This is a genomic window from Enterococcus sp. B2E4 (assembly GCF_030499455.1).
Classification (GTDB): Bacteria; Bacillota; Bacilli; order Lactobacillales; family Enterococcaceae; genus Enterococcus_D; species Enterococcus_D casseliflavus.
Genome location: NZ_JAUKPK010000005.1, coordinates 288,358 through 403,700 on the forward strand (window position 1 = coordinate 288,358; position 115,343 = coordinate 403,700).

Below are 115,343 nucleotides of genomic sequence, written 5' to 3' on the forward strand. Positions count from 1 at the left end.
ACGAAACGAGAGGTTGCGACACGCCCGGACGCTTTGCCATGGACGAGCGTGACGGAAAATTTTCGTGGAGCTATGTCTACTTTTCAAAATAGGCGAAGGAGGGAAAACAATGGCAAAACAAAAAATTCGTATCCGTTTAAAAGCGTATGAACATCGTATTTTAGATCAATCAGCGGATAAAATCGTAGAAACTGCAAAGAGAACTGGAGCTGGCGTATCTGGTCCAATTCCATTACCAACTGAACGCAGCTTGTACACGATCATCCGTGCGACGCACAAATACAAAGATTCACGCGAACAATTCGAAATGCGTACACACAAACGTCTAATCGACATTGTGAATCCAACACCAAAAACTGTTGATGCTTTAATGAAGCTAGACTTGCCAAGCGGTGTTAATATCGAAATCAAACTATAATAATTAAGATGGAGGTGTAATCATGACCAAAGGAATCTTAGGGAAAAAAGTGGGAATGACTCAAATCTTCACTGAATCTGGCGAATTGATTCCAGTAACTGTAGTAGAAGCTACACCAAACGTAGTGCTACAAGTGAAAACAATCGAAAATGACGGCTACGAAGCAATTCAAGTCGGCTACCAAGATATGCGTGAAGTTTTGTCTAACAAACCTGCGAAAGGTCATGTTGCAAAAGCAAACACGGCTCCTAAGCGCTTCATTCGCGAATTCAAGAATGTAGAGCTAGAGGGCTTAGAAGTAGGATCAGAAATCAAAGTTGATATTTTTGAAGCAGGAGACATCATCGATGTAACCGGCACTTCGAAAGGTAAAGGATTCCAAGGCGTTATCAAACGTCACGGACAAAGCCGCGGACCAATGGCTCACGGTTCTCGTTACCACCGTCGTCCTGGATCAATGGGTCCAGTTGCACCTAACCGTGTATTCAAAAACAAACGTCTTGCTGGACGTATGGGCGGAAATCGCATCACGATCCAAAACTTGGAAATCGTACGCGTAGACGCAGAACGCAACGTTATCTTGATCAAAGGTAATGTACCTGGCGCGAAAAAATCATTGATTACAATCAAATCAGCTGTGAAAGCTAAATAAGTAGATAGGAAGAAAGGAGGAACTAAGGAATGCCGAATGTAGCATTATTCAAACAAGATGGAAGCCAAAATGGCGAAATTACATTGAACGAAGAAATCTTCGGAATCGAACCAAATGAATCAGTTGTCTATGATGCAATCATCATGCAACGCGCTTCATTAAGACAAGGAACACACGCTGTGAAAAACCGCAGTGCCGTTCGTGGCGGTGGCCGTAAACCATGGCGCCAAAAAGGAACTGGACGTGCCCGTCAAGGTTCAATCCGTTCACCACAATGGCGTGGAGGTGGCGTAGTCTTCGGACCAACACCACGTTCATACAGCTACAAACTTCCTAAAAAAGTTCGTCGCTTAGCAATGAAATCTGTATTGTCAGAAAAAGTTGCTTCAAATAACTTGGTAGCAGTAGAAGGATTAAGCTTTGATGCTCCAAAAACAAAAGAATTCAAACAAGTTTTAGCTAACTTGACAATTGACTCTAAAGTATTGGTAGTTTTAGAATCTGAAAACGACTTTGCCGCTTTATCTGCGCGCAACTTGCCAAAAGTTTCTGTAGTTACTGCTGATAACATTAGTGTTTTAGACATCGTTTCTAACGACAAAATGTTAGTGACACAAACTGCTCTTACTCAGATCGAGGAGGTGCTTGCATAATGAACTTACTAGACGTTATTAAACGCCCAGTGATCACTGAAAAATCAATGCTTGCCATGGATGACAAGAAATACACTTTTGAAGTGGACACAAAAGCTAACAAAACTTTAGTAAAACAAGCTGTAGAAGCTGCCTTTGACGGAGTGAAAGTGGCAAACGTGAACATCATCAACGTTCGTCCGAAATTCAAACGCATGGGTAAATATGCAGGATATACAAAAAAACGTCGCAAAGCTGTTGTGACTTTAACTGAAGATTCTAAAGAAATCCAAATTTTCGAAGCTGCTGAATAAGCAACTCACGCATAAACTTTACATGGGAGGGAAAAAGACGTGGCGATTAAAAAGTACAAACCTACCACGAACGGCCGTCGTAATATGACAAGTTCTGATTTCGCTGAAATCACAACTTCAACACCAGAAAAAACATTGTTAGCTCCTTTGAAAAACAATGCTGGTCGTAACAACAACGGACGTATCACGGTTCGTCATCAAGGTGGCGGTCACAAACGTCAATACCGTTTGATCGATTTCAAACGTAACAAAGACAACGTCGTTGCTACGGTTAAAACGATTGAATATGATCCAAACCGTTCTGCTAACATTGCGTTAGTACATTACGAGGATGGAGTAAAAGCATACATCTTAGCACCTAAAGGATTAGAAGTTGGCATGACTGTCGTTTCTGGTCCAGATGCAGATATCAAAGTAGGGAATGCATTACCACTAGAAAACATTCCAGTCGGTACTGTTATCCACAACATCGAAATGAAACCTGGTAAAGGTGGACAATTGATTCGTTCAGCTGGAACAAGTGCTCAAGTACTTGGTAAAGAAGGCAAATACGTATTGATCCGCTTGAACTCTGGTGAAGTACGGATGATCTTAGCATCATGTCGTGCAACAATCGGTTCTGTTGGTAATGAACAACACGAATTGATCAACATCGGTAAAGCCGGTCGTTCTCGTTGGATGCGCAAACGCCCAACTGTACGTGGTAGCGTAATGAACCCTAATGATCACCCACACGGTGGTGGTGAAGGTAAAGCACCAATCGGACGTAAAGCACCAGTTTCTCCTTGGGGACAACCTGCACTTGGTTACAAAACACGTAACAAAAAAGCAAAATCAGACAAACTTATCGTTCGTCGTCGTAAAACTAAGTAATATACTTGACCGTGTGTCGCACATTTTGAGAGGAGGTACACCATGGGTCGTAGTTTGAAAAAAGGACCTTTTGTCGATGACCATTTGATGAAAAAGGTCGAAGCACAAGAAGGCGCTGAAAAGAAAAAAGTGATCAAAACTTGGTCACGTCGTTCTACAATTTTCCCTAATTTTATCGGATTTACAATTGCTGTGTATGATGGACGGAAACATGTACCAGTTTACATCCAAGAAGACATGGTAGGACACAAATTAGGTGAATTTGCACCAACAAGAACTTATCGCGGACATGCTGCCGATGATAAGAAAACAAGACGCTAATTTTGAGGGGAGGATATCCAAAAATGGCAGAACAAATCACATCAGCGAAAGCAACTGCTAAAACAGTCCGCGTTTCTCCTCGTAAATCTCGTCTAGTTATTGACTTAATCAGAGGGAAAAGCGTTGCTGAAGCAATCGCGATCTTAAAGTTCACACCAAATAAAGCAGCTGGAATCATCGAGAAAGTCTTGATGTCAGCTATTGCCAATGCAGAAAATAATTTTGACTTAGATGTTGAAAACTTGATTGTTTCTGAAGCATTCGTAAACGAAGGACCAACGATGAAACGTTTCCGTCCACGTGCGAAAGGTTCAGCTTCACCGATCAACAAACGTACAAGTCATATTACTGTAGTCGTATCAGAAAAATAAGGAGGGACAATCAGTGGGTCAAAAAGTACATCCAATTGGAATGCGTGTAGGCATCATCCGTGACTGGGATGCTAAATGGTATGCTGAAAAAGAGTATGCTGAATTTCTACATGAAGATTTGAAAATCCGTAAATTTATCGCATCTAAACTTGCTGATGCCGCTGTGTCTACAGTTGAGATCGAGCGTGCAGCAAACCGCGTGAATATTTCAATCCACACAGCTAAACCAGGTATGGTTATCGGTAAAGGCGGATCTGAAGTCGAAAACCTAAGAAAAGAATTAAATAGCCTAACTGGCAAACGAGTTCACATCAACATCGTTGAAATCAAAAAACCAGATTTAGATGCTAAATTAGTAGGCGAAGGAATCGCACGTCAATTAGAAAACCGTGTTGCTTTCCGTCGTGCGCAAAAACAAGCGATCCAACGCACAATGCGTTCTGGCGCTAAAGGAATCAAAACACAAGTTTCTGGCCGTCTAAATGGTGCGGATATCGCTCGTTCAGAAGGTTACTCAGAAGGAACCGTTCCACTTCATACATTACGTGCGGACATTGATTACGCATGGGAAGAAGCAGATACAACATACGGAAAACTAGGAGTTAAAGTGTGGATTTATCGTGGAGAAGTTCTTCCAACTAAAAAGAACACTGAGAAAGGAGGGAAATAAACATGTTAGTACCTAAACGTGTAAAACACCGTCGTGAGTTCCGCGGAAAAATGCGTGGCGAAGCGAAAGGCGGAAAAGAAGTAGCATTCGGTGAATACGGCTTACAAGCTGTTGAATCACACTGGATCACAAACCGTCAAATCGAAGCTGCCCGTATCGCAATGACTCGTTATATGAAACGTGGCGGGAAAGTATGGATCAAAATTTTCCCTCACAAATCTTATACTGCCAAAGCTATCGGGGTACGTATGGGTTCTGGTAAAGGGGCTCCTGAAGGATGGGTATCACCAGTTAAACGTGGTAAAATCATGTTTGAAATTGCCGGTGTACCTGAAGAAGTTGCGCGCGAAGCGCTACGTCTTGCTTCTCACAAATTACCAGTGAAAACGAAGATCGTAAAACGTGAGGAAATGGGTGGTGAATCGAATGAAGGTTAAAGAAATCAGAGAATTAACCACTGCCGAAATGCTAGATCAAGAAAAACAATTGAAAGAAGAATTGTTCAATCTTAGATTCCAATTAGCAACAGGTCAATTAGAAAACACTGCACGTATCAAAGAAGTACGTAAATCGATTGCACGCATTAAAACAGTATTGCGTGAACAAGCTAAGTAATAGTGGAAGGAGGCCATTTAGCGTATGACTGAAGAAAGAAATCAACGCAAAGTTTACCAAGGTCGCGTGGTATCAGACAAAATGGATAAAACTATCACTGTTGTCGTTGAAACAAAGAAAAACCACCCTATCTACGGCAAACGTCTGAACTATTCTAAGAAATACAAAGCACACGATGAAAACAACGAAGCAAAAGTTGGCGATATCGTGAAAATTATGGAAACTCGTCCATTATCAGCTACGAAACGTTTCCGTCTAGTAGAGATTGTTGAAAAGGCAGTGATTATCTAATCACACGAGATTTTCCTATATAGATTGTGAATTGCAAAATCTGAAAGGAGGATACACATCGTGATCCAAGCAGAAAGCCGATTAAGAGTGGCGGACAACTCAGGTGCCCGTGAAATTCTAACGATCAAAGTCCTTGGCGGATCTGGTCGTAAAACTGCCAATATTGGTGACGTGATTGTTGCTACGGTTAAACAAGCAACGCCAGGTGGGGTTGTCAAAAAAGGTGACGTCGTTAAAGCCGTTATCGTTCGTACTAAATCAGGAGCTCGTCGTACAGACGGTTCATACATCAAATTCGATGAAAATGCTGCGGTTATTATCCGTGACGATAAGAGCCCTCGTGGAACTCGTATCTTTGGCCCAGTTGCCCGCGAATTGCGTGAAGGCAACTTTATGAAGATCGTTTCCCTAGCACCAGAAGTATTGTAATAGTGATTCTTATCTAAAGGAGGTGCGAAACAAACATGTTTGTTAAAAAAGGCGATAAAGTTAAAGTTATCACTGGTAAAGACAAAAACAAAGAAGGCGTTGTGCTAGCAGCGTTTCCTAAAAAAGACAAAGTCGTTGTTGAAGGTGTCAATGTTGTCAAAAAACACCAAAAACCTTCTCAAACTGCTCCTCAAGGCGGAATCGTTGAAATGGAAGCACCAATTCATGTTTCTAACGTGATGGTGGTTGATCCATCGAACGGTGAAGCTACGCGTGTCGGTTACAAAGAAGTTGACGGCAAAAAAGTCCGCGTTTCTAAGAAAACCGGAGAAGTTCTTGATAAATAATCTGATGAAGGAAGGAGGGGCTAACAGATGAACCGCCTTAAAGAAAAATATTCAAAAGAAGTTGTCCCATCATTAATGGACAAATTTAACTACAGCTCAATCATGGAAGCACCAAAAGTTGATAAAATCGTTATCAACATGGGTGTCGGTGACGCTGTTTCTAATGCTAAAAACTTAGACAAAGCTGTTGAAGAATTACAATTGATCTCAGGTCAAAAACCATTGATCACAAAAGCGAAAAAATCTATCGCAGGATTCCGTTTACGTGAAGGAATGCCAATCGGTGCGAAAGTAACACTACGCGGCGAAAGAATGTATGAATTCTTAGATAAACTAGTAAGTGTGTCATTGCCACGTGTCCGTGACTTCCACGGTGTGAGCAAAAAAGCGTTCGACGGACGCGGAAACTACACTTTAGGTATCAAAGAACAATTGATTTTCCCTGAAGTAGATTATGATTTGATCGACAAAGTACGTGGTATGGATATCGTGATTGTAACAACAGCAAACACAGATGAAGAATCTCGTGAATTGTTGACACAATTAGGCATGCCATTCCAAAAATAAAAAAAGGAGGCGAACTACGTGGCTAAAAAATCAATGATTGCTAAAAACAAACGCCCTGCTAAATTCTCAACGCAAGAATACACTCGTTGTGAACGTTGCGGACGTCCACATTCAGTTTATCGTAAATTTCATCTTTGCCGTATTTGCTTCCGCGAACTTGCCTATAAAGGACAAATTCCCGGCGTGAAGAAAGCTAGCTGGTAAACTATACTCGCATAAAGGAGGTAAATTATCCCATGGTCATGACAGATCCAATTGCAGATTTTCTAACGCGCGTGCGTAACGCAAACATGGTTAAACACGAAAGCCTAGAAGTACCTGCTTCAAAAATCAAACGTGATATCGCTGAAATCTTGAAACGTGAAGGTTTCGTCCGCGATGTTGAATACATTGAAGATGACAAACAAGGCGTGATCCGCGTATTTCTTAAATACGGTAAAAACGGTGAACGTGTTATCACAAACTTAAAACGTATCTCTAAACCAGGCTTGCGTGCTTATGTCAAAGCTGACGAAGTACCAAAAGTATTGAATGGTCTAGGAATCGCGATTATCTCAACTTCTGACGGTGTAATCACTGACAAAGAAGCTAGAGCAAAAAATGTTGGCGGCGAAGTAGTCGCTTATGTATGGTAATTTAAAATATTCCACAAGGAGGTGCCTCTAAGTGAGTCGTATCGGTAATAAGATCGTCGTTCTTCCTGCTGGTGTTGAAATCAAGCAAAACGGAAACGACATTACAGTTAAAGGACCTAAAGGTGAATTAACACGTACTTTCTCTTCTGATATCACAATGAATATCGAAGGAAACGAAGTAACATTCACTCGTCCAAATGATAGTAAAGAAATGAAAACTATCCACGGAACTACCCGTGCAAACTTCAACAACATGGTTGTTGGTGTTTCTGAAGGTTTCCAAAAAGCGTTAGAATTAATCGGGGTTGGGTACCGTGCTCAATTACAAGGGAAAAAACTTGTATTGAACGTTGGTTACTCTCATCCAGTTGAAATCGAAGCGCCAGCTGGAATCGAAATCGAAGTTCCTTCAAACACTTCTGTGATCGTTAAAGGATCAGATAAAGAAGTCGTTGGCGAATTGGCTGCCAATATCCGTGGCGTTCGTCCTCCAGAACCTTATAAAGGCAAAGGAATTCGTTATGTTGGCGAATTTGTACGCCGTAAAGAAGGTAAAACTGGTAAATAGTCGTAATTCTTTACGACTAGCAGCTTAGGCTAGCAAAATTAAAAGAGGTGACAAATTGTGATTACAAAACCAGATAAAAACAAGACACGTCAGAAAAGACATCGTCGTGTACGTAACAAAATCTCTGGTACTGCTGAGTGCCCACGCTTAAACGTGTTCCGTTCGAACAAAAACATCTACGCACAAGTAATTGATGACGTAGCGGGTGTGACGCTAGCAAGTGCCTCTGCCTTAGACAAAGAAGTTTCAGGTGCAACAAAAACTGAACAAGCACAAGCTGTCGGTAAATTAGTCGCAGAACGTGCAGCAGCAAAAGGTATTAAAGTAGTAGTCTTTGACCGTGGTGGATACCTTTACCATGGCCGTGTAGCAGCTTTAGCTGAAGCAGCTCGCGAAAATGGACTGGAATTTTAAGAGAAGGAGGAACACCATTCATGGTTTATATTGATCCAAAACATTTGGAATTAGAAGACCGCGTTGTTGCGATCAACCGTGTAACTAAAGTTGTTAAAGGTGGACGTCGTCTACGTTTTGCTGCATTAGTTGTTGTCGGTGACAAAAACGGACACGTAGGTTTCGGTACTGGTAAAGCACAAGAAGTACCAGAAGCAATCCGTAAAGCAATCGAAGACGCGAAGAAAAACTTGGTGGAAGTACCAATGGTTGGTTCTACAATCCCTCACGAAGTTATCGGTGTATTCGGCGGCGGACGCATCCTTATGAAACCTGCTGTAGAAGGTTCTGGGGTAGCTGCTGGTGGACCAGTTCGTGCCGTATTGGAATTAGCTGGGGTAGCTGATATCACATCTAAATCTTTAGGTTCTAACACACCAATCAACGTTGTTCGCGCAACAGTTGAAGGTTTAAAACAATTAAAACGCGCTGAAGAAGTGGCAGCACTTCGCGGCAAATCAGTAGAAGAATTAATCGGTTAAGGAGGACACTATAATGGCTGAATTGAAAATTACTTTAAAACGCAGTATTATCGGACGTCCCCAAAACCAACGTGATACTGTAAAAGCGTTAGGTCTTACAAAGTTGAATTCAACAGTTGTAAAACCTGCTAATGATGCAATCAAAGGCATGGTTAACACTGTTTCTCACTTAGTGGACGTTGAAGAGGTCTAAGGATCAGCAGATCTAGTTTGATTAAGGAGGTGCCAAACCTATGAAACTTCATGAATTAAAACCATCAGAAGGCTCACGCCAAGTACGTAACCGTGTCGGTCGAGGAACTTCATCTGGTAACGGTAAAACAGCTGGACGTGGACAAAAAGGTCAAAAAGCTCGTTCAGGCGGCGGAGTACGTCTAGGATTCGAAGGTGGACAAACACCATTGTTCCGTCGTTTACCAAAACGTGGCTTTACAAATGTGAACCGCAAAGAATATGCAGTCATCAATCTTGATGTCTTGAACCGCTTTGAAGACGGTGCTGAAGTAACACCTGTTGCTTTACACGAAGCTGGAATCGTCAAAGACGAAAAAGCTGGAATCAAAGTATTAGCTAACGGAGAATTAACGAAGAAATTGACTGTGAAAGCAGCTAAATTCTCAAAAGCAGCTGAAGAAGCAATCGTTGCTGCTGGTGGATCAATCGAGGTGATCTAATGATCAGACTATTGAAGGATGCCTTTAAGGTTAAGGATATTAGATCCAGAATATTGTTCACCGTCTTAATCTTGTTTGTCTTTCGTCTGGGAACACATATTACTGTGCCAGGCGTAGACGCAAGTCGCCTAAATACCATCGCGGATCTACCCTTTTTAAACATGTTAAACTTGGTAAGTGGTGGCGCCATGCAACAATTTTCGATTTTCTCGATGGGGGTTTCGCCTTACATCACTGCCTCAATTGTTATTCAGTTGTTGCAGATGGATATCGTACCAAAATTTGTTGAATGGTCGAAACAAGGTGAAGTGGGTCGTAAGAAACTAAATCAGGCAACACGTTACTTAACGTTGGTATTGGGCTTTGTCCAATCCATGACATTAACGGCTGGATTTAACTATTACACTCAACTCGGGTTTGTAAACAATCCTAATATGGCAACCTATATCGTGATCGGTCTGATTTTAACAGCCGGAACGATGTTAGTCACTTGGTTAGGAGAGCAGATCACCGAGCGTGGTATCGGAAACGGTGTGTCAATGATCATCTTTGCAGGGATCATTTCACGCTTACCAGCAAGCATCAAAGAATTGATTGAAGATTACTTCATTAACGTGGATCAATCAGATATCTGGCTAAATGCTATCTTTATGGCGCTGCTTGTGATCGCTGTGTTGATCGTCATTACTTTAGTAACGTATGTTCAACAAGCAGAACGCAAGATTCCGATCCAATATACAAAACGGGTAGCAGGAGCGCCTACCAGCAGTTACCTTCCTTTGAAAGTAAATGCTGCCGGGGTTATCCCAGTTATCTTTGCCAGTTCTTTTATTACAACACCAAATGCGATCATTCAAGCATTAGGTAGTTCATATAGAGGAGAAACTTGGTACGAAGTGGTGCAAACGATCTTTAGTTACAACACTGTACCGGGTGCGATCATCTATACTGTCTTGATCGTTGCGTTTACTTTCTTCTACGCATTTGTTCAAGTAAACCCTGAGAAATTAGCGGAAAACTTGCAAAAACAAGGAAGTTACATTCCGAGTGTGCGTCCTGGTAAAGGAACCGAAGAATATGTATCACGTTTGTTGATGCGATTAAGCACGGTTGGATCGATCTTTTTAGGATTGGTTGCTTTACTTCCAATCATCGCTCAGATGGCTTGGAATCTACCGCAATCGATCGGTCTAGGTGGAACGAGTCTATTGATCATTATCGGTGTGGCACTTGATACTGCCAAGCAGTTAGAAGGGCTTATGCTGAAACGGAAATATACTGGTTTCATCAATTAAAGTTATTGAAGTGTTGAGGATTTCCTCAACACTATTCAAAAACTTACAGGAGGAATTAGAATGAACTTCATTTTAATGGGATTACCTGGTGCTGGAAAAGGTACTCAGGCAGAACGTATCGTTGCTGAATACGGTCTTCCTCATATTTCAACAGGCGATATGTTTCGGGCTGCGATGGCGAACGAAACAGAACTAGGCCTTAAAGCAAAATCATACATGGATCAAGGCGCATTAGTTCCTGATGAGGTTACAAATGGGATCGTTAAAGAACGTTTAGCTGAACCTGATACCGAGAAAGGTTTCTTATTAGATGGTTTTCCTCGTACATTGGATCAAGCAAAAGCGTTAGATGAGATGCTAGCTGACCTTAACAAAAAACTTGATGCCGTTATTGATATTCATGTTCCTGAAGAAGTTCTTGTAGAACGTTTAGCCGGCCGCTTCATGTGCCGCAATTGTGGGGCAACTTATCATAAATTGTTCAATCCTCCAAAAGAGGAAGGAACATGTGATCGTTGTGGAAGTCATGACTTCTACCAACGTGAAGATGATAAGCCTGAGACGGTCAAAAATCGTCTAGCTGTCAATATCAAAAGCAGTGAACCAATTTTGACTTATTACAAAGACAAAGGGTTATTGCAATCGATTGATGGGGATCGCGACATCGACGCTGTATTCGAAGATGTTCAAAAGATCATTGACTAATCATAGATTGCCCGAGTCCAACTTGCAGCTTAAAACTTTCTCTTGAAATCTTTGACAGGATATGATAGAATATGTCAGTCCGACTTCTACTTTTCATTAAGTAGGAGCATAGTTTGAGAATATCAGGTGGGAACCGAGTTTCCGCCATTTTATCGTGTGAAAATCACAAGTACAAGGAGGTACTGTGCGTGGCAAAAGAAGATATGATTGAAGTCGAAGGTACAGTCGTCGAAACTTTGCCGAATGCAATGTTTAAAGTAGAATTGGAAAACGGACACCAAGTTCTAGCGACCGTTTCTGGTAAGATCCGGATGCACTACATTCGTATTTTACCTGGAGACAAAGTGACGGTGGAATTATCCCCGTATGATCTGAACCGTGGCCGCATTACTTATCGCTTTAAATAATTGTACTCCGTAAAACCACAGGAGGTATTATCATGAAAGTAAGACCATCAGTAAAACCAATGTGCGAACATTGTAAAGTAATTCGTCGTAAAGGACGCGTTATGGTGATTTGCCCAGCAAATCCAAAACATAAACAACGTCAAGGATAATCGGAGGTGTAACAAATATGGCTCGTATTGCAGGAGTAGATATTCCTCGTGATAAACGTGTGGTCGTTTCACTTACTTATATCTATGGTATTGGTAACACGACTGCAAAACAAATTTTAGCTGACGCTGGCGTGTCTGAAGAAGTTCGCGTTCGTGATTTAACGAATGAACAAACAGATGCTATCCGTGCGGAAGTTGATAAATTAAAAGTTGAAGGTGACCTTCGTCGTGAAGTGAACTTAAACATCAAACGATTGATGGAAATCGGTTCTTACCGTGGAATCCGTCATCGCCGTGGATTGCCAGTTCGTGGACAAAACACGAAAAACAATGCACGTACTCGTAAAGGCCCGTCTAAAACAGTCGCAGGCAAGAAAAAATAATTCCTAAGTGAAGGAGGTTAAAACTTCATGGCAGCAAAAAAAGTGAGTCGTAAACGCCGTGTGAAAAAGAATATTGAAGCGGGTATTGCACATATTCACTCAACATTCAATAATACAATCGTAATGATCACTGATACTCATGGTAATGCATTAGCATGGTCATCAGCTGGTTCATTAGGTTTCAAAGGAAGCAAAAAATCTACTCCTTTTGCCGCTCAAATGGCAGCAGAAACAGCTACCAAAGCAGCAATGGAACACGGATTAAGAACTGTTGAAGTAACAGTTAAAGGACCTGGTTCTGGACGTGAAGCAGCAATTCGTTCATTACAAGCAGCAGGTTTGGAAGTGAGTGCGATCCGTGACGTGACTCCAGTCCCTCATAATGGATGCCGCCCTCCAAAACGCCGTCGTGTTTAATGAGTGCTGCTCATTTTGAGTGTAACAAATACGTCATTGAACAAGACACTTTTCGTTTTGAAAGGGGTAATAGATAAGAATGATTGAATTCGAAAAACCAAGAATCGCAAAGATTGATGAAGACAAAGATTATGGCAAGTTCATCGTGGAACCTCTTGAAAGAGGCTACGGAACTACACTAGGAAATTCCCTACGTCGTATTTTATTATCTTCTTTACCTGGTGCGGCAATCACCAATATTCAAATCGATGGAGTTTTACACGAATTCTCAACTGTTAAGGGTGTTCGGGAAGACGTTGCTCAAATCATCTTGAATATTAAAGGTCTTGCATTGAAAATGTACGGGAATGAAGAAAAGACCCTTGAAATTGATATTTCAGGACCTGCTACAGTAACTGCTGGCGATATCATCGTTGATAGTGATGTAGAAATCCTTAACAAAGATATGTATATCTGTACCGTTTCTGAAGGTGCTACGTTCCATGCTCGCTTAACAGTGAAACCTGGCCGCGGCTACGTTCAAGCGGACGAAAACAAAAAAGAAGATATGCCGATTGGCGTTCTTCCAGTCGATTCAATCTATACACCAGTACGTCGTGTCAACTACCAAGTAGAAAACACACGTGTCGGTCGTCGGGATGATTTCGACAAATTAACGATGGAAATATGGACTGATGGCTCAATCGAACCATTGGAAGCAATGAGTTTGTCTGCGAAGATCATGACTGAACATTTAGACATCTTTGTTAACCTAACGGATGAAGCGAAAAACGCTGAAATCATGGTTGAAAAAGAAGAAACACAAAAAGAAAAAATGTTGGAAATGACGATCGAAGAATTAGACTTATCTGTTCGTTCATACAACTGTCTAAAACGTGCAGGAATCAATACTGTACAAGAATTGACAAACAAATCTGAACCAGAAATGATCAAAGTAAGAAACTTAGGCCGTAAATCTCTTGAAGAGGTCAAAGTGAAATTACATGATTTAGGTTTAGGACTACGTAAAGACGATTAAACCGTTTTCGATTACGTTAGTTCGGTTCGTCTGACCGATACAACATTCGAAAGTGAAGGAGGGAAACCACGTGAGTTATCGTAAACTAGGACGCACATCTAGCCAACGTAAAGCGATGTTGCGTGATTTGACAACTGATTTATTCATTAACGAACGTATCGTTACGACTGAAGCTCGTGCGAAAGAAGTTCGTTCAACTGCAGAAAAAATGATCACTTTAGGTAAACGTGGTGATTTGCATGCACGTCGTCAAGCAGCAGCATTCGTTCGTAATGAAGTTGCAAGTGTACGTGAAGAAAACGAAGAAGTAGTTATTGAATCAGCATTACAAAAATTATTCAATGATATCGCTCCTCGTTACACAGATCGCCAAGGTGGATATACTCGTATCTTGAAAACAGAACCAAGACGCGGAGATGCTGCACCAATGGTTATCCTAGAACTTGTTTAAAATCACACTTATCATCACTTTATAGATGTTTACTAAGAGTGTTATGATGTTGGAAGAAACTTTCCGAGTCTAGCTCAGCGCCTACACCTCGATGTATTTCGAGGTGTACGCACTCATCATAAAGTGCTTTTTTTTTACTTTCGATTACCTGTCAAGACAGGTAATGGCAAGTGAAAAAAAGATCTGGAGACAAATCGTGCGTGAATCATTGAAAAACGTGCACTTTTTTGGTAGTGTTAGAAAGAATTAATCGCAAATGAAGGAGTCTATCATGAAGCCAATCATTGAATTGAATGCTATTACTGTGCGTTATAGCGAAGAAGAGCGTGCCGCGTTAAATAACGTATCCTTTTCCATCAACAAAGGGGAATGGGTGGCGTTGATCGGCCATAACGGCTCTGGTAAATCAACTTTAGCAAAAACCATCAATGGCTTGATCTTGCCGCAAGAAGGCAGTGTTTCTGTCGGCGAATTGCCTTTGAATGAAGAAAATATCTGGAATATTCGAAAAATGGTCGGTATGGTCTTTCAAAACCCTGACAATCAATTCGTTGGTTCGACGGTGGAAGATGATGTGGCTTTCGGTTTAGAAAATCAAGGAATCCCGCGAGAAGAAATGCTGGTTCGTGTCAAAGACGCTCTGGAACAAGTACGGATGAGCGAGTTTGCGACCCGGGAACCCGCGCGTCTTTCTGGTGGTCAAAAACAGCGGGTAGCCATTGCTGGCGTCGTTGCGTTGCGCCCAGATATCATCATTCTTGATGAAGCCACTAGTATGCTAGATCCAGAAGGTCGTGAAGAAGTGATCGCAACGATCAAAAAAATCAAAGAGAAAAACAATTTGACCGTGTTATCGATCACCCATGATATCGATGAAGCAGCCAACGCCAATCGGGTGCTGGTGATGCGTCAAGGAGAGCTCGTCCGCGAAGGGACACCCGCAGAGATTTTTTCTGCAGGTCCAGAACTGATTGAGCTAGGCTTAGATCTGCCATTTCCTGAAAAATTAAAGGCAGCGCTAAAGCAGCGGGGCGTCACGGTACCGCAAGCGTACTTAACTGAAGAAGGGATGGTGGATTGGCTATGGACATCCGTTTTGAACAAGTAGGATTCACCTACCAACCGCATTCTCCGTTTGAACAACGGGTTTTGTTCGATATTGATTTAGAGATCAAAGAAGGCTCTTATACTGCCTTAGTCGGTCATACAGGGAGCGGAAAATCTACGTTGTTGCAGCACTTGAATGCATTATTAAAACCAACGACTGGCACGGTCACGATCGGTGAGCGAGTCATCAAACCCGAGACAGACAACAAAAATCTAAAACCGTTACGTAAAAAAGTCGGGATCGTTTTTCAATTTCCTGAATCCCAATTATTTGAAGAAACCGTTGCGAGAGATATCGCTTTTGGACCGAAAAACTTTGGGGTCTCCGAAGAAGCAGCCAAAGGTTTAGCCCAAGAATACATTCAATTGGTAGGTTTAGATGAAAGTTTTCTGGAACGTTCACCCTTTGACCTTTCAGGGGGCCAAATGCGCCGTGTAGCGATTGCTGGGGTCTTGGCTATGGAACCAGAAGTTTTGGTCTTAGACGAGCCGACAGCTGGCTTAGATCCACAAGGACGCAAAGAGATGATGGAAATGTTTGATCGCCTGCATCGGGAAAAGAACATGACGATCATTTTAGTGACCCACTTGATGGATGATGTGGCAAACTATGCTGATTATGTCTATGTGTTAGAAAAAGGCCGTCTCGTCAAAGCAGGCACGCCGTCCGTTGTGTTTCAAGATACTGCCTGGCTGCAAGAAAAGCAGTTAGGCGTACCGACAGCAACCGCATTTGCGGAGCAACTACAAGCCAGAGGATTGGCATTTGAGCAGTTGCCGCTAACAGCTGATGAGCTGGCAGATGTTTTAGTAGCAAAGGGGGCGATTGCCCATGATGAATAAACTGATTTTCGGTCGTTTTATTCCCGGGGACTCCTTGATTCACCGCTTAGATCCACGAGTCAAATTGATTGCTAGTTTTTATTTTATCGCGATTATCTTTTTGGCGAATAATTGGCAAAGCTATTTATTAGCGGGTGCTTTTACGCTCTTTTGTATCTCCTTTTCAAAAATCGATTTTGGCTTCTTTATTCGAGGCGTGCGACCTTTGATTTGGCTGATTTTATTTACTGTGGCGTTACAGATTTTATTTACTACCGGCGGGGACGTCTACTGGTCTTGGTGGATCTTTAACATCACAGAATTTGGTGTCCAAAACGGGATTTTTATTTTTTGCCGTTTTGTTTTGATCATTTTCATGTCGACCTTGTTGACGTTAACGACGCCCCCATTAGAGCTTTCAGATGCGATCGAATACATTTTGCGTCCGTTAAAAGCGATCCGTTTCCCTGTCCATGAAATCTCACTGATGCTGTCGATCGCGTTGCGCTTTGTGCCAACCTTGATGGATGAAACAGAAAAAATTATGAATGCTCAGCGTGCCCGCGGGGTCGATTTCGGCGAAGGGGGACTGTTGCAGAAGATGAAGGCGATCGTTCCTTTATTGATTCCTTTATTTGTCAGCAGCTTTAACCGTGCGGAAGATCTAGCTACCGCTATGGAAGCCAGAGGCTATCAAGGCGGCGAAGGGCGTACGAAGTATCGGATTTTGCACTGGCATCAACGGGACACATTGGTTGTCATCGTTTTTGCGCTCTTTACAGTCGCGTTAGTGTTCTTAAGAGGATAATCGAAGACCTATGATTGAAGTCAACCCACGAAAGGTTCTTAACGAAGCAACGAGGCTGCTGGCGATCCCAGTGGCTGGTTCGAAAAGGCCTGTCGATCGATCAGACTTTTCTCATAGGCTTTTTTGTGAAAAAATAGAAAGAAACAGGTGATTCAATGGTCCGCTATAAAGCGACGATCGCTTATGATGGCACGAATTTTCAAGGATTTCAGCGTCAACCCAATGGACGAACGGTTCAAGAAGAGATTGAAAAGACATTAACGAAGATGAACAATGGGCAGCCGATTCAGATTCATGGCTCTGGCCGCACTGATGCGGGGGTCCATGCGCAAGGGCAAGTGATCCACTTCGATTTCCCTCAAAAGCGCCCCCTGGAAAAAATGCGCTTTGGTTTAGATACCCAAACGCCAGAAGATGTTGCGGTAAAATCGGTGGAGATCGTTGACGATACCTTTCATGCCCGCTACTTAGTCGTTGAAAAAACCTACCAGTTTCGAGTGGACATTGGGAAACCTCGCAGTCCTTTCCGCCGTCATTATGCCAGCTATTATCCGTATCCGCTAGATTTGGAAAAAATCCAACGAGCGTTGCCAGATTTTTTAGGCACCCATGACTTTACCAGTTTTTGCGCGACGGGCAGTTCCGTCGATGACAAAACACGGACGATCCATGAGGCGTCCATGGCGGTCAATGACGCTGGAGATGAGTTGATTTTCACCTTTCGCGGCGATGGATTTTTGTACAAGATGATCCGAATCATGGTGGGCACATTGTTGAAAATCGGCAATGGACGACTCGCACCTGACAGTATTCCTGCAATCATTGCGCAAAAAGACCGAAATGCGGCAGGACCCACAGCTCATCCAGAAGGATTGTATTTGGTTCATGTTGCTTATGAATAAGGAAAAACACAAGCTTCGCTGCTCTTGTCCAAAAAGAGAAAGCGAAAGCTTGTGTTTTTATTTTTTTTCAGGCAAAACAGGGGTGGTTTCTTGCCAATTCTCAGTTCTTTCCGCAGCGGTTTTAGACGCAGCAGTGGGGGGTGTTTTTTCTAAGGTACTGGCAGCGACTAAAGCGGCGATGGCTACCAAAAATGCGAAAAGCAAGTAAAGCAGCCAGCTCCAAGCCACGTGATAGCGATTGCCGATGCCTAAAAAGACCATTTGTCCGACGGGCCCCCCTAGCATCACAATGGTGGAAAAGATCCCGCTGCTGATGGCGAGATGTTCTTCATCGATCTCACGAATCAGATGTGCCGAAAAGCGGGGATTGATTTTTCCAATCAGATAGCCTTCAGCAAAGAGCAGCACAATCATGAGCCAACGATTATGCAGGAAGAGAAAATTCAAGGTCAATAGACATAAAACGAAAGAGGTATACGCAATCAAGCGAACCAGACCAGTATTCTTGAACCAGTCGGCAGCAAACAAGGCGCCAGCGACCATGCCGATGGAAGTGGCGATGCCTGCCATCGCAACGGTGTTGCCATAAGTGGCAAACCAAAGCGCAAGGTCATCCAGCAGCTGGAGATTTAGTAAACCGCTCGTACTAGCGGCTAAGGTATTGATCAGTAAGGCAAAGAGAATCATCTTTTTAAGAAAAGCCGTACCAGTCAATAATTTAAAGGTTTCCGAGAAATTCTGAAAGAGTGGTGTTGGTGCTTGATTGATTTTCCCTGGCACCGCATAAAAGAGCGAGCGGTTCCAGAAGATCACGATGGCGGCTAAGAAAAACGTCACGGCATTGATCAAACCAAAAGCGGCAAAATTATTATTCAGTAAAATGATCCCCCAAGCACCGATCCCTTGAAAGACGATTTGAACGGTGGTTTGACACGCCATTTGAAAGCCCATGGCACTGTCTAAGGCATCAGCAGGCACAAGACGGCGAACATAGGGCAGCTGCAACCCAGAACAATAAGCGCCCAAACAATCAGATACAATGTTGATGCCTAGCAAAAGGAAGAAAGACCATAAACTAGGCGGCAGTTGGATCAAAAAAGCGAGTGCCACAAAAAGGACTCCTTGTAAGAGTCGACTGCTGATCATCCATTGCACTTTGTTTTTGGTACGATCGGCTAGATAGCCAGTCAGGATCCGTAAGAGATCAGGGACTAACAGTGCCATGGAGGCTAAGGAAACAGCAAGGGCATTAAAGGGTAATGTACTGGCATAAACTACAAAGACGATATTAAATAAACTCATGCCGATGCCGCTGAGTAAGGCGGCGTTGACTAAGGCACGATAGCCTTTGTTTTGTTGATATTCTTTCATCGAAATCATCCTTTCACGTTCTACGTTGTAAAATCAGTATAGGATGCTTTATACTAAGAGAAGAAAATAATCCACTATAGTGGAATTTAAATGTACCAGGAGCGTACCAGAGGTTACTGTCACGAGTGGCTAACAGCTAAAAGAGTGGCATGTAAATAGGGTACCGTAGATTTTGTTCCTCAACATTTTATAAGGTTGAATCTAAATTTGAATCTAAAATAGTAGCATTTAATGGCAGAGCTTCATTCGTAAAGCAAGTTTGGTTTGGCGTTTGCAGACTGATCGCTAGGAGGATGGTTATGGAAGAAGGAAAACTGTACCGACAATTGCGCAAAGAGCGCGGCTATACGATCGCTCAAGTGGCGGATGAACAAAACAGTCGCTCGTTTATCAGTAAATTTGAGCAAGGTGCTTCAAGTATCAGTATTCATCGATTGGAACGCTTATTAGAAAATATACATGTTACGGTGGAGGAGTTTTATTATTTACGTGCGCAGCAAAAAGGCATAAAAAGTCACGACAACCTGATGAGCTTCCCCAGCTATATGACGAGCGAATTTATGGATTTACTGGATCGAATTTTAGGGATCAACAAAGAAGCTTACTTGAGTAACGCCCACGCCCAGCGAAGCAAAGAAGGGCTGGAGGAAATGCGCAGCGAACTGATCGCCGCTTCCAAACAGCATTCTTTTGTTTTTCTGTACCTTGAGATCACAAAGGAGATACATGAAATCAATCTCTCAGGTCCTAAACCCAATCACTCTTCTAGTGACTATATGGAAAAGCTGCGCACCAAAACTCGCCCCGTCATTTCCTACCTTACGAAAGTAGACAACTGGGGCGTTTATGAGATTTTACTGTTTCGGTATTTTCAATTCTTGTTTCCTGTCGAAACCTCCTATCACTTACTGCAGATCGCTATTTCCCGCACAAAAAAAGAACAAGGCTTGTCCTTGATGCGAGAAATTCAAATGGATTTGATTTTTAGTTGTTTTACGACGTTTGTCAATTTTCGCCGCCTGGAGTGGGCAAAAGAGGTGTTGACCATTGCAGAGGAATTATTGGCAGAGCGCGGAGACATGCTAAACAGCACGCATCTTCTTTGCTATCAAGGGTGGTACTGGTATATTTATGGCGATCAAGAAAAAGGACTGTTGAAAATCGATCAAGGGCTTTCGATCTTTCGCGTCTTGAAACAAACCAAAATGGTTAACTTATGGGAGCGATCGTTGCACTCCATCAAGAAAAATGCGGAAGAACCTAACAGTTATCTTATGTTTCGCTAAACGCTCTAAGGGCTAACGGGCTAGGCATTGCCCCCGCATCGAAGGGGATCTAGTCGGCAGTGGAGGCTAAGACCACTAGAGCGAACAACTGCGGAACGCCAGCACAAAAAAAGAACCAAACTCACCGATCATTGAGCGACACCCATAAGTCAGCGTTTGCTCTAACTTATGGGGAGCGCCTCAAAAAGACGAGTTGGTTCTTTTTCGATTAGGTTTCTGGTGGTTGATCCATGAGTTGACGTTGGTCGTCTAAGACTTGCTTTTTGGCTACTTGTTTCTGGTAAAACCAAGCAAACAGGATAAACAATGCGATGCAGCCGAAGAACAAGCAAACACCGATAACAAAGCCTTGCGGCAAGAAGGACAGTTCCAAGTGATGGGTGCCACTTGGGATCGTCACACTGATAAAGCCGTCTTGAAAGGCGGTGATTGGAACTTCTTTGCCGTCAAGCGTAGCAGTCCAGCCCTTGTCATAAGGGATGGTCGTTACAAGCTGTTGCTCTTTTTCAGTCGTGATATCGGCTTTGGCACTGCGTTTGCCGACCGTCATAGCGACCCCTCGATCTTGGATCGCATCAATTGCTTGTTGGTAGGCGTTGGTATCCAAGGTCACGACTTGCGGGTTTTGGAAGGAGATTTCAGGCGTTCCGTAGAAGCTGACGGTGAATTGAACCGTCGTATCGGTCTCATAGTGCCCTAAGTCGTAGTATTGACCGTTGATACTGATTTGCGTTTCTCGCTGCTGGCCGTTGACTGTCACGGTGGCAGATGAGCTTTCCAATTCCCCAAAGTTGGCAGGGAAAAGACTCAAGTATGCTTGCGAGTTCGCTGGAACCTCCACTTGCCAAGTCACTTCTTTTGCGACATTGCTTTCTTGCTCGGTAAATTTCATATACATGCCGTCATTGGTGATATCTGTATTTTTACTATGGATCACCGTGATCGGCTGAAAGGCAAAATACTCTAAATTTAAATCGGCCAAGCTATTGAAAAGATTTTTCTGGCTCGTCAAGTTGTCATTTTGCGGCTGTTCAATCGATTCAATGGTTGGTTCAGCCAAGAAACCTAGCGGTAACGCATTTTGATTCTCATAAAGCTTGTATTCACCAGATTCCCCCACACGTTGAAAGCCGTATTTGGTGAGATTTGGCTTGGAGATATTGTATTTGATCCCTGTAAAAGCATCCATCAGCAAGGTATTGTTCGGATAGCGGATATTTAAATTGGTGCCGCGGGACCGAAAGCCCAGCTTATCCAGGTAGCTTGAGGAATTGCGGTTACGGATCGAAGAAAACATGCTGACACCGCTGTAGCCATAATTGATACTGTCGTTGGAAGAAACAGGATCAAGGTTTTCTAATCGGAAAAAGGTATCATTGTCTTCGGTGGCTTGAGTGACTAGTTTTTTGATGTCCGGATAAGGTTCTGTATACAAACTGCGAGAAGCATAGTTCCAATCATTCAAAATTCCGCGAACCATGCCGCTCGTATTGACGGCCATTTCTCCGCAGACGAAGATCAGCATCAAGATCGTCACTCGTTTTTGTGTTAAAAGACCTAATTGTCCGAACCCAATACATAACAAGTAAAGAACAAAGAATACGATCGTTAGCGCAAAAGAAGTAGCGGAAACATATTCATAGGTTCCAGGTCCTTTCAATGCGTAGGAGAGGGCAAACACCACGATCGTAGAAAGACCAATAATGAGAAACAATCCGCGATCTTTTTGCTGCAGCTGCTCCCACCCGTATCCCGCCAGCATGATCACTAAGAAGGAGAACAAATAGGCATAACGGAAAAGGAACATATTTGGGGCATGCATCCCGTGCCAAAAAAGATTCATCGGCACGATATAAAAACTGGCGATCAAAACAGCAAACATGCCAGCGTATAAGAATTTATCCTTCAAGCGGATTTTCTTCGAAACAAAATATAAAATACACAACAGCAGTGGCAATAAACCGATATAGATGAAGGGAATGGAGCCGTATTTTGTCGTATCGTAAACACCGATCATGTTTTTCATCACGAGGTCAAAGACATCAGTGGCTTCGGTTTTAAAGGAAGAAATCGTTGTTAATTCTTCCCCATTTGAGCGCAAATCCAATAAGGCAGGTAAGATGATCACCATTGAGGCGCCGCCAGCTAACAAGGAGGTGATGCCGTAAGGAATGATCGCCCCCCGAGCTTGCTTCCAGTTGCGCCCCAACTGAACCAAGAAATACATTACGGAAAAGAGACCGATCATAAAGCCCATGTAAAAACTGGATAAAAATAACAGCAGATAACTGATAAATAACACGACTGGTTTTTTCTTTTTCACTAAACGGTCAATACCTAAAATCACTAGCGGTAGATAGATCATGGCATCAAGCCACATGATCAGTTCTGAATGGGCGGTGATGAAGGACATCAAGGCATAACAGACGGCTAAGGTCACATGCTGCCAACGTTGGATCTTAAAGGTTTGGCTGGCATAAAACCAAAACGCCAAGCCCGCACTGCCGATCTTGATCAAGGTCAAGAAGTACAACGCATCTGACATCAGCTGATTTGGGAAAAACAAGACCAGAGGAGTGAAGATCCCACCTAAGTAATAGGAGATCAGTGCCAGATAATTCAAGCCTAAAGAGGCATTCCATGTATAAAAGATACTTTGCTTGCCTAAGAGCATATTGCGAAAGCTGGCATGAAAGTTTGAGAATTGCGAAAAGGCATCACTGGCTAAGACACTGCGGCTGCTGCCAGGGTAGATGCCGATGGTCAAATAGATCACTGCCATGATAAGAAACGGCAAGAAGAAACTAGCAAGCATATAAGGCCAATGTTGTTTGGCAAATGTTTTTATTTTCGTCACAAGAAGTCACCTGTTCTTTATCAATTTTTTCTTAGTTTACCACAGGTGAATCGATTAAAAAAACAAAGACCTGTTTTCTTTAATGAAAACCTAAGTGAAAGCGCACCAAAGAAAAAAGGGTACAAAAAAAGCCGTTCAAAACGAACGGCCGAAAAGGTCTAATTATACGCGCTCAACTTTTCCAGATTTCAAAGCACGAGTTGACACCCAAACTTTTTTAGGTTTTCCGTCAATCATAACGCGAACTTTTTGCAAGTTAGGTTTCACAGTACGTTTTGTCGCATTCATTGCGTGAGAACGATTGTTTCCACTTGTAGTTTTACGTCCAGTAAAGTAACAAACTTTAGCCATGTGGTTATTTCCTCCTTTGCCTTGATGTTGGAGCGCTATTTCAGCTCATACCATCTGAATTTATCACAGAAAGGTGAAAAAAGCAAGAGTAATTTTCAAGAAACATTGACTTTTCCCGGTAAACATTGTAAATTAAACAAGGTCGAAATGCAAGACGTTTGGTCAGAAAGCCCCTTTTCATATGTCTCATCCTTTTATTTGCGGTACAGCTATGATAAAATATGTAAGAAGAAAGATGGGTCATGCCCATTGAAGGAGGCTATAAAATGGCTGTAAAAATTCAAACCTCATCAGGTATTATTGAAATCAGCAATGAAGTCATTGCAACAGTGGTCGGAGGCGCAGCAACAGATGTGTTCGGCATTGTTGGTATGGCTAGCAAGAAACAAATCAAAGATAACATCAATGAAATTTTACGAAAAGAAAATTATTCTCGCGGTGTCGTTGTCCGCCAAGAAGAAAACGGCATTGCAGTGGATGTATACACGATCGTCAGCTATGGAACAAAAATTTCCGAAGTTTCCCGCAACGTGCAGGAAAAAGTGAAATACAACTTAGAAACGATGCTAGGTGTATCTGCGAACTCGGTGAATGTATTTGTTCAAGGCGTACGTGTACTGCCAGATTAGGCAAGGGATCCGTTCATGGCGGATGATTTTAAGGAGGACTATCTAAGTGAAGGTAACGAATATCAGCGCAAGTCAGTTTCAAGAAATGGTGCAGGCAGGCGCGGCTCGTCTACAAGTTAATGCAGAGTTTGTCAACTCATTGAATGTGTTTCCTGTTCCAGATGGAGACACTGGGACAAACATGAATCTATCCATGACCAGTGGAGCAAAAGCGGTCGCAGATGCGACTTCAGAAAACGTCGGCGATCTTGCCGCTACACTTTCAAAAGGACTATTGATGGGCGCACGTGGGAATTCTGGCGTCATTTTATCTCAATTATTCCGCGGTTTTTCTAAAGCTATCCCGACCGCAGAAACACTCACTGCACCAGAATTGGCTCAAGCCTTTACTCATGGAGTAGAAACCGCCTATAAAGCAGTCATGAAACCTGTGGAAGGAACCATCTTGACTGTGGCACGCATCGCAGCTGAATATGGCGAGAAAAAAGCACAAACTACCGATGATTGTATCGAAGTGATGAAAGCCGTGGTTCACGGTGCAAAACGTTCATTGGCGAAAACCCCAGATCTATTGCCCGTCTTAAAAGAAGTCGGCGTGGTAGATAGCGGCGGTCAAGGATTGTTGTTCATTTATGAAGGCTTCTTAAATGCGTTGACGGGTGAATACCCAGCCGATGAAATCTTCGAACCTTCCCCAGCGGCTATGGATGAAATGGTCAATGCCGAACATCATCGCAGCGTTCAAGGACACTTAGCGACAGAAGATATCACCTTTGGTTACTGTACAGAAATCATGGTGAAGATCGGTGAAGGTCCGACTGTAGATAGTGAATTTGATTATGAAACATTCCGTAATTACTTAAATGAGTTAGGGGATTCCTTATTAGTGGTCAACGACGATGAGATCATCAAAGTCCATGTCCATACGGAACATCCTGGCGAAGTCATGAATTATGGTCAAAAATTCGGCTCATTGGTGAAAATCAAAGTTGACAACATGCGTCTTCAGCATGAAACGATTTTGGAACACGACCAGCAAGGTGCAAAACCTGCACCAGTGAAACGTCCACGGACACCATTTGCGATCATCGCGATCGCGGCTGGCGAAGGCTTGAAAGAATTGTTCACTAGCCTGGGTGCTTCATATGTCATCAGTGGCGGCCAAACGATGAACCCAAGTACGGAAGACATTTTATTGGCGATCAATGAAGTTAATGCCGACCAAGTGATCGTTCTACCAAATAACAAAAACATCTTTATGGCTGCACAGCAAGCAGCGGAAGTTTCCGAGATTCCAGTAGCGGTTGTTGAAACACGGACGATCTCACAAGGGATGACAGCGATGCTGGCATTCCACGAGCAATCCACACTAGCTGAAAATCAGCAAGCTATGACCGATGTCTTAGCAAGTGTTGTCAGCGGATCAGTGACTCATGCGATCCGTAATACATCAATTGATGGCATCGAAATTACAGAAGGCGACTTCTTAGGAATGGTCGACGGCAAAATCGTTGTTTCTGTTCCTGATCGTTTCTCTGCTTCCATGACTACCTTAGAAAAAATGATCACAGAAGATACTGAGATCGTCACCATCATTATCGGTGAAGAAGGCAAAGCCAAAGAAGCAGCGAAAATCGAAGAAGCGATCGTTGAACTGCATCCTGAGATCGAAGTAGAGATCCATCAAGGCGATCAGCCAGTTTATCCGTATCTTTTCTCAGCAGAATAAACAAATTAGGCGGCGGGGGCAAAAATCGTAGATGATTTTTGGCTCCGTCTTTTTCTATGAATGCAGGAATCTCTGCAATAAACAAAATCACTTTGGAAAAGGAGGGTACCTATGCTGAATCAGCCACTTACGGTATTAAAGGGTGTCGGAGAAAAACGCGCCCAAGACTTGGCGAGTTTAGGGATCGAAACCATTGAAGACCTGCTGAAGTATTATCCGTTTCGCTATGAAGACATTCAAGAACGGCAATTAGCGGAGATTCAAGACCAAGAAAAAGTAACGATCAAGGGGATCGTCGTTTCCCCGCCGGTCGTCAATCGCTTTGGTTATAAGAAAAGTCGGTTGCAATTTCGCATGATGCAAGACCACGATGTCTTTAATGTCTCCTTTTTCAATCAGCCTTATTTGAAGGATAAAGTAGAGGTCTCAGAAGAGATCGCCGTCTATGGCAAATGGGACGCCAAACGCAAAGGACTGACGGGAATTAAAATTCTCGGCAGCAAGAGCGCAGAAGACTTTGCCCCCATTTATCATGTCAATAAAGCCGTGCGTCAAAGTGTGTTGATCGAACTGATCAAACAGGCATTCCTTGATTTTGGTGATCAGATCACAGAGATCTTGCCTTTGTCATTGATTGAAAAATATCGCTTGTTGGATCGGAAATCCGCGATGTTTGCGATGCACTTTCCTAAAGATCCCCAAGAGAGTCATCAAGCGAAGCGTCGGGTGATTTTTGAAGAGTTCTTTTTGTTCCAAATGCAGATCCAAGGACTGAAGAAAAGCGAAAAAGCCGAGAAAAACGGCTTGGCGATCGATTATGATGTGCAACGCTTGAAAGAGTTTACTCGTAAACTGCCCTTTGAATTGACGAATGCGCAAAAGCGCGTGACCAATGAAATATGCCATGACCTGAAAAGTCCGCAGCACATGCAGCGACTCTTGCAAGGAGACGTAGGAAGCGGGAAAACAGTCGTGGCGGCGATCGCCCTCTATGCCACGATGACGGCTGGCTTTCAGGGCGCACTGATGGTGCCGACTGAGATTTTGGCTCAGCAGCACCTAGAAAGCTTGAATCAGCTCTTTGACCCCTTAGAAGTGACCACCGCTCTTTTGACAGGCTCGACCAAACCAAAAGAACGGCGAGTCATCTTAGAACAATTAGCAGCCGGGGAGATCGACATCATCGTTGGGACCCATGCACTGATTCAAGAAGGGGTAGACTTTGCACATCTTGGCTTAGTCATCACCGATGAACAACACCGTTTTGGGGTCAATCAGCGAAAAGTCTTACGGGAAAAAGGCTATCTGCCTGATGTGCTCTTTATGACCGCCACGCCAATCCCTCGTACGTTAGCGATCACGGCTTATGGCGAAATGGATGTTTCGGTGATCGATGAAATGCCAGCAGGACGGATTCCTGTAGAGACTCGCTGGGTCCGTCCGCCGCAGTTTGAATCGATCTTAGAGTGGGCGCAAAAAGAATTGGCACAAGGGCATCAGATGTATGTCATCTGTCCTTTGATCGAGGAATCCGAAATGCTGGATGTCAAGAATGCCACGGAGATTTATGAGCAGCTGCAAAGTTACTTTTCTCCTACTTATCAAGTGGGAATGCTGCATGGGAAAATGAAGAATCAAGAAAAAGACAGCATCATGGAAGCTTTCAAAGAAAATCAACTGCAGATCTTGGTTTCCACGACGGTCATCGAAGTAGGGGTCAATGTCCCCAATGCGACAGTGATGCTGATCATTGACGCCGATCGCTTCGGGTTAGCCCAGCTTCATCAATTGCGTGGACGGGTAGGGCGCGGTGCCGATGCTTCTTACTGTATATTGATCGCAAACCCGAAGAATGAAACAGGGGTCGAGCGAATGAAGATCATGACAGAAACCACCAACGGCTTTGTAGTCAGCGAAAAAGATTTGCAGTTGCGAGGACCAGGAGAAGTCTTCGGCAATCGACAATCGGGCTTGCCAGAGTTTGCGGCTGCTGATTTGGTCGCGGATGCCCATATTCTAGAAGTGGCACAAGTCGAAGCTGCCCAGCTTTGGCAAAAAAATGGCTGGCAGCTGTTGCCAGAATTTTCGGCATTGGCAAACTATTTAGCAGCAAAAAAAGCAGACAAACAATTTTTTGATTAAAGAATATGCTATACTGATTGGGAAAATGAAGGGAGTGGCAGCGAGATGCGGATTGCTGTTGATGCAATGGGCGGAGACAACGCCCCAAAAGCGATCGTAGAAGGAGTCATGCTGGCAAAAAAAGACTTTCCAGAGATTGAATTCCTCCTTTACGGAAAAGAAAATGAAATCAAAAAATACATGACGGATGATAAAAATGTCACCATTATCCACACGGATGAAAAAATCAATAGTGATGATGAGCCTGTCAAAGCGATCAGACGAAAAAAAACCGCCTCAATGGTCTTGGCAGCACAAGCGGTCAAAAATGGTGAGGCAGATGCGATTTTTTCAGCTGGAAATACTGGGGCCTTATTAGCGGCTGGTTTGTTTATCGTCGGTCGGATCAAAGGGATCGACCGTCCCGGATTGATGTCCACAATGCCAGTGATCGGCAAAGATGCTGGCTTTGACATGCTGGATCTAGGTGCCAATGCCGACAATAAACCAGAACATTTGGCAAACTATGCCGTCTTAGGGTCCTTTTATGCCCAAAAAGTTCGCGGGATCAATCGACCACGGGTCGGCTTGTTAAATAACGGAACGGAAGAAACCAAAGGCAGTGAATTAACGAAAAAAGCCTTTGAACTGCTTTCGCAAGATCCGACAATCCACTTTATCGGTAATGTCGAGGCCCGGGAATTATTGGATGGTGCAGCTGACGTCGTCGTGACAGATGGCTTTACTGGAAATGCTGTTTTGAAATCGATCGAAGGAACCGCCTTGAATTTGATGGCGCTGTTGAAACAATCGATTCTCGATTCTGGTGCCAAAGGGAAATTAGGCGCATTATTATTAAAAGATGCGTTGCGGAAAGTGAAAAATGAAATGGATTATGCGAAACACGGCGGTGCCGTATTGTTTGGGTTGAAAGCCCCAGTCATCAAAACCCATGGTGCGACAGGACCAGAAGCGGTGGCGTACACCATCAAGCAGATCCATACGATGTTAGCGACAGATGTCGTGGCACAATTGGTCGCCCATTTTGAAGAAATGCCGACTGACAAAGACGAAACGCAATCATAATGCAATGATTGTAATGAAATTGCAAAAATATCTAGACAAAAAGCATAGAAAGCAGTACAATGTTTGTTAGCCATTCTATGTTTTGTGCAAACGCGTGGAGGTGAAGCCAGTTGACACGAGATGAAGTATTCAAGAAAGTTGCGGTCGTGATCGCCAATCATTTTGAAATTGACGCAGAGAACGTAACGGATACGATGAGCATTAAAGACGACTTGAACGCTGATTCGATCAGTGTGATGGAATTCGTCCTTGAACTAGAAGATGAATTTGGTACCGAGATTTCTGATGAAGATGCCGAGCAGATCGAAACAGTCGGTGGAGCGGTTGATTATATTTCAAGCCATCTTGCTTAAGACAGACATAAGAGCTAAGTCCTAGATGACTTAGCTCTTTCTTTCTCATAATTGATCCGCAGTGATTTTGAGCGGCTTTTCTTTGGTAGTGAAATCAAAAAAACGGTCGTTAAACCTGACATGACGGCGTTGAAAGCATAATGTAAATTTTCTGAAAATTCAGTGTATTAACTTTTCTGGGACTTGCATTATTGGTGGCATTTCTATATAATTATTAAGAATATATTATACAATGTTAAGAAAGCTTTTGGAAATGAAATGCATGTTCCTTCTTTTTTACATTAAATTGCAAGACATCTTAGAAAGTAGAGAGGGGTATTCGATTGTCCAGAGATAATCAATTACTAGATGTTCAAAACCTTCACACAGGTTTTCGTATTAAAGACGATTACTATGACGCAGTAGATGGTATTTCTTTTACACTGGATCGCAATGAGATCTTAGCGATCGTAGGAGAATCTGGTTGCGGCAAGAGTACGTTAGCTACAACGATCATGGGGCTGCATGACCCAAACAACACGAAAATCACTGGAGAAATCTTATATAAAGATTTAAACTTGTCAAACTTAAACGAAACGCTGTACAACAAAATTCGCGGAAATGATATTGGGATGATTTTCCAAGATCCATTGTCTGCACTGAATCCTTTGATGCGGATCGAAGATCAAATCAAAGAAGGGTTATCCTACCATACGGATATGACCGCCGAACAGCGTCAAGCACGAGCATTAGAATTATTAGAACAAGTGGGGATTCCCAATCCACCGCGAGTAGGACGTCAATACCCTCATGAATTGTCTGGTGGGATGCGTCAGCGGGTCATCATTGCGATCGCGATTGCTTGTAAACCACCAATCATTATTGCGGATGAACCAACGACCGCGTTGGACGTGACGATCCAAGCACAGATCCTTGATCTACTAAAAGATTTGCAAGAAGAAACACAGACGGGGATCATTTTGATCACCCACGATTTAGGTGTCGTAGCAGAGATGGCCGACCGAGTAGCCGTGATGTACGGGGGGCAGTTTGTGGAAGTCGCAACAGCCGAAGAGTTGTTTGCCAATCCGAAACATCCATACACCCGCTCATTGCTCAACTCGATCCCTCAAGAAAATTCACAAGACAGTGAACTGCACGTGATCGAAGGCGTAGTTCCTTCCTTGAAAAATATGCCACGGACGGGTTGTCGGTTTGCCGCACGGATTCCTTGGATTCCTGAAAGCGACCACGAAGCAAACCCAGTCTTGCATGAAGTAGCACCTGATCATTTGGTCCGTTGCACATGCTACAAGCATTTTCATTTTAGAGACGAAGAAGGAGAAGTGTAGATGACAGAATTAATTACAATTAAAGATCTGAAAGTCCACTATCCTATTCGCAGCGGATTTTTCAACCGCGTCACAGACCATGTGTATGCCGTTGACGGTGTGGACTTCATCATAGAAAAAGGAAAAACCTACGGATTGGTTGGTGAGTCTGGTTCTGGTAAATCCACGACGGGGAAAGCCATCGTTGGGTTAGAAAAAATCACCAGTGGCGAAATCATTTATGATGGGCAAGACGTGACCAAACGTTCCGTCCGCAAAAAAATGAACTACAACAAAGATGTCCAAATGATTTTCCAAGATTCAATGTCCAGCTTGAATCCTAAAAAACGCGTGGTAGACATTATCGCCGAACCATTACGCAACTTTGAACGCTTAAGCGATCAAGAAGAGAAAAAACGAGTGAAAAGCCTTCTGGATATCGTTGGGATGCCAGAAGATGCCCTATACAAATATCCTCACGAGTTCTCTGGTGGTCAACGTCAGCGGTTAGGGGTTGCCCGCGCGGTAGCATCCAATCCAAAACTGATCGTCGCCGATGAGCCGGTTTCAGCCCTTGACTTATCCGTTCAAGCGCAGGTGCTAAACTTTATGAAACGGATCCAGCAAGAATTTGGCTTAAGTTTCTTATTCATCTCTCATGACTTAGGGGTCGTAAAACACATGTGTGACAATATCGCCATCATGTATAAAGGCCGCTTCGTTGAGATCGGGACACGGGAAGACATCTATCAAGACCCGCGTCACATCTATACAAAACGTTTATTATCAGCGATTCCTCAAATCGACGTAAAAAATCGCGATGCTCACAAAGAAAACCGCCGCAAGGTCGAGTTGGAATATGTGACCCATCAAAAAGATTACTACGACGAAACTGGCAGAGTGTATGACTTGCGTAAAATCACCGAGTCGCACCAAGTCGCATTGAAAAACGGGGGTGCTGAATAATGTGGAAAACAATTCTACGTCGTTTGTTGTTGATGATCCCGCAAGTCATTATTTTGAGTATCTTGATTTTCTTGATCGCACAAGCAATGCCTGGGGATCCATTTACCGGTTTGATCAATCCAAACCAAGATCCAGCTGTTATTGAGCGGATGCGTGAAGCCGCTGGTTTGAATGACCCATGGTATACCCAGTATTTCCGTTGGATCGGAAATGCCTTAAAAGGGGACTTTGGTCAAAGTTTCATCTTTAAATTACCTGTTTCAACGTTATTAGCAGGACGTATCAGCAATACATTGTGGTTATCTTTACTGACGGTCATTTTGACTTACGTGATTGCCATTCCTTTAGGGATGTGGGCAGGACGTTACCAAAATTCATTGCTTGATAAAGTCGTCGTTGTTTACAACTTCTTCAGTTTCGCCGTACCGTTGTTTATCTTTGCGTTGATCGCATTGTTCATCTTCGGTTACCGATTGGCTTGGTTCCCAACGGGTGGTTCCGTTGCACCGGGGGTCAGCGGCATGGCTGAGTTTTGGAGTCGCTTGTATCACCTACTATTACCGGCGATCACTTCTGCATTATTAGGAACAGCAGTGACGATCCAATACTTGCGAAGTGAAGTCATTGATTCGAAATCATTGGATTTCGTTCGTACCGCTCGTTCAAAAGGGGTACCAACGAATAAAGTCTTCTCACGTCACGTTTTCCGTAATGCGTCGTTGCCGATCGCATCACAAATGGGCTACGAGATCACTTCATTGATCGCAGGTTCTGTGGTCATTGAGAAAATCTTCGCTTACCCAGGTGTCGGAAAACTGTTTATCGATAGTATCGTCCAACGGGACTATGCCGTGATCACTTCACTGACATTGATCTTAGGACTAGCGACCTTGATCGGTACGCTGCTATCAGATATCATCATGAGTATTGTCGATCCAAGAATCAGAATCCAGTAATAGGAGGGGATAAATGTGTCTGAAAAGAAAGAAAAAGTACTAAAACAAGAGAGCATCCCGCCTATGGGATTAAAAATGATTTTTCGCGAATTCTTAAAAGATAAAATGGCGATCTTTTCATTAGTGTTGTTAGTCGCAGTTTTATTGTTCGTGTTTATCGGCTCAGCAGTTATCGACCAATCACAAGTGATGCGTGTCAGCATCCTTGATAAATACGCTGTACCCGGCGCGATTTCGCCAAACGGCGGCACCTACCTTTTAGGGGCGGATGAAGGTGGCCGTGATGTTTGGGGACAATTGATCATCGGTGCGCGTAACTCAATCTTGATTGGTTTTTCAATCACGATCATTACGTCGATCGTTGGGGTCGGACTAGGGATCATCTCAGGTTACTATGGTGGCATCATTGATAACATTTTGATGCGTATCGTTGACTTTGTTATGATTTTGCCGATCATGTTGATCATTATCGTTATCGTATCGATCGTACCTCGTTATAACGTTTGGACCTTTATATGGGTCATGAGTGCCTTTTACTGGGTCGGAAAAGCAAGGCTCTTCCGAAGTAAGACCCTGTCAGAAGGCCGTCGCGACTATGTTAGTGCATCGAAAACCCTCGGAACCAATGACTTCGTCATCATGTTCCGCGAAATCATGCCGAACCTTAGCTCATTGATCATCACCAACTTAACAATGAACTTTGCAGCGAATATCGGTATTGAAACGACACTAACATTCTTAGGTTTTGGTCTGCCGACCAATGTTCCAAGTTTGGGAACACTGATCGGATATGCCAGCAGCGGTGATGTGCTGGTCAACAGACAGTGGATCTGGTTACCCGCATCAATTCTAATTTTAGTCTTGATGTTGAGTATCAATTACGTTGGTCAAGCATTTAAGCGTTCAGCGGATGCGCGTCAACGACTAGGATAAACAAGGAGGATACAGGATGAAGAAAAATATTTTTGGTATGGTCACTCTTTTGTCAGTGTTAGCATTGGCAGCTTGTGGCAGCAACGGCGGCGGAACCGATTCTTCTGGTGGCGGTAATGCAGCGACAGAAACAGAAGATATCAGCACAATGCCAGTCGAAGTCAGCAATGACGAAGAAGCAATCGAAGGCGGTACATTGGATGTTGCAGTAGTGATGGATACGCAGTTCCAAGGGTTATTCGTACCTGAGTTTTATCAAGACAGTTATGACAGTTATTTCATGGAACCAAGTAATGAAACATTGTTCTTATACGATTCTGACTTCAAAATCGTTGACGGCGGTGCAGCAAATCTTGAGTTAGATGAAGACAACAACACAGCAACGATCACATTACGTGACAACTTGAAATGGTCAGATGGCGAAGATGTTACCGCTGATGACGTGATCTTCTCTTATGAAGTAATCGGTCATAAAGATTACACAGGTATCCGCTATGATAACAACTTTACCAATATCGTTGGTATGGAAGATTACCATGATGGCAAAGCTGATACTATTTCTGGTATCACCAAAGAAAGTGACAAAGTCGTTAAAATCCAATACAAAGAAGTTCACCCAGGTATGTTGCAAGCTGGTGGCGGAGTGTATGAATCTGCTTTACCGAAACACGCCTTTGAAGGAATTGAAGTCAAAGATATGGAATCAAGCGATCCAGTTCGTAAAAATCCAGTTGTCTTTGGTCCTTATGTAATGTCAAATATCGTTGCGGGAGAGTCTGTTGAATACGTACCGAATGAGTACTACTACGGCGGCGCACCTAAAATGGATAAATTATCATTTAAAGCTGTTCCTTCAGCATCAATCGTAGAAGGATTGAATGCAAAACAATATGACGTTGTTTATTCAATGCCAACAGATACGTATCCAACCTACAAAGATGTAGATGGCTACCAAATCTTAGGTCGTCCTGAACAAGCATACACTTACCTAGGCTTTAAATTAGGTACTTGGAATGAAGAAGAAAACAAAGTAAACTACAACCCTGAGTCTAAAATGGCGGATAAAGCATTGCGTCAAGCCATGGGTTACGCAATCGATAACGATGCTGTCGGAAGCCGTTTCTACAATGGCTTGCGTTCAAATGCAACGACATTGATTCCACCAGTATTCGGCACGTTGCACAACACCGAAGTAGAAGGCTACACATTAAACATCGACAAAGCAAATCAATTACTTGATGATGCTGGCTACAAAGATGTCGATGGCGATGGCATGCGTGAAGACAAAAATGGTGAGAAATTAACCATCAACTTTGCTTCAATGTCAGGTGGCGAAACGGCTCAACCATTGTCTGATTACTACATCCAACAATGGAATGAAATCGGACTTGATGTACAATACACAACTGGTCGCTTGATCGACTTCCAAGCTTTCTATGACAAGTTGAAAAACGATGATCCTGAGATCGATGTCTTCCAAGCAGCATGGGGAACTGGTTCAGATCCTTCTCCAAGCGGACTTTACGGCCCGAACGCAGCATTCAACTACACTCGTTTTGAATCTGAAGAAAATACAAAACTTCTAGATGCAATCGACTCAAAAGATTCATTTGATGATGCAAAACGTAAAGAAGCATTTGATGCATGGCAAGAGTATGCAGCAGACGAAGCGTTTGTTATCCCTACTCTTTACAGAAACCAAGTAATGCCTGTTTCAAACCGTGTCAAAGACTTCTCATGGGCTTATGACATTGACCACAACAGATGGGCAACAGTTTCAGTTACAGCTGAATCTCGTTAATCAATGATCGATGAAAAGACGTCCTTTCCAGGACGTCTTTTTTTCCTGTTTTTTTGCGGGTATCTGAGGAAAACAGGCTTTTTTATACAGGAGAAGATTAAGTAAATAAAATTTTATTACAGTCTTTCCAAGAATTTGGAGGAAACATTTCATAATTCGGCAAAAACCAGTATAATAGGGAAGTGTCGATAAACTAATGAAGGAATGTGACAAATGAATACACAATTAACGAAAGAACTAAAAGAAAAGTTTGATATTGTGTTCCATGATGTAGATCTGCTTGAACAAGCGTTTACGCATTCATCTTATGTGAATGAGCACCGCAACTTGCACTTGTCAGATAACGAACGTTTAGAGTTTTTGGGCGATGCTGTCTTAGAGTTGATCGTTTCACGGTATTTGTATCGTGAATTGCCAGATCTGCCCGAAGGTAAGCTGACGAAGCTACGGGCGGCAATCGTTCGCGAAGACAGTTTATCCATGTTTGCCAAAGATTGCCGATTCGATGAATACATTCGTCTAGGCAAAGGGGAAGAAAACTCTGGCGGTCGTAAACGACCTTCTTTGCTTTGTGATCTATTTGAAGCCTTTTTAGGTGCGTTATACTTGGACCAAGGACTGGAAAGTGTCAGCGGCTTTTTGACGAAAGTTGTCTTTCCAAAAGTAAAAGCAGGTGCTTTTTCCCATGAGATGGATCACAAGACCCGCTTGCAAGAAGTCTTGCAGCGTGGCGGCGATGTTTCCATCAATTATCGTTTGATCAAAGAAGCAGGCCCCGCCCATGAACGGATTTTTTGGACGGAAGTCTATTGCGATGATACCTTGATCGGAAAAGGACAAGGAAAATCGAAGAAATTATCAGAACAGGACGCCGCTGCGAATGCCTTGGCGGATCTTGAACAGTAAGAGAGGACTGGCGGAGTGTATTTAAAACGAATAGAGATTGCCGGCTTTAAATCCTTTGCCGACCGCACAGTCATTGATTTCGAACATCGAGTGACTGCAGTCGTCGGACCAAATGGCAGCGGCAAGAGCAATATTACCGAAGCGATTCGTTGGGTTTTAGGAGAACAATCTGCCAAAAATCTACGTGGTGGCAAAATGCCTGATGTTATTTTTGCAGGTTCTGACACCCGCAGAGCGCTAAATATAGCGGAAGTGACGATCGTTTTAGACAATAGCGATCATTACTTGCCGATGGATTACAGTGAGATCAGCGTGACTCGCCGCTTGAGAAGAACCGGCGAAAGCGACTTTTTCTTAAATAAACAAGCTTGCCGCTTAAAGGATATCCAAGAGTTATTTATGGACTCTGGGTTGGGGAAAGAATCATTTTCGATCATTTCCCAAGGCAAGGTAGAAGCAATTTTCAGCAGCAAACCAGAAGACCGTCGTGGGATTTTTGAAGAAGCGGCGGGGGTATTGAAATACAAACAGCGGAAAAAGAAAGCCGAGCAAAAATTGTTTGAAACTGAAGACAATTTAAGCCGTCTACAAGATATCATTTATGAACTAGAAGATCAGTTGGTGCCTCTGGCAGCCCAAAGTGAAGCAGCCAACCGCTTTTTAGCGTTAAAAGAAAAATTGACGACGGTCGATGTGGCCTATGCGGTCTTAGAGATCACGAAAGCAAAAGAAGCGTGGGAGACAGCCAAAGCTCAACTGAGTACCTTTAACCAAGAACTGGCGCAGATTTCCGAAAAGATCAACCAAGGGGAACTGTCGCTACATTCTTTGCGGCAACAACGTACTGCTTTTGATGAAACGTTGGAGCGTTTGAATCAGCAGCTTTTAGAGGTCACCGAAGGACTGAAGCAAGCCGAAGGGCAAAAAGAAGTCTTGGATGAACGTTCAAAGCATACGCAAAAAAGCTCTGCCGAATACCAAGAAACCTTAGAGGAAGTCACAGAACGGGTCACACTTTTAAATGAAGAAAAAGCAGAACTGATTGGCTTGCTTTCACAAAAAAATCGGAGTGTGCAGGAAGTTGAAGCAGCGATGCTGGCGTGTCAGCAAGAGCAGGAAAAGTACCAACGTTCAGCAAAAGAAATCATTGAAGAGTTGCGTAGCCAATATGTTGAAGCCATGCAGGAGCAAGCAACGATTGGAAACGAATTGAAATACTTGGAGCGTCAATACCAACAAGAAGCCGCGAAAAATCAAACGGCGCTAAGCAAGCAGACGCAAATGAATACGTCGTTGAAAGAAATGACGACGGAAGCGCAAATCGTGGAAGAGCAGCTGACGCAGGCTAAAGCGATTTTAGAAGAACAACGCAAGCAATACATCCATCTTCAAGAAAAAGCTCAGACCAACAAAAAACGCTTTGATGAAGAACAAAAGAAAATGTATCAGTTAATGAGTCAAGTGCAGCAGGTACGAGCGAAACAGCGCAGTCTGCAAGACATTCAAGAAAATTATAGCGGCTTTTATCAAGGCGTTCGCTTGATTTTGAAAAACAAACAGCAGATCAGCGGTATCGTTGGCGCAGTAGCGGAGTTGATCGATGTGCCGCAAGACTATACCGTGGCGATCGAGACCGCATTAGGCGCCGCTGCACAGCATGTCGTCGTTGAAAATGAGCGGGATGCGCGAGCAGCCATCACGTATTTGAAAGAAAATCGAGGGGGGCGTGCAACCTTCTTACCGCTGACGACCATCAAAGCCCGTCATTTGCCAGATTATGCCCGCAATCAAGCCAAGCAAGTGTCTGGATTTATCGGCGTTGCCAGCGAATTGGTCCAGTCGCCCGAACACGTCCAAACGATTACGGATAACTTGTTAGGCAGTATCTTGATTGCCGAAGACTTGCAAAGTGCCAATGCGTTAGCACGGGCATTGAACTATAGCTATCGGGTCGTTTCCTTAGAAGGGGATGTCATGAATGCTGGCGGTTCCATGACGGGTGGTGCAACGAAGAAAAATGCCGGTAGTTTGTTTAGCCAAAGCAATGAGCTGCAACAATTGACGGCACAAGCGGCGCAACTGGATGAGCGGCTTTTAAAAACGGAAAAGCAAGTCCAGCATTTTGAAGCAGCGACCAAAGAAGCACAAGCAGCATTAGAAGAATTGCGGACGCAAGGAGAACAGGCTCGCATGACGGAGCATGAGCTGCAAAGCCGCTTACAAAATCTTGAGAATGACCTGAGCCGCTTGAAGCAAGAGCAGCAAGTGTTTGATTTTGAACATCGCGAAGTGCAAGCCTTCTTTGAGGAATATGATGAGAAGAAGACAAGCTTAGAAGAACAGCAAAAGAATATTGCGGCGCAATTGGCGAAAATCGACCAAGATATTCATCAAATGAATGCCGAAGAAGACTTGATCGAGGAAAAACGCCAAACCTTAGCACAAGAAAGTGCGCGCTTGCAGGCAGCTTTCGCAGTTCAAAAAGAACAAGTGGCGCATTTGCAGCAAAAAATTGCCGCTACGAATCAAGCATTAGAAGAAAACGAAGCGCGTCAACTCTCCTTAGAACGGCAGTTAGCTGCCTTGACAAGCAACGTCAGCGATCATGAGTTTTCAGAAGAAAGCATTCTTCAGCGAATTGAAGCCTTCACAAAAACCAAGCAGCAGGTAACAGCGGAATTGACGGTGATTCGTGAACAACGTCAAGTCGTTCAACAAGAAATCGGCGCATTAGATGAAGCCCTGAGTGCTGAAAACTTAACGCAAAAAGAAAAGCTGTCAGAAAAAACCGAAGTTGAGATCGAAAAAAATCGCGCAGAATTGGTGATGGATAATCGTTTGTTGTATTTACAAGAAGAATACAATCTCACCTTTGAAAAGGCAGCGCAAGATTACCCTGAAATTGAGGATGCAGAACAAGCCAAAGTCGACATTCAGGAACTAAAACAAGCGATCGAGCAAATTGGTCCAGTCAATTTAAATGCGATCGAACAATATGAACAAGTCAATCAACGGCATTTGTTCTTGACGAGTCAGCGAGACGATCTGCTGTCGGCTAAAGCACAGCTGTTTGATACGATGTCTGAAATGGATGAAGAAGTCAAAACCCGTTTCGGCGAAGTCTTCGATGCGATTCGTCTGCAATTCAAACAAGTATTTCCTAATATGTTTGGCGGCGGTCATGCGGAATTAGTCTTAACAGATCCGAAAGATTTATTGAACACTGGGATTGAGATCGAAGCCCAACCACCGGGCAAGAAATTGCAAAACCTCAGCTTGCTATCAGGGGGCGAACGGGCGCTGACTGCGATTGCGTTATTGTTTTCCATTATTCAAGTTCGTCCAGTACCGTTTTGTGTGCTTGACGAAGTGGAAGCAGCATTGGATGAAGCCAATGTCTCTCGTTTCGGTCATTACTTGAGTGCTTTCCAAAATGATACACAGTTTATCGTCGTAACTCACCGTAAAGGAACGATGGAGGCAGCAGATGTGTTGTATGGTGTGACCATGCAAGAATCTGGAGTGTCGAAGACCGTGTCCGTGCGCTTAGAAGAAGTGCGTGAAGGCGGTAGTTTTGCAGCAGATCAAGCATAGAGGAGGAATGATATGATTAAACTGATTGCGATCGATTTAGACGGAACGTTATTGAATGACAAAAAAGAAGTGACTCCTCGCAACAAAGAGGTACTTGCTCGTGCCAAAGCACAAGGCGTAAAAATCGTCATTTGTACGGGACGTCCATTACGGGCGATCCGTCCGTACTTAGAAGAATTATCGCTGAAAGAACCCGGCGACTATAGCATCACCTTTAACGGCGGTTTGGTTCAAAAAAATGAGACTGGCGAGATCATTGAAAAAGCAGCGATGCAGCTGGCAGATATCCATGAATTGGTTTCAGTGGCGGAAGACTTGAATTTGCCTTTAGACGTGGTATCCGAAGAGATCGTCTTGAGTTTACCCACTTCAGCAGCGCATCCATCGATTTATGGCTCGTTAAATCCTTTATTGGATTGTCGTCCTTTTGCCGTAGCTGATCTTGATGAATCGATGCTCTATAATAAAGCGGTGATCGCCTACCATCAGGAAGTCTTGGATCCTAAGATCCCCGAGATTTCCTCAGAGATCCGCGAGAAATATGAAATCATCAAAAGCCGGAATAACCTGTTGGAATTTATGCCTAAAGGAATCACCAAAGCTTATGGTATCAGCCTATTGGCGCAAGATTTAGGGATCAAGCAAGAAGAAGTGATGGCGATCGGTGATGAAGAAAATGACTTGCCGATGATTCGCTATGCAGGGATTGGCGTAGCGATGGCCAATGCCGTGCCAATCATTAAAGAGGCGGCTGACGTTGTCACCGTTTCAAACCAAGAAGACGGTGTGGCAGCAGTAATTGAAGAATATGTCTTAAAAGGAGGTGCGTAAGATGGGATTTTTTGACAAAATCAAAAAAGCGCTGATTGGAGAAACCAAAGAAGCAGAGCAAGAAACCGACAAACCGTTAGTCGATGCTGACTCACCAGAGGCACAGCGTTCAGAAGAAAGCCAGCCAGCACAAACTCCTGCTGAACAAGGCGCTTCAGAACCAGTGGCACCTGCAGAAACCGCCGACTCCAGTGATTTGGAGGCAGAGCAAGAAACTGCTGAAGTGTCCCCGCAGCAAGAAGCAACGACAGCGAATAAAGAAGAAGCACCAAGTATTCCAGAAGAAGTGGCTAAGGATACACCATCAGAGGAAGTACCAGCTTCTGAACCAATCCTTCAACCAGCGCCAGAAACGGAAAGTGTGCAGGATAAATACACCAAAGGATTGACGAAATCACGGAAAACCTTTGGGCAACGGATGAACGAATTGTTTGCCAACTTCCGTACGGTGGACGAAGACTTCTTCGAAGAAGTGGAAGAAACGCTGATCGGCGCAGACGTCGGCTTCGATGCGGCGATGAAGATCGCGGATGCATTGAGACAAGAAGTCAAACTACGTAATGTGAAGAAAACGGCAGATGTCCAAAATGTCATCATCGAAAAATTGGTTGACCTATATGGGGAAGCAGGTGTCGGTGAAGTCAACGAGTTGAATATGCAGTCGGGGTTGACCGTCATTTTATTTGTTGGCGTGAACGGTGTTGGAAAAACCACCAGTATCGGGAAATTAGCCCACCAATTCAAAGCCGAAGGCAAGAAAGTCTTATTGGCTGCAGCGGATACTTTCCGTGCCGGTGCCATCGATCAATTAGTGGTCTGGGGTGAACGAGCTGGTGTTGAAGTCGTTCGTGGCAATGCAGGAGGCGATCCAGCAGCAGTCGTGTTTGATGCGATGGAGCGCGCAAAACGAGAAAATGCTGACGTTTTATTAGTAGATACAGCGGGGCGTTTGCAAAACAAAGTCAATTTGATGAACGAACTAGAAAAAATCAAACGGATCATTCAACGAGTGGACCCAACGGCCCCTCATGAAGTCCTGCTCGTGTTGGATGCAACAACAGGTCAAAACGCGATGAATCAAGCAAAACAATTTAAAGAAACGACGGATGTTTCTGGTCTCGTCTTAACCAAACTTGATGGAACAGCCAAAGGGGGGATCGTCTTGGCGATCCGTAACGAGCTGAGGCTGCCTGTCAAATTAGTGGGACTCGGGGAAGGCATCAATGATTTAGAACCATTTGATCCAAATGAATTTGTCGTTGGCTTATTCAAAGGCTTGATCAAAGAATAAAAAAACAGAGCCCTGTGTTAGGTGATACACCTACACATGGCTCTCCTTTATTGTTGCTTTTGTGAGATCAAAGGGAAGAGAAAACGGGTCGTCGTCTCTTTCCACGAGCTTGACTTGTGACGTAAAGCTGAGAACACTTGGCGTGGCAAATGTGGGTACAGCGATGCACGACTTTGCCAAAAATCAGGAAAAGCAGTTTGAAGACTTCGTTTTCTTCTGCACTGTCTAAAAACTTTGGGAAGTATCAGGCAGAATACAACGAGTTCAACGGTAGGGAAAGATTATTTCTTAAGTTCCCCTTGGCGCTCAGTGATCATTTTTTCCAAGTTGTTCAATGTATCGATATCTTTATTGGTTTCGATAAAGTTCGTAATCAAATTCAATAAAGATTGATCAGACAATTCTGCTGCTAAGAAGTCTTCTTGGGTCACATTCGGAGAATACAACCGAGTCAAAACAGTACCGCTGTAGCCGATATCCGCTACTTTCAATAAGTCGTGGTTTTTTAGTTTACGTACGACTGCTTGAATGGTATTCTTGCTTAGATCTTGCTGTTGGACAGCAATGTCATTTGCAGAAAGAGGTTTGTCTGAATTCCAAAAGATATTCATGATTTGACGTTCGCGTTTGGTAAGATTAAGTGGCTTCATTCACTATTCTTCCTTTCAAAAAAGAGTAATATGGACATAATAATTTACTGTTCTATAAGCAGTATACTTTATTTTGAAGGTAAATATCAAATTTATTCAAGTATTTTATAAATTCTTGGTAATTTTAGTAAGAGATATTACAAGTGAGGAGCAAATTTCTGCATTTTTCACCAGTTTTCACTATAATAGATGGAAAGAAATAGCATTTGAGAAAAAATTTAGTAGAAGAACATAGAGGGCAGTCGAATGAAAATAAAAACATTGTTATCACATAAAGAGCTTTTTCCCTATTTATTGAAAGGACGCTACGGGATTGAGCGTGAAGCGCAGCGGGTGCGGCTCGATGGGACGTTTGCAGGTACCGATCATCCTAAAACGTTAGGCAATCGGCGCTTCCATCCGTATATCCAAACGGATTTTTCCGAAAACCAACTGGAACTGATTACGCCCGTCGCTGATTCCGTGGATGAATTGTTCCGTTTTTTAGGGGCTATTCATGATGTGGCGTATCGTTCGATGTCAGCAGAAGAAATGCTCTGGCCATTGAGTATGCCACCGGCTTTACCAGAAAAAGAAGAAGACATCGTCATTGCTAAATTAGACCAATTTGAAGATGTGCTCTACCGCCGCTATTTAGCCAAAACATATGGTCGCCGCAAGCAAATGGTCAGTGGGATTCATTTCAATTTCGAATTTGCGGAAGACTTTTTGCAGCAGCTGTATGCTTTGTCTGAAACGAAGGAAAGCTTCCAGACGTTTAAAACGGCACTTTATTTGAAAGTAACTCGCAATTATTTGCACTATCGCTGGTTTTTGACGTATTTCTTTGGGGCGACTCCTGCTTCAGAAGCCAATTATTTTACGACAGAAAACGGACCGCAAGAACCAGTCCGCAGTATTCGCAATAGCCGCTATGGATACACGAATCACGAAGACGTCAAGGTATCTTACGCTTCGTTAGAGACCTATCTTGCAGATATTGCCAAATTAGTGGAGACGGGAAAGCTTTCAGAAGAAAAAGAATTTTATGCGCCAGTGCGTCTACGTGGGGGAAAACGGGTCGCAGATTTAGCCTCAGCGGGTATCCGTTATATTGAGTTAAGAAATATTGACATCGATCCCTTTGCCCGCTATGGGATTTCCAAAGAGCAAGTCGCATTCTTGCATTTCTTCTTATTGTTTTTAAGTACAAAAGAAGAAGGCAGCGATGCGGATGTGTGGATCGAAGAGGGCAATCAGAAAAATGATCAGGTCGCATTAGAACATCCGCTTGCACCTTTGACTTATCAGCAAGAAGCGCAAGCGCTGATTACTGAAATGATGGACTTTGCCCAAGCCCTTGAGCTGCCGCATCCACCATTTTTGGATCAGCTCTCAGATATGCTGGCTGAACCAGAAAGAACCTTCGCGGGACGTCTTTTCTCAGCAAGTCAAGCAACCAGTCAAGCCCAGACAGCAACAGTGCTGGGACAAAAGTATCATCAAGCTGCTTGGGAAAAACCGTATCAATTAGCTGGCTTTCGAGCAATGGAATTGTCGACCCAGATCCTCTTGTTCGATGCGATCCAAAAAGGAATCGAAGTGACGGTACTGGATGAAACGGATCAATTCTTGAAATTAGCCGTGAAAGACCACATCGAATATGTTAAAAATGCCAATATGACCAGTAAGGATCAGTACATCGTCCCTTTGATCATGGCGAATAAAACGGTCACTAAAAAAATCTTAGCCGAAAATGGCTTTCATGTACCAAGTGGCGCTGAGTTCGCTTCGGCAGAAGAAGCGATCGCGTTTTATCCTCAGATTGCCCACAGCGGGTTTGTGGTAAAACCGAAAACCACCAACTATGGGATCGGTATCTCGATTTTCAAAGAAGGTGCCTCTTTAGCGGATTATCAAGCGGCGGTCGCCATTGCCTTTGCGGAAGATGATTCGATCCTCGTTGAGACTTTTTTGTCAGGGACGGAATATCGGTTCTTCGTGATCGATGGGCGAGTCGATGCGATTTTACTACGTATCCCTGCCAATGTCGTGGGTGACGGCAAGCGCACGATCACGGAACTCGTCGCAGAGAAAAATCTCGATCCATTGCGCGGTACCCATCATCGGACCCCATTAGAGCTGATCCAATTAGGGGAACTGGAACAACTGATGTTAAAAGAGCAAGGGTATCAAATGGATTCAGTACCCGAAGAGGAGCAGATCGTTTATTTGCGAGAAAACTCGAATATCAGTACTGGCGGTGATTCTATCGATGTGACGGATGACTTCAACGATGATTACAAACAAGTAGCAGTCGATGCGGTAGCCGCATTACAAGCGTCTATCAGCGGAATCGATCTGATTATTCCAGATAAAACCAAGCCAGCCAATGAACCGGGGGCTTATGGGATCATTGAAGCCAATTTCAACCCAGCGATGCATATGCACGTTTATCCATACAGCGGGAAAGGCCGACGCTTAACTATGTCTGTTTTACGCCTATTGTTCCCTGAAGTCTTCGAGAGCTGATGGAAGTACAAAAAGCAAAGAACTGCACACTTTGGAAGGAGAGTTCCTTTCAAAGTGTGCAGTTTTTTTATTAGGATTCAAAAGCAGCGATCTCAATCGTTTGTTTTGTTTCTTCCACCTTGAGACCCGTTCGGGCTTCCCACCATTGTTTCATTTCTTTTTCATACGTGGTAGGAAAACGTTGGATCAAGGTTAATAACGGTACGCCTTGAATCGAGGCGTAGGGAAAGTTTAAAACCAGATTGTACTTCAGTTCCGACAGGAGGCTATAATATTGAAACATCATAAAGTTCATTTCATTCTTATCCTCCAGCAGGAGTACTTTCGGAGCGCGATCCAGCATAAAACCCAAGCTGCGCATCATGAACAATACGCCATCTAGATGGCTGGATTCGATCGTGGGTGCCGTTTTTAACAAATCGATATGCAGATCCAAAGCATCAAGCAGTTCTTTCTTTAATGAAAGGTAGGGCGGTGTTGATTGTTCCATGATAGTTCCTCCTTTTAATGGAAAAGACGTTTCCAAAATGACGTTTTCTCTGGTTGGTCCTGCTCTTTATCCGATGGAGCGGCAGCTGCAGGGAATTTTTTTTCGATATCGATGACGTCTTCATTGACGGCTTCTTTCCCAGCAATCAGCAAGCCGATACTGTCTGGACCGGCATCTTGGGCATCGGAGACGATCCGAAATTCCATCTGTTGTTTGGTCAGTAAAGTGATGTAATCGGTCTGGATCGATTCTGGCAATTTTCCGTTAAGCAGCACGAGCGCTCCTTGATAATCTGGTAAGGCGTTCAAGAGCGTTTTCTGGTTGTCCTTCTTCTTCATTTCTGTTACTGTCATACTAAGATAACACCGTTCACGAAACGTGCCTAAATACTTGCGCTGTTCATCTGGGTTGACGCGAGGCGTCCCATACATTCCTGTATCAAGGCGTTTTTCTAATTCGTCTGACATTGAAGTATCCTCCTCAAAGCGTTTACTTATGCTTATTATAGCATATCCAGCAAATAGCAAAAGAGGGGTGCGATCGTGAGAGAGTATTGACAGAAAGTAGGGATCCTATGACAACAAAAGAACGACATTTGCTATTGTTAGCAGAAAATCAACGGTTGGAGACACCGAGGCTGCTCTTGCGTCCTGTTTCCTTGGCAGATGCAGCGGACATGTTTGCCTATGCAAATGATGAAGAAACGACGACCTTCGTCTTTGCTAGACATGGGTCGGTTGAAGAAACAAAACTGCGTATTGCCGAGTATTTTGTTGCTGCACCCTTAGGAAAATTTGCGATCGAAGAAAAAGACTCAGACAAAATGATCGGGACCATCGATTTGCGGGTAGAATCAGAAAAAGAGATCGCTGAACTCGGTTATACATTAAGTCGCGATTATTGGGGGCAAGGGATCATGCCAGAAGCGGCAATGGCATTGCTGCATTTCGGTTTTGAAACACTCGAATTGATTCGAATTTTTGCTCGACATGATGCCCGAAATCCCAAGTCTGGACGGGTCATGGAGAAAATTGGGATGAAATTGGAAGCAACGATCCCAGCTGCCCGCAAATCGGGTGAAGAAATCATCGATGAAGTCACGCGTGGCATCACCCTTGAGGAATGGAAAAAACGTATCATGTAAAGGAGGGCTCTCGTCATGGAACTGAACATTGAGCCAGCAGCAATTGAAAAAATAACCCCTTATGTGCAGCCAGATGATCGTCTCTACTTGGATTTTGAAGACGGCGTTGGTCCGTTTCCTGCAACGGAGATCACCTGCCGTTTGGACATCCATTTTCGCCTGATCATCGTGCCGCAAAGCTATCCAGAAGAAGGATTGGCGATCTACGACACCCCTTTAACGACACCCTTAGGCACGATTTGGTTGAAGCAAGGGGCTCAGGTGTATTTAGAAGAACAGACTCGGATGCAGGTGGAACCGACCTATCAACGGTTGCAATTGGTGGGAAATAGCGGGATCTTAGCTAACGATGTTCAATTGTTACGGATCGAAAAGCAGACGGCGGGCCGCTGAGATGGGCACGCTGGCGGTTATTAGCGACTTGCACGTCGATATCAACCAATTATTTGATCCCCATCTGCAGCTGATCGCTGATTATTTGCAGCAAAATCAGGTGACCCATCTGCATCTGGCAGGAGATGTGGCGAATAAAAAACAACGGCTATTAGACGTGGTCGCATTTTTTCAAAGTCGACAGGTGCCAACGACCTTTCACTGGGGCAATCATGAAATGGTGGACTTGACGGAACAAGAGATCGAGGCTTTCGATGATCCCGCCTTTCTTAATTTTCAGACGTATCGCTTATCAGAAAAAACACTGCTGTTGGGAATCAATGGCTGGTATGACTACCAATATTCTGATCTGACCAGTGAAGCTGAGATCTTGCGGCTGAAAAATTTGTTTTGGTATGACCGCATGATTCAACGAAAGGGATCGGATAAGGGGATCAGCCAAGCCATCAATGAGCGTTTAGCGGAAACATTGGCCCATTTGCCGCAAGACCAAGAAATTCTTCTTTCTACGCATTTTGTGCCCCAAGAAGCGTTTATTGTGCGGCAGACCGGCAAGTACGCCCGCTGGAACCACCTAAATGCGTTTTTGGGGTCGCCTGATTTTGGCGCAGTGATCGATCAGTACGCCAATGTGCGGGCAGTCGTCTTTGGGCATACCCATCGACGCTTTGAGAAAAAAGAACTTGCGGGAACCAGCTACTATTGCCGTCCCTTCGGCTACTATTATGAATGGCAGTTGACCCGACGCTTCGTTTTGGAAAATCACTTAGCAGAAGCATATTCTCCAACGAAAGTTCGGACGCTGCTGCGAAACCATCATGAGACATTTGAGGACTATAAAACGGCGCATCTTGTAGAGGAATTGGCGCAAGCGATCACGCTGCTGCCGTATTAGCGCAGCAAACGAGTCCTGCTTGTTTTCGTGATTGAATTTCCAAGCAATTTAAACCATTAGAAGAAACACACAAAGGAGAAAAATCATGACATTTGAAGAAATCTTACCAGAATTAAAAGCCGGCAAAAAAATCATTCGTGAAGGTTGGGGCGGCTTTGAACTTTATGTGACATTCGTTGAAGGCGAAGTGTACGACAATGCCCCAGTCACCCCTTACTTTTTGATCAAAACAGCGGATGAGGGATTCTCGAGTTTCGCACCGACTGTTTGCGACATTCTTGCGGAAGATTGGAAAATCGTGGAATGACGGCATCGTGGATCGATGACAAAACGATTGTGTTTGTCACAGGGGCTGCTTCAGGCATCGGTAAAGCGCAAGCAGAGGCGTTTCTTGCAGAAGGCGCTCAAGTATTTGGTGTTGACTGCCAATCGTTTCCTGATTCGCTTTTAGCCCAGCCCCGCTTTTTCGGCACATGTTGTGACTTAGCGGTGAAAGAAAATTGTCTTGCAGCGGTCCAAGCTTGTGTGACGCACTTTGGCGGTATCACAGTCTTGTTAAATACAGCAGGAAAACTTGACGGCTATCATACGATTGCTGAGACGACGTCAATGGAGTGGGAGGAGATATTTCAAACCAATGTCTCCAGCATGTTTTATTTAACGAAAGAAATTTTGCCGCTGATGCAAGCCAATGGCGGCGGAACGATCATCAATATGGCGTCGATCGCTGGAATGGTCGCAGGTGGTGGCGGGATCGCCTATACAACCGCAAAACACGCGATCGTCGGGTTTACCAAACAGTTGGCATTAGATGTTGCAGATCAAGGGATCTCGGTGAAGGGCATCGCGCCAGGTGCGATTCAAACGCCGATGAATGCGGCTGATTTTGCGGGTGACGGGAAAATGGCGCAATGGGTGGCAGAAGAGACGCCAGTCAAGCGTTGGGCGCAACCAGAAGAAGTTGCAGCGCTGACCCTTTTTCTTGCCAGTCCGCAAGCTAGTTACTTGCAGGGGGCGATCGTGCCCATCGACGGTGGTTGGACCTTGAAATAACTAGCCTGAACCCATTAGAGGAGGACGCCAATGAAGGAACAAGCGATCCAGAACTTGTTTGCAAAAAATCGTGAATGTCGACAACTGCTTACGATCATTGAAGCGTTGCAGCTGTCGGATTGCTGGCTGTGTGCTGGGTACCTGCGGAATTATTTATGGGGGTTTCTCAGTGGGAAAATAGCGGAGGTGCCAATAACCGATATTGATGTCGTGTTTTATGATCCGACTGTAAGCATAGAAGAAACAGCAGCGATCGAAGCGCAACTGCGCCGTTCGTTTCCCGAATTTCCTTGGGAGGTTCGAAACCAAGCGTTGATGCACCAACATAATTTTGCCGAGGAGCCGCCTTATACAAGCACCTTCGATGCTTTAACGAAGTTTCCAGAGCGTTGTACAGCGGTAGCGGCACGAATGAATCAAGGCAAGCTTGAATTGATGGCGCCTTTTGGTTGGCAGGATATTTGCAGTTTTCGGGTGCGTCCAACACCGCATTTTGCCCAAAATGAACAGTATCTTGCGGTTTATCGACAACGCCAAGCGATGAAGCAGTGGCAGAAAATTTGGCCGCAGCTCTCGATTGAAGAGGGGAAGAAATGAAAAAGAACACTCGCGTGATGCGGCGATTTTCAAAAGTTAGACGAAAAAGCTAACTGATGGGAATCGCTGCATATGACGCGAGTGTTTTTATTAACGTAAAGCCAATGGTTGCGCCAAGCGGTTTCTTAAAAAGATGCCTAGATAAGCTGCGGCAACGGCTTTGATGATCCCAGGGATAATAAACAGAACAAAGCCACCGTTAAAGGCAGCCGGCCATGCCATGCCCGTGCTCCACTTCAGCCACAATGTACCAAACAACAAAGTTGCCAGCGCACCGACAATATTGCCGATCACTGCTCCTGTGTAGCGAAACGCTGTTTTTTCTACGATCAATCCAGTAAGCAATCCATTAAAGAGGAAGCCGACTAAATAGCCACCAGTTGGTCCTAACAAAACACCGACACCGCTGGAAAAACCAGCGAAAACGGGCAAACCAATCAATCCTAACAGCAAGTAGATGATGATCGCCATCGTTCCTGTTCGCGTGCCGAGGAAAGTCACCGCCAACCCGATCGCAAAGGTTTGTCCTGTCAATGGGATCAAACCTAATGGAATCGTCAGTTGGGAAAGACCAGCAATAATGATCGCAAATAAAGCGGCATGGATTTGTTCACGCAATGATAATTTCATCGAATCCTTCTCTCTAATAATAATTTCGTTAACCTAAAATTAATTTATTTGGTTAACGAAATTATAAACGGTGGTTTACCAAAAGTAAAGAAGAATCTTGTTTTTTTAGTGTCCTTTTTTAAAAGGACAATCAAGTTCTTTGAGGAGAGGAAAGGGGCGATCTCTTCCAGCTCATCTGTTGAGAAGGGCAGTGCTTGAACGAGCCGGCAGATCGTTGCTTCTGTTAGAAACGGCAGCAGTTCTTCGATTTCATCATAAGCCAAGCGTTCTGCTGCGGCAACGTTTGGCTGCTCCAGGGCGGTCAGCAGGAGTTCATCCAGATACGGCGCAGGTAAAAAGGGCAGCAGTTCTTCAATCTCAGAAAAGCGGAAGTCAGGATTTTCAAGCCAGCCTTTGATTTCTCCCGCCAAAAAGTTGGGGGGTAAAAAGGGCGCCGCCTCTTCCCAAAAAGCCATGGAATAGTGCTTACCTTTCAGGAGCTCTTCTACTTGGGGCTTTTTCAAAAACGGCAGGAGTTCTTCCAGTAACTCTTCTGGGATATTCTCGGCACCATTTAGCAGGTGCTGCAAGTCTGCGCTGGTCAAATGAGGTGCTAGCCTAGGCAATAAGTCTAAATCTAAAGAAGTTTCTTGAAACGGTTCTTCTTGAATCAACGCTGACAATTCTTGCGGTTTGATCAGCGGAGCTAGTTCGGCGATTTCTTCTGGCTGTGCGGTTCCTGCTTGATAATGTTGCACCGCAGCTGCTGGCTTCCCTAACAGCTCATCGATGGATAGGTCTAAAATCGCTGCTAGCTGCGGCAATTTTTCAATGTCCGGCAGTGAGTTGCCCCGCTCCCAATTACTGACCGCCTGATAGCTGACAAGTAACTGGTCGGCCAAGTTGCTTTGGGTCAGATTTTTTTCTTTGCGTTTGGCAGCGATCTGCTGACCGATTTTTCTCATGTTGAATTCACTCATAAATGAATTCCCCCTTTCATGCTCTAAGTATAGTTTCCCAAAAGGTGAAAACGCAATCAAGCTGTGATTGAGCAGGCAAATGCCGACTCAATCACAGCTTGAGTTTACGAATGGATCAACTGAAGGAGGTGTTCACCAAACGCTTGTGTCGTTAAACAGACCGCTTCTGGCATCAACTGCGCGAAGTCGGCAGTGACGTGTTGACTTTGCAAGGCTTGTTCAATGGCTTGTGTTAGGATTTGAGCTGCTTCTGGCCAGTTCAAATGTTCTAAAAGCATGCACGCTGACAGCAGCAGCGAACAGGGATTGGCTTTGCCAAGTCCTGCGATATCCGGTGCTGTTCCGTGGGTAGCTTCAAAGATGGCTGCCCCAGTAGCGTAGTTGATATTGGCACCGGGGGCGATCCCGATGCCGCCGACTTGTGCAGCAAGTGCATCAGAAATGTAGTCGCCGTTCAAATTACAAGTGGCAATGACGTCGAATTTTTCTGGATACAAAAGGATCTGTTGTAAAAAGTTGTCTGCGATCACGTCGTTAACAACGATTTTCCCAGCCGCTTTTGCCGAGGCAAGGGCGGCTTCGGCTGCCTTTGAGCCGTTTTCTGCTTTGATTTTGTTGTATTGATTCATTGTAAAACACTGGTCGGCGTATGTGGTCTCTGCAAGCTGATAGCCCCAGTTTTTAAAGCCGCCTTCTGTAAATTTCATGATATTGCCTTTATGCACCAGTGTCACCGTGGGCCGCTTTTGAGCGATCGCATACTCAATGGCAGCAGCGATCAAGCGCTGACTGCCTTCTAAAGAGATCGGCTTGATGCCGATAGCGGCAGTTTTAGGAAAACGAATCGCCTTGACAGCAAAGTCTGCTTGCAATGTCTGGATCAGACGCTGCGTTGCGTCGTCGTCTTTGGCAAATTCGATGCCAGCATAAACATCTTCAGTATTTTCTCGAAAGATCACCATATCGGTTTTTTCTGGCTGCTTTAAAGGCGAAGGGACCCCTGTAAAATAGCGAACAGGTCTGACACAGGCATAAAGATCCAGCGTTTGCCGCAAGGTGACATTCAAGGAGCGAAAGCCCTCGCCAATTGGGGTAGTCAACGGTCCTTTTAAGGCGTATTGTTGAGCCTTGATCGTATCGATGGTTGCTTGCGGCAGCCATTCCCCCGTCTGTTCAAAGGCGGCTTCTCCAGCTAAAACTTCCAGCCATTCGATGCGGCGTTGATTGTCATAGGCTTTATTTACAGCGGCATCAATCACAGGTTGCGCAGCCTGCCAAATCTCGGCACCGATGCCGTCTCCTGCAATGTAAGGAATGGTGATCGTCGTTGCTTCATGGGTTGCTTGGTTAGGCATGGGCAGTTCCTCCTAATTCAGCTTTTTTTCGAATGACCATCGGTAAAATTCCTTGATGCTTCCAATAGCGAATATCTGCAGGGGCATCAAAGCGCAGGCGGGTCATAAAGGAGACAGTCCCTCCGTCGATCCGTTGCGCACTGACTTCGATCAGCTGCTTGACCACTGGCTCTTCTGGCAAAGCGATCGAGAATGTTTCGCTGCCGTCCAAATCAAACGATGCGGCACTTTCACCAGCAAGATATTCAAGCGGAATGATCCCCATCATGACCAAGTTGCTGCGATGGATTCGTTCGAAGCTTTCTGCTAAGACGACTTTAACGCCTAATAATTGTGTTCCTTTGGCGGCCCAGTCGCGAGAAGAACCCATGCCATAATCTTTACCAGCTAAAATGATACAGCTTTGACCAGCTTTTTGGTAATTCATAGCTGCGTCAAATATCGACAGGGTTTCCCCAGTTGGAAAATAATGCGTGACACTGCCAGTACTGCCAGGCACTAGCTGGTTTTGCAGACGGATGTTGCCGAAAGTCCCCCGCATCATAATCTGATGATTGCCGCGTCGCGAACCAAAGGAGTTGAATTCACGATACGGAACTTCTTTTTCTTGTAAAAATTTTCCAGCTGCAGAATCCATACTGATGCTGCCAGCAGGAGAAATATGGTCAGTGGTGACGGAATCACCCAATTTTGCCAAGACTTTCAGATCAGCTAAGACATCTGGTTTAGGCAACTCTTTGGTCAATGTTTCAAAGTAGGGCGGATGAGCGATGTAAGTGGATTGCTCATCCCATTCATAACATGCGCTCGTGGTGGTTTCGATCGCATTCCAGCGTTCATTGGCATCAAAAAGATGCTCATAGGCAGCGCGAAATGCTTCTGGTCCGACGTACTCTTGAACGTAAGCATTGACTTCTTCATTGCTAGGCCAAATATCAGACAAATACACCGGCTCGTCATTGACGATAGCTAACGGTTCTTTTGTGAGATCTTTGCGAATGCTGCCAGCGATGGCATAGGCAACAACTAATGGCGGTGAAGCCAAATAATTGGCTTTGATCTGTGGATGGATTCTTCCTTCAAAATTTCGATTGCCTGACAGAACCGATGCCACCAGTAGATTTTCTGCCTCAATTGCTTCAGCGACCTGCGCTTCTAAAGGACCTGAATTTCCGATACAGGTGGTACAACCGTAGCCCACTAAATAAAAGCCGAGTTGCTCTAAATACGGCAGCAAACCACTGTTTTGCAAATAGGTGGTCACGATCTGGGAGCCAGGTGCAAGGGAGGTTTTGACCGTACGAGAGACGGTCAGACCTTTTTCAATGGCTTTTTTAGCCAATAAGCCTGCCGAGAGCATGACGAAGGGATTGCTAGTATTCGTACAGCTAGTGATCGCCGCCAAGACGATATCGCCGGTCACTAATTTGTCAGGTGTAGCATCTGGCCAGGTAACGCTGGCTGCTTTTTGCCATTCGTCCTCTGAAAGACCAAAGCCCTTGGGACCGACGGCAGCCGTGACCGATTGTTCAAAATCCTGATGGACTGCTGGAAGCAAAATCCGATCTTGCGGGCGCTTAGGGCCCGCTAATGCTGGCTGAACTTCTGCTAGATCGATGGTGATCGTCTTAGTATAGGTCGGCACGATCGTTTCATCATAAAAGAAATGGTTGGCTTTGGCGTAAGCGGCAACGAGTTCGATCAGCTCGCTGGAGCGACCGGTCGTTGCTAAGTAATTCAAGGTCTCATGATCAATCGGACAAAAACCGCAAGTCGCACCATATTCGGGAGCCATGTTTGCTAACGTTGCTCGATCAGCTAAACTTAAATGACGATAGCCAGGACCGAAGTATTCGACAAATTTTCCGACCACTTTTTCGATCCGCAGCACTTCAGTTACTTTTAGTGCTAAATCGGTGGCGGTGGTACCTGCAGGCATCTCGTTGATAAATTTCACCCCGATGACTTCAGGCGTAGGGAAGAAAGAAGGTTCGCCAAGAATCGCAGCTTCCGCTTCAATACCGCCAACCCCCCAACCGAGAACCCCCAAGCCGTTGATCATCGTGGTGTGAGAATCGGTTCCTTGCAATGTATCAGGAAACAGCAGTCGTTGATCTTCGTGTGTTTTTTGCAAGATTACATCAGATAACGATTCGATGTTGACTTGATGAATGATCCCTGTTTCAGGCGGTACGACTTCGAAATTGTCGAAAGAACCTTGCGCCCATTTCAAGAATTGATAGCGTTCTGCATTGCGTTCAAATTCCCGCTCCGTATTAAAAGCGATCGCCCCAGGAGTACCGGCTTGATCGACTTGCACAGAGTGGTCGACGACGAGTGTGACGGGAATCTCAGGATTGATGTCTTCTGCGGCACCGCCTAAAGCGACCATCGCATCCCGCATGGCAGCCAAATCAACGACTGCGGGTACCCCAGTAAAGTCTTGCAAAACGACCCGCTCTGGTTTGAATGGCACGACACCAGTAGGGGTTTCTGCCTGCCAGTTCGCTAAAAATGGTAAATAATCCTCTGTAATTTCCTCGTCTTGATGACGAGCAACACTTTCCAATAAAACTCGAATGGAGTAGGGCAAGCGAGATAAATCAGCCCCTAAGTCTTGGGTGATTTTCGCTAAGTCAATATACGTGTATTGCGTATCATTGACGGTGAGTTGAGATTGCCACTTCATAAGAATCCTCCTTTTTACGAAGATAAACGTACTTATTAGGAATAATTATACGTTGATAATTTAAAAAATCAATTAAATTTATGAAAAATATTTCATTTTCTCAACATCGTGCTATAATGTGTGAAAGTTTGTTAAAAAGCAACGATTTTATAGGATGACTATTTTAACGATGTTTGTATACGGTTAAATAACATTGTAGTCGATAGTTTGTAGAAAGATTGGAGGTAACATCACCGTGGAAAGATTAGAAAAGAAAGAGAAGCTGTCCTATCTTGCATCGCAATGTCAGAAATACAATTTGATAGATGTGAATCTTTATTCAGAATATGATGTGAAACGTGGACTGAGGGATTTAAATGGCACGGGGGTCTTAGCAGGGCTTACGACGATCTCCACCATTTATCCAGAAAAAATCATTGCTGGCAAGCCAATTGAAGCTTGTGGCGAGCTGCGTTATCGCGGAATTGACATCAACGAGTTAGTTGCAGGGTTCGTCAATGAAAAACGCTTTGGCTTTGAAGAAGTTGCATATTTATTACTTTTCGGCGAACTGCCAAACAAAACAGAACTTGCGGCCTTTCATTGCCTATTAGCAGAAAAACGTACATTGCCGACCAATTTTGTTCGTGACGTCATTATGAAAGCACCTTCTTCTGATATCATGAATAGCTTATCTCGCAGTATCTTGACACTGGCAAGTTACGATCCACAAGCAGATGACATCAGCATTGAAAATGTATTGGAACAAAGTCTGATGCTGATCAGTGTCTTTCCGCTCTTGGCGATCTATGGCTATCATGCCTACAATCATTACAATCAAGGGGAGAGTATGTATATCCACCGTCCGACCGAAGAGTTGAGTACAGCTGAAACGATTTTGACTATGCTACGTCCAACGAAAGAATATAGCTTCCAAGAAGCCCAAACATTGGATATGGCACTGGTTTTGCATATGGAACATGGCGGCGGGAATAATTCGACCTTTACGACACGAGTCGTTACCTCCAGTGGGACGGATACCTATTCAACGATTGCTGCAGCGCTAGGTTCTTTGAAAGGGCCTAAACACGGTGGTGCTAATATCAAAGTGACGGAAATGATGGGAGATTTGAAGCGCAACGTTGCTGATCTTACCGATGAACAGGCGATCCGCAGCTATTTGGAAGCAGTCTTAGATAAAGAAGCGTTTGACCGTAAAGGATTGATTTATGGCATGGGCCACGCGGTATACAGCGACAACGATCCCCGTGCGGCGATTTTTAAAAATTATGTGGCAAAATTGGCCCAAGAAAAAGGATCAGAAGCTTGGCAAGAATATCAATTGTATACAATGGTCGAACGTATTGCTCCTCAAGTCATCAATGAAAAGCGCAAAATCTACAAAGGAGTCAGTGCCAATATCGACTTTTTCAGCGGGTTTGTTTATAACATGTTGGATCTGCCAGAAGAACTGTATACACCAATGTTTGCTATCGCGCGGATCGTCGGCTGGTCCGCCCATCGGATCGAAGAGCTGGTCAACGCACAAAAAATCATGCGTCCCGCCTACAAAGAAGTGTCAAACGATCGGGAATATATCGATATAGAGTCAAGATAGATCAAAACAGCAGGGAGGAAGCTCGCTGCTGTTTTTGTTTTGGACACTCGAAAAGAGAAGGATTGAGCCGTTTTTGCGTATTTTTACTAGAGAGTAAATGAATGGCTTGGATTATTCGTTCATTAGAAAAATCAAGTTTTTCTCGTTTTTCATATAGGAATGCAAAAATTGATTACAAAGTTTCTTGCATTTTTTGTATGATAGAGGGAGGAATAAAGGAGGAAAGTTCACGAATGAAAATAAAAAAATGGATGGCAATTGCCATTATTACCAGTCAATTTTCAACAATGCTGCCAGTATCGGCTGCGGCATCTGTTTTGACGAACGAGTCTACTGCAGGTCAAAATACAGCTGAGTCAACGGTTCCGGGAGTGAACGGGCCAACCATGGGCTTGGTCCCTGGAGATGCCGCAACGGTACCAGGAGAAAACGGCGAAGTAGTTCCAGGAGAATCAACACCTGCTCCTGAACAGCCAACACCAGAACCTTTGCCAGAACCAACCCCGACACCAGAACCAACACCGGAACCAGAAGAGCCGACACCAAATCCTGATCCTGAGCCGAATCCAGAACCAGAACCAACACCTGAGCCGGCGCCAGAACCAGAAGAACCAGAACCAAATCCAGCACCAAATCCAGAACCAGAACCAGAGACAACACCAAATCCAGAGCCAGAATCAACACCAAGCCAGCCTTCGCCTGACATCAAAGAAGTACCGAATGTACCAGAGTTGACGGTAACGCCGCCGCAAGAAGATGAGCCAGCAAAATTTGAAGTCACGCCAGTCAAAGAAACGTGGGACTTTATTATGGAGATTGGAGAAGATGCTCGTAAAGTTGGACAAGAAGAAGATCTTTACGCATCGGTCATGATTGCCCAAGCGATTTTAGAGTCTGGCAGCGGAAGAAGCCGTCTGAGCCAGGAGCCTTTTTATAACTTATTTGGTATTAAGGGACTTTATGAAGGGAATGGGATTTCCTTCCAAACGCAAGAAGACGATGGTTCTGGTAATTTATACACAGTTCATGCCACTTTTCGCCAATATGACAGCATCGAATCTTCTTTGAAAGATTATGCGAAATTGTTGAAAGAAGGATTGGACCACAATCCGAATTTTTATAAAGGTGTTTGGAAATCAGAAACGGAAGCTTATGAAGACGCCACGGAATATCTGACCGGACGTTATGCATCAGATACACAATACAATGAGAAGCTGAATGCGCTGATCGAAGCGTATGCCCTGACGAGTTATGACAAAGAGAAACCAGAATTACCGACAGGCAGCGAAAAGATGATCTATCCTGTCAGCAATCCAGTTGTCTCCTCTGTCTTTGGTCCGCGAGGCAATGGGTTTCATCGTGGAGTGGACTTCGCCGCACCACAAGGAACGCCAATCATGGCTAGTCTTTCAGGAACGGTGATCCGCTCAGAATATCATTCTTCATGGGGAAATTATGTTGCCATTGAGCACAAAGATGGGTTGACGACATTGTATGCCCACAATCATCGCAATTTAGTGGAAGTCGGTCAAACGGTCGAACAAGGCGAGGTGATTGCTTCTATGGGAAGTACGGGGAACAGTACAGGCCCGCACTTGCATTTTGAAGTCAGTCTTTCACCAAGTTTAGCGCGACACCAACTGATTGATCCGTTGGAAGTTTTGTCAAAATAACACGAAAAAAAGAGAGCGTTGTAGATGCTTTCTTTTTTTTTGTCAAGAAAAACGAATCATTTCAGGAAAATTATGCTTTGAGATTTTTTTAGCGCATTCATTTTATCTTGCACGATAAATTTATTCCGAAAACAAGTGTTTTTCTTTGTAAAAAAAACAAAAAGAATTTATGCTAGAAAGGTAGGGAAAAAAATTCCCAAGAGGAATGTCCACTTTAGACAAGGTCGTGTATGCGACTTTGCGATGTCTCTAGTATCCTTTCTTATTTAACCAAGGAGTGTGAAAAATGACTGACGATCAGCAAACAACGAATGTGTCTAATGAAGCAGCGCAAGCAAGTCCACTGTCCTTTGAAGAGAAAGTCATTGAAACAATTGTTGGTGTCGCTTTGCAGTCAATTGATGGCTTGATTAGTGTAAATGGCAGATTTCTTTCAGATATGACCGAAAACCTTGAAGAACAGCCGCAAGTCGCTTCTGGCATTGATGTGGAAGTTGGCAAAGAAGAGGTTGCAGTTGATTTGGAAGTAATCGTGGCTTACGGCAAAGATATCCCCAAACTCTTTGCGCAAGTCCAAGAAGTGGTCTTAGAAGAAATTAGCCGCTTGACTTCTTTGAAAGTCAAAGAGATCAATATTCGAATCGCCGATATCGTCAAACAGGAAACGATCGATCAAATCGAAGGTTGAGCACCAAACAAAAAATCGAAGTACATCAAAGAGAAAGGAAGAATGAACAAATGATATCACTATATACAACACCCAGCTGTACGTCATGTCGTAAAGCCCGTGCATGGTTGACCGAAAATGAACTACCATTTAAAGAGAGAAACATTTTTAGCGATCCATTAAATAGTGATGAACTAATGGAGATTCTTTCTTTAACGAAAAATGGAACGGAAGACATTATATCTACTCGTTCGAAAGTGTACCAAAAGCTAGACATTGATTTAGAAGAGTTGAAGCTAGAAGAGCTGCTTTCATTGATCGAAAAATACCCGAACTTATTGAAACGACCAATTATCTTAGATGAGAACAAGCTCCAAGTGGGGTACAATGAAGAAGACATTCGTAAATTCGTGCCACGAAACTTACGAAAGATCATTTTCAAACGTCGCCAAACAGAGCTGCTCATGTTTAATTATCGCCAAAAGCAAGAAGAAGGCGAATCTGTTGCGAACTTTATCTAAAATAGGAACAAAACCGGCAAATGAATACAGCGATGTATCATTGTCGGTTTTTTGTATTTTTTTAAAGGGTCTTCTTAAAGGGATCCGTAAATCCGTTGAGTCCACAAAAAAACACGATTCCCAAAAGGAATCGTGTCGGTTGAAATCTTAAAGTTTTTGGTTGTAGAATTCAACGACTAGTGCTTCGTCAACTTCTGCAGACAATTCATCACGCTCAGGTAAACGAGTTAATGAACCTTCTAATTTTTTGCTGTCAAAGCTTACAAATGACGCGCGGCCAGCTGTTGCTTCAACTGCTTCTTTGATTGTTGAGATGTTTTGTGATTTTTCACGAACGCTGATGACTTGTCCAACTTCAACGTGGTATGAAGGGATATCAACGCGTTTGCCATCAACTAAAACGTGACCGTGGTTTACTAATTGACGTGCTTGACGACGAGTAGTTGCTAAACCTAGACGGTAAACAACGTTATCTAAGCGTTGTTCTAGCAAGATCATGAAGTTAACACCGTGTTTACCTTCTTTGATTTTGCTTGCTTTGATAAACAATGTACGGAATTGACGTTCGTTCATGCCATACATATGACGCAATTTTTGTTTTTCAGTTAATTGCATGCCGTATTCTGATTTTTTGCCACGGCTGTTTGGTCCGTGTTGACCTGGAGCGTAAGGGCGACGTGCCAATTCTTTTCCAGTTTCTGATAAAGAAATTCCTAAACGACGAGAAATTTTCCATGATGGTCCTGTATAACGAGACATAATTTAGTTCCTCCAATAAAATAGTTTGGAGTAAAATAATCCGTTGAAAAATTCACATTCGTGCAGTTCGTTCTTCAATCTTCACCTTTGCAGCCGCGGTTACGCAATTGCACCCGAGGGGCAACGAACTGGTGACGAGCTGTTATTTTCCTGCTGCATTATTTTACACAAGGAATAGTATACGACAAACTAGGGGCAAAAGTCAAGATGGAGCTGGCTTTGGATTTGATGAAAACAAAGCTTGAAATTTTTCATTAATTACTTATATTTTCAAATATCTCTTTACAAATCAGCATTTCGTCATTAGAATATGGAAGTATTGTGCAAATTATAACGAAGTAAAATTTTTCATAAAAGGAGTAGAAAAATGAATCCAGTATCCCCATTATTTGAGAAGATCGATTCATCCATAGAAAAGAAAATCGATTTGATCAAGAGTAGTTATTTGCGTTACGCTGTACGTGCGATGATGGCTTGTTTATTCTTGACCCTCGGAACAGCTATTGCTTTTGCGATCGCTATGAAAGGTGAATCAATGGTTCACGGGTTAGGAAAAATTTTGTATGCATTTATGTTTAGCTGGTCTTTAGTCATGATTCTTTATATGAACGCAGAATTAGGAACATCGAATATGTTGTATATGACTGTTGGGGTTTACCGTAAACGTCTAAGTATTCCTTTGGCATTGAAAATTTTGCTTACGTGTGTCTTGTTCAACTTGATCGGCGGGGTGATCTTCGGCTCGATCGTTGCGCTAACGGGACCTTTTCAAGGGCTGACCGCAGACAACTTTATGCTGACCTCGATCACTGCAAAATTAGAAAAATCCACTATCCAAATTTTAGTGGAAGCGATGTTCGCTAATATCGTGGTAAACACAGCCGTGTTGGTCAGCATGCGGATGAAAGACGATGCTGGAAAAGTCGCAGCAATCATTTTCATCATCTTTATCTTTGCTTTCTTAGGCTTCGAACACGTCATCGCTAACTTCCCAGCGTTTACCTTAGCTTTCTGGGCTTCAGGCGGACACTTGGCAGGCATGACTGTCGGCAGTGTGATCCATAATTTAGTTTTTGCCTTTATCGGTAACTATATCGGCGGTGGCTTGGTCATGGGACTTGGCTATGCATGGTTGAACAACTCAAAATCGACCTATGTCGACTAATCAGAACCTACAAAAAGAAGCAGCGATGCTTCTTTTTTTCTTTTCTCTAACATTTCTCTAGGAAGAAGCTATCATCCCTTAACGGAGCGTTGAAATCAGCGGTCATTTGTGTTAAGAATAAGTATGTACGGTTTTTCTTGCTGTTTTTTGTAAAAATGACCGCAACCAAGACCAAAATCTTAGTTACTTCTTAATAGAAAGCGAGCCTTAACCTTTTATGAATCGGAAATTCTTTGCCTTTGATATTGATGGAACCTTGCTTGACTCGAACAAACAGCCACTAGACAGTACGCTAAAAGCCCTTGATCTTCTGCGAGATGCTGGCCATTTCGTGACCGTTGCCACTGGGCGCAGTCGTTTTCACGCCCAAGACATTATTCGTTCGTTGTCCTTTGATAATTACATTTTATGTAATGGGGCAGCCGCCTTTCTTTCGCATCAGCAGGTGTATAAAAACTTACTTGATGAAACGCAATTGGCTGCTTTCGTGGCAGAAGCCCAAGAGCTTGGGATCGATACGGCCTTTGTCGGGATGGATACAGCGAAACGAGCGTCTTCGTTGGATATTGCTAAAATGGAAGCAGCGATGCATTCCTTTGGTGCCCAACTTCCTGAGTTGGACATGGACTTTCCTGAAGAAAAAGAAGTCTATCAAGCATTGGCTTTTTACGGAAAAGAGTATGAGCATTTCTTTGACGAGAAATACAGCAAACTGCGTTTTGTACGTTGGCATGAAAACAGTGTGGATGTCGTTCCAAAAGAAGGCTCCAAAGCAGCAACGATCCTGTGTGTCGCAGAACAATTAGGGATAGCGCAAGAAGATGTGATCTGTTTTGGTGATGGCCAAAACGATCGTGAAATGCTGACTGCCGCAGGTGTCGGTGTGGCAATGGGCAATGCGGTCCCTGAGATCCAACAAGTCGCAGATATGGTGACTGCTAGCAATGATGAAGATGGCATCTGGTTAGCCTTGAAAGAATTACAACTGATTTAAAAAGGAATCCTTTAGACATAGCACAGTCGATTTGCGGCATCTGTGCTATGTTTTTTTGTTTTTTCTCGGTCGCAAAGAAAATAAATTGGTACAATAGAAAAAAGGGGGAATGCAGCAAATGAAAATCGCATTGATTGCTCATGATCGAAAAAAGGATGTAATGGTAAAATTAGTGACTGCCTATCGAGAAATTTTAGCGCAGCATGAACTTTTCGCAACAGGAACTACGGGGAAGAGGATCGAAGAAGCAACCCAGTTGCCTGTCCACCGCTACAAATCAGGGCCGCTGGGAGGAGACCAGCAAATTGGCGCCATGATTTCGCAAGATGACTTGGACATGGTGATCTTTTTGCGCGATCCTTTAGCCGCACAACCCCATGAACCAGATGTAACGGCATTGATTCGCTTGTCAGACGTGTACGAGATTCCTTTAGCCACCAATATGGGAACGGCAGAGATCTTGCTGCGCGGGATAGCAGCTGGCTTTGCTGATTTTCGACAAGTGATCCACGAAACGGACAATCGTCCCCTGTCGTTATAAAGATAGTAGAAGAATTGAAGAAAAAGGACGTGCAGAATTGAAAGCAATCTTAAAGGATTTTTTGACCTATGCAAAAATGAATACTCGCTCGGATGCCACGAGTCAGACCATCCCAACGACGCAGGGACAAGTTGAGTTGGCTCTTTTATTGAAAGATCAGTTGATCGAGATGGGATTAGCGGATGTTGCTTACTATGAAAAGAATAGTTTTGTGATCGGACGTCTACCTGGTAATCCTGAAAAAACGGCGATTGGCTTTATTGCCCATGTAGATACGGCAGATTTCGAAGCTGAAAATATTCAACCGCAGATCCATGAAAATTACGATGGCAAGGATGTTTGTTTAAATAAAGAAAAAGCCATTTATATGACAACTGCTGAATTTCCTAATCTCAAAGACTATGTCGGCGAAACGTTGATCACAACGGATGGAACGACCCTGCTGGGTGCAGATGATAAAGCTGGTATCGCAGAGATCATTGATGCGCTGCGGATCTTACAAACGATGGATGCGCATAAGCGTGGCGATGTCTGGGTCGCTTTTGGTCCTGACGAAGAGATCGGGACTGGCGCTGATCGCTTTGATGCGGCGGATTTTCCAGTAGCATTTGCTTACACGATGGACAGTGGTCGCGTGGGCCATATGGAGTATGAAACCTTTAATGCGGCTCGTATCGATATAACGATCGACGGTACGAGTGTGCATCCTGGGACTGCCTATGGTCGTTTGGTCAACGCCTTGAAAATCGCGCATCAAATCGATGATGCCTTACCAGCAGAGGAAGTTCCTGAACGCACCCGCGGGTATGAAGGCTTCTACCTGCTGCACAATTTGACGGGACATATTGGTCGAGCAGAAGTTTCTTATATCATTCGTGATCACGATCATACGCTTTTTGAACAGCGAAAAGCCAACATCGTGGGGATCATTGATGAACTGAACACAGCCTATGGGCAAGAACGTATCACCTATACGCTGTATGATCAATATTACAATATGGGGGATTTGATCAAGAAAGATCCCCGCAGTATCGAAGCTGCCCGAGCAGGGATGCAAGCGATTGGCGTGACGCCGATCGAAGCACCGTTTCGTGGCGGGACCGATGGCTCGAAAATCACTTATAAAGGGATCCCAACACCGAACTTATTTGTCGGCGGTGAAAACTTCCATGGCCAGTATGAATTTATTACCGTGGAAGCGATGGAAAAAGCCCGTGATTTGATCGTGGCGATCGTAGAACATGTAGGACAAGAGGACACCACTGTTTCCTAAGAGAATTAAGCGACACGCTAGACTGATGCGAAAGAGTCTAGCGTGTTTTTTTGTCCTGCTGCAGGGAAGAACCGCAAGTGAAAGAACCTTTTTTTTCTGGACCAAAACCCTTATAATAGAAAAGAAGCTAAAAGAGAAGAGGAAAAATGTGTGCGGGTATTATTCATTGGAGATGTAGTTGGTTCATTAGGAAGAGAAACGATCACGGAGTACCTTCCAAAATTAAAAAAGGTGTATCGACCACAGGTGACGATCGCAAACGGCGAGAATGCGGCGGCGGGTCGTGGGATCACTGGTAAAATCTATAAGAAATTTTTGCAAGATGGTGTCGATGTCGTGACATTAGGCAATCATACATGGGACAACCGTGACATTTTTGAATTTATTGGCGATGCGAAGAAAATGATTCGTCCAGCCAATTTTCCAGAGGGAACACCGGGGGTCGGCATGGTATTTGTGAAAGTCAACACCATTGAATTAGCGGTAATCAACATGCAAGCTCGCTCGTTCATGGTAGACCTTGATGATCCGTTTCGCAAAATGGATGAATTGGTTGCGATTGCCCGCAAACGTACACCGTTTATCTTTGTGGATTTTCATGGGGAGACCACCAGTGAAAAACAAGCGATGGGCTGGTATTTGGATGGCCGTGTTTCGGCAGTCGTCGGCACGCATACCCACGTCCAGACCAATGATGCGCGGATTTTGCCCCAAGGAACGGCTTATTTGTCAGATGTCGGCATGACTGGTCCTTATGATGGGATCTTGGGGATGAAACGCGAACCAGTCATTGAAAAATTTTTGACGGCGTTGCCGCAACGGTTTGAAGTGATTGAAAAAGGCCGCAGTATTTTGTCGGCTTGCTTGCTTGAGATTGATGAAGCCACTGGTAAAGCAAAATCGATCCGTCCGATCCAAATCAGTGAAGATCGCCCGTTTACAGAATAGGAGAAGCATGGAAGAGCAATTAGTCAAAGAACCACACGTTGCCCAAGAGCTGGCTGCTTTGCAAAAGCTCTTGTCTGATCATCCGATCGTTCAAGAATTTCAAGAAATCCAAGCACGAGCCTTGCAAAACCAAGGGCTATTGGAGCTGGAAGAAGCGCTGAAGCAAGCGCAAAAAGAGATCGTTCAATTTGAGCATTATGAGAAACCTGAAGCAAAAAAAGCTGCCGAGCAGCGTTATGCGTCATTGACAAACGAATACGAGCAGCACCCCTTAGTGGTTGCTTATCGCCAAGCGTTACTGCAAGCAGATGAATTGCTGCAATATGTCACGACGGAGATCCAAAAGAAAATGAATAAAGCCATCGAGGAGGATGAAACCAATGCCTCAAAAAACTAAAAATACCCCGATGATGGAACAGTATTTAAGCATCAAGGCTCAGTACCAAGATGCTTTTTTATTCTATCGTTTAGGGGATTTCTATGAATTATTTAATGAGGATGCTGTCAAGGCAGCACAAATTTTAGAACTGACGTTAACCAGCCGCAACAAAAATGCGGAGGAACCGATCCCTATGTGTGGGGTGCCTTACCACGCTGCCAGCAATTACATCGACACTTTGATCGAGCAAGGCTACAAAGTAGCGATTTGTGAGCAAGTGGAAGATCCAAAAACCACCAAAGGAATGGTCAAACGCGAAGTCGTTCAACTGATCACGCCGGGAACGGTGATGGACAGTAAAGGCCTATCCGCCAAAGAAAACAACTTTTTGACAGCTGTTTTGCAGCAAGGGGAGCGTTTTGGCTTTGCCTATGTCGATCTAAGTACCGGTGAATTAAAAGCAGCGCAATTGGAAGATGAAGAAGCTGTCGTCAATGAGGCCGCCGCTCTGCAAACGAAAGAAGTCGTTTTGTGCAGCGAGATTCCTGAGTCATTGCAAACAACACTGACCAATCGCTTGAATGTCGTGTTTTCTAAGCAAGAAACGTTGGAAGAAAATGCCGAATTTCAATTTTTAACAGAACCTCTCTCCCAAGAGTTAGAAAAAGTAGTCACAGGGAAGTTGCTAAGTTATTTGGCGATCACCCAAAAACGCAGTTTAGCGCATATTCAACAAGCCGTGGAATATCAGCCCGATCATGCCTTGAAAATGGATCATTATTCCAAATTTAACTTAGAATTGACGCAGTCGATTCGAACTGGCAAAAAACAAGGGACTCTTTTGTGGTTGCTGGACGAGACAAAAACCGCAATGGGTGGCCGTTTGTTAAAGCAATGGTTAGACCGTCCCTTGATCCAGCCAAAGAAAATCACTGCCCGCCAAGAAATGGTCCAATCGTTACTGGACAGTTTCTTTGAGCGAGCAGATCTGCAAGAAGCGTTGACGAAAGTCTATGACATGGAACGCTTAGTCGGACGGGTCGCCTTCGGAAATGTCAATGGCCGCGATTTGCTGCAGTTGAAATCTTCTTTGGAGCAAGTGCCTTTGATCGCGCAATTGCTGCAAGGCATCAACCGTGGCGAGTGGAATGACTTGCTGCTGGAATTAACGCCCTTAGATGATTTGGTTGCACTGATCGAAGCGTCGATCGATGAAGATGCCCCGTTGCAGATCACAGAAGGCAACATCATCAAAGACGGGTTCCATCAACAATTAGATGAATACCGCACAGCGATGCGTAACGGCAAGCAATGGCTGGCAGAATTAGAAGCCAACGAACGCCAAGCGACGGGAGTCAAAAACCTGAAAGTTGGGTTCAACCGCGTCTTTGGCTATTACATTGAGATCACGAAAGCCAATCTATTGAATTTAGATACCTCTCGCTACGAGCGCAAGCAAACGTTAGCCAATGCGGAACGGTTTATTTCACCCGAGTTGAAAAAACTGGAGACTTTGATTTTAGAAGCCGAAGAGAAATCAGTGGATTTGGAATACCGCCTGTTTCTTGACGTCCGTGAAGAAGTGAAAAAGAGTATCACCCGTCTGCAAAAGTTGGCCAAAGCCGTCAGTGCGGTCGATGTCTTACAAAGTTTCGCCACAGTTTCGGAACGCTACCAATACGTGCGGCCGACAGTAGCGAAAAAACGAGCGGTATCGATCATCGACGGCCGTCATCCTGTAGTGGAAAAAGTCCTTGGTCACCAAGAGTACATTCCGAATAGTATCGTGATGGATGAAGAAACAGAGATCTTGTTGATCACAGGCCCAAATATGTCTGGGAAAAGTACGTACATGCGGCAGTTTGCCTTGCTAGTCATTATGGCGCAGATCGGCTGTTTCGTACCCGCACAATCTGCAGAGATGCCGATTTTTGATCGGATCTTTACTCGCATCGGTGCCAGCGATGACCTGATCGCCGGTCAAAGCACGTTTATGGTGGAGATGATGGAAGCCAACCAAGCGCTGCGTCATGCAACGCCTAACGGCTTGATTTTGTTTGATGAGTTAGGGCGTGGGACTGCGACCTATGATGGGATGGCATTGGCACAAGCCATCATTGAATATATCCACAAAGAAGTTCATGCCAAAACACTTTTCTCCACCCATTATCATGAGCTGACGGTTTTAGATGAGGAATTGGCGCACTTGCGCAATGTCCATGTCGGTGCCGTTGAAAAAGAAGGCGAAGTCGTCTTCTTGCATAAGATGATGGAAGGGCCCGCAGATAAAAGCTATGGGATCCATGTAGCCAAAATCGCTGGACTGCCAAGTGCACTCTTACAGCGCGCAGCCACGATCTTAAAAGCGCTGGAAGAACATGAACCGACGGTACAACCAAAACCCGTCGTCGAAGAAAGTCAGCAGTTGTCGTTGTTTAGTGAAGTATCTACGGAAGAAATCGGCGTCATCGATCAGTTGAAGAAATTGAATCTGTTGGAAATGACCCCGATGGACGCTCTGAATACATTGTACGAGCTGCAAAAACGAATTTAGAAAGAAGGTCAGCAGATGGGAAAGATCCAAGAGTTATCCGAACGTCTGGCGAACCAAATCGCGGCAGGAGAAGTCGTTGAGCGACCGGCTTCTGTTGTCAAAGAATTAGTTGAAAACGCCGTGGATGCCGGCAGTACCCAAATCGATATTTTTATTGAAGAAGCGGGCTTGCGTAAAATCCAAGTCATCGATAATGGCGAAGGAATTGCAGAAGAGGATGTCTTGACTGCCTTTAAACGCCACGCCACCAGCAAAATCCACAATCGGGATGACTTGTTTCGAATACGTACCCTCGGGTTTCGCGGGGAGGCTTTGCCTAGTATCGCTTCGGTTTCGATCCTCTCGATTGAAACGGCAGTCAAAGACGCCCAACAAGGCTCCTTTGTGCGCTTAAAGGGCGGAGCTGTTGAAGAGCATCTGCCTGCCAACTTGCGGCAAGGAACCAAGATCACTGTGGAAAACCTCTTTTACAATACACCGGCACGTTTGAAATATGTCAAGACGCTGCAAACGGAACTAGCGAACATCGGCGATATCGTCAATCGGATCGCCCTGAGCCACCCAGAAGTGGCTTTTCGTCTCGTTCATGAAGGCAATAAGATGTTGAGCACCACTGGAAGTGGGCAGTTAAAACAAACCATCGCAGGGATCTACGGGGTGGAAACCGCCAAAAAAATGATCGCGATCGATACTGAGGACCTCGACTTTAAAGTCACTGGCTTTGTGTCACTGCCAGAAGTCACCCGAGCCAGCCGCAACTATTTATCCACGATCATCAATGGTCGTTATATTCGCAATTTCGCTTTGAATAAAGCGATCGTTGCTGGTTACGGATCAAAATTGATGGTCGGTCGTTTTCCATTAGCTGTCCTTGAAATCAAAATGGACCCCTTATTAGTCGATGTCAACGTTCATCCGACTAAGCAAGAAGTTCGTTTGTCAAAAGAAGAAGAACTGACCAAGCTAATCAGTAAAGCCATCAATGAGGCGCTACGGGAAATCAATTTGATTCCTAACGCCGCTGACAATCTGCGTTTCAAGAAAAAAGTTGCCGATCAGCCAAAAGCCCAGCAGCTTGGCTTGGAACTGGAGTCAGCAGGAAATTCGACTTCTGGGTTGTCTTATAATCGCGAAACAGGGAAATTTGAGGTGCAGGGCAACACTTATCAACAGACTGTGGATAACTCTGTGGAAAAACCTGTGGAGGAAGGTGGAAAACTTCCAGAAATGCCACAGGAATCTAGCGAAAACCTGTTGGAAGAAACCGAGGAAACCTTTCGCAGTTTGGAAGAGACGCTGCCAAATAAGCCTGTCCGAAAACCATTTGTGGAAGGCCAGACGGAAACAAAAGCGTCGCTGCCAGAAGCGCCAGTCTTTCTCCCAGATGAGACGCCAGAGCTTACGGCGCAAGATCTGCAGAGTCAAGCGACTCTGCATCCTGAAATGCATGGGGATGACCGCAACTACCTAAAAACGGTCGAACGGTTGCTGGAAGAAGAACCAGCGAAGGAGCGTTTTCCCCAATTGGATTATTTTGGGCAGATGCATGGGACCTATTTGTTTGCCCAAAGCGAGGCGGGGCTTTATATCGTCGACCAGCATGCGGCGCAAGAACGAATCAAATACGAGTATTACCGCGAAAAAATCGGCGAAGTGACCAATGACCTGCAAGAATTGTTGGTGCCGATCGTTTTGGATTATCCCAACAGCGATGCACTGCAATTACAAGAACAAAGCGACAAGCTGGCAGAAGTCGGGATCCATCTGGAATCTTTTGGGACCAATAGTTTCATCGTCCGAGCGCACCCGACGTGGTACCCTAGCGGTGAAGAAGAAGCCATCATCCGCGAGATGATCGATATGTTATTGACGACAGGAAGTGTCAGTGTCAAAAAGTTTCGTGAAGCAACCGCGATCATGATGAGCTGCAAACGATCCATCAAAGCCAATCACTATTTGAATGAAGCACAAGCTAGGATCTTGTTGCAAGATTTAGCGAAATGCGAGAATCCCTTCAACTGTCCCCATGGTCGTCCGGTGCTGATCCATTTCACCAACAGCGACATGGAGCGGATGTTCAAACGGATTCAAGATCCTCATCGAGCAAGGAGTGGCATGGAATGATTATTTTGGCTTCACAGTCGCCGCGGCGCAAAGAATTATTAGCAGAGTTAGTCTCGGAATTTGCGGTCATACCAGCAGATATCGACGAGTCGGTCCGACCAAACGAAGCTGCGATCCCTTATGTCCAACGGATGGCAGCAGAAAAAGCGGCGGCTATTGCGCAAACCTATCCTGAAGATCTGGTGATCGCGAGCGATACGACGGTCGTGGTGGGTGAAGAAATCTTAGGAAAGCCAGTCGACCGTAAAGATGCTCGGTCGATGTTGCGAAAAATGAGCGGACATACCCATTGGGTGCATACCGCCGTCTTTTTGCAAAAAGGCAACCAGCAACGCCAAGCAGTGGTTTCGACGGAAGTTGTGTTTCGTCCTTTGACGGATCAAGAGATCGACAAGTATCTTGCCTTAGATGAGTACCAAGACAAAGCGGGCGCCTATGGGATCCAAGGGGCAGCCAAAATATTTGTCTCATCGATAAACGGCGATTTTTATACGATCGTAGGATTTCCTGTCGCTACGGTCTATCAGTTGCTGCAAGAGTTTACGGAGGAGGAATAAGGATGGATGTTTCTGGTAGTTGTCTTTGCGGCAAAGTCACGATCAACTTGACGGGAGTTGCGAAAGAAATCACGGTTTGTCATTGTAGTCTCTGCCAGAAATTTCACGGCGGACCGATGTTTGCTCTTGCGCCATGCTCGGAGGACCAGATGGCTCTTCAAGGAGTGAAGTGGCTGCGACGTTACGATTCTTCTGAGTGGGCACAGCGAGGATTTTGCAGTCAATGCGGCTCGAGCCTGTTCTTTTACCTCAATGAAACACACACCTATTTTTTTGCGGCTGGGTTGTTTGGCAACATGCCAGAAGCTGTCTTAACCGAAGAAATCTATACAAAAGACAAACCGCATTTTTACCATTTTGCGGAACCAACGACTCGTTGGCAAAAGCTGCAAAACCCTTAAACAATTTGAGCAAGTCATTTTACATTCGCTAAGAAAAAAGGCATGATAGAGCATACAGGATGAGTCTAGAGGAAAAGCAGGTGAAAAAATGACAGATAAAAAAGAATTAAAAGAAAAATTGTCGCCAATCGAATATGCGGTGACCCAAGAAAATGCAACCGAACGCCCCTTTACTGGCGAGTATGATGATTTTTATGAAAAAGGGATCTATGTTGATATCGTCAACGGAGAACCATTGTTTGCTTCTACTGATAAATATGACGCAGGTTGTGGCTGGCCGTCCTTTTCGAAACCGATCAGTCGCCAAGATATTCAAGAAAAAGCTGATTTTTCTCACGGCATGCATCGGGTAGAAGTCCGCAGCAAAGAAGCTGACTCTCATTTAGGACATGTTTTTTCAGACGGTCCTCAGGACAAAGGCGGTTTGCGCTATTGTATCAACTCGGCAGCATTGAAGTTCATCCCTTTAGCAGAAATGGATGAAAAAGGCTATGGCGAATTCAAATCACTCGTTGAGTAAGTATTAGGAACTGTGTGCGAAAAAAAGACGCAGCAGCATGTCTCGTTTGAAAAAATGCGACTGAAACAACGGTTTTTCCTCCGTTTGTTTCCTGCTAAGCCTTTTCCTTCGTTCACAGTCCTTTTTTTGCCCTCTCGTCTGTGCTACAATAAAGGGAACATATGTACAGAAAGGAAAGCACATGTACGAATATATCATAGGAAAAGTAACGGATATCTTTCCGGCGTATATCGTAGTTGAGACCCATGGCATCGGCTATCAGATCGCTTTTGGCAATCCGTATTCATTTAGCGGCAAGTTGAACCAAGAAGTAAAAATCTATCTGCACCAAGTGATTCGTGAAGATGCTCATAGTCTCTACGGCTTTGCCACGATCGAAGGCAAGCAGTTGTTTTTAAAATTGATCAGTGTCTCAGGTATTGGACCAAAGAGTGCGTTAGCAATCATGGCCAATGAAGACCATACAGGGTTGATCACGGCAGTCGAAAATGGGGACGTCAACTATTTGACTAAGTTCCCAGGTGTCGGTAAAAAGACGGCGCAGCAAATGATCCTAGACTTGAAAGGCAAAGTGGCTGAACTGGTTGGAGAAGAAGCGATCGTTCCTCTAAGCGTAGCAACGACTGCTTTAGATGAAGCGATGGAAGCCTTGAAAGCATTGGGTTATAGCGAAAAAGAAGTCAAGAAAGCCGAAAAACAATTAGCGGAGAATACCACAAAATCGACGGATGAGTACTTGCGGGAAGCTCTCCGATTGATGATGAAAAAGTAAGGAGCAAGTAGACGATGGATGAACGAATTGTTTCGCCAGAAAGCACTGAACAAGAAGAGATCATCGAAAAATCCTTGCGTCCGCAAACCCTTGCCCAATATATCGGACAAGACAAAGTCAAGCAGGAGCTTTCGATTTATATCCAAGCGGCGAAAAATCGAGAAGAAGCGTTGGATCATGTCCTCTTATATGGTCCGCCAGGCTTAGGGAAAACAACGATGGCAATGGTGATCGCCAACGAGATGCAGGTCCAAATCAAGACGACCAGCGGTCCTGCGATCGAAAAACCAGGGGATTTGATTGCGATCTTGAATGAGCTGCAGCCGGGGGATGTTCTGTTTATCGATGAGATCCATCGCTTGCCTCGTGTCGCCGAAGAAATGCTTTATTCGGCAATGGAAGATTTTTATGTGGACATCATGGTGGGGCAAGGGACAACGGCTCACCCAGTTCATTTTCCGCTCCCGCCATTTACCTTAGTCGGCGCAACGACGCGGGCGGGGATGCTCTCGGCGCCACTACGGGATCGCTTCGGGATCATTTCTCATATGCAATATTATGAAGACCATGATTTAAAAGAGATCGTGCAGCGGACTGCGTCGATCTTTGAAACGGATATCGTGGAAGAAGGGGCGATCGAAATCGCCCGCCGGTCCCGAGGCACCCCGCGGATCGCCAACCGGTTGCTTAAACGAGTTCGCGATTATGCGCAAGTGCAAGCAGATGGATTGATCGATCGCACCGTTGCTGACCAGGCATTGGCGCTTTTGGCAGTCGATCATGCTGGCTTGGATTATATCGATCAGAAATTGATCCGCACGATGATCGAATTGTACCAAGGCGGCCCGGTGGGATTAAGTACGATCGCTGTCAATATCGGGGAAGAAACCGAAACAGTGGAAGATATGTACGAACCGTTTTTGATCCAAAAAGGATTTTTGAAACGCACCTCGCGTGGGCGGATCGCAACGCCGTTAGCCTATGACCATTTTGGTTATCCGCAAAGAAGTGAATAGAACGAAGCAGCAATCAACGATGATTGCTGCTTTTTTGTGCTTTTGGTGAAACGTTTCTTTTTGTTTTTTAATGATTTCTGTGAATTAATCGATGTTGAAAAAATACAATATTTGTGAAATTTGATTAAACGGAAATGTTCGAAAAAAAAATTTCTTCTGAAAAAGCTGATATGAAAGCTTTTGTATTTGTGAGGAACCCAACAAAATTTGTGAAAAAAGAAAAGCTGAAAAAAATAATTGGAAAGGCTTGCATTTTCGATTGGCAGCGGATATAATCTTTTTGTAGAAACGTTTCACCAAAATGTGGAGATATACGTAGTGTTGCGAGGATAGAAAGAAGGAGATTTTGTGTATGAGTAAACTGCAAAAGTTTTATAGTCAACGGCAGCTTCACTGGATGGTTTTTCCCGGCGTGGCATTTATGATCGTATTTAATTATATTCCGATCTACGGAATTATAATCGCTTTCAAAAACTATACGGTGATTGACACCATTTCATCAGCACCATGGGTCGGGTTAGAGAATTTCCGTATCATTATGAATGACAGTTTTTTCTGGGAAGCGGTTAGAAATACGTTAGCCATCAGCTTATTGAAATTAGGTTTAGGTTTTGCGATCCCGATTGTGTTAGCCATTATGATTTTTGAAATGCAAGATGGCCGCTTGAAGAAATTTATTCAAACGGTTTCATACATTCCCCATTTTTTCTCATGGATCGTGCTAGGTGGGATGATGATTTCTTGGCTGTCAACGAACGGCTTTATCAACCAAGTGCTGATGTCCGTAGGATTGATGGACAAAGGGGTCAATCATCTATTGGATCCAAGCAAATATTGGTGGATCGCGGTCCTTTCGGATCTATGGAAAGAAGTCGGCTGGGGAACGATCCTTTACTTGGCGGGTATGTCGCGGATCGATCCAACGTTTTATGAAGCCGCACGAATCGATGGTGCCAGCAAGCTAAGACAGATTCGTTCGATCACATTGCCATTACTGACACCGATCATCTCCTTAAACTTGATTCTGAATGTGAGCGGTATCTTAGGGTCAAACCTAGATCAAACATTAGTTTTAATGAATTCACAGAACCAAAACCGTTCAGAAGTCATCAACTCCTTCGTTTATAAAATGGGGTTGACGCAAGGTGATTTCTCTTATGCAACTGCTGTCGGCTTGGGGATCGCGGTCATTTCCGTCATCTTATTGGTGATCACGGATCGAGTGACCCGCAAGTTGAACAACGGCAATTCAGTTATCTTATAGGAGGAAAAAACATGATCAAAAGAAAAGCAAAAGAAAACACGTGGTTTTACTTCTTCAATACCGTGATCTTGATTTTATTCTCATTGATGATCATCGTACCGATTTGGAATATCTTGGTTTCCTCCGTGTCTTCTAGTTCTGGATTAGCGGGCAACGGCCTCGTGTTATGGCCCAAAGGCTTTACCTGGGAAAACTATCGGAAAGTTTTTTCCGACGCAAGTATCCCCCGTGCCTTCTTGATCTCAGTGTTAAAAACGGTTCTTGGGGCTGCGACCCATACCTTGTTTTGTGCGATCGTGGCTTACGGATTGAGTAAATCACGCTTGGTCGGCCGCAACATCTATACAACGATGGGGGTCATCACCATGTACTTCAGTGGTGGGATGATTCCAACGTACTTGCTGATTCGCTCGCTAGGATTACTGGATTCTTTCTGGGTCTACATTATTCCAGCCTTGTTCAGCTACTATGATGTCGTGATTTTAATGAACTTTTTCCGTGAGATTCCGCCTTCACTCGAAGAATCTGCGAAGATCGACGGTGCAAGTGAATTCCAAATCTTCTATAAAATCTTCTTACCATTAACGAAACCGGCCTTGGCAACCATCATCTTGTTCAACGGGGTTGGCCAATGGAACGATTTTATGACGACAAAACTGTATATCACAAAAGAGTATCTCTATCCGCTGCAAATGAAGATTTATGAAATCATCGTCCAATCCAACTTGAGTACGATGACTGAAAGCGGTAGTACCGACTTTATCGTCCAAGCAACGACCCGTGGGGTTCAGTTGGCTACGATCGTCATCACGACAGTGCCAATTTTAATTATATATCCATTGCTTCAAAAACACTTTATCGGCGGTATGATGGCCGGTGCAGTAAAAGAATAGAAAGAGGGATAGACATGAAAAAAGTAGTAGGCGGTTTATTGGCAGCATCAGCATTACTCAGCTTAGCAGCATGTGGCGGCAGCTCAGACAATGCCAGCAGTTCGGATTTTTCTATCAAAGATCGGTATGAGTTAGATGAAAAGACACCAGCATGGAAACTCGATACCAAAGAAGAACCAACCAAGATCACATGGTACATCAATTCAGACTGGACAGCTTTGCCATTTGGTGAAGATGTGACGACAGCCCAAATCAAAAAAGATTTGAACATTGATATTGAATTTATTTCAGGGGATGATTCGAAATTAAACGCTTTGATTTCAAGTGGTGATATGCCTGATATCGTGACGTTGATGGATAAAACCAGTCAAGCAGCCACAAAAGCTGATAGCTGGGCATACTCATTAAACGATTTAGCGGAACAATACGATCCGTATTTGATGAATGTCGTGACCGAAGATACCTTCAAATGGTTTGCTTTAGATGATGGCAAAACTTATGGCTATCCAAACTATTCCAACACAGCAGCAGACTACGAAAGCGGCAATATTCCCGTCAACGACAACTTTGTGATCCGTGAAGATGTCTATGAAGCATTAGGCAAACCAGATGTTTCAACTCCAGAAAACTATGTGAAAGTCATGAAAGAAATCAGCGAGAAATTCCCTGATTTGACACCAATGGGCTTCACAACGATCGGCGAAACAGCAGGACCATTCTTAGATAAATTGCAAGATTTCTTAGGTGTTCCATTAGAAGATGAAGATGGTGCGTTCTACGACCGTAATTTAGATGAAGAATATATCTCATGGTTGAAAACCTTCAATCAAGTGTATCGTGACGGCAACATCAGTGATGACAGCTTTACCGATGACGGTCCAACCTATGATGAAAAAGTAAAACAAGGGGATTATGCAACGATCTTAGTCGCAGGAACGAGCGGACAAGGCGGGAACTTCACTGAATTCATGAAAAACTCTGACACACGCTATATCGCAATCGATGGCCCTGCCAGCACGTCTGGTCGTGAAGCAACCTTGAACCAAACAGGAATCTCTGGCTGGTTGATCAACTACATCACAAAAGATGCGGCGGATCCAGCAAAAGTAACCCAACTCTTCACGTACTTGATCGATGAACCAGGACAAATTTTGACAAAATTCGGTGTTGAAGGCGTGACGTATGAATACAACGATGAAGGCAAAATCGATTACTTGCCAGAAATCAAAGAAATGGAACAAACCGACAACGAAGGCTACAACAAAAAATATGGTATCAGCCGTTTCAACTACTTTAACAATGACCGTGTCAATGCACTGAAAGTCAAAACCGAAAATGCGTTGACTCAAATGCAAGAGTGGGGCGAAGGCAAATTGTATCCACACTTTGTGATCGAAAATACGGATCCAGATGCTGGAACTGCTGAAGCACGTTCAAACACAGCCATCAAAACCAAAATCAACAGCACGATCATCTCACTGATCCGTTCAAAAGATGAAGGAACATTTGACAGCACACTAACCGACTTTGAAAGCTTCTTAGATTCAAACAACTGGGATGCAATCAAAGACATTAAAACTGAAAAAATGGCCGAAAACCGCGAACGACTAAAATAACCCCCATAGGAGAGGAAAGGAAGCCAAAAAAAAGACCTTTCCTCTCCTTTGCTTTGAATCACTGCGATTGGCTCGCGTAGTGAGACAGAGCAGATGATGAAAAGTACTAGGCGACCGCAGGGAGCGTAGTGTCCATACAAAGAATCACTGCGATTGGCTCACGTAGTGAGACAGAGCAGATGATGAAAAGTACTAGGCGACTGTAAGGAGCGTAGTGACCAACCAAAGAAACACAGGATTTGCGCGTACTTTGCGCAAAATCTGATGTTTCAAAGTACTAGGCGACCGCAGGGAGCGTAGTGACCGTACAAAGAATCACTGCGATTGGCTCACGTAGTGAGACATGCAAGCTGCAAGCTGCAACCCAGAAAACTGTACGTTGAGAAACGACCCAAATTCACAAGAAGGCAAGAAACAAGTTTACGTAGCACCCGCAGCACAAATCAGCAAGTTTTGATTGGAGGATCATAATGAATCGACTATTTTCTTATGAAGGATGGTACTATCGGGTCTTTGCTTTTTTAGCAGATATGATCATTGTTAGTTTTCTCTTTATGATTCCAGCAATGACGCCGATTCTCGCAGGACCAGCATTGATCGCGCTGTATCAGACGATCGATCAATTGTACAAGGAACGGGATGTCCCGATTTGGCAGCGATACAAGCAAGCATTCTTAAGCAACCTCAAACGTGGGCTCTTCTTAGAAGGTCTTGTTATTGCGTATGTCGCAGTCTTTGCTGGGTTGATCTATTCCTTGATGATGATTACACCTTACTTTGGCGTTTTAGCCGTGATCCTCGTTAGCTTGGCTGCGCTGTATCTCGTCGTGTTCGTTCTCTTGTACAGCTTGTTTGCCCAATCATTGCAAGAAACAGCAAAAGAAACGGCCTATGCGGTTCTTAGCAGTACGGCGAATGCGATCATTTTATTGGTGGTCCCCATTCTTGTCTTTGTATTGTGCAGCAAAGTGAACCTATTCTTATTTGTTTGTTTAGGGATCTCAGGCTCAGCCTTTGTCCAAGTGTTGTTTTTCAATAAAGTATTAGCGAAGGGGGAAGAGACAAATGACTGAATCCACAGCGACGGATCGATCCTATTTTTGGGCTTCGGTCCAACAAGAACTTGACGCCCTTCCGCTAGCCTTTGAAAGAACCAAACAAGCGCCTTTGCTGAAAGGGATCGATTGTTTTACGATTTCTTTTCAAAGTCTTGGTAATGAAACGATCTATGGGCATCTGCTGCTGCCAGAACAAGCGGCAGATTGTCCAATCGTGATTGATTTTTTAGGCTATATGAATCATGTGCAAGAACCGTTCCAATTTGCTCATTGGTTATTGATCGGCTGCGGCTGTCTTGTCATCGACAATCGCGGACAAGGGGGACGCACGCAAGATCAGGTTCCCTATGAAACCACGCAGCATGAAGCACCTTTTGGACGCGGCATCTTGAAAAAAGAAGATTTTTATATGAAGCGATTGGTCGCAGATAGTTTGCGCACACTAGAAGTCCTTCAACAGATACCGGAAATCGATCCGCAGCGCATTATTTTAAGAGGCGGCTCACAAGGAGGCGGCATCGCCTTATTGGTCAACGCATTAACGAACGTCCCGATTTTTGCGACGTTTGCCGATGTGCCAAGCCACTCCAATCTTGTCCATCGGATCGAACAAAAAACAGGAAGTTACCAGGTGATTCAAGAGTATATCGAACAATTTCCAGAAACGCGGGAAACGATCTATCAAGTCATGAGTTATTTTGATTTGAAGTATTTTGCTCATCAGATAACTGGTCCTGTTTATACATCGGTCGGCAGTGCTGATCCCATCTGTCCCATGGAAGATTTCTTCGTTTCCTATAAAAAGATTCCTGGACCGAAAGAATTGCGTATTTACTTAAATAAAGGGCATGGCGGCGGCGAAGCGAAACAAATCCGACGTGAGATGCAGCAAATCACAAAATTACTCAAAGGAAATGAATGCAGATGAAAGCAGCAACCTATAATCTACGAGTCGATACCGACTATGACCAAGAATGGCAATGGCACTATCGATCGGAGGCGGTCTGCTCCTTGATCGATTACTACGACTGGGATGTTCTGGCGATCCAAGAAGCTCGTCCCAGCCAATTTGCAGATTTAGCAAAGTTAACGCAGTATGCTTCCGTCACGGCTGAACGTGACGGTGATGGCTTAGGTGAAGGCATCGGACTGTATTATCAAAAAGAGGCTTTCGAGTTATTAGCTTCAGGTTCGTTTTGGTTGTCATTGACACCGACTGAACCAAGTATTCATCCAGAAGCTGCGTATTCACGCTTATGTGTTTGGGCAGTTTTGCAGGAAAAAAAGAATCCGCCGTTTCTTGCTATCACGACTCATTTAGATAATATTTCAGAAATGGCTCGTTTTGAAGGGATGAAAGTGATCCTTGAGCAGCTGGCAGATCAGATCGAACGTTATCCTGTATTGCTGATGGGCGACTTGAATGCGGAGCCAACGGAGCGGGTGCATCGGTACTTAGAGCAGCATTTTCAAAATGCCAAAGAACATGGACAGAAGCCCCATCATGGGCCAAAAGGCTCCTATCAAAACTTTATTTATACGTTACCATGGCAAGAACTAGAAGAAATTGATTATATCTATACGAAAGGCTTCACGGTGGTCAAAACCGCCTGTCTAACGGATTCTTATGATCGTCGTTTTCCCTCCGATCATTTCCCTTTAGAAGCAGAAGTCCAATTTGAAGAAAGCAAAGGATGAATAAAAATGGAACAGCAGAAATTAACCGAACTACTTTCAGAAATGACCTTAGATGAAAAAATCGATCAGTTGTTGCAACTGGCAGCGGCTTTTTATTCAGATAAAGCAGAAGAGAAAACAGGTCCGATGGGCGACTTAGGACTGACACAAGAAAACATCAACAATGCGGGAACAACGCTAGGTGTTTCTGGTGCAAAAGAAGCGATCCGCGTCCAAAAAGAGTATATCGCCAATAACCGCTTGAATATCCCGACGATATTGATGGCGGACATCATTCACGGCTTTCGGACGATTTTCCCGATTCCATTAGGATTAGGTAGTTCATGGGATTTGGCAGCAGCGGAGAAAATGGCGGAAGTATCTGCCAAAGAAGCAGCTGTTTCTGGCTTGCATGTGACCTTTTCACCGATGGTGGACTTAGTAAGAGACCCACGCTGGGGCCGTGTCATGGAATCGACGGGGGAAGATCCTTACTTGAACAGTCGCTTCGCTGAAGCCTTCGTCAAAGGCTATCAAGGGGATGATCTGCGAACGGATTTCAACCGCGTGGCTGCTTGCGTCAAACATTTTGCGGCTTACGGTGCGGCTATCGGTGGTCGCGATTACAACACGGTCAATATGTCAGAACGCCAACTGCGAGAAAGTTATTTGCCAGGCTATAAAGCAGCCCTTGATGCTGGTGCCAAGCTGGTGATGACCTCCTTTAATACGGTAGACGGCATTCCAGCAACGGCCAATCGCTGGCTTTTCCGCGATGTTTTGCGAGAAGAATTCGGGTTTGAAGGCGTTGTGATCTCTGACTGGGCAGCAATCAAAGAAGTGATCGCTCATGGCGCAGCGGAGGATGAAAAACATGCCGCTGAACTAGCCATCAAAGCTGGGGTCGATATCGAGATGATGACGACTTGCTACACCGATAACTTGAAAGAGTTGATCGCAGAAGGCACCGTTGAGGAAGCCTTAGTCGATGAAGCGGTGCTAAGAATCTTGACCTTAAAAAATGAGCTGGGGCTATTTGAAAATCCATACCGCGGCGCTGATGAAGCCGCTGAAGCAGCCACTGTTTTGTCTCAAGAACACCGAGAGATCGCCAGCGATATCGCAAAGAAATCAATGGTGTTGTTGAAAAATGAAGGTGTCCTGCCGTTGCAGAAAACCGAAAAAGTCGCGATCGTGGGCCCAGGTGCTCACTCCCGTGATCTATTAGGTGCTTGGTCTTGGCAAGGGAAACAAGAAGAAGTAGTGACTTTAGTGGAGGGTGCCCAAGCCTTGGGTGCGGATCTTTTGATCGGTCAAGAGCCCTTTGATTATTTTGCACCGTCTGAAGCGGCGATCCAAGAAGCGATCGAATTAGTGAAGGCAGCGGATAAAGTGGTCCTAGCGCTAGGAGAGCAGGAATGGATGAGCGGCGAAGCTGCCAGCCGCAGTGACATTCGTTTGCCGCAAGCCCAATTGTCCTTGGTTGAAACCTTGAAAGAATACAACGAGCAATTGATCGTAACTCTTTATAACGGTCGTCCTCTTGATTTGCAAGGTGTGGATGCAGCCAAAGCGATCGTCGAGGCTTGGTTCCCTGGAACCGAAGGCGGAAACGCACTTGCTCAGATCCTGTGGGGAGAATACAATCCAAGCGGTCGCTTGAGCATGTCATTCCCAGAAACCGTTGGACAAGTTCCTGTGTATTACAACGTTGACAATACCGGTCGTCCTTATGAAAGTGCACCGGATGAAAAATATGTCTCAAAATATTTGGATGTCTCCAATTATGCCAAATATCCATTTGGGTTTGGCTTGAGTTATAGCCCAGTTGCATATTCTGCGGTGACGTTGGATCAGCCGACTATGACCAAAGATCAAACGGTCACGGCTTCCATCACTGTTACGAACCAAGGAACAGCAGCGGTCTGGGAAACGGTCCAATGCTACATTCGCGATTTAGTCGGTGAAGTGGTTCGCCCAGTGAAAGAACTGAAAGGCTTTAAGAAAATTTGGCTAGAGGCTGGCGAATCAGCAACCGTTCAATTTGAGATCACGGAAGAACTGCTGCGCTATGTCCACAGCAACCAACAAGTAAGCAGTGATCCAGGGAAATTCCACATCATGATTGGTGGGAACAGCCGAGACACCCAACAAACAACCCTGCAATTAGTTAGGTAAGATAGGAAGGTTTCTATGACGAAAAAAATAGTGATGAATAACGCAAATACGACCGTGACGTTTTTACCAAACGGTGATTTATATGAGATCCAAAGTCACGGTGTGATGATCAATCAGTTGAACGGAAATGCGCTAGATGGTAGTTTGAATCAAATCTATCTACGTCTGCGAGAGGCGGGGGAGTTGTCCTTTATTCCCTTGATCGGTTCAAATGCTAACAGTGCCTTTGCCTACTCAGAAAAACAGCTGACTTGGACTGGGACCTACCAGTCCATCGATTACCAAGTTGATTTCCAATTGGCACAAGATTGCTGGTTCTGGCGGGTTCAATTGAGTGGTTCTGGGGAAGCGGAACTAGTTTACGGACAAGACCTTGGCAACGCAGCCAAAGGTGCTGTTCAATCCAATGAAGCCTATGTTTCGCAATATATCGACCATCATGTTAGCCATGATAAGGATCGCATCGTGCTTTCCTCGCGCCAAAATCAACCACAAAATGGTCAATTTCCATTAGTGGAACAGGGCAGCTTCCAAGCCTTGAAAGGCTTCTCGACGGATGGCTATCAATTTTTCGGTCGCAGCTACAAAGAAACGAATCAACCAGCTGCACTTAGCCAAGAAACGTTAGCCAATGAAGTGTATCAATACGAATTTGCCTATACGGCACTGCAAACGCAATGGTTGACGGTAAGTGAGACGCCTACGGAAATCGTTTTTTACGCAGCGGTCAAAGCCAATCAAGCGACGGCAGTCAATGAACCGCAGTTTGCACTTGAAACGCTGAAAGAAACGTATCAAGCCTTGTCCTTTGACTCGTTGCAAGCAACGGAGCAGCAACGAAAAAACTTCGGTCGACCGCTCACAGGGCTGACATTTTCCACAGAAGAAATCAACGAGCGGTTCCCGCAGCAAGAAGCAGTGGAAATCGTTGACCAACAGCTTTATTCCTTTTTTACCCCTGACTATCACCATGTCGTATTGAAGGAAAAAGAAGCACAGATGGAACGCTCCCATGGGCATATTTTGATGAGCGGACAAGAGTTGATCGTCGATCAACCCATTTTGAGCACGACTGTTTACATGACGGGGATGTTTAACTCCCAAATCGTATTAGGCAATACGAACATGAATAAATTGTTGAGTAATAGCCGCAACTCATTGAATCTGTTCAAACGTTCTGGTCAGCGGATCTATCTGAAAGACGGCGATCAATGGCGGATTTTAACGATGCCATCTGCTTTTGAAATGGGCTTGAATTCGGCGACGTGGTACTACAAAACAGCGGATGATGTCATTCAAGTAACGACCTTCACGAAAGCAAACGGACGCACGATCGCAACCACCATCACCAGTGAAGCAAGACGTGCCTACACCTGGGCCATCACTAATCAATTTGTGATGGGGATCGATGAAGCCGCACCAACTGCTACTGTTACGAAAGACCAACAATTGCTCATCATCAAAGGAACAGCGGATTCACCGATTGCGGAAACTTATCCAGAATTGACGTATTATCTCCATGCAGCTCAACCTTTTGAACTGACCGATGAAGCAATCTTCAATGTGGCCGCTGCTGATAGCACGACCGTATTGACCTTTGCAGAACAGGCGACGGTTTCCTTCGTGATCCAAGGCACACTGACTGGTGAACCCTTTGTTTCCGAAACGTTAGATCGCCAGCAAGAAGACACTGCCTATACGGCCTTTGTCGATGATTTGTTGAATCAGTTTGAATTGAAACATTCGCAGGCAGACGTTACATCCTTCAATCACTTGGCACGTTGGTACACCCACAATATGCTTGTTCATTACTTGTCTCCTCATGGTCTTGAACAGTACGGTGGTGCTGCTTGGGGGACTCGAGACGTTTCCCAAGGACCGACTGAGTATTTCTTAGCACTTAATCGTCCTGAAATGGTGGCGTCCATCATCGAGCATTTGTTTGAAAATCAATTTGCAGATGACGGCAACTGGCCACAATGGTTTATGTTTGATCGCTATGAGAAACAAAAAGCCGATGAGAGCCACGGAGATGTGATCGTCTGGCCAATGAAAGTCGTTAGTGACTATCTCGAAAAAACCAAAGATTTCGCGATTTTGGAAAAAGAACTGCCTTATACGGATCGCGCAACCTTCCTGAAAACCAAGACCAAAGCTTCGTTGTTTGATCATTTGAAAAAAGAAGTGGCGTATATCGAAGCGAACTTCTTGGAAGGAACGTACCTGTCTTGTTATGGCGATGGCGATTGGGATGACACGTTGCAGCCAAATAACAGTAAGTTGAAGAAACAAATGGCCAGCAGCTGGACCGTTGCGTTGACCTATGAAGTATTGAAAAAATTAGCCAGCCAGTTGCAGGCATTTGACCCAGAGTATGCCAAACATTTAACAGAACTGTCTAAGGGCATCAAACACGACTTTGAAAAATACATGTTAGCTGATAGCACGTTGCCAGGATTTGTCTATATGGAAGATAGCGAGCACGTTGAACTGATGGTCCATCCGACTGACAAGAAAACTGGTATCCAATACCGCTTGCTGCCCATGCAACAAAGCATGATCGGTGAGCTGTTATCTCCCGAACAAGCCGATCATCATGTGGCGATCATCAAGGAGCATTTGCAATTTCCAGATGGGGTGCGCTTGATGAATCGTCCAGCGACTTATGCGGGTGGTGTCAGCACCAATTTCAAGCGAGCAGAACAAGCAGCCAACTTTGGACGAGAAATCGGTTTGCAGTACGTTCACGCCCACATCCGCTTTACCGAAGCGATGGCGAAATTAGGTCGCGAAGAAGAGACTTGGCAAGCGCTTGGGGTCATCAATCCGATCCAGATCGCTCAACGGGTCGAAAACGCGGAGATTCGTCAAGCAAACGCGTATTTCAGCAGTTCTGATGGCGATTTCAAAACAAGGGTTGAAGCCCAAGAAAATTTTGGTAAACTTAAGGAGGCAGCAGTCGGCGTCAAAGGCGGCTGGCGCATCTATTCTAGTGGTCCAGGGATCTATATGAATCAGTTGATCAGCAATGTGTTAGGCATTCGTACCTTTGTTGATCACGTTGAACTTGATCCCGTCTTGCCAGCAGAGCTAGCAGGATTGACACTGACGTATCGACTCTTTGATCGGCCGGTCGAAATCGTCTATCATTCGGCAAGTACGCCGAAAGTATTGATCAACGGGGAAGAAATGTCCACTGAGTTTGCGGAAAATCGCTACCGTCAAGGTGCGCTTGTCCTGAAGAAAGCAGCACTTTGCGCCAAATTAAACGAAAACCAAACCAATACGATCGATATTTATCGTTAAGAAAGGAGAAGCCATGGTAGGAATCAAAGATATTGCCCAAAAAGCGGGTGTCTCCATATCCACCGTTTCGTATGCATTGAATGGCAGTCCAAAAGTGACCGAGGAAACCCGCGCGCGGATTCAAGCGATCGCAAACGAATTGAACTATGTTCCGAACATGGCTGCTCGCACACTGAAACGCAGACAAACCAACATCATCGGTGTTTATCTCGCCGATTATGCCGGAAGTTTTTATGGGGAATTGCTAGATGGCATCAAGAAAGGGCTGGAACTTTTCGGCTATGAAATGATCGTCTGCAGCGGCAAGAAATCACACTTGTTTATTCCTGAGCGGATGGTGGACGGTGCCATCATTTTGGATTGGACGTTTCCAGCAAAGGAAATCGAGCAATACGCCCAACGAGGGCATCAAATCGTCGTGTTAGACCGTGTCTTGTCTCATGAAAACATCCATCAAGTCTTGTTAGACAATAAAGGAGGGGCTGCGCTGGCGATCGATCGCTTGATCGCTGGACAAAGCCAAAAAGTCTTCCTCTTAGCAGGGCCAGAAAAAGGCTACGACAGTCGGGAGCGCTTGGAAGCCAGCACGAAAGAATTGACGCGCTTTGGTATTCCTTATGAAGTCATTCCTGGTGACTTCACGGAACCTTCTGGTTATCGAGCGGCAAAACAGCTCTTAGCAAATGATCCCCAGTTTCCCATTGATATCTTTGCCTTCAATGATGAAATGGCGATCGGGGTCTACAAATATGTCCGCGAGACCGACTATCGCATCGGAAAAGAGATCCGCATCATCGGGTTTGATAACACGGAATTAGGCGCTTTTGTGCAGCCGCGCTTAGCGACGATCTCCTATTCGAAACATCGATGGGGCATGGTGGCAGCTGAGAAAATCGTACAATCGATCCAAGGGGAACCAGTGGCGGACGAGCATATTTATACCACTTTTGTGGATGGCGGATCATTTATTTAATTGATCCATTAAAGAAAAAATAGTTGAAAAAGCCTCAAACAGAGAACGCTGTTTGAGGCTTTTTTTGCGTTATTTCAAAAATAACTTTACTTATTTTATCAAAAACAGTGATTTATAAAAAAAATAATAATTTTTATTTTGTTATTTTATATGCAATGGGATTTTTAAATAACGTTTTTTATTCATTTTTGATTATAACATTATCATTATCTACAGTCAGAAGATAGGAAGCGTTCTTTTAACTTATTATTTTTGGGAGATAGAAAAGCTTTTTTCTTCACGGGATTTTGTCAAATATTTTACCTTTTTATTTATTTTTCTCATCTTAATTTAATTGTTAGTGTTGATTTATCCCCCGTTTTTTGTATTATTTATGAAGGAGAAAAGCAGTTTTTTGAAAAGAATCGATGATTCATCCTGATAATTTGTGCTTTTTTTCAATCGATGAGTAACAGATAGCTATAAGATGTGGAAGTTACAAAAATCAGAATTATGAAAAATCAATTATAATCATAATTTTGAATGGAAGAAAAAAAGAATTATAATTCTCTTTCGCCAACTCGCTAAACTAAGAGTTGTAACACAGGGCGTGCACTGCGCGATACGTTTATTTTTTTAAGATAGGAGGGATAAAGTGAAACGGTTTTTAACAACTTTACTTGTTTTTCTACTAACATCAGGTCCGTGTTTTTCATATGCAATGGTAGTGGCACAAGCCGAAAGTGTTACAAAAACAAGTGAAGAACAAAGTATGTCTTCTTCTGACCCTGTCGTTTCATCGATCGACAGTCTGGAAGAGACGAAGGAAACTGAAGTGCAAGCATCTAGTGAACCTGCTTCGACAGATTCGTCTACAGGAGCCACTGACACAGCTTCATCTGAAACAGAAGCTTCACCGGAAGCTGCAGAAGAAGTACAGGTGACCTTTCTGACAGACACGGAGCATCTATTTGCTACCGGGGAAACCCGCACTCAGTTCAGCAAAAACAAAGGGGAAGCACTAAAAGAAAGTGAGTTGCCAGTTTTTGAAGATGATACTGCTTTTGAAGGCTGGTCGTTAGATGGCACGGTCTATACAAGTCAAGCGTTGACCGAATTGATTCTCACGGAGAACCAAACCTTAACTGCTGTTTTTAAACCGACGGTTAAGGCAAGAGCGGCGGACATCTCGTTGGCAGAGCAATCGATCAAAGAGATCATTGCAGAAGCCGATAAAACGAAAGTGATCGCTGTACCAAGCCCAGCTGGAGATGGATCAGCATATGCGGAATACACCAATAGTGCTGAAGGCATTCGTCAAGCGTTGTTTGATATGTATCAAAACGGCAATGGCCAAGAATTTGCTTTGTATGTTGGCTCGGGTGGATCGCTATCACTGCCAACGAATCTGACTTCAAAGACGATTCCAGCCACAGTCGATAATACCAACATGACTTTTTATGCGCTACAAGGAAAAGTCAGCCGCTTGATCATCACAGGGCATAGTGATGATCCCATCACCGATGCAACAACGTTGACCACTGGGAGTCGCACGGTTGCACTTGGCACGGACATTTACTTCGGTTCTGATGTAGTGATTCGAAACCTCAACTATAGTGGTACGAGGATGTACATGAATGGGTATAGCCTTTCATTGAACGGTGGGTCCACCGGGAATGGTCTTGCGATTTATGGGGGAAGCAACAATGGCGACCTTTCGGGAAACCCAACGATCACATTGAATGCGACAGGTTCAGGAACTTGGAACATTTATGGGGGGAATCAAAACGGTGGTACGTTGACCGGGAATACAGCGATTGTCGTAAATAATACAGTAGGTAATATCAGTACGATCGCTGGAGGTGCCAATATCGGTACGATTGATGGGAATACCAGTGTCACGATCAATCGTTTAAATGGCACATTAGGCAGTTATTATGGCGGTGGTCTTGGAACGAACGCTTCCAATACAGCCAATGTGACAGGCAATGTTGAAACGACGATTCAAACCACCAATGCAAGCTTCCGTTTAAGTACTTTTGCTGGTGGCGTTCAATATGGCAACATCAATGGAACGATCCGCAGTACGATCTCGGGTGCAGGCGGTTGGTCAGGGATATCCAATCGGTTTGTAGGCGGTTCATTTTATGGCAATATCGGCTCTGACCGTTCTAAGGATGCCATCGTGACTAACCTTGATGCCAGCAGCTATTCCACTGGTCGGAGTGAATTTGAAGGTGGCAATCGGAATACTGGTACTATCACAGGAAACATCGTCAATACCGTGAAAGCGGGACCGAGTGCCAGCGTCGGCGGAATTGGTGATTTTAACGGCGGTGGAGGAAACAACGTTAGTACCTTGACTCAAAGTTCAATGGGGGCTTCGAATACGACGACGTATGACAATTATACTCCGGAACAACGAGCAGCACTGGCAGAAGCAGCGGCAAGTTTTAAAGTTTATGGCGATATCACTTCTCATCTAGTCAGCGGTTCCTTTTCAAACGGTGCGATTTATTCGACGGCAGCTGGTCGAGGCGGCTATGTTGAGGGAAATACGACGATTGAAGTTGGTACGATCACTTCGGATGCTAGTCCTGGGGGAGATGGGATTGCTTACACAGGATCCAGACCGACAAATCTAGATTACTCAACGAGCAATAAAACGAGAGGCTATTCATCTGGATGGGATATCGTTGGTGGCGGCGGTTATCCAGGAACAGCTTGGGATATCTATATTAAAGGGAATACCAAAACGATCTTGAATAACACGGTTGCTCGCTGGACCTACGGTGGTTCCTTCTCAGGTGTCATTGAGGGAAATTCTTCCAATACTTTGAACTCTGGGATCGTCGATACGCTAGAAGGAACAGGCTATACTGGACGCCGTGTTTACGGAGATGGACGAACGACAGTAAATAATGGGCAAGTAGACTGGTTTTTATCTGGTGGCGGCTGGGATGACTTATTAGTGACCGGCAATGTCGCAGTAACGGTTTATGATGGGGTGATCAATGCCTCACTCGGTGCCTCTTATGGTGTCGCTTCTTCCCACACCATTAACGGAAACTCAGATAATCGAGTGTTTGGCGGAAACTTCTCAGGTACTCCGCGTACAGGGTCTAATGGTTTTTCAGGCGGTGTTACGAACAATGGACGGTTATTAGGAAATGCCAGTTTGACATTGGATTTGAGAAATTACGATGGTGAGTTTGCCCTTCCTTCTGGAACGAACATCTCAGGCGGTAATCCGTTTAACAGTACAAATATCGTTGGGACCGACAGCTCCAATACGATTACATTGAACATTTACACAAAGCCGGGGTCAGATGCGCTGAATGGGGCAACGATCTATGGTGATGGCGGACGGACTGCTAGCAATACGAGAAGCGGCAAAATTTATATGAATATCCAGGCGGAAGGATCAAGTATCGGGAATTTATACACCACGTATTATTCCAATATTTCTTCCAATCAAATTTTAAGAGATGTCGAGATGCGACTTCAAGGAGCCAAAAGTATCAATGGGATCTCAGGCGGAAACGCGTCAGATAACTTTACGAACACGATCGTAGCCAACAGCAGTAATCAAGTGATGATGAACTTTGGTGAAAATGTCGATGGGACAGCTTCTTATCAAACCGACCCGATCGCTGTGACAGGTCTGGGGATCGTCAACTTTACCGAATTGAATGTGACAAACGGCATCAAGCTGATGGCCAATGGGGGAGACATCAAAAATGGCCGTTCAGCGACTGCTGCCAATCACTCAACGACCTATCATCAGTTCGGTGACATCCATCTTTCCAAAGATGCTGGTATCGGGATTTCTTCCGCAACGAATTTGATTTCAGGAGCGAAGTTAACGGTAGAAGACAAAGGGACGATCGAGTCGCCGCCGGGAACGGGGCGAATCAATCTCTCGGATTTCGCCACACCAGATACGGATAAAGATCATTTAACGTGGCTGAAAACGACGACCAATGATGCAGGTTCTCGAGTCAACAGTCAAGGAACGTGGTTTGGGGCGGTTAGTGCCTATCAAGTACTGACCATAAATCCAACTGCTGCTAATGCTGCAGCAATCACGCCAATCAATTTCAGCGGGATCGAAAAAGCGACTGGGAAAACCTTCATCGGGGACAACGATGTGACCAATGCAGCCAATGGGTACGGTATTGCAATACCAGGCTCGATCATTAACTACGAAGTCGAAACACCAGGAGTCGCGAATGGGATCGGTGCCATTAGTCACAATGTAACGGCAGTCAAAGAGAACAATACGCCGCTGACTTTGCAAGCATGGGGAACTGAGCAGGCGGGGACACAGGTGCAAAAAGGGCGATTATTGATTCCCTACACGGTAACGGAATTGCCAACATTGACGTTCACACCAGAAACCCAAACGTCCGGTTCATGGGTCTATGCGGGTCAAATCAAATCCAGCAAGCTGGATAGCACGGAGCAGCAGTTGACGGAACAACCAGATTCAGAGCCAGTTGATTGGACGAGTCCTGATGGGGAGTATAGTTACGATATCAGTGTCCGCTACTCAAATAAGGCGGAAGTCCAAGCCCGCAATGTGATCCTTACAGAGCAAGAGGCACAATCGCTGACAAAAGAACAAGCCGTGACTTATCTCGAAGCCAGCGGGCGTCCTTTCTTTAAGGATACGCTGACAGATGAGGTCTTAGCTGTGATTCAAGAACCGTTAGAAACAGCGGTCTACCGCAAACAAGCGGTCACTTTTTCTGTAGGGGAAAACGATCAGAATCAGGCAGAAACTACCGTGAATCTGGTGGTGGTCAAAAATGAAAGTGTCATTTCTGCTGATCGGCAATTTGCCGTCTATGCAAAAGATGTCCGTTTGACCTTACCAGAAGCAACGGCGCTGACAGATGAAGCCGCTTTGGCAGACTATACCCAAGCAACCACGATTTTTGCAGATAATCGGGCAAATGTACCACCGACTGTCGATCCGCAAGCTTTTGCCGCGATCCAGCAAGCAACGGAAGATGAGCTGTTGAAAAATGTGTCAACGGCTTACCATTATGAAGCAGGCAGTCAACGGGCAGAAAAAGTCGTCAATGTCGCAGTTGCCGGCGAGCTTATTTTAAGCAGTGTGCCAACAGCCTTTGATTTTGGGCAGCAGAAAGTTGCTACAGAAACACAAGATTATTGGCCAACGATCACAGGCGAGCTAGCAGTGAAAGATACGAGAGGGTCCGAACGGAGTCCATGGCGCTTGACGGTCAAAGAGCAACAGCCATTAACGGATGGGACAGATCAATTAACCGATGTCTTCCGCTTTGTGACAAACGGTCAAGAACAGATGATAACCAGTGGGGAAATGATCATCGAGGAAACGGAATTGACAGAAAATGGCACATACGTCGTGAATCAGCACTGGGGCGAAAGTCAGAATGAAGGAATCAAGCTTACCGTTCCAGTCGAACAGCAAAAAGTCGGGGACTATCAAGGAACCTTGAGCTGGCAGCTAGTTTCGGCACCTGGCAACCCATAAAGGCAGGAAAATAAATGAAAAAAATCATGATCGGTATTATTGCTGGCTGTCTATTAATGTTTCCTCAGCTCGTTTCAGCAGCCGAAGCAGGTGCCTATGACAGCAATGGCATTACTTCCTTTTTCGGTGTCTATGAAGAACCAGTTGAGGAGCCAGAAGAGCCCGTAAAAGAACAGCCAGGGAATAAACAAGTAAATCAAAAAGGCAACAACATTCTGCCGGCAACAGGGTCGGATCACTTTAATAGCTATCAAAGCAGTGGTCTTGTCGTTTTGTTGGCAGCAGGAATCATTTTAATCAAAAGGAGAACAAAAAATGAAAAAACTTTTCTTGACGGCAGGCATTCTATTGATGAGCACAGCTCTGTTACCAACAACCGTTAATGCCGCTGAATACACCTCAAATGGAGCAATCACTTTTGAAGCGGACCCGAATCCAACCAATCCAGTTGATCCGACCGATCCAGAAAAACCAGTGGATCCCGTCGATCCAACCGATCCAGATGGACCAAACCCTGGAACAGCTGGACCATTATCGATCGATTTTGCTTCAAGTTTTCAATTTGGCAACCAACTGATCACTTCCGAAACAAAAGATTATTACGCACAGCTGCAAGAGTTCACAGCTGGCGCTGCTGGACCAAACTATGTGCAAGTAACAGATAAACGAGGAACACAAGAAGGCTGGTCATTGAGTGTTGTGCAAAACGGACAATTCAAAACGGCTGATGACGAAGAGCTAGTCGGGGCTTCATTATCGATCGCCTCAGGTGCAGCAACTTCGGTCACCGATATGCAGTATGCACCAACGGTTACGGCAAGTCATACCTTTGTACCCGATAGTGAAATCACATTGGTCAACGCACCTGTCGGAAAAGGAATGGGCACTTGGATCTACAAGTTTGGGAACGATGCAACGGAAGGGTCAACGGCAGTAAAATTAAATGTACCAGGCAGTTCCGTAAAATTAGCCAAAGAGTATCGGACGACATTGACTTGGAATTTAAAGAATGTCCCTGAAAGCAATTAAAATCACTGATTTTCAGTAAAACAGATAAAGGAGTGTCAAATAGAAATGAAAAAAACAGCATGGGTCTTTTTAAGTCTTGCCGTATTGGCAGCAGCGAGTGCAGCAACTGAGGTTTCAGCAGCTGAAGCGGCTTCTTACACCTCAAATGGGGCGGTTGATTTTATTCCAAATACCGATCCGACGAACCCAGTCAATCCAGAAAATCCAGATCCAGAAAACCCAGTCAATCCTGTGGATCCAACCGATCCAGATGGACCAAACTCTGGAACGAATGGACCATTATCGATCGATTATGCCTCTAGCTTAGATTTTGGCGTCAATAAAATCTCCAATAAAAACGAAGTCTATTATGCACGAGCACAAGGGTACTTGAATGACGATGACACAGTTTCTACATTAAAAACTGCCAATTATGTTCAAGTAACGGATAATCGCGGTAGCAATGCCGGTTGGCGGTTGTCTGTGAAGCAAAATGGTCAATTCAAAAACGAATCGACGTTGAATCAAGAATTGACTGGTTCTGTCATTACCCTAACAAGTCCTGCTGTTAAATCAAATGCGGTCGGCGTTACTGCTCCAGTGGCAGAAGCGACGATCATATTGGATGCAGCAGGTGCTGAATCAGTGGTGATGACCGCAGCAAATCAAACGGGTGCTGGAACATGGGTTAACGCTTGGGGAAGCGTTGAGACGGTCACTGAAATAGATAAGGATGGCCAAGAAGTACAAGCAGATGTTACCAAAGCAGTCGCACTTTCTGTACCCGGCAGCACACCAAAAGATGCCGTTAGCTACACGACTACACTAACTTGGGTATTATCAGATACACCAGGAACGGAAGGATAAGGAGTATAGACATGAAAAAAACACTAGCATTTCTCTCAGTATTAGGGCTAAGCTTCGCTGCTCCTGTGCTGGCACAAGCAGCGGACAGCGCAGAATACAATTCAAACGGACAGATCACTTTTGAACCAAATACAGACCCAACCAATCCAATCAGTCCAACAGACCCAGATCCAGAAAATCCGATCAAACCAGTTGACCCAACGGACCCAGATGGACCAAATCCAGGAACCAACGGACCGTTATCGATTGATTTTGCTTCAAGCCTTTACTTTGGCACGCAAAAAATCACCTCAAAAACAGAGATCTACCATGCGGAAACCCAAAAATACGTAGATTCAGCAAATGTGAATCAAGAAGGACCAAATTTTGTCCAAGTGACAGATAATAGGGGAACAGAGAGCGGTTGGACATTGAATGTTCGCCAAAATGGTCAGTTCAAAACAGCAGAAGATCAAGAATTGACCGCCGCGCAAATTCGCTTGACGAAGGGAACTGTAGTAACACCTTCCTTGTCACCAAAACCATCAAATGTGAGTGCAACGATCACATTGAATCCAAATGGTGCCCAATCCTTAGTGATGAGTGCCCAAGATGGCGAAGGGGCAGGGACCTATCTAATGAGCTGGGGCGATAGTTTAGCTGCAGCTATGGATAGCATTGAGTTGGAAGTTCCAGGCTCAACGACAAAATATGCCAGCCAATACAACACCACGTTTACTTGGTTACTGACAGACACACCAACAAACCCATAAGTACCAGCTTTCTCCTTGAACCCTTTCGTGGTTTAAGGAGAATACATAGAAAGAAGGGACATCCATCATGAAAAAAATCAACCAGCTTTTGGCGCTCCTATTCGCAAGTATTTTCTTTTTTGTACCAACGATAGGAACCGCTTCTGAATTTAACTTTGCCGTCAATCCCGTAATTCCAGAAAATCAAATCGATAAAGAAAAAACTTATTTTGACTTGAAAATGGCGCCGGGTGCGGTACAAACCGTTGAAGTCCAATTGCGTAATGACACCGATCAAGAGGTCGTCATCGCACCAGTGATCGCTTCAGCTACCACAAACTTAAACGGAGTCGTGGAATATGGCGAAAACGACATCGAAGCGGACGAAACCTTGCCTTATGATATGGCTGATTTGATTGAAGTGGATGAAGAGATCACGATCCCCAAACAATCCCAAATCACCTTACCCTTAAAGATCACCATGCCTTCAGAATCCTTTGAAGGGGTCATCGCAGGCGGATTGACCTTAAAAGAGACGACAGAGGAAACCGATACTGCTGACAGTGAAGAAGAGCAAGGGTTAGCTATCAAGAATGAGTATGCCTATGTCGTTGCGATTTTACTGCGACAAAACACAACAGAAGTTTCACCGGATCTAAAACTGCTAGATGTTGGACCAGGTCAAGTCAACGCCCGAAATACTATCAATGTCACCCTTCAAAATCCTGAAGCAGCTTACTTGAATTCATTACGCCTGATCAATGAAGTGAAGAAAAAAGGTGATAGCGACGTCTTGTATTCTTCGGATACCTCACGAATGCAAATGGCACCTAATTCCAACTTCTCGTACCCAATCTCTTTAGAAGGACAACGTTTAGAAGCAGGGACCTACGTGTTGACTTCCGTTGCCTATGGTGGAAAAAGCGATGAAGGGCAATACAAAATTGAAAATGAAGAAGGCGAAGAAGAAAGCTATCTCTATAAATGGACCTTCGAAAAAGAATTTACAGTGACGGGAGAGGTCGCACGTGATCTTAATAAGAAAGATGTGACGATCGAAACAGATTACACATGGCTTTACTTCTTGATCGGCGGACTGTTGCTACTACTCGCCTTGCTGCTGCTTTTATGGTACCGACGAAAGAAAAAAAATGAAACGGATGAAGCGTGAGCACCTTGAGAAATGCTTGATCGATGGGTTGATCATCGTAGGTATTCTTTTGCTGGCACTGCCTTTTCTAAAAGAAAGCATCGTCAGTTGGCAATTACGCACCACGCAATTGACGATAGCCACCCAGCTGCCGGCAACGATCCCAGAAGAAGAAACGATCCGAATGCCGGCTCTGTCAGATGTAATGGCGCCTCAGCCGACAACGATCACTGGGTACGGCTTTGTCGCAATCGAGGCGATCGATTTCCAGCAGCCGCTGTTGGTGGGACTAACGAATCAACAGCTGCTGAGAGGCGGCGTCGTGATGTTTCCCGAACGTTCGTTGAAAAATAGCAATTTTGTCGTTTTAGGGCATCATCTTGGCAGACAAAGTTTGTTATTTGGTCAGTTGCTAGAAGCACAGGTGGGGATGGAAGTATCAGTGACCTATCTCGAGGAGAGCCAACAGTATATCATCACGGATAAAAAAATCGTAGACGAGTCGGACTTGTCGGTGCTAGAGGAAGAACAGACACCAAAATTGACCTTGATCACTTGTCCTACGCCTACTCGAACAGAAGAACGGTACGTGCTGACAGCGATTCCTGTTGAGCAGGCAACTGCCGATCATCCACAAAAACCAGCGGCGACAATCAGCATGACGAAAGCAGCAAAAGTGATGGTTGAAAAACAAGAAACGGTATGGAAACAACAATCAATGAAAAATTGGTTTCTTTTATTTGTTATTTTATTTATAATTAGTGGATGTCTGCTGGGCGCCCATAAGTTGTTGGACCGTTCAGCGTCGTAGAAACATCATCAGAAGATGCGCTGATGATAAGGAGGGTGAATAAAATGAAACGCAGATTTGGCTTTGTCATTGGTGCGTGCATGATTATCGGAATGATCGATCTTGTTACAGAAAAAGTCGTTTTTGCGACCATTTATAATCCGCTGGACCCCTCAGAAGAAATCGTCCCGACGGACCCACCAGAAGAAATACCAGAAAAAGTGGAGGAACCGCCAACTGAAATGGAAGAATCCAAAGAACAACCCGCGCCTGAACCAGAAACCGTTCCGAAAAAAGAGCCGGAGCGATCCTCACTGTCAGAAAGCAGTTTTTTGGAGAAGCAAAAACATTTTGCCCAACGAGTCATGCTGGAGGATGTCTTTGCGCCGGATCGTTTGAACGTCGATCTAGCACTGCCAGGAAATAATACAGATGGTGATGGCGATGATAAGCCTTCTTATCTTGCCAGCTTGTGCTACTTATTTTCAGGAAACGTCCTTTATGGCCAAAAAAACAATGGAGGCTTGAAAACGCATGTTTGTGACATTTTTGAATAAGGCGGACAAACGAAAATTGGTGATGCTGCAATATTTGGAAAACGCAGTCGCTCTTTCGGAAACGAAGGAAACATTGATGGATCAATTGACCATGTCGGAATTTTTGATCAACAAAACCGTTCAAGAATTGAATCTTGATTTTTATGAACTCGGATTGAATGAGGAATTTGAGATCGTGACCGATGGGACGGTCATTAAACTGAATGCCTCGGGACTGGCAACTTCCGATACACTGCTGACCTATTATTTGGATCAAGCGTTGAAATTTTCCATGTTGAAAGAATGTTTTTTTGAGCAATTGTCTTCTTTATACGAATTTGCCACCAATCACTATTTAAGCCATAATCCCGTCTATAAAGAATTTAAACAGTTCAAACTGATCTTGAAAGAATATGATATTGAAGTGACGAAAGAATTTCAGCTGGTTGGGGAGGAAAGTGAGATCAGGGAATTTATTTTTCTCTTTTTTATGAAGGAATACTATCTGAATCATTCGCCTTTTCCAAAAGAAATCCTAGAAAAAGAAAAGACCTTTGATCGTTTTAATGAAAGCACCTGGCTTAAACCAGAACAGTCTGCTCGCATGCGGATTCGCAAGAAACATTATCTAGGAATCGTTTTGGCACGGATGACGAATGGTCATTACCTGCAAAACAGCGTGGAAAATGATTTAGTCTTGCCCAAACATCTCGTGATCATTGAGGAATTGAAACGCTGGCTGCAGGAGATTTTGACGATCACCGATCAAGAAGTGCTAGAGCGTGAAGCTCGAGATATTTTGCGCTTTTTGATCGTTGAGGGCTGGCTGATCGACAACAATAGCTACATCGATCAAGAACAAACCTATATCCAACAATTAAACGAGCATTTTATTCAAGCCGTCCAACAGCAGTTTTCCTTAACCGCAGATACGTTGGCACTTCTTCATGCTGAAACGACAACGATCCATTATCAGCTCTTGTCGTTTTCCTTTAGTTCTCGCTATGAATACCAATATATGGATGTGACGTATTTTCTTGAAACCTATCCAGAATATGCTGCCTTTTGCCGTAACTATCTGGAAGAAAGCCGCAACCGGCCGATCTTATGGAACAATAAAGAGTTTTTGTTTTTCAGGTACCTGATTCTGTTGATTTCCACGATTCCGCTAAAAGAGATTTTGGTTCCCTTGTATGTCTGCGTGGACTTTTCATTTGGCGATTCCTACAATCAGATGATCCAAAAGAATATCGAAAAAATCCTCGATTTAAATGTCCAATTCCAAAGTTACCCAGATGATCATACGCATCTGATTCTTTCAAACTTACCCTTTTATGGTGCATTGGGGATCGACCATATCTTATGGCTGGCACCACCTAGACCCATCGACTGGGCCAATTTCACTGAAAAAGTCAGTGTGATTCGAAGAGAACAGTTTCAAACCAAAATGGCACAATGAGCAACCTGCCGTTTAACTATCGAAAGCAACGTCTGCCTCAAATGGAGGCAGGCGTTTTTTGTAGAAACCTGTCCTATTTAAAAAGCGCCCAGGAATCTATTGCTCTGATGAAGGTTTCGGGGAAGGTCTGTGAAAAAGGACCATTTGATAGGATTTTTTTTTGCAGGAAAATTTGGTATGATAGAAAGAGAAGAAAAAGAGGTGCCCTATGATGGATGGGAAACAAACGAAGGCTGTGATTGGCCAGACATTGATCACCCTTTGTGAGACCAAAGAAGTGAATAAAATCAGCGTACAGGAGATCGCCGAAAAGGCGCAAGTCAATCGGCAGACGTTTTACTACCATTTTCCTGATAAAAAAGCTTTGATCCAATGGATCTATCGGCAAGATGCCCTGATTTTTTTGACGACAGAAGATGTCTCCCTTGATAACTGGGAAGAAGCCGCCTTGCGCATGCTGAAAGCAATGAAACAAGCGCCGGCCTTTTACCGCAAATCACTGGCTTATGACCGTGAAATCTTAATGAACGGATTTCTACAGATCACAGAACCGCTTTTTCAGCGCTTGTTCTTGGAGGTCGATCAAGAGCAGCAATTGACGAAACAAGACATTCTATTTTATAGCCGGTTCTTTTCCTACGGCTGCGGAGGCATTTTGGAAAATTGGATTCACAACGACTTTCCAGAGACCCCTTTAGAGATTGCAACGCAATTGTTTCGTTTGGCGAAGGATGTGGAATTTTTTGGCCACCAAATCTATGAAAAAGAGGAGCAGTGAGCGATGACGAAAGTTTTATTTGTTTGTTTAGGTAATATTTGCCGTTCCCCCATGGCAGAAGCTATTTATAAAGCAGAAATAGCAAAACGCAATTTGGATTGGCAGATCGATTCGGCAGCGACCAGCTCATGGGAAGTCGGACATTCTGCTCATCCCGGAACCAAAAAAAGATTGCGTCAAGCAGACTTATCCAGCGAGGGACTCATTTCACGGCAGATCACGGAAGCAGACTTTGCCAAATTTGACTGGATCATCGGTATGGATCAAAGCAATGTTGAAACACTTCAAGCGCTGGCACCTGCCGATACCAACGCAAAGATTCGTTCGTATTTGAGTGTTGTTCCTGGCAAAGAAAACGCGGAAGTACCAGATCCTTATTATACAGGAGATTTCGAAGAGACCTATCAACTGCTGCAAGAAGGAATTCCTTTTTGGCTAGAGGTTATTTCTTCTGAAAAATAAGGCGTGTTCGCTTGTATTTTACCAAAAATTTGCTAAAATAGAACCATGGAAATGCGAACGTATGTGTGGTTTTTATAAACTGCTGCAACGCGCAGAAAGGAATGTCCAATGGAAAAGAAACCATCGCCCATCAAACAATTGGGCAAACTCATTGTGATGACATCCACAACGTTGCTGGATACCTTTTTCAGTGATGATGCTGACAAGAAGAATCAGTCTGAAAAAGTCAAAGAAATCCAGCGAACGCTGCAAGAGGCAGCCGCTGCCAAGCACCTGGTCGTGCTGCAAGTAAAAACAGAGAAATTGGGTGGTTTTGAAACCGTTACCGGCTGGATCGTCGGCAAAACGGTAGCAAAAGAACAAGTTGTCTTGAAATTACAAAGCGACCGTCAGCAGCTGCGGATTATTCCCCTGCATCATGTGCTGAAAGTTAGCACCTTGAATACAAAACCTGGCTTGTAGACAAGCCTGTGCATAGCAAAAAAACCGCTGCGTCATTAGACACAGCGGTTTTTTTATTGCTGGTTAAGCGTGCTTGTTTTTGACTTCTGCGAGTCGCCAAGCGGTCATCACAGCGATCAGTTCGTAAGGGATCGGCTGTGCAAAAGGAAACTGAACCGCCCCTTTACTGGTTTTGTAGGGTTGTAGGTCTTCTTGGAAGGCCGTGATCGCAGAAGGCGTGGGATAAAAGCCAAGATGCTGTTTGGCGCAGGCAAAATGCACGATAGTTTCTCCCTGATGATAGGTAGGCATTTGATAACTGATTTTTTCAACCGCTTCAGGTAAAACGGCTTTGATGGTTTGACGGACCTTTCTTAAAATCGCTTGTCGTTCTGCTGGAGCTGTTGCAATGTATTGGTCAACTGTCGTAATGGCTTTTGTTATAGGACACCTCCTGGCTTTAGTATACGGCAAACCCCGTAAGAAAAAAAGGAGCCTGTCAGTGGGTAGCTGACAGGCAAGGAGTAAAAATGAAAAGTGTTAGTTAGGGTTGTTTGTTGGGTTATGTATACTATACTGTCCAAATATGAATTTTTTGTGGAGAAAAGATTGGAAAGTGTTTAAGTTTGCTGGCTGCGAAAAGAAGCAAAAAAAGACCCGTCGGTGGGTGGCCGACGGGAAGGAGTTAAAAATGAAAAAGTGTTAGTTAGGGTTGTTTGTTGGTATACATAGAGTATACGAGATAAATATGAATATTTTGTGACAAATCTTTTCGGAAGTTCTTAAGAAACCGTAACGGTTTGATTACAGAGAAAGGTTCTTTTCATCAAAACGGTTTTTCAAGGTACGATACAAATCAATGTATTGCCGATCATCTGCCGCATAATCCCAAATATAACTCATTTTTTCTGGTTTGAGTTTTTTCATCAACTGATTGGAACTAACGATGACATCATAGTTTTCTTGCTGGTTTAGATCATAAGGTTCTGCTGCTACGAAGGTCAAGTCATGTAAGAATTGATTTAAACCTTGAACGACTAAGAAATTGTCTTCTAACGCAACCCCTACCCGTAAACGATTTGAATAACGGATTTGATCATAAAACGGCAGCAGGGCGTGGGTATACATCGTTGCCATCTGCTCTTGGTTTTCATCGTTGATATAGTCCACCGCGGATTCTTCGCGATAACTCGTTAAGAATTCATCGATTTTTTGCTGCAGCTGCTCTTCAGCAGACCCGCGATTGATCGATGGCGTCAGCAAGCGATAGATATTTGGAAACGGCTGACGGAAAACGTAGTTGCCGAAAGTCACATTGATTAAATTGCCCACGACCAATGGCTCATCTAACAGGCCAGGTTGTGAAGCAAAGAAGGTTGCTTTCATCTCTGCTAACAAGTCTGCGACTAATGGATAAACTGGGTTTTGTTTGCTTGAAAAGAATTGCAAGGTTTGTTGCAACGCTTCTTCTTCAGGACTCAAATAGAATGGGAAGATTTGCGCCATCAAGTAAATAAACCCTGATTCGCCTTTTAATTGTTTGTCTGTCATTGAAACTTCAGGATCAACGACTTGTGTCAAACGCTCAAAATCGAAATATGGATTATTTTTCATTAGGAAATTGTACCGCTTGTCGTATTTGGCAAAATTTCCTTTTTTGATTCGTAAAAGAATCAAGGCAGCGAAATACTTCAACTCTAATCGGCCAAGATAAGAATGAGTCATTGGGAAGTACTCCGTGAATCGATCCACCATTTTTTCTGTCTCACTCTCAGCGATCGCAAATGGCCATTCTATTCCACGAGTACCTAACCAAATGATATTGAATAGGGAGAGCCGCACAAGACGCTCATCGCCCACCAAGTTTGATTCAGTGTACGTAAAGCGAAGCTGAAATTGCTTCAAATGTTTTTTTAGATGTTCAAATTTGCGAGACACCGTTGAACGACTGACATCGTATTTTGCACAAAAATCCGTGATCGTAGGATGGTCTTCATTCAGCATGTAAAGAACATATAAGAACGGAACGCTTTTATTCAATAAATAGAAGCGGTATTCATCGATCGTTACCGCGATATTCTGAGGCTGTAATTTACCGCCACGACCGAGTATCGACATATGATCCGGAGTTAACTCAGTTAGATCTTGGTCGATCTCAGTCAACTCTATAAAAGCTTGTTGGTAGCTTAACTCCATTTCCTTTGCCAATTGTGCGATTGGGTGGCTAGGGTTTTGCAGAGTCAGCATACGCCGGAATATTTTAAATTTAATTAATGTTTGCGGGTCCATCATAAGTTCTTCATAAAACATAGGTATCCTCCTTTGTGGCTCTATTGTATCTTTTTTTTACGAAACTGTCAGTCTTTTTAATCAAAAAAATAGCCTACCCTTTAAAAAAAGGTAGGTTATTTTCATCTTTTTAACTAATTTAGGCTGAAACAGGGTCTTTTTTGAACCACGACCATAGCAAACCGATCAAAAATCCGATCGCAGCTGGTACGACCCACCCCATCCCGATTTGGAAAAAGGGCAGATAATCTGACGCAAAAGACAAGATTCCTTGCACGAAAGCATTGTTGGTAATCAGTGCAGGACTTGCATTTAAGCCGTCGATGATTGCAGCGATCAACGTGAAGTATGTCGTCATTCGATAGACACTGGCACGATGATGAAACAAGGGACTGATGATCGCCAACAAAATCAACGTGATCGCCAGTGGATAGATAAACATCAAGACTGGAATAGAAAACTCGATGATATTGGTCAAGCCGACATTGGCGAAGATCGCTGGCAAGATACTTGTCAAAGCGATAAAGAATCCGTAGCTTTGCTTGGGAAACAATCCAGCAAAGGTTTCGGAAAAAGCCGTGATCAAACCAATGGCAGTTTTTAAACAAGCGGAGATAACGATCAAAGCCAACAGCAGACTGCCGACAGTGCCAAGGTAATGGTTGGCGATTTGTGCTAAAGCGATCCCCCCGTTTTCGCTGATAGGAAATTGCCCTAGACTTTTGGTTCCCATATAAGAAAGTAAGGTATAGATGATCCCCATCAACACGATGCTGACAGAACCAGAAAGGATCGTGTCTTTTGCGACCGTCGTAGGTTTTTCAACCCCCATATTGCGAATCGTCGAGACGATGATGATCCCGAAGGCTAAAGATGCCAGCGCATCAAGGGTATTGTAACCGTTGGTGAAACCAGTAAAGAAAGCATCGCTTTGATAGCTAGGATAGATCGGCGCATCGCTGATGGTTCCTAGAGGTTGCCAAAAAGCAAAAAACAGCAAAACGCCTAGTAAGACCAGAAATAATGGATTCAAAAATTTCCCGACATAATCTAAGATTTTGCTTGGTTTACGAGAAAACCACCAGGCAGCGCCAAAGAAGAGGGCAGAAAACAACGCCAATAACCAAGTTTGCATGTCAGATGAAACATGGGGAGCGATCCCGATCTCATAAGAAGTGGTAGCCAAACGGGGTAAAGCAAAGAAAGGCCCGATCACTAAATAAAGCAAAATCGTAAATATCATTGCATAGCGGCGATTGATCCGAGAAGCTAATTCAAAAACACCGCTGCTTTGGGAAACGCCAATAGCAATGACCCCTAAAAACGGCAAGCCGATTCCCGTTACTAAAAAGCCAAGGTTGGCTAAACCGACATTCGCACCAGCTTCTTGTCCCATGTGAACTGGGAAGATTAGATTTCCGGCACCAAAGAAAAGACCGAAAAGCATTGATCCAACATACATATAATCCTTAAATTGTAACTTTTTTTCCATAAATGAAAGCTCCTATAATTCCTTAGTTTTAAAAAAAATAACAAAGTTTCTAACAAATAGCAATGGTTTTTTGTGATTTTTTGATAAATTCTGACAATTGTCGTTTAGAGAATAAAAAAACACTTAGCATTAAATTCTTCCAAGCGTACTGAAAAAGGACGAAAAAGCTCGGAAGAAGACCGCTAAGTGTTTCAAGACAGAAAATTAATTCAACACACGGGAAAGGAATTCTTTGGTGCGCTGTTCTTTTGGATGAATAAAGATATCTTCAGGTGTCCCTTGTTCGGCAATGACACCTTGATCCATAAAGATGACCCGATCAGATACTTCTTTGGCAAAGCCCATTTCGTGGGTAACGATCACCATCGTCAAGCCAGTATGAGCTAACGTATTCATGGTCTTCAACACTTCACCGACCATTTCTGGATCCAGTGCAGAAGTCGGCTCATCAAACAACATGACATCTGGATTCATCGATAAGGCACGGGCAATGGCTACCCGTTGTTTTTGTCCGCCTGAAAGCTGGGAAGGCTTGGCGTTGGCATATTGAGCCATACCGACTTGCTCCAGATTTTCTTTGGCAGTCGCTTCTGCTTCTTTGCGATCACGTTTCAAAACAGTGACTTGTCCCGTCACGCAGTTTTCTAATACATTCATATTGTTGAATAGGTTAAAGGATTGGAAAACCATTCCTAGATGCGTACGGTATTTCGGCAAGTCATAGCCTTTTTCCAGCACATTTTCACCTAAGTAGATGATTTGCCCACTGGTTGGTTTTTCTAACAAGTTGATGCAGCGAAGAAGTGTGGATTTTCCTGAACCAGAAGAACCGATGATCGTGACAACTTCTCCTTTATTAACAGACAAACTGATGTCTTTTAAGACTTCGTTGTCGCCAAAACTCTTTTTTAAATGGTCAATTTCAATGATTGCTGACATGTTCTTCCTCCTTATTCGTTCGGGTTGATGTCTTCTAATTTGACATACGCACTGGGACCATCCATTTTGCGTTCAACAAAGCGCAAGATCTGGGTGGCACTGATGGTCAAGACTAAGTAGATCACACCGATGATCGCAAATGTTTGGAAGTATTGGAAGTTCGTTCCAGCGGCTGATGTACCTTGGAAGAAGAGGTCCGCAACACTGATGACACTTAAGACAGCAGTATCTTTGATATTGATAATGATCTCATTTCCGGTAGCTGGTAAAATATTGCGCATTACTTGCGGCAACACGACTTTGATCATGGTTTGCCAATGGGACATTCCGATGGCTTGAGCTGCTTCAAATTGACCGTCATCTACAGCAAAAATCCCTCCACGAACGATTTCAGACATGTAGGCACCCGTATTGATAGAAACGATCAGGACAGCTGCCAGCGTGCGATTCATGGAGACACCAAAGGCTAGAGCCGTTCCGTAGAAAATAACCATTGCCTGAACCATCATTGGGGTACCGCGGAAAACTTCGATATAGATGGTCAGCAGGCCGTTGACGATTCGTTGGAAGAAACGTCCTACTGGATTTTCTGAAAGCGGCAGTGTCCGGAAGATACCGACTAAAAGACCGATGATTAATCCGATGATCGTTGAAAGGATCGCGATGAATAAGGTCAAGCCAGCGCCTCGTAAAAAGAGCATGCCGTAATCATCAATGATTTTTTTGAAATCAGCGATCAGACCTTGATCCGCCGTTTCTCCGCTGGCATCTGCAGGCTGATCTAAGACTGCTTGATCCATCAGGGAAACCCGTTCTTCTTCAGAGATTCCTGCAAGGATCTCATTGACTTTTTCAACATCGGGATCGCCTTTGCGCATCCCGACTGCTACTTGGACGTCTTCTGGATTGGTTTCAAAACCTGCTCCTTCATCGAACTCGACCATCTTCAAATCAGGATTTGCTCCGACGGCAGTGACGCCTTCTGGTCGTTCGCTGACGTAGCCGTCAATGATGCCCGAAGCTAAAGCAACGCGCATGGAGGAGAAGTCCCGCATGGCTTGTTCTTTTTGGACCTCAGGGATTTGATCAATGACCGTATAATGGAAGGTATTCAGCTGAGCAGTGATTTTTGCCCCCGAAAGATCGGCGAGGCTTTTGGCATCGGCGAATGCTCCATCTTTACGTACTACGACCACCAAGTCGGATTCATAGTAAGGATCAGTAAAATCAATTTGCTCGCGGCGTTCGGCCGTGGGTGACATACCAGCGATGACGGCATCGATAGTCCCCGCCTGTAATGCTGGCGGCAGACCGTCCCATTGGGTTTTAACGATCACTAATTCCTTGCCTAAACCTTCAGCGATTCGTTTGGCGATCTGGACATCGTAACCGCCGGCAAACGCCGAGCCTTCTTCCCCAGAAATCGGCACGGCACCATTGGCGTCCGTCGTTTGCGTCCAGTTGAAGGGGGCATAGCCTGCCTCCATACCGACACGAAATTGTTCCGCAGGCGTTTGGTCATCTGCTTGCACGGTTAGGGGCAGCTGAATGAGGGTTAGACAGAGGGCGAAGACCGCCCAGATCCAATTATTTTTTTTCATTTTATCTCTTTCCTTTCACGAGTTGGACAAGCAGGTAAGGATGAAAAAGCAAAAAAACAGCCGTACTCCATGATTGGAAAACGGCTGTTGACAGGTCATCGTCGACAAACCTTTCACAAAACATAGCGCAACTTAGACAAGCTAAGACAGTCCGCAAATTGTTCATTTGCGGCCCAACAAAATCGATGCAAGCAAAACCGATCTTGTTTCGGCGATGTTCCCTAGCTCTGCTGTAAACGTGTTGCTTCACTCAGCAGGATTAATGAACCTCGCGACCTCTACCTAAATGTTAAAGGGTACTCGTATTTAATTTGATTCTTCTCAGAGTTTAGAAGAAAAGCACCCAAATGTCAATTCTTTTTAACAAAAAAACGACCATTTCCCTATTTTTATCAAAGAGAAAGCGGATCGTTTTTACGAGTGTCTATTGGAACCCTTAAGCGACTTTCGCTTTTGGTTCACGGCCTAAAACAGCTTGGATGACTGTCAAGCCAAGCAATAAGCCAAGTGCTAGATAGATGAGGCTTGAGTATTGTGTAACGCCCCAATCTTGTCCTAAGGTACGGTAAACCACAAGGACGATGGCTTGAATGATTGCTGTGATGACATTTAAAAAGCCAAATGCCCATAAATTGCCATTTTCTTTACGTGCTAAATAGAAGATAGAGAAATATAAGCTGACTGCCAACCAACCGAAACTGATAATGATCATTGCCCAATAAATAATAGCTGCTACCAATGTATTTCACCTCACTTTGATTCGTGACTAGTTTACCACGTTTTTTGTTCCTTGTCATGAAGGAATCTCTTTCTTTGTGAGGCAAAAAACAAAGCGTAAAAGCTGCAGCAAAATGATCGTTTGCTATATTTATTGCTGGAGGGTTTGCTGTCAAAGAGAGATTTTCTTCGAAAGGTGCATTTTCAGCTGTGTATAATAGAAATATGTTGTTTTTTGCAAAAAACTACGAGTTAAGAATCAATTAATAATTAGTTAATAGCTGATTTAGATCTGCTTGCTAGAATGATCTCAGAAGCAAGCAAGGAGGAAGTAGAAATGGAAAATGTTCTTAAAATCAAAGGATTAAACAAGCGATACGGCAAACAGCTGGCGCTGCATGATGTCGATCTAACGATCGCCAAAGGAGATATTTATGGATTGGTAGGGAGAAATGGTGCTGGGAAGACGACCTTACTAAAAGCGATCGTGCAGTTGATCCAACCCACCAGTGGCAGTCTGCAGTTGTTTGGTGTTGAAGGCGGCAAAGCGTACATCCAGATGCTGAAACGGGTCGGTAATGTGATTGAGACCCCAGTCGCTTACGACCAATTGACCGCAGAACAAAATTTGAACTATTATTGCAAAATCAGCGGGGTGGTGGAACCTGATGCCGTTAGTAAAGCACTGGCGTTTGTTGGTTTGACCAATGTCGGCAACAAGAAATACCGTGATTTTTCTTTAGGGATGAAACAAAAACTGGGCTTAGCGATTGCTTTATTGAATCAGCCAGATTTTCTAATTTTAGATGAACCGATCAATGGCTTGGATCCTGTCGCGATCGTTGAATTTCGAGAGCTGCTTTTACGATTGAATCAAGAACGCGGCATGACGATTTTGATCTCCAGCCATATTTTAGAAGAACTGTATCTAGTGGCTACACGCTTTGGGGTCATTAGTGAGGGGCGTCTGATCAAAGAGATGACCAAGCACGAATTCGATCTGATGGCGAAACGGTTTATTCAGTTAGAAGTCGATGATGTAGCCACAGCTAGCCGCTTACTGGACAGTCAGCTGATTTCTGAATATAAAGTTATCAGTGACCACAAGATCCACATCTACCAAGAAAATGTATTGATTCGTGATTTAATCCGTCAATTGGTTTATGAAGGGATCGCTATCGACCAGATTTCTTTTGAAGGGGAAAACCTAGAGTCGTATTTCAAAGAGTTAGTGACAAGTGAAGGGGGAAATTAAGATGTTGAATTTTATTCGGGCAGATTTGTATCGTTTATCTAAAAGTAAAAGTTTTTGGATCACAGAAGGAATTATTTTATTGTTGGTGATTTTAGCGGTTGTTTCAAATGGTGACGTGGGAGTCACCCTGGGAGATAGTACGCAAACCACAGGCAGCCTTGCCGAAATGACGGGCTTTCTTGCAATCCAGACCAGCCTGTCTTCCATGTTATTGTATTATTCACTGCCGTTAGTGATGCAAGTTTTAGGGAGTGAGTACACGAAAGGGACGATGAAGAATATCATTACCGTCGGTGTTTCTAAACCCGCCTATCTCTTTGGAAAATTCTTGGTGTATGCGTTGGTACTTGTCTTGCAAATTTTGGCTATTTGCTTAGTGAGCTTTGTTGCGGGGACGATCATTGGCGGTACCGGCTTTGAAGACATCTCTCAGCTAGAAAACTTAGTGTATTATTTCGCTGGCTTTGTATTGATCTTATTGGCTACCTCATCCTTTGCCTTGTTGGTGTTGTATTTGACCAAAAATACAGCAGTCAGCGTGTTGGCGACGATCTTTATTCCGATGGGCTTTGCGATTGCACGTTTTTCTTTGCCAACCTGGAAATTTTTAGAATACTTGGATTTCCAAGGCGGATTAGAGATGGTGACTATGACCACTTTCAAAACGTGGGAAATGGTTCAACCAATTTTTGTTGGGAGTCTGATCAGTTTGTTGCTTTGTCTTTTGGCTGCACATCTGGTGTTTAAGAGACAAGAATTATAAAGAAAAGAAAAACGTCCAACAGGACCGACCGAAAAAGGTCAGACTGTTGGACGTTTTTGTCCGTGTAGCTAGTGTTTAATGGGACTTAGCAGACTGCTGCCAAGACAAAGTCAAACGAAACGTCTCTTCGGTTGTATCCAGTTGAATCTTCCCCTCTAATGCATGAGTCAATGCCGCAATGATATACAGACCAAGTCCAGCTTGCTGTTTGTGCCGTGAAAGGTCTTCCGTATAAAAGCGGTGAGTCAATTTTTCTGGGTGCTGGATCGGTGTCCTCAGCTGATTTTCCTGTTGGAAAACGATGCGGTCTCCTTGTTGTTTCAAGCGGATCGTTCCCGTTTCATTGCCATGTTCCAGCAGATTACCAAGGACATTTTGAAAAATACGCTGCCAACTTTTTTTATCTGAAATGATCATGATATTGGGTTGGATCGCAACCGTCAGTGATAAATGGTTTTCCTCAAAAGAAGGATAGAGTTGGAGCAGTTCCTCCTCCAGCAAACGAGAAAGATCGAATTCTTCTAAGGTCAAAGCCAGTTGATTGTCTTTGAGGCGCTGATAGGTCAATAACTGTTCCAGATGATTTTCGACTTTTTCTAGGTTACTGCTGACTTTTTCCAACAGCTGCAGCTGTTGGTTGTTGAGGGTCGTATCGGCTTGCAGCAGTTGTGTGTAGCCGCTGGCGACCGTTAAAGGTGTGCGCAAGTCGTGAGAGATATTTTGAATGGCTTGTTCCAATTGCTGGTTTTCTTGCAGCATTTGATAGTGTTGCTGCTTATTTTTTCTAAGTATCTGATTGTTTAACAAGGCGATCGCTTTTAAAGCGGGTACGCGGGTCTGCAAATGGATCTCTTGATTTGTTTCGATTTCGCTGATTCTTGCTAATTGTTGGTGGTACTTTTTCAGATCATACAGTAAAAATAGCCAGTAACCGATCAATAAAGCAACGATCAAGGCAGCGAAAAACTGAAGTATATGCATGGGGTTCCTCCTATTTAAGCTAGCTTGATGCCGATGCCCCAGACAGTATCGATATACGCTTCCTCTGGATCGAGTGTTTTGATTTTGCTGCGTAAATGGCTGATATGGACATTGATCGTGTTTTCTTCACCGTAATAGGGTTCTTGCCAAACAGCTTCATAGAGCATTTCTTTCGTATAAACTTTTTTGGGGTTGGCTAAGAGCAGGGAAAAAATCTCAAACTCCTTTTTCTTCAACTGAACCGTTGCTTCTCCTCGTTGCAGCTGAAACGAGTCAGGCAACAGTTGAATGTTTTTATACGAGAGGCTGCTGGCAACAGGAGGGGCTTGTTTATTTGTGCGCAACTGAACAATGATACGGGCTTTTAATTCTTCGACATTGAAGGGTTTGGTCAAGTAATCATTGGCACCCGCCAGCAAAAGGGTGGAAACATCGGCTGGTTCATCTAAGGCAGTCAAGATAATGACGGGTACCGTGGAGGTTTGGCGAATCTCTTGCAAGACTTGTGTCCCATCTTTACCAGGGAACATTCGATCTAGCAAAATCAAATCGAAAGCATCTTGCTGAAAAAGTAGCAGACCTTCCGTGCCGGAATAGGCTTGCTGGACAGTATAGTCAGCTGCTAAAATAGTAGCCAACATTTCGCTGATCTCATTGTTGTCTTCGATAATCAAAATTTTCATTTGGTTTTCCCATTCTCCTTGCATTTGTTGCATCTATTATAAGCAATTCCGCACGAAAAAGCATTAGTTGCTTTTAAAAAAGAAAATGGCTGATTTTTCGCAAAAACGGTTCTTTTTCGGTTAGAATAAGAGAAAAGCCATAAAGGAAGTTAGAACGATGAAGGTATCTATTGAGCAAGCAATCGCAGCGGTCACCGCCGCATCATCCGTGACCTTTTTGACGGGTGCCGGTGTTTCGACCCCATCGGGCATTCCTGATTACCGTTCCTTAAAAGGGGTCTATCAAGGAGTGGCACAGCCAGAGTATTTGTTAAGTCATGACTGTTTAGAAAACGAACCGGAAACATTTTATCAATTCGTCAAGCACCTCTACCATCCTCAAGCACAGCCTAATATCATTCATCAAAAAATGGCTGAGCTACAAGCGAAGAAAACCGTCTGGGTCGTTTCGCAAAACATCGATGGCTTGCATGAAAAAGCAGGCAGTCACCAAAGAATCGATTTTCACGGCTCTTTGTACAACTGTTATTGCCGAAAATGCGGCAATCAGGTACCTTGGCAAGCGTATTTGCAAGATTGGCACCATGCAGGGTGCGGTGGTCAGATTCGGCCAGCGATCGTGCTTTACGGGGAAGGATTTACTGATGAAACCATTGAAGGAGCCATTCAAGCCGTTGCTCAAGCCGACCTGACGGTGGTCGTGGGGACTTCGCTGCAAGTCTATCCTTTTGCAGGGCTAGTCGATTACAGCCAGCAGGTGTTGGTCATCAATAAGGAACCATTGGCGATCCCGAATGAATATGGCATGTTGACCGCAGCAGCCGAAACGTTTTTCCAGAAAATTGAATGAAGGAGTTTATGATATGACACAACGTACCGAAAAAGAGAAAATGATTGCTGGCGAATTGTACTTTTCCCCAGATCCAGAATTGGTGGCAGATCGAAAATATGCCCGTGAACAAATGAACCTGATCAACCAAGAAACTGATACAAAAATCAAAGAGCAGTTACTAAAAGAAACTTTCGGCTCTGTGACTGGTCGAATCTATATCGAACCGAATGTCCGCTTTGATTATGGCTACAATATTTCTGTCGGCAAAAACTTCTATGCTAACTACGACTGTGTGCTATTAGATGTTTGCCCGATTACCTTTGGCGACAATTGTATGCTGGCACCCAATGTTCGGTTGTTTACGGCGACGCATCCATTACATCCGGTCAAACGAAATAGCGGCTTAGAATTAGGGGCACCGATCGTGATTGGCGACAACGCATGGATCGGTGGTGCGGCCACGATTTTGCCAGGGGTCCGCTTAGGCAACAATGTCGTGGTAGGCGCTGGCAGTGTCGTTACCAAATCATTCCCAGACAATGTTGTGTTGGCGGGAAATCCAGCACGGGTCATCAAGACGATCGATTTAGAAGAAGAAAACAACCAGCAAGATCCCTTGGCTGTTCAGCGGGCAGCGATCGATGACATTGATTGGCAACTCACGCATCTTTTGGAAAAACGTATGAGCACGGTCAACGAAATCGTACAATTGAAGAAAAGCAGTCAATTGCCAGTATTAGATGAAAATCGTGAAGAGAAAGTGCTGGAAAACATTCGGCAGGCGATTTCTAATCAAGCCTATGAAGAAACGATTTTGGCTATGTTTCAATCAATTATGAACCACTCAAAAACCTATCAAGAGAATCAATTGGAGGAATGAGTATGGATGGAGGAACACGTCGAGAAAACATTTTAGCGGCATTGAAGCAAGCGGACAAAGCGATCAGTGCCAGCAAACTGGCAGAATCCCTCGGAGTCAGCCGTCAAATCATCGTTGGGGACATTGCCTTATTGCGAGCAGCTGGTGAAGCGATTGTGGCTACGGCTCGCGGCTATCGTCTGCAAGCGCTGTTGGATGAGGCAGGGCATGTAAGTAAGCTAGCGGTGCAGCATCGACCTGAACAAACGGAAGAAGAATTGCGCATCTTTGTCGCTTGTGGTGTGGAAGTGGTCGATGTCATCGTTGAGCATGAGATCTATGGAGAGATCACTGGCAATTTGCAGATTCAAACAGACCAAGACGTGACTGATTTCATCAATAAAACAAAACATGCAGAAGCCCGCTTGCTCTCAGATTTAACCAATGGGGTACACTTGCATACGTTGCGCTACACCGATCCTGCGGCTCTGGAAAAAGCCAAACAACAGTTAGCAGAAAAAGGCATGCTCTATCAAAATTGAGGCGTAAACCATTCTGGCAAGGACGCTTTGCGGAAGTCTTGGCAAATCCTCAGATGAAAAAATTGTGATTTTTTGTTGACAAGGCGTTCATTTTCCAGTAAAGTACTCTTCAACAAGAATAATGAATCTGTTGAGAAGGAAAGTAACCGCGGATACTTCAAAGAGAGACTCTGGTTGGTGGAAAGAGTCAAGTCAGAAGCGATGAAAAATGGCCTTGGAGGATTGATTGTCGATAAGTAGGCAATCACGGATGCGCACTACCGTTACAAAGTGCACCAATCTCTAGCACGACTAGACGTTGGGTTGAGGGAAGGGAAACCTTCTAAACAAAAGGTGGTAACACGAGTATTCGTCCTTTTACTAGCAAACGCTGGTAAAAGGACTTTTTTTATACCCAAAATCAAATAGCACCACACACGAAGAATTGGTAAGTACAAAAGCACGTTTTTTCAACAGAGAGCTTCGGTAGCTGAAAAGAAGCATCAAACGACTTTTAGAAAATGGCCAAGGAGTGATTCGTTCCGAGCAGTAGTTTGCAAGGCGACGACGGTAGCGACCGTTATCTGGCTAGAGTATGATCGTACTCGAAAAGGAGCTGTATGTGAGTGCAGCTTAAACTGAGGTGGTAACACGCAAAAAGGCGTCCTCAAACAAGTCACAGGTGACTTGTTTGAGGATGCCTTTTTTTATTGAAAAAGACAAGAACTAGGGGGAAGACGATGATTTCATTAAAAGACATATCAGTAACATTCAATCAACCAAAGAAACCCGCGATCCAAGCGGTCAAAAACGTATCGATCGAGATCGACAAAGGGGACGTTTACGGCATCGTGGGCTACTCAGGCGCCGGGAAAAGTACACTCGTCCGTGTGATCAACTTATTGCAGCGCCCAAGTAGCGGCAGCGTCGTCGTCAATGGTACCGAGCTGACCACGCTTTCTGCGAAAGCCCTGCGAGAAAAACGGAAAACGATCGGAATGATCTTTCAGCACTTCAACTTGATGGACAGCCGCAATGTTTTTGATAACGTGGATTTCTCCTTAAAATATGGGGGACGGTCCAAACAGGAACGTCATCAAAAAGTAACCGAGCTGTTAGCATTGGTGGGATTGGAAGAAAAAGCCCAAGCGTTTCCTAGCCAACTATCTGGAGGACAAAAACAGCGGGTCGCGATTGCCAGAGCGTTAGCGAATGATCCAGAGATCTTGCTTTGTGATGAAGCAACCAGCGCCCTTGATCCGAAAACGACCTTACAGATATTGGCTTTGTTGAAAAAATTAAATCGAACCCTCGGCTTGACCATCGTGATCATTACTCATGAGATGCAAGTCGTCAAAGAAATCTGCAACAAAGTGGCAGTGATGGAAGACGGCGAAGTCATCGAGCAAGGTTCAAGCGTTCAGATTTTCAGTCAACCAGAAAAACCATTGACCAAAGATTTCATCCGAACGGCGACGCACATCGACCAAGCCTTAGAAACGATCCTTGGCAGTTCGAAGTTTTCTTCCTTGGCACCAAATGAATGGCTGGTGGAGCTGTCCTATGTTGGCGATCAAACCAATGAACCACTGATCGCCCAATTGTACAGCCGCTACAAAGTGACCACCAATATTCTTTACGGCAACGTGGAGATCTTGCAAGAAGTGCCGATCGGCAGCTTAGTCGTTAGCTTATCTGGCGAATACCAACAGCGTAAACATGCCTTAGAATACTTGAAGGCTCAAGG

The 115,343-nt window shown here is 44.3% G+C and carries 118 protein-coding genes, 1 riboswitch and 2 other annotated features (1 of these 121 running past the window's edge); of the genes, 99 read left to right on the plus strand and 19 right to left on the minus strand.

Going from position 1 to position 115,343, the window contains the following annotated elements; genetic code table 11:
* Positions 1-109 precede the first annotated feature (109 nt).
* From rpsJ to truA, 33 genes are all read left to right on the plus strand, one after another.
* A complete protein-coding gene (rpsJ, locus tag Q1X33_RS05395; protein WP_003127966.1) occupies positions 110-418 on the plus strand; it encodes a 30S ribosomal protein S10 in 309 nt (102 codons plus the stop codon).
* A gap of 22 nt (positions 419-440) precedes the next feature.
* Positions 441-1,070 (plus strand): 50S ribosomal protein L3, encoded by a 630-nt coding sequence (gene rplC / locus Q1X33_RS05400; protein ID WP_003127967.1) that lies wholly within the window; start codon positions 441-443, stop codon positions 1,068-1,070.
* A gap of 29 nt (positions 1,071-1,099) precedes the next feature.
* On the plus strand, positions 1,100-1,723 hold the full coding sequence (gene rplD, locus Q1X33_RS05405; RefSeq protein ID WP_005226910.1) for a 50S ribosomal protein L4: 624 nt from the start codon (positions 1,100-1,102) through the stop codon (positions 1,721-1,723).
* Positions 1,723-2,016: a 50S ribosomal protein L23 gene (locus Q1X33_RS05410; protein ID WP_005226911.1), complete on the plus strand. Its 294-nt coding sequence runs from the start codon at positions 1,723-1,725 to the stop codon at positions 2,014-2,016. Before rplD ends, Q1X33_RS05410 begins: the two co-directional genes overlap by 1 nt.
* Before the next feature lie 39 nt (positions 2,017-2,055).
* The gene (rplB, locus tag Q1X33_RS05415) at positions 2,056-2,889 is read left to right on the plus strand and encodes a 50S ribosomal protein L2 (protein WP_005226912.1); all 834 of its coding nucleotides are present in this window, start codon (positions 2,056-2,058) and stop codon (positions 2,887-2,889) included.
* A 42-nt stretch (positions 2,890-2,931) separates the two neighbouring features.
* A complete protein-coding gene (gene rpsS, locus Q1X33_RS05420) occupies positions 2,932-3,210 on the plus strand; it encodes a 30S ribosomal protein S19 (RefSeq protein ID WP_005226914.1) in 279 nt (92 codons plus the stop codon).
* 23 nt (positions 3,211-3,233) lie between these two features.
* Entirely contained in the window at positions 3,234-3,581 is a 348-nt protein-coding gene (rplV, locus tag Q1X33_RS05425; RefSeq protein ID WP_003127973.1) for a 50S ribosomal protein L22, read from the plus strand.
* 13 nt (positions 3,582-3,594) lie between these two features.
* Positions 3,595-4,251 (plus strand): 30S ribosomal protein S3, encoded by a 657-nt coding sequence (rpsC, locus tag Q1X33_RS05430; RefSeq protein ID WP_005226916.1) that lies wholly within the window; start codon positions 3,595-3,597, stop codon positions 4,249-4,251.
* 2 nt (positions 4,252-4,253) lie between these two features.
* Positions 4,254-4,688 (plus strand): 50S ribosomal protein L16, encoded by a 435-nt coding sequence (gene rplP / locus Q1X33_RS05435; protein WP_005226918.1) that lies wholly within the window; start codon positions 4,254-4,256, stop codon positions 4,686-4,688.
* On the plus strand, positions 4,678-4,866 hold the full coding sequence (rpmC, locus tag Q1X33_RS05440; RefSeq protein ID WP_002288664.1) for a 50S ribosomal protein L29: 189 nt from the start codon (positions 4,678-4,680) through the stop codon (positions 4,864-4,866). The genes rplP and rpmC overlap by 11 nt, the downstream gene beginning before the upstream one ends.
* 24 nt (positions 4,867-4,890) lie before the next feature.
* Positions 4,891-5,157 (plus strand): 30S ribosomal protein S17, encoded by a 267-nt coding sequence (rpsQ, locus tag Q1X33_RS05445; RefSeq protein WP_003128005.1) that lies wholly within the window; start codon positions 4,891-4,893, stop codon positions 5,155-5,157.
* Between the two features lie 60 nt (positions 5,158-5,217).
* Positions 5,218-5,586 (plus strand): 50S ribosomal protein L14, encoded by a 369-nt coding sequence (rplN, locus tag Q1X33_RS05450; RefSeq protein ID WP_003128006.1) that lies wholly within the window; start codon positions 5,218-5,220, stop codon positions 5,584-5,586.
* Between the two features lie 35 nt (positions 5,587-5,621).
* Positions 5,622-5,933, plus strand: a complete 312-nt coding sequence (rplX, locus tag Q1X33_RS05455) for a 50S ribosomal protein L24 (RefSeq protein ID WP_003128007.1) — start codon at positions 5,622-5,624, stop codon at positions 5,931-5,933.
* A 27-nt stretch (positions 5,934-5,960) separates the two neighbouring features.
* Positions 5,961-6,500 carry a 50S ribosomal protein L5 gene (gene rplE / locus Q1X33_RS05460; RefSeq protein WP_005227088.1) on the plus strand — a complete coding sequence of 180 codons (540 nt, stop codon included), beginning with the start codon at positions 5,961-5,963 and terminating at the stop codon, positions 6,498-6,500.
* Between the two features lie 18 nt (positions 6,501-6,518).
* On the plus strand, positions 6,519-6,704 hold the full coding sequence (locus Q1X33_RS05465) for a type Z 30S ribosomal protein S14 (RefSeq protein WP_003128010.1): 186 nt from the start codon (positions 6,519-6,521) through the stop codon (positions 6,702-6,704).
* Between the two features lie 32 nt (positions 6,705-6,736).
* On the plus strand, positions 6,737-7,135 hold the full coding sequence (rpsH, locus tag Q1X33_RS05470; protein WP_005227093.1) for a 30S ribosomal protein S8: 399 nt from the start codon (positions 6,737-6,739) through the stop codon (positions 7,133-7,135).
* Between the two features lie 31 nt (positions 7,136-7,166).
* Entirely contained in the window at positions 7,167-7,703 is a 537-nt protein-coding gene (gene rplF / locus Q1X33_RS05475; protein WP_005227095.1) for a 50S ribosomal protein L6, read from the plus strand.
* A gap of 57 nt (positions 7,704-7,760) precedes the next feature.
* Positions 7,761-8,117, plus strand: a complete 357-nt coding sequence (gene rplR, locus Q1X33_RS05480) for a 50S ribosomal protein L18 (protein ID WP_005227097.1) — start codon at positions 7,761-7,763, stop codon at positions 8,115-8,117.
* A 20-nt stretch (positions 8,118-8,137) separates the two neighbouring features.
* The gene (gene rpsE / locus Q1X33_RS05485) at positions 8,138-8,638 is read left to right on the plus strand and encodes a 30S ribosomal protein S5 (protein ID WP_003128014.1); all 501 of its coding nucleotides are present in this window, start codon (positions 8,138-8,140) and stop codon (positions 8,636-8,638) included.
* 13 nt (positions 8,639-8,651) lie between these two features.
* Positions 8,652-8,831, plus strand: a complete 180-nt coding sequence (gene rpmD / locus Q1X33_RS05490) for a 50S ribosomal protein L30 (protein ID WP_003128015.1) — start codon at positions 8,652-8,654, stop codon at positions 8,829-8,831.
* Between the two features lie 40 nt (positions 8,832-8,871).
* Positions 8,872-9,312: a 50S ribosomal protein L15 gene (gene rplO, locus Q1X33_RS05495; RefSeq protein ID WP_003128016.1), complete on the plus strand. Its 441-nt coding sequence runs from the start codon at positions 8,872-8,874 to the stop codon at positions 9,310-9,312.
* Positions 9,312-10,607, plus strand: coding sequence for a preprotein translocase subunit SecY (gene secY, locus Q1X33_RS05500; RefSeq protein WP_005227099.1), 1,296 nt, complete (start codon positions 9,312-9,314; stop codon positions 10,605-10,607). The genes rplO and secY overlap by 1 nt, the downstream gene beginning before the upstream one ends.
* 60 nt (positions 10,608-10,667) lie before the next feature.
* On the plus strand, positions 10,668-11,312 hold the full coding sequence (locus Q1X33_RS05505; protein WP_005227100.1) for an adenylate kinase: 645 nt from the start codon (positions 10,668-10,670) through the stop codon (positions 11,310-11,312).
* Positions 11,313-11,500: 188 nt separating this feature from the next.
* On the plus strand, positions 11,501-11,719 hold the full coding sequence (gene infA, locus Q1X33_RS05510) for a translation initiation factor IF-1 (RefSeq protein ID WP_002288695.1): 219 nt from the start codon (positions 11,501-11,503) through the stop codon (positions 11,717-11,719).
* 32 nt (positions 11,720-11,751) lie between these two features.
* The gene (gene rpmJ / locus Q1X33_RS05515; RefSeq protein ID WP_002288710.1) at positions 11,752-11,868 is read left to right on the plus strand and encodes a 50S ribosomal protein L36; all 117 of its coding nucleotides are present in this window, start codon (positions 11,752-11,754) and stop codon (positions 11,866-11,868) included.
* Between the two features lie 17 nt (positions 11,869-11,885).
* Positions 11,886-12,251, plus strand: coding sequence for a 30S ribosomal protein S13 (rpsM, locus tag Q1X33_RS05520; protein WP_005227102.1), 366 nt, complete (start codon positions 11,886-11,888; stop codon positions 12,249-12,251).
* 27 nt (positions 12,252-12,278) lie between these two features.
* Positions 12,279-12,668, plus strand: coding sequence for a 30S ribosomal protein S11 (gene rpsK / locus Q1X33_RS05525; protein ID WP_005227104.1), 390 nt, complete (start codon positions 12,279-12,281; stop codon positions 12,666-12,668).
* 79 nt (positions 12,669-12,747) lie between these two features.
* The gene (locus tag Q1X33_RS05530) at positions 12,748-13,686 is read left to right on the plus strand and encodes a DNA-directed RNA polymerase subunit alpha (RefSeq protein WP_005227105.1); all 939 of its coding nucleotides are present in this window, start codon (positions 12,748-12,750) and stop codon (positions 13,684-13,686) included.
* Between the two features lie 70 nt (positions 13,687-13,756).
* Positions 13,757-14,137 (plus strand): 50S ribosomal protein L17, encoded by a 381-nt coding sequence (gene rplQ / locus Q1X33_RS05535; RefSeq protein ID WP_003128038.1) that lies wholly within the window; start codon positions 13,757-13,759, stop codon positions 14,135-14,137.
* A gap of 271 nt (positions 14,138-14,408) precedes the next feature.
* Positions 14,409-15,245 carry an energy-coupling factor ABC transporter ATP-binding protein gene (locus tag Q1X33_RS05540; RefSeq protein WP_005227109.1) on the plus strand — a complete coding sequence of 279 codons (837 nt, stop codon included), beginning with the start codon at positions 14,409-14,411 and terminating at the stop codon, positions 15,243-15,245.
* Positions 15,221-16,087, plus strand: a complete 867-nt coding sequence (locus Q1X33_RS05545; RefSeq protein WP_005227111.1) for an energy-coupling factor ABC transporter ATP-binding protein — start codon at positions 15,221-15,223, stop codon at positions 16,085-16,087. Before Q1X33_RS05540 ends, Q1X33_RS05545 begins: the two co-directional genes overlap by 25 nt.
* Positions 16,077-16,874: an energy-coupling factor transporter transmembrane protein EcfT gene (locus Q1X33_RS05550; protein WP_005227113.1), complete on the plus strand. Its 798-nt coding sequence runs from the start codon at positions 16,077-16,079 to the stop codon at positions 16,872-16,874. The genes Q1X33_RS05545 and Q1X33_RS05550 overlap by 11 nt, the downstream gene beginning before the upstream one ends.
* Positions 16,875-17,029: 155 nt before the next feature.
* Positions 17,030-17,776: a tRNA pseudouridine(38-40) synthase TruA gene (gene truA, locus Q1X33_RS05555; RefSeq protein WP_010748617.1), complete on the plus strand. Its 747-nt coding sequence runs from the start codon at positions 17,030-17,032 to the stop codon at positions 17,774-17,776.
* A 57-nt stretch (positions 17,777-17,833) separates the two neighbouring features.
* Here truA and Q1X33_RS05560 read toward each other — a convergent pair whose 3' ends face one another.
* Positions 17,834-19,147, minus strand: coding sequence for an MFS transporter (locus Q1X33_RS05560; protein ID WP_005227117.1), 1,314 nt, complete (start codon positions 19,145-19,147; stop codon positions 17,834-17,836).
* 299 nt (positions 19,148-19,446) lie between these two features.
* On the opposite strand from Q1X33_RS05560, the gene Q1X33_RS05565 reads away from it, so the two are divergent.
* The gene (locus tag Q1X33_RS05565; RefSeq protein ID WP_005227119.1) at positions 19,447-20,433 is read left to right on the plus strand and encodes an Rgg/GadR/MutR family transcriptional regulator; all 987 of its coding nucleotides are present in this window, start codon (positions 19,447-19,449) and stop codon (positions 20,431-20,433) included.
* Positions 20,434-20,641: 208 nt separating this feature from the next.
* On the opposite strand, the gene Q1X33_RS05570 is transcribed toward Q1X33_RS05565, so the two are convergent.
* On the minus strand, positions 20,642-23,290 hold the full coding sequence (locus Q1X33_RS05570; RefSeq protein ID WP_270787905.1) for a YfhO family protein: 2,649 nt from the start codon (positions 23,288-23,290) through the stop codon (positions 20,642-20,644).
* Between the two features lie 162 nt (positions 23,291-23,452).
* Entirely contained in the window at positions 23,453-23,641 is a 189-nt protein-coding gene (gene rpmB / locus Q1X33_RS05575; protein ID WP_003128045.1) for a 50S ribosomal protein L28, read from the minus strand.
* A gap of 266 nt (positions 23,642-23,907) precedes the next feature.
* Here rpmB and Q1X33_RS05580 point away from each other — a divergent pair, with 266 nt between their 5' ends.
* From Q1X33_RS05580 to ftsY, 14 genes are all read left to right on the plus strand, one after another.
* Complete coding sequence (locus Q1X33_RS05580; RefSeq protein ID WP_005227125.1) at positions 23,908-24,270, plus strand: Asp23/Gls24 family envelope stress response protein; 363 nt, start codon at positions 23,908-23,910, stop codon at positions 24,268-24,270.
* Between the two features lie 46 nt (positions 24,271-24,316).
* Positions 24,317-25,999, plus strand: a complete 1,683-nt coding sequence (locus Q1X33_RS05585) for a DAK2 domain-containing protein (protein WP_005227126.1) — start codon at positions 24,317-24,319, stop codon at positions 25,997-25,999.
* Positions 26,000-26,110: 111 nt separating this feature from the next.
* Positions 26,111-28,141: an ATP-dependent DNA helicase RecG gene (gene recG, locus Q1X33_RS05590; RefSeq protein WP_270787906.1), complete on the plus strand. Its 2,031-nt coding sequence runs from the start codon at positions 26,111-26,113 to the stop codon at positions 28,139-28,141.
* A gap of 45 nt (positions 28,142-28,186) precedes the next feature.
* Positions 28,187-29,206 carry a phosphate acyltransferase PlsX gene (gene plsX / locus Q1X33_RS05595; protein ID WP_016609182.1) on the plus strand — a complete coding sequence of 340 codons (1,020 nt, stop codon included), beginning with the start codon at positions 28,187-28,189 and terminating at the stop codon, positions 29,204-29,206.
* 110 nt (positions 29,207-29,316) lie between these two features.
* On the plus strand, positions 29,317-29,559 hold the full coding sequence (gene acpP, locus Q1X33_RS05600; RefSeq protein WP_005227129.1) for an acyl carrier protein: 243 nt from the start codon (positions 29,317-29,319) through the stop codon (positions 29,557-29,559).
* A 323-nt stretch (positions 29,560-29,882) separates the two neighbouring features.
* Complete coding sequence (locus tag Q1X33_RS05605; RefSeq protein WP_005227130.1) at positions 29,883-30,890, plus strand: ABC transporter ATP-binding protein; 1,008 nt, start codon at positions 29,883-29,885, stop codon at positions 30,888-30,890.
* Complete coding sequence (locus Q1X33_RS05610; RefSeq protein WP_005227131.1) at positions 30,891-31,835, plus strand: ABC transporter ATP-binding protein; 945 nt, start codon at positions 30,891-30,893, stop codon at positions 31,833-31,835.
* Positions 31,835-32,791: an oligopeptide ABC transporter permease gene (opp4B, locus tag Q1X33_RS05615; protein ID WP_005227132.1), complete on the plus strand. Its 957-nt coding sequence runs from the start codon at positions 31,835-31,837 to the stop codon at positions 32,789-32,791. The genes Q1X33_RS05610 and opp4B overlap by 1 nt, the downstream gene beginning before the upstream one ends.
* A 15-nt stretch (positions 32,792-32,806) precedes the next feature.
* Positions 32,807-33,724 carry an ABC transporter permease gene (locus tag Q1X33_RS05620; protein ID WP_005227133.1) on the plus strand — a complete coding sequence of 306 codons (918 nt, stop codon included), beginning with the start codon at positions 32,807-32,809 and terminating at the stop codon, positions 33,722-33,724.
* A 16-nt stretch (positions 33,725-33,740) separates the two neighbouring features.
* The gene (locus Q1X33_RS05625) at positions 33,741-35,525 is read left to right on the plus strand and encodes an oligopeptide ABC transporter substrate-binding protein (protein WP_005227134.1); all 1,785 of its coding nucleotides are present in this window, start codon (positions 33,741-33,743) and stop codon (positions 35,523-35,525) included.
* A 213-nt stretch (positions 35,526-35,738) separates the two neighbouring features.
* Positions 35,739-36,431 (plus strand): ribonuclease III, encoded by a 693-nt coding sequence (rnc, locus tag Q1X33_RS05630; protein ID WP_005227136.1) that lies wholly within the window; start codon positions 35,739-35,741, stop codon positions 36,429-36,431.
* 15 nt (positions 36,432-36,446) lie between these two features.
* Positions 36,447-40,025, plus strand: a complete 3,579-nt coding sequence (smc, locus tag Q1X33_RS05635) for a chromosome segregation protein SMC (protein WP_301969575.1) — start codon at positions 36,447-36,449, stop codon at positions 40,023-40,025.
* A 12-nt stretch (positions 40,026-40,037) separates the two neighbouring features.
* Positions 40,038-40,856 (plus strand): Cof-type HAD-IIB family hydrolase, encoded by an 819-nt coding sequence (locus tag Q1X33_RS05640; RefSeq protein WP_005227138.1) that lies wholly within the window; start codon positions 40,038-40,040, stop codon positions 40,854-40,856.
* A gap of 1 nt (position 40,857) precedes the next feature.
* On the plus strand, positions 40,858-42,147 hold the full coding sequence (gene ftsY / locus Q1X33_RS05645) for a signal recognition particle-docking protein FtsY (protein ID WP_005227139.1): 1,290 nt from the start codon (positions 40,858-40,860) through the stop codon (positions 42,145-42,147).
* 281 nt (positions 42,148-42,428) lie between these two features.
* Here the strand turns inward: ftsY and Q1X33_RS05650 are convergent, their stop codons facing one another.
* A complete protein-coding gene (locus Q1X33_RS05650) occupies positions 42,429-42,797 on the minus strand; it encodes a BlaI/MecI/CopY family transcriptional regulator (protein WP_005227140.1) in 369 nt (122 codons plus the stop codon).
* 246 nt (positions 42,798-43,043) lie between these two features.
* On the opposite strand from Q1X33_RS05650, the gene gshAB reads away from it, so the two are divergent.
* Positions 43,044-45,308: a bifunctional glutamate--cysteine ligase GshA/glutathione synthetase GshB gene (gshAB, locus tag Q1X33_RS05655; RefSeq protein WP_005227141.1), complete on the plus strand. Its 2,265-nt coding sequence runs from the start codon at positions 43,044-43,046 to the stop codon at positions 45,306-45,308.
* A 70-nt stretch (positions 45,309-45,378) separates the two neighbouring features.
* Here the strand turns inward: gshAB and Q1X33_RS05660 are convergent, their stop codons facing one another.
* Both Q1X33_RS05660 and Q1X33_RS05665 read right to left on the minus strand, forming a co-directional pair.
* Positions 45,379-45,798, minus strand: a complete 420-nt coding sequence (locus Q1X33_RS05660; protein ID WP_005227142.1) for a hypothetical protein — start codon at positions 45,796-45,798, stop codon at positions 45,379-45,381.
* 14 nt (positions 45,799-45,812) lie between these two features.
* A complete protein-coding gene (locus Q1X33_RS05665; RefSeq protein ID WP_005227143.1) occupies positions 45,813-46,265 on the minus strand; it encodes a YueI family protein in 453 nt (150 codons plus the stop codon).
* Positions 46,266-46,372: 107 nt separating this feature from the next.
* On the opposite strand from Q1X33_RS05665, the gene Q1X33_RS05670 reads away from it, so the two are divergent.
* The 6 genes from Q1X33_RS05670 to Q1X33_RS05695 all read left to right on the plus strand — a co-directional run bounded on the left by Q1X33_RS05670 (position 46,373) and on the right by Q1X33_RS05695 (position 49,880).
* Positions 46,373-46,942 carry a GNAT family N-acetyltransferase gene (locus Q1X33_RS05670; protein ID WP_301969576.1) on the plus strand — a complete coding sequence of 190 codons (570 nt, stop codon included), beginning with the start codon at positions 46,373-46,375 and terminating at the stop codon, positions 46,940-46,942.
* A 15-nt stretch (positions 46,943-46,957) separates the two neighbouring features.
* The gene (locus tag Q1X33_RS05675) at positions 46,958-47,335 is read left to right on the plus strand and encodes an iron-sulfur cluster biosynthesis family protein (protein ID WP_005227145.1); all 378 of its coding nucleotides are present in this window, start codon (positions 46,958-46,960) and stop codon (positions 47,333-47,335) included.
* Position 47,336: 1 nt separating this feature from the next.
* Positions 47,337-48,230: a metallophosphoesterase gene (locus tag Q1X33_RS05680; RefSeq protein ID WP_005227146.1), complete on the plus strand. Its 894-nt coding sequence runs from the start codon at positions 47,337-47,339 to the stop codon at positions 48,228-48,230.
* Positions 48,231-48,315: 85 nt separating this feature from the next.
* Positions 48,316-48,537: a DUF2829 domain-containing protein gene (locus Q1X33_RS05685; RefSeq protein ID WP_005227147.1), complete on the plus strand. Its 222-nt coding sequence runs from the start codon at positions 48,316-48,318 to the stop codon at positions 48,535-48,537.
* Positions 48,534-49,283: a 3-oxoacyl-ACP reductase gene (locus Q1X33_RS05690; protein ID WP_005227148.1), complete on the plus strand. Its 750-nt coding sequence runs from the start codon at positions 48,534-48,536 to the stop codon at positions 49,281-49,283. Before Q1X33_RS05685 ends, Q1X33_RS05690 begins: the two co-directional genes overlap by 4 nt.
* 30 nt (positions 49,284-49,313) lie before the next feature.
* Positions 49,314-49,880 carry a nucleotidyltransferase family protein gene (locus tag Q1X33_RS05695; RefSeq protein WP_005227149.1) on the plus strand — a complete coding sequence of 189 codons (567 nt, stop codon included), beginning with the start codon at positions 49,314-49,316 and terminating at the stop codon, positions 49,878-49,880.
* Between the two features lie 90 nt (positions 49,881-49,970).
* On the opposite strand, the gene Q1X33_RS05700 is transcribed toward Q1X33_RS05695, so the two are convergent.
* From Q1X33_RS05700 to acnA, 4 genes are all read right to left on the minus strand, one after another.
* Entirely contained in the window at positions 49,971-50,510 is a 540-nt protein-coding gene (locus Q1X33_RS05700; RefSeq protein ID WP_005227150.1) for a biotin transporter BioY, read from the minus strand.
* 44 nt (positions 50,511-50,554) lie between these two features.
* Positions 50,555-51,469: a helix-turn-helix domain-containing protein gene (locus Q1X33_RS05705; protein WP_005227151.1), complete on the minus strand. Its 915-nt coding sequence runs from the start codon at positions 51,467-51,469 to the stop codon at positions 50,555-50,557.
* Between the two features lie 104 nt (positions 51,470-51,573).
* Positions 51,574-52,824 (minus strand): NADP-dependent isocitrate dehydrogenase, encoded by a 1,251-nt coding sequence (icd, locus tag Q1X33_RS05710; RefSeq protein ID WP_034868873.1) that lies wholly within the window; start codon positions 52,822-52,824, stop codon positions 51,574-51,576.
* Complete coding sequence (gene acnA, locus Q1X33_RS05715; protein ID WP_301969577.1) at positions 52,817-55,513, minus strand: aconitate hydratase AcnA; 2,697 nt, start codon at positions 55,511-55,513, stop codon at positions 52,817-52,819. The genes icd and acnA overlap by 8 nt, the downstream gene beginning before the upstream one ends.
* Positions 55,514-55,748: 235 nt before the next feature.
* On the opposite strand from acnA, the gene Q1X33_RS05720 reads away from it, so the two are divergent.
* From Q1X33_RS05720 to spx, 4 genes are all read left to right on the plus strand, one after another.
* Entirely contained in the window at positions 55,749-57,110 is a 1,362-nt protein-coding gene (locus Q1X33_RS05720) for a citrate/2-methylcitrate synthase (protein ID WP_005227154.1), read from the plus strand.
* Between the two features lie 233 nt (positions 57,111-57,343).
* Positions 57,344-58,783, plus strand: a complete 1,440-nt coding sequence (locus Q1X33_RS05725) for a peptidoglycan DD-metalloendopeptidase family protein (RefSeq protein ID WP_301969578.1) — start codon at positions 57,344-57,346, stop codon at positions 58,781-58,783.
* Between the two features lie 286 nt (positions 58,784-59,069).
* Positions 59,070-59,471 (plus strand): Asp23/Gls24 family envelope stress response protein, encoded by a 402-nt coding sequence (locus tag Q1X33_RS05730; RefSeq protein WP_005227156.1) that lies wholly within the window; start codon positions 59,070-59,072, stop codon positions 59,469-59,471.
* 50 nt (positions 59,472-59,521) lie between these two features.
* Positions 59,522-59,971, plus strand: coding sequence for a transcriptional regulator Spx (gene spx, locus Q1X33_RS05735; protein WP_010748641.1), 450 nt, complete (start codon positions 59,522-59,524; stop codon positions 59,969-59,971).
* A gap of 147 nt (positions 59,972-60,118) precedes the next feature.
* Here the strand turns inward: spx and rpsD are convergent, their stop codons facing one another.
* Positions 60,119-60,730 (minus strand): 30S ribosomal protein S4, encoded by a 612-nt coding sequence (rpsD, locus tag Q1X33_RS05740; RefSeq protein WP_301969579.1) that lies wholly within the window; start codon positions 60,728-60,730, stop codon positions 60,119-60,121.
* Between the two features lie 367 nt (positions 60,731-61,097).
* Here rpsD and Q1X33_RS05745 point away from each other — a divergent pair, with 367 nt between their 5' ends.
* From Q1X33_RS05745 to Q1X33_RS05910, 34 genes are all read left to right on the plus strand, one after another.
* Positions 61,098-61,895: a formate/nitrite transporter family protein gene (locus Q1X33_RS05745; protein WP_005227159.1), complete on the plus strand. Its 798-nt coding sequence runs from the start codon at positions 61,098-61,100 to the stop codon at positions 61,893-61,895.
* Positions 61,896-62,112: 217 nt separating this feature from the next.
* Positions 62,113-62,889, plus strand: coding sequence for a Cof-type HAD-IIB family hydrolase (locus tag Q1X33_RS05750; protein WP_005227160.1), 777 nt, complete (start codon positions 62,113-62,115; stop codon positions 62,887-62,889).
* Between the two features lie 118 nt (positions 62,890-63,007).
* Complete coding sequence (locus tag Q1X33_RS05755; RefSeq protein ID WP_005227161.1) at positions 63,008-63,430, plus strand: methylglyoxal synthase; 423 nt, start codon at positions 63,008-63,010, stop codon at positions 63,428-63,430.
* A 37-nt stretch (positions 63,431-63,467) separates the two neighbouring features.
* On the plus strand, positions 63,468-64,703 hold the full coding sequence (gene pepT / locus Q1X33_RS05760; protein ID WP_005227162.1) for a peptidase T: 1,236 nt from the start codon (positions 63,468-63,470) through the stop codon (positions 64,701-64,703).
* Between the two features lie 150 nt (positions 64,704-64,853).
* A complete protein-coding gene (locus Q1X33_RS05765) occupies positions 64,854-65,651 on the plus strand; it encodes a TIGR00282 family metallophosphoesterase (protein WP_005227163.1) in 798 nt (265 codons plus the stop codon).
* A 7-nt stretch (positions 65,652-65,658) separates the two neighbouring features.
* Positions 65,659-66,048 carry a YlbF family regulator gene (locus Q1X33_RS05770; protein ID WP_005227164.1) on the plus strand — a complete coding sequence of 130 codons (390 nt, stop codon included), beginning with the start codon at positions 65,659-65,661 and terminating at the stop codon, positions 66,046-66,048.
* Positions 66,032-68,584, plus strand: coding sequence for a DNA mismatch repair protein MutS (mutS, locus tag Q1X33_RS05775; RefSeq protein WP_034868870.1), 2,553 nt, complete (start codon positions 66,032-66,034; stop codon positions 68,582-68,584). The genes Q1X33_RS05770 and mutS overlap by 17 nt, the downstream gene beginning before the upstream one ends.
* Before the next feature lie 15 nt (positions 68,585-68,599).
* A complete protein-coding gene (gene mutL / locus Q1X33_RS05780; protein WP_005227166.1) occupies positions 68,600-70,708 on the plus strand; it encodes a DNA mismatch repair endonuclease MutL in 2,109 nt (702 codons plus the stop codon).
* A complete protein-coding gene (locus Q1X33_RS05785) occupies positions 70,705-71,265 on the plus strand; it encodes a nucleoside triphosphate pyrophosphatase (RefSeq protein WP_005227167.1) in 561 nt (186 codons plus the stop codon). Before mutL ends, Q1X33_RS05785 begins: the two co-directional genes overlap by 4 nt.
* Positions 71,266-71,267: 2 nt before the next feature.
* Entirely contained in the window at positions 71,268-71,666 is a 399-nt protein-coding gene (locus tag Q1X33_RS05790) for a GFA family protein (protein WP_005227168.1), read from the plus strand.
* Between the two features lie 88 nt (positions 71,667-71,754).
* Positions 71,755-72,186, plus strand: coding sequence for a peptide-methionine (R)-S-oxide reductase MsrB (gene msrB, locus Q1X33_RS05795; protein ID WP_008376288.1), 432 nt, complete (start codon positions 71,755-71,757; stop codon positions 72,184-72,186).
* A gap of 181 nt (positions 72,187-72,367) precedes the next feature.
* On the plus strand, positions 72,368-72,958 hold the full coding sequence (gene ruvA, locus Q1X33_RS05800) for a Holliday junction branch migration protein RuvA (protein WP_005227170.1): 591 nt from the start codon (positions 72,368-72,370) through the stop codon (positions 72,956-72,958).
* 14 nt (positions 72,959-72,972) lie between these two features.
* Positions 72,973-73,974 (plus strand): Holliday junction branch migration DNA helicase RuvB, encoded by a 1,002-nt coding sequence (gene ruvB, locus Q1X33_RS05805; RefSeq protein ID WP_005227171.1) that lies wholly within the window; start codon positions 72,973-72,975, stop codon positions 73,972-73,974.
* A gap of 352 nt (positions 73,975-74,326) precedes the next feature.
* The gene (locus Q1X33_RS05810; RefSeq protein ID WP_005232388.1) at positions 74,327-75,238 is read left to right on the plus strand and encodes a sugar ABC transporter permease; all 912 of its coding nucleotides are present in this window, start codon (positions 74,327-74,329) and stop codon (positions 75,236-75,238) included.
* A gap of 11 nt (positions 75,239-75,249) precedes the next feature.
* Entirely contained in the window at positions 75,250-76,131 is an 882-nt protein-coding gene (locus tag Q1X33_RS05815) for a carbohydrate ABC transporter permease (RefSeq protein ID WP_005227173.1), read from the plus strand.
* Between the two features lie 14 nt (positions 76,132-76,145).
* The gene (locus Q1X33_RS05820) at positions 76,146-77,747 is read left to right on the plus strand and encodes a sugar ABC transporter substrate-binding protein (RefSeq protein WP_005227174.1); all 1,602 of its coding nucleotides are present in this window, start codon (positions 76,146-76,148) and stop codon (positions 77,745-77,747) included.
* 470 nt (positions 77,748-78,217) lie between these two features.
* Complete coding sequence (locus Q1X33_RS05825) at positions 78,218-78,820, plus strand: DUF624 domain-containing protein (RefSeq protein WP_270787909.1); 603 nt, start codon at positions 78,218-78,220, stop codon at positions 78,818-78,820.
* Positions 78,813-79,733, plus strand: coding sequence for an acetylxylan esterase (locus Q1X33_RS05830; protein ID WP_005227176.1), 921 nt, complete (start codon positions 78,813-78,815; stop codon positions 79,731-79,733). The genes Q1X33_RS05825 and Q1X33_RS05830 overlap by 8 nt, the downstream gene beginning before the upstream one ends.
* Positions 79,724-80,503: an endonuclease/exonuclease/phosphatase family protein gene (locus Q1X33_RS05835; RefSeq protein ID WP_050759611.1), complete on the plus strand. Its 780-nt coding sequence runs from the start codon at positions 79,724-79,726 to the stop codon at positions 80,501-80,503. Before Q1X33_RS05830 ends, Q1X33_RS05835 begins: the two co-directional genes overlap by 10 nt.
* Before the next feature lie 6 nt (positions 80,504-80,509).
* Positions 80,510-82,660 (plus strand): glycoside hydrolase family 3 N-terminal domain-containing protein, encoded by a 2,151-nt coding sequence (locus Q1X33_RS05840; RefSeq protein WP_005227178.1) that lies wholly within the window; start codon positions 80,510-80,512, stop codon positions 82,658-82,660.
* Between the two features lie 15 nt (positions 82,661-82,675).
* Complete coding sequence (locus Q1X33_RS05845) at positions 82,676-85,966, plus strand: amylo-alpha-1,6-glucosidase (RefSeq protein ID WP_034868865.1); 3,291 nt, start codon at positions 82,676-82,678, stop codon at positions 85,964-85,966.
* Between the two features lie 13 nt (positions 85,967-85,979).
* Positions 85,980-86,939, plus strand: a complete 960-nt coding sequence (locus Q1X33_RS05850) for a LacI family DNA-binding transcriptional regulator (protein ID WP_005227180.1) — start codon at positions 85,980-85,982, stop codon at positions 86,937-86,939.
* Positions 86,940-87,573: 634 nt separating this feature from the next.
* Positions 87,574-92,442, plus strand: coding sequence for a hypothetical protein (locus Q1X33_RS05855; protein WP_301969580.1), 4,869 nt, complete (start codon positions 87,574-87,576; stop codon positions 92,440-92,442).
* A 14-nt stretch (positions 92,443-92,456) separates the two neighbouring features.
* Positions 92,457-92,825: an LPXTG cell wall anchor domain-containing protein gene (locus Q1X33_RS05860; protein WP_005227182.1), complete on the plus strand. Its 369-nt coding sequence runs from the start codon at positions 92,457-92,459 to the stop codon at positions 92,823-92,825.
* Positions 92,794-93,471 (plus strand): WxL domain-containing protein, encoded by a 678-nt coding sequence (locus Q1X33_RS05865; RefSeq protein ID WP_005227183.1) that lies wholly within the window; start codon positions 92,794-92,796, stop codon positions 93,469-93,471. Before Q1X33_RS05860 ends, Q1X33_RS05865 begins: the two co-directional genes overlap by 32 nt.
* 45 nt (positions 93,472-93,516) lie before the next feature.
* A complete protein-coding gene (locus tag Q1X33_RS05870) occupies positions 93,517-94,317 on the plus strand; it encodes a WxL domain-containing protein (RefSeq protein ID WP_301969581.1) in 801 nt (266 codons plus the stop codon).
* A gap of 11 nt (positions 94,318-94,328) precedes the next feature.
* Positions 94,329-95,069: a WxL domain-containing protein gene (locus Q1X33_RS05875; RefSeq protein ID WP_005227185.1), complete on the plus strand. Its 741-nt coding sequence runs from the start codon at positions 94,329-94,331 to the stop codon at positions 95,067-95,069.
* A gap of 67 nt (positions 95,070-95,136) precedes the next feature.
* Positions 95,137-96,219 carry a DUF916 and DUF3324 domain-containing protein gene (locus Q1X33_RS05880; RefSeq protein ID WP_034868859.1) on the plus strand — a complete coding sequence of 361 codons (1,083 nt, stop codon included), beginning with the start codon at positions 95,137-95,139 and terminating at the stop codon, positions 96,217-96,219.
* Positions 96,209-97,009, plus strand: coding sequence for a class A sortase (locus Q1X33_RS05885; RefSeq protein ID WP_034868969.1), 801 nt, complete (start codon positions 96,209-96,211; stop codon positions 97,007-97,009). The genes Q1X33_RS05880 and Q1X33_RS05885 overlap by 11 nt, the downstream gene beginning before the upstream one ends.
* 44 nt (positions 97,010-97,053) lie before the next feature.
* The gene (locus tag Q1X33_RS05890) at positions 97,054-97,545 is read left to right on the plus strand and encodes a hypothetical protein (protein WP_034857822.1); all 492 of its coding nucleotides are present in this window, start codon (positions 97,054-97,056) and stop codon (positions 97,543-97,545) included.
* Positions 97,523-98,983 carry a helix-turn-helix domain-containing protein gene (locus Q1X33_RS05895; protein ID WP_010748665.1) on the plus strand — a complete coding sequence of 487 codons (1,461 nt, stop codon included), beginning with the start codon at positions 97,523-97,525 and terminating at the stop codon, positions 98,981-98,983. Before Q1X33_RS05890 ends, Q1X33_RS05895 begins: the two co-directional genes overlap by 23 nt.
* Positions 98,984-99,191: 208 nt before the next feature.
* Entirely contained in the window at positions 99,192-99,761 is a 570-nt protein-coding gene (locus tag Q1X33_RS05900) for a TetR/AcrR family transcriptional regulator (RefSeq protein ID WP_005227190.1), read from the plus strand.
* A gap of 3 nt (positions 99,762-99,764) precedes the next feature.
* The gene (locus Q1X33_RS05905; protein WP_005227191.1) at positions 99,765-100,223 is read left to right on the plus strand and encodes a low molecular weight protein-tyrosine-phosphatase; all 459 of its coding nucleotides are present in this window, start codon (positions 99,765-99,767) and stop codon (positions 100,221-100,223) included.
* Between the two features lie 108 nt (positions 100,224-100,331).
* Positions 100,332-100,685 carry a hypothetical protein gene (locus Q1X33_RS05910; protein WP_005227192.1) on the plus strand — a complete coding sequence of 118 codons (354 nt, stop codon included), beginning with the start codon at positions 100,332-100,334 and terminating at the stop codon, positions 100,683-100,685.
* A gap of 63 nt (positions 100,686-100,748) precedes the next feature.
* Here Q1X33_RS05910 and Q1X33_RS05915 read toward each other — a convergent pair whose 3' ends face one another.
* From Q1X33_RS05915 to Q1X33_RS05940, 6 genes are all read right to left on the minus strand, one after another.
* Positions 100,749-101,108 (minus strand): iron chaperone, encoded by a 360-nt coding sequence (locus tag Q1X33_RS05915; protein WP_034868967.1) that lies wholly within the window; start codon positions 101,106-101,108, stop codon positions 100,749-100,751.
* A 360-nt stretch (positions 101,109-101,468) separates the two neighbouring features.
* Positions 101,469-102,974, minus strand: a complete 1,506-nt coding sequence (locus Q1X33_RS05920; protein ID WP_005227194.1) for a helix-turn-helix domain-containing protein — start codon at positions 102,972-102,974, stop codon at positions 101,469-101,471.
* A 118-nt stretch (positions 102,975-103,092) separates the two neighbouring features.
* On the minus strand, positions 103,093-104,445 hold the full coding sequence (gene brnQ / locus Q1X33_RS05925; protein WP_005227195.1) for a branched-chain amino acid transport system II carrier protein: 1,353 nt from the start codon (positions 104,443-104,445) through the stop codon (positions 103,093-103,095).
* 204 nt (positions 104,446-104,649) lie between these two features.
* Positions 104,650-105,384, minus strand: a complete 735-nt coding sequence (locus tag Q1X33_RS05930) for an amino acid ABC transporter ATP-binding protein (protein ID WP_005227196.1) — start codon at positions 105,382-105,384, stop codon at positions 104,650-104,652.
* Positions 105,385-105,395: 11 nt separating this feature from the next.
* Positions 105,396-106,985: an ABC transporter permease subunit gene (locus Q1X33_RS05935; RefSeq protein WP_005227197.1), complete on the minus strand. Its 1,590-nt coding sequence runs from the start codon at positions 106,983-106,985 to the stop codon at positions 105,396-105,398.
* A gap of 115 nt (positions 106,986-107,100) precedes the next feature.
* Positions 107,101-107,274, minus strand: a riboswitch (Lysine riboswitch).
* A 147-nt stretch (positions 107,275-107,421) separates the two neighbouring features.
* On the minus strand, positions 107,422-107,724 hold the full coding sequence (locus tag Q1X33_RS05940) for a hypothetical protein (protein ID WP_005227198.1): 303 nt from the start codon (positions 107,722-107,724) through the stop codon (positions 107,422-107,424).
* Positions 107,725-108,039: 315 nt separating this feature from the next.
* On the opposite strand from Q1X33_RS05940, the gene Q1X33_RS05945 reads away from it, so the two are divergent.
* Together Q1X33_RS05945 and Q1X33_RS05950 are read left to right on the plus strand one after the other, a co-directional pair.
* The gene (locus tag Q1X33_RS05945) at positions 108,040-108,957 is read left to right on the plus strand and encodes an ABC transporter ATP-binding protein (RefSeq protein WP_005227199.1); all 918 of its coding nucleotides are present in this window, start codon (positions 108,040-108,042) and stop codon (positions 108,955-108,957) included.
* A 1-nt stretch (position 108,958) separates the two neighbouring features.
* Entirely contained in the window at positions 108,959-109,720 is a 762-nt protein-coding gene (locus tag Q1X33_RS05950; protein WP_010748673.1) for an ABC transporter permease, read from the plus strand.
* Positions 109,721-109,795: 75 nt separating this feature from the next.
* On the opposite strand, the gene Q1X33_RS05955 is transcribed toward Q1X33_RS05950, so the two are convergent.
* A complete protein-coding gene (locus Q1X33_RS05955) occupies positions 109,796-110,701 on the minus strand; it encodes a sensor histidine kinase KdpD (RefSeq protein ID WP_005227201.1) in 906 nt (301 codons plus the stop codon).
* A 14-nt stretch (positions 110,702-110,715) separates the two neighbouring features.
* On the minus strand, positions 110,716-111,384 hold the full coding sequence (locus Q1X33_RS05960; RefSeq protein ID WP_301969584.1) for a response regulator transcription factor: 669 nt from the start codon (positions 111,382-111,384) through the stop codon (positions 110,716-110,718).
* Between the two features lie 157 nt (positions 111,385-111,541).
* On the opposite strand from Q1X33_RS05960, the gene Q1X33_RS05965 reads away from it, so the two are divergent.
* The 4 genes from Q1X33_RS05965 to Q1X33_RS05980 all read left to right on the plus strand — a co-directional run.
* Positions 111,542-112,234, plus strand: coding sequence for an NAD-dependent protein deacylase (locus Q1X33_RS05965; RefSeq protein WP_015508851.1), 693 nt, complete (start codon positions 111,542-111,544; stop codon positions 112,232-112,234).
* A 13-nt stretch (positions 112,235-112,247) separates the two neighbouring features.
* The gene (locus tag Q1X33_RS05970) at positions 112,248-113,096 is read left to right on the plus strand and encodes a chorismate mutase (protein WP_005227205.1); all 849 of its coding nucleotides are present in this window, start codon (positions 112,248-112,250) and stop codon (positions 113,094-113,096) included.
* On the plus strand, positions 113,093-113,617 hold the full coding sequence (locus Q1X33_RS05975) for a transcription repressor NadR (protein ID WP_005227206.1): 525 nt from the start codon (positions 113,093-113,095) through the stop codon (positions 113,615-113,617). The genes Q1X33_RS05970 and Q1X33_RS05975 overlap by 4 nt, the downstream gene beginning before the upstream one ends.
* A gap of 121 nt (positions 113,618-113,738) precedes the next feature.
* Positions 113,739-113,977 (plus strand) — a binding site (T-box leader).
* A 50-nt stretch (positions 113,978-114,027) separates the two neighbouring features.
* Positions 114,028-114,268: a binding site (T-box leader), on the plus strand.
* A gap of 68 nt (positions 114,269-114,336) precedes the next feature.
* On the plus strand, positions 114,337-115,343 hold the 5' portion of the coding sequence (locus Q1X33_RS05980; protein ID WP_005227207.1) for a methionine ABC transporter ATP-binding protein. It continues 70 nt past the right edge of the window; 1,007 of the gene's 1,077 nt are visible here — the first part of the coding sequence; its start codon is at positions 114,337-114,339; its stop codon lies beyond the right edge, outside the window.

Bases quoted from the DNA above. Each gene is read 5' to 3' on its own strand.
- Q1X33_RS05930 (WP_005227196.1), bottom strand. From the start codon at position 105,384: ATGTCAGCAATCATTGAAATTGACCATTTAAAAAAGAGTTTTGGCGAC.
- acnA (WP_301969577.1), bottom strand. From the start codon at position 55,513: ATGAAGTGGCAATCTCAACTCACCGTCAATGATACGCAATACACGTAT.
- Q1X33_RS05865 (WP_005227183.1), top strand. From the start codon at position 92,794: ATGAGCACAGCTCTGTTACCAACAACCGTTAATGCCGCTGAATACACC.
- rpsH (WP_005227093.1), top strand. From the start codon at position 6,737: ATGGTCATGACAGATCCAATTGCAGATTTTCTAACGCGCGTGCGTAAC.
- brnQ (WP_005227195.1), bottom strand. From the start codon at position 104,445: ATGGAAAAAAAGTTACAATTTAAGGATTATATGTATGTTGGATCAATG.
- Q1X33_RS05935 (WP_005227197.1), bottom strand. From the start codon at position 106,985: ATGAAAAAAAATAATTGGATCTGGGCGGTCTTCGCCCTCTGTCTAACC.
- Q1X33_RS05680 (WP_005227146.1), top strand. From the start codon at position 47,337: ATGGGCACGCTGGCGGTTATTAGCGACTTGCACGTCGATATCAACCAA.
- rpsM (WP_005227102.1), top strand. From the start codon at position 11,886: ATGGCTCGTATTGCAGGAGTAGATATTCCTCGTGATAAACGTGTGGTC.
- rpmD (WP_003128015.1), top strand. From the start codon at position 8,652: ATGGCTGAATTGAAAATTACTTTAAAACGCAGTATTATCGGACGTCCC.
- msrB (WP_008376288.1), top strand. From the start codon at position 71,755: ATGACAGATAAAAAAGAATTAAAAGAAAAATTGTCGCCAATCGAATAT.
- secY (WP_005227099.1), top strand. From the start codon at position 9,312: ATGATCAGACTATTGAAGGATGCCTTTAAGGTTAAGGATATTAGATCC.
- Q1X33_RS05650 (WP_005227140.1), bottom strand. From the start codon at position 42,797: ATGAAGCCACTTAATCTTACCAAACGCGAACGTCAAATCATGAATATC.
- Q1X33_RS05745 (WP_005227159.1), top strand. From the start codon at position 61,098: ATGAATCCAGTATCCCCATTATTTGAGAAGATCGATTCATCCATAGAA.
- rpsS (WP_005226914.1), top strand. From the start codon at position 2,932: ATGGGTCGTAGTTTGAAAAAAGGACCTTTTGTCGATGACCATTTGATG.
- Q1X33_RS05675 (WP_005227145.1), top strand. From the start codon at position 46,958: ATGGAACTGAACATTGAGCCAGCAGCAATTGAAAAAATAACCCCTTAT.
- plsX (WP_016609182.1), top strand. From the start codon at position 28,187: ATGCGGATTGCTGTTGATGCAATGGGCGGAGACAACGCCCCAAAAGCG.
- rnc (WP_005227136.1), top strand. From the start codon at position 35,739: ATGAATACACAATTAACGAAAGAACTAAAAGAAAAGTTTGATATTGTG.
- Q1X33_RS05815 (WP_005227173.1), top strand. From the start codon at position 75,250: ATGATCAAAAGAAAAGCAAAAGAAAACACGTGGTTTTACTTCTTCAAT.
- Q1X33_RS05505 (WP_005227100.1), top strand. From the start codon at position 10,668: ATGAACTTCATTTTAATGGGATTACCTGGTGCTGGAAAAGGTACTCAG.
- Q1X33_RS05905 (WP_005227191.1), top strand. From the start codon at position 99,765: ATGACGAAAGTTTTATTTGTTTGTTTAGGTAATATTTGCCGTTCCCCC.
- Q1X33_RS05870 (WP_301969581.1), top strand. From the start codon at position 93,517: ATGAAAAAAACAGCATGGGTCTTTTTAAGTCTTGCCGTATTGGCAGCA.
- Q1X33_RS05845 (WP_034868865.1), top strand. From the start codon at position 82,676: ATGACGAAAAAAATAGTGATGAATAACGCAAATACGACCGTGACGTTT.
- Q1X33_RS05885 (WP_034868969.1), top strand. From the start codon at position 96,209: ATGAAGCGTGAGCACCTTGAGAAATGCTTGATCGATGGGTTGATCATC.
- Q1X33_RS05625 (WP_005227134.1), top strand. From the start codon at position 33,741: ATGAAGAAAAATATTTTTGGTATGGTCACTCTTTTGTCAGTGTTAGCA.
- Q1X33_RS05730 (WP_005227156.1), top strand. From the start codon at position 59,070: ATGACTGACGATCAGCAAACAACGAATGTGTCTAATGAAGCAGCGCAA.
- Q1X33_RS05945 (WP_005227199.1), top strand. From the start codon at position 108,040: ATGGAAAATGTTCTTAAAATCAAAGGATTAAACAAGCGATACGGCAAA.
- Q1X33_RS05975 (WP_005227206.1), top strand. From the start codon at position 113,093: ATGAGTATGGATGGAGGAACACGTCGAGAAAACATTTTAGCGGCATTG.
- Q1X33_RS05970 (WP_005227205.1), top strand. From the start codon at position 112,248: ATGACACAACGTACCGAAAAAGAGAAAATGATTGCTGGCGAATTGTAC.
- Q1X33_RS05820 (WP_005227174.1), top strand. From the start codon at position 76,146: ATGAAAAAAGTAGTAGGCGGTTTATTGGCAGCATCAGCATTACTCAGC.
- rplV (WP_003127973.1), top strand. From the start codon at position 3,234: ATGGCAGAACAAATCACATCAGCGAAAGCAACTGCTAAAACAGTCCGC.
- mutS (WP_034868870.1), top strand. From the start codon at position 66,032: ATGCCTCAAAAAACTAAAAATACCCCGATGATGGAACAGTATTTAAGC.
- rpmJ (WP_002288710.1), top strand. From the start codon at position 11,752: ATGAAAGTAAGACCATCAGTAAAACCAATGTGCGAACATTGTAAAGTA.
- rpsJ (WP_003127966.1), top strand. From the start codon at position 110: ATGGCAAAACAAAAAATTCGTATCCGTTTAAAAGCGTATGAACATCGT.
- Q1X33_RS05660 (WP_005227142.1), bottom strand. From the start codon at position 45,798: ATGGAACAATCAACACCGCCCTACCTTTCATTAAAGAAAGAACTGCTT.
- Q1X33_RS05965 (WP_015508851.1), top strand. From the start codon at position 111,542: ATGAAGGTATCTATTGAGCAAGCAATCGCAGCGGTCACCGCCGCATCA.
- rplX (WP_003128007.1), top strand. From the start codon at position 5,622: ATGTTTGTTAAAAAAGGCGATAAAGTTAAAGTTATCACTGGTAAAGAC.
- Q1X33_RS05875 (WP_005227185.1), top strand. From the start codon at position 94,329: ATGAAAAAAACACTAGCATTTCTCTCAGTATTAGGGCTAAGCTTCGCT.
- Q1X33_RS05830 (WP_005227176.1), top strand. From the start codon at position 78,813: ATGACTGAATCCACAGCGACGGATCGATCCTATTTTTGGGCTTCGGTC.
- rpmC (WP_002288664.1), top strand. From the start codon at position 4,678: ATGAAGGTTAAAGAAATCAGAGAATTAACCACTGCCGAAATGCTAGAT.
- rpsQ (WP_003128005.1), top strand. From the start codon at position 4,891: ATGACTGAAGAAAGAAATCAACGCAAAGTTTACCAAGGTCGCGTGGTA.
- rpsE (WP_003128014.1), top strand. From the start codon at position 8,138: ATGGTTTATATTGATCCAAAACATTTGGAATTAGAAGACCGCGTTGTT.
- rplP (WP_005226918.1), top strand. From the start codon at position 4,254: ATGTTAGTACCTAAACGTGTAAAACACCGTCGTGAGTTCCGCGGAAAA.
- mutL (WP_005227166.1), top strand. From the start codon at position 68,600: ATGGGAAAGATCCAAGAGTTATCCGAACGTCTGGCGAACCAAATCGCG.
- rplC (WP_003127967.1), top strand. From the start codon at position 441: ATGACCAAAGGAATCTTAGGGAAAAAAGTGGGAATGACTCAAATCTTC.
- Q1X33_RS05530 (WP_005227105.1), top strand. From the start codon at position 12,748: ATGATTGAATTCGAAAAACCAAGAATCGCAAAGATTGATGAAGACAAA.
- ftsY (WP_005227139.1), top strand. From the start codon at position 40,858: ATGGGATTTTTTGACAAAATCAAAAAAGCGCTGATTGGAGAAACCAAA.
- Q1X33_RS05685 (WP_005227147.1), top strand. From the start codon at position 48,316: ATGACATTTGAAGAAATCTTACCAGAATTAAAAGCCGGCAAAAAAATC.
- rplO (WP_003128016.1), top strand. From the start codon at position 8,872: ATGAAACTTCATGAATTAAAACCATCAGAAGGCTCACGCCAAGTACGT.
- Q1X33_RS05410 (WP_005226911.1), top strand. From the start codon at position 1,723: ATGAACTTACTAGACGTTATTAAACGCCCAGTGATCACTGAAAAATCA.
- icd (WP_034868873.1), bottom strand. From the start codon at position 52,824: ATGCCTAACCAAGCAACCCATGAAGCAACGACGATCACCATTCCTTAC.
- ruvA (WP_005227170.1), top strand. From the start codon at position 72,368: ATGTACGAATATATCATAGGAAAAGTAACGGATATCTTTCCGGCGTAT.
- Q1X33_RS05790 (WP_005227168.1), top strand. From the start codon at position 71,268: ATGGATGTTTCTGGTAGTTGTCTTTGCGGCAAAGTCACGATCAACTTG.
- rpsD (WP_301969579.1), bottom strand. From the start codon at position 60,730: ATGTCTCGTTATACAGGACCATCATGGAAAATTTCTCGTCGTTTAGGA.
- rplD (WP_005226910.1), top strand. From the start codon at position 1,100: ATGCCGAATGTAGCATTATTCAAACAAGATGGAAGCCAAAATGGCGAA.
- Q1X33_RS05900 (WP_005227190.1), top strand. From the start codon at position 99,192: ATGATGGATGGGAAACAAACGAAGGCTGTGATTGGCCAGACATTGATC.
- Q1X33_RS05895 (WP_010748665.1), top strand. From the start codon at position 97,523: ATGTTTGTGACATTTTTGAATAAGGCGGACAAACGAAAATTGGTGATG.
- Q1X33_RS05890 (WP_034857822.1), top strand. From the start codon at position 97,054: ATGAAACGCAGATTTGGCTTTGTCATTGGTGCGTGCATGATTATCGGA.
- Q1X33_RS05750 (WP_005227160.1), top strand. From the start codon at position 62,113: ATGAATCGGAAATTCTTTGCCTTTGATATTGATGGAACCTTGCTTGAC.
- Q1X33_RS05540 (WP_005227109.1), top strand. From the start codon at position 14,409: ATGAAGCCAATCATTGAATTGAATGCTATTACTGTGCGTTATAGCGAA.
- Q1X33_RS05920 (WP_005227194.1), bottom strand. From the start codon at position 102,974: ATGTTTTATGAAGAACTTATGATGGACCCGCAAACATTAATTAAATTT.
- Q1X33_RS05960 (WP_301969584.1), bottom strand. From the start codon at position 111,384: ATGAAAATTTTGATTATCGAAGACAACAATGAGATCAGCGAAATGTTG.
- truA (WP_010748617.1), top strand. From the start codon at position 17,030: ATGGTCCGCTATAAAGCGACGATCGCTTATGATGGCACGAATTTTCAA.
- Q1X33_RS05835 (WP_050759611.1), top strand. From the start codon at position 79,724: ATGCAGATGAAAGCAGCAACCTATAATCTACGAGTCGATACCGACTAT.
- Q1X33_RS05610 (WP_005227131.1), top strand. From the start codon at position 30,891: ATGACAGAATTAATTACAATTAAAGATCTGAAAGTCCACTATCCTATT.
- Q1X33_RS05880 (WP_034868859.1), top strand. From the start codon at position 95,137: ATGAAAAAAATCAACCAGCTTTTGGCGCTCCTATTCGCAAGTATTTTC.
- Q1X33_RS05755 (WP_005227161.1), top strand. From the start codon at position 63,008: ATGAAAATCGCATTGATTGCTCATGATCGAAAAAAGGATGTAATGGTA.
- Q1X33_RS05670 (WP_301969576.1), top strand. From the start codon at position 46,373: ATGACAACAAAAGAACGACATTTGCTATTGTTAGCAGAAAATCAACGG.
- Q1X33_RS05665 (WP_005227143.1), bottom strand. From the start codon at position 46,265: ATGTCAGACGAATTAGAAAAACGCCTTGATACAGGAATGTATGGGACG.
- Q1X33_RS05860 (WP_005227182.1), top strand. From the start codon at position 92,457: ATGAAAAAAATCATGATCGGTATTATTGCTGGCTGTCTATTAATGTTT.
- Q1X33_RS05580 (WP_005227125.1), top strand. From the start codon at position 23,908: ATGGCTGTAAAAATTCAAACCTCATCAGGTATTATTGAAATCAGCAAT.
- spx (WP_010748641.1), top strand. From the start codon at position 59,522: ATGATATCACTATATACAACACCCAGCTGTACGTCATGTCGTAAAGCC.
- Q1X33_RS05955 (WP_005227201.1), bottom strand. From the start codon at position 110,701: ATGCATATACTTCAGTTTTTCGCTGCCTTGATCGTTGCTTTATTGATC.
- Q1X33_RS05700 (WP_005227150.1), bottom strand. From the start codon at position 50,510: ATGAAATTATCATTGCGTGAACAAATCCATGCCGCTTTATTTGCGATC.
- Q1X33_RS05690 (WP_005227148.1), top strand. From the start codon at position 48,534: ATGACGGCATCGTGGATCGATGACAAAACGATTGTGTTTGTCACAGGG.
- Q1X33_RS05705 (WP_005227151.1), bottom strand. From the start codon at position 51,469: ATGAGTGAATTCAACATGAGAAAAATCGGTCAGCAGATCGCTGCCAAA.
- Q1X33_RS05560 (WP_005227117.1), bottom strand. From the start codon at position 19,147: ATGAAAGAATATCAACAAAACAAAGGCTATCGTGCCTTAGTCAACGCC.
- Q1X33_RS05840 (WP_005227178.1), top strand. From the start codon at position 80,510: ATGGAACAGCAGAAATTAACCGAACTACTTTCAGAAATGACCTTAGAT.
- Q1X33_RS05640 (WP_005227138.1), top strand. From the start codon at position 40,038: ATGATTAAACTGATTGCGATCGATTTAGACGGAACGTTATTGAATGAC.
- Q1X33_RS05785 (WP_005227167.1), top strand. From the start codon at position 70,705: ATGATTATTTTGGCTTCACAGTCGCCGCGGCGCAAAGAATTATTAGCA.
- Q1X33_RS05910 (WP_005227192.1), top strand. From the start codon at position 100,332: ATGGAAAAGAAACCATCGCCCATCAAACAATTGGGCAAACTCATTGTG.
- ruvB (WP_005227171.1), top strand. From the start codon at position 72,973: ATGGATGAACGAATTGTTTCGCCAGAAAGCACTGAACAAGAAGAGATC.
- Q1X33_RS05950 (WP_010748673.1), top strand. From the start codon at position 108,959: ATGTTGAATTTTATTCGGGCAGATTTGTATCGTTTATCTAAAAGTAAA.
- rpmB (WP_003128045.1), bottom strand. From the start codon at position 23,641: ATGGCTAAAGTTTGTTACTTTACTGGACGTAAAACTACAAGTGGAAAC.
- rplE (WP_005227088.1), top strand. From the start codon at position 5,961: ATGAACCGCCTTAAAGAAAAATATTCAAAAGAAGTTGTCCCATCATTA.
- opp4B (WP_005227132.1), top strand. From the start codon at position 31,835: ATGTGGAAAACAATTCTACGTCGTTTGTTGTTGATGATCCCGCAAGTC.
- Q1X33_RS05550 (WP_005227113.1), top strand. From the start codon at position 16,077: ATGATGAATAAACTGATTTTCGGTCGTTTTATTCCCGGGGACTCCTTG.
- Q1X33_RS05850 (WP_005227180.1), top strand. From the start codon at position 85,980: ATGGTAGGAATCAAAGATATTGCCCAAAAAGCGGGTGTCTCCATATCC.
- Q1X33_RS05545 (WP_005227111.1), top strand. From the start codon at position 15,221: ATGGACATCCGTTTTGAACAAGTAGGATTCACCTACCAACCGCATTCT.
- rpsK (WP_005227104.1), top strand. From the start codon at position 12,279: ATGGCAGCAAAAAAAGTGAGTCGTAAACGCCGTGTGAAAAAGAATATT.
- gshAB (WP_005227141.1), top strand. From the start codon at position 43,044: ATGAAAATAAAAACATTGTTATCACATAAAGAGCTTTTTCCCTATTTA.
- Q1X33_RS05725 (WP_301969578.1), top strand. From the start codon at position 57,344: ATGAAAATAAAAAAATGGATGGCAATTGCCATTATTACCAGTCAATTT.
- Q1X33_RS05810 (WP_005232388.1), top strand. From the start codon at position 74,327: ATGAGTAAACTGCAAAAGTTTTATAGTCAACGGCAGCTTCACTGGATG.
- Q1X33_RS05695 (WP_005227149.1), top strand. From the start codon at position 49,314: ATGAAGGAACAAGCGATCCAGAACTTGTTTGCAAAAAATCGTGAATGT.
- Q1X33_RS05565 (WP_005227119.1), top strand. From the start codon at position 19,447: ATGGAAGAAGGAAAACTGTACCGACAATTGCGCAAAGAGCGCGGCTAT.
- recG (WP_270787906.1), top strand. From the start codon at position 26,111: ATGCTGAATCAGCCACTTACGGTATTAAAGGGTGTCGGAGAAAAACGC.
- Q1X33_RS05825 (WP_270787909.1), top strand. From the start codon at position 78,218: ATGAATCGACTATTTTCTTATGAAGGATGGTACTATCGGGTCTTTGCT.
- Q1X33_RS05770 (WP_005227164.1), top strand. From the start codon at position 65,659: ATGGAAGAGCAATTAGTCAAAGAACCACACGTTGCCCAAGAGCTGGCT.